Raw genomic sequence first — 115,343 nt, forward strand, 5'->3', positions numbered from 1 at the left:
TCTTAAATTCCTGATTGACGTCTTTTTCATCAGGATTTTCTTTTATAAACTGACAAACGCAATCATCTACATACGGTCTATACGGCTCCATAATATCGTCCGCTAAGGCATAAGCATTATATTTATTGTGATGATGTATTCCTAAAGTAGGCAACAGTCCTGAACCGACCAATGCCCGTGCGGTTGCGGCTCTTAAAATTGCATAACCGTAGTTTAATAAATTATTCGGAAAAGCTCCATACCGGGCCCTCAACCAATCGCTGCCGAATAGAGAGTCCCAATATTTTTTAGCGGCAATTCCTTCACGGTTTGTGTGGTCATCGGTTTTTACCTCACTTGCAAGATAAACCAGCATTTCATTGCGGTGTCCGTATTTTTTTAAGAGAGCCGCCTGATTTTTTATCTTTTGACAGACGATTATTTTCCAGCAATTCTTTTTTACCGGAAGAGAAGCATTGATTTGAGCTGCAAATATTTGATTTTGAACCGAATTACCGTCCAACAATAAGCTCATCGACAGGGGCATATGTTTTTCATCACAAAAAATAACGCTGGCATTGTTCTTTGTAAGCTCATTGATAACAGGGATTGAAATATACGATTGATTATTTTCAATAACTACAAAACCGATATCCTCTATCGGAACGGACGCTTCTTCTTGAGTATGTTTATTCAAAATAATAAGCTGTTTGTTTTTTACCGTTAAACAAACAGCATTTGAAAAAAATAATGTTCGTTTAATCACACTGTGATTATCGGTAATTATTTATAATATCATTACTTCTTTATTATCTTTCCGTCAGGTAAAATCGCAAAGTCAAAACCTTCTACAAGACACACAAGACTTCCGGGTGTATTATAGCATCTGAATTTCATCATTTCGGATACGCTGCCTTGTCCTTTTGGATACTCCCATTTATCCGAACAGGAGCAATGAACCAGTTTTATCTTTATGCTTGAGCCGGTAACAGCCAATCCCGCTATTCTATATAACCTTTTCCAAACGGCATCATGAGGCAGTTCCCATATATTTTCTTCTTCGCTCTCTTTTAAAATAACCGTTTTACCTTTTTTCAAAGTTTTATACACCTTGAGTACCGTACCGTTCTTGGTTATCTCGGCAGGATACATTTCCTTTTTTTGCTGAACCGCATGTACCGCATCCAACAGATTCACTGCACGGTAATCGGAAACCGTCTTACCGTCATCGGATACACCGCGGTAAAGAACAAAAAGATAATTTTCATCATTAACCGCATAGAAATAATTTTTATAATCTTTACGGTTTTCAGTCTCCGGATGTTTCTTTATTCGTAACGGGTTAGTTGTTTGTGCTTTGATACGAACTTTTTTCATATACGTTGTCCTGCCGTTTATTTTATACGGCAACAAAAGTCCTTGAGTCTGTATCTCTTCAATAGTTTGTATCTTCGATTCAAGATTGTCGATAAATATCTTTTTTATTCTTTTATCGATAATTTTTTCCGCATCTTTTTCTGTCAATACGGAAACCGAAACCCGCTCCACAAATATATTTTCAGGCTTACGCTCTTTTTCGGGAGGTGTCATAATACAACCATAGAACGTATCTTTATGAAGACTTCCTCGTGCCGTGTGCCCCTGTATATATTGCTTTTTTCCGTCTTTTAAAATAGGTTTTCCGCTGCGGGTATCCCGTACAACCTTTTTGGTTTGCCGCAAGGCATTATCGTCATTATAAAATTTCGGTACCAAATACTCGGTTGCCGTAAGTACATCCGTATCGAAAGATTTCCACGGTTTCGCAAATGTAAGATGACGTCCGTCGGCACTGTTTCGTACCGCTTCACAAAGTGCGGCGTACTTTCCTCTGCTTATGCAAGCGATAGTCAGTGCGTCAATCGTATGATGGCGATGGTAAGAGCGGTCTTTCGCCTCATTTCTTTCCAAAAGTCCCCACTGACGTTTAAAAAGATCCGTTGCAAAACCGTTTACCGGATAAACACTGGGAAATACCCCCTTCAAATACGCGAGAGCGAATTTCGTTATCAGCCGTGTATCGTTTAATTGACTGTTCTTAAATCCTGAAGGTATTTCTTCTAATGTAAAACGTTTAAGTTTTTGTTCGTAATAGTGCAATTCATACATTGCCATATGGCGATTGACAATCATAGCGTCTTTTCTGGAAGGCTCTATGTATGCGCCGCGGGGTTTATTTCGCTCAATCGCCGCACGGCATTGGTCAATTTTTTCTCCGTAATATCCTTTTATCCGTTTGATAATATCCTCTTTTCCTGCAAGCTGCGAAGGAAGCTGTTGTTTTTTTACGCTGCGGTTAAAATGAACATCGCATAAGGTCAGATTTTCAAGCGAATCATCGAAAGACAGACTTCTCGGCACCGTATGTTCAAAATCAAACTGCGGCATTGAACCGAATAAATCAGTAAAACTTATTTTCTTTCCCGTATAAGGACATTCTTCTTTTTGTTCTTTCCACAACCGATACTTTTTAATATCTTTGTCGGTCGGTTCAATGGTAAATCCGTGCTCGGCGGCCGTCTCAATAATCGCTTGCTTGTATTTTGCATTTTTCGTTTCATTTTCTTTTTGGAAACGGGCAATCGCCGCCCGCATATTTTTATCGTTGACCTCATTTGCAAGTTCAACCGCTACCTTTGTCGAGCTGTCAATCGCACCGGTTTTTATCAAACGGTTGATGAGCTTCCTTAACTGAAATAATGCGCGCATTGCAACGGGATTTTTTACACTTTTCGTACGCGGCGACGCAAGATACATTTTACCGTCTTCCGCTTTCTTCGGAGGCTCAAATCCGTATTCGATATCCGAAGGGTGATACAGCTCTTTTTTTTCGTGTAACGTATATCCCTGCTCTCTTAGATATTCTTTTAATAGGTCATCTGTCCTTAAGAGCGGATATTTATAGTCATTTGCACGGTTTGTAACGGCAATACGGAGGGCATCGTCGATTTTCTCCGCCGCATTCCGTCTGATTTCCTGCTGCTCCGCTTGGGGTTTCTTTTCCCAATATTTTTTTCCGTACATATCCGCTATTTGCTCTTCAAGTATTGCTCGGTTCCATTGTTCCGACCTGAAATCGCGGGTTTTATCTTTAAATATCCTGTCGATGCAACTATTAACCAAAGCAATTTCACGGTTTTTCTCCGGCATAGCTTTAATAATGTTTTCAAACCCTGCTATGATTTTTGTTTTATCCGCTTCAAACGCCTTTTGACCGATTATAGTGGGAATATTTGCCATAAATACGGCATGGGAATACAGCATACCTTCCCGCAAAAACGGTAAAATCTTTTTGATTGCCTTCAAGCTCAAGTTTGCATATCCTTGATGGATTGGTATATTTAAAAAACTTTTTACTTTTTCTTCATCAAGATGCAGTTTTGTTTGTGCAAACTCGCGTAATTTATCCCTGTCATCAAAATCAAAAAGTACATGCCAAATAGCATAGCTGTCATAATTATCGATTTTAATCTCTTTCCAGTTTTCACCGAAAATATGCAATAATCCGGCGGAAACGGGACAGCCTGCGACATTCGAATCGCTGCGATAGTTAAACTTCCAGCTTTCGTTTTTATTTTTACCGCGCAGCTTTTTTTCTATATCGATAAATTTAAAATTAGTTTTACTTACTCGATAAAATAACGGTATAATAATCTCTTTTTCAATCTGTGTAAGAGGAACAAAGGCCTGCCGGTCATCCTCATCTATATTTTTAGCTACTTTTATACTGTTTATAAATTGCAGCATTCTAAATTCTTCAAACTCAAAATGAGATACGGGGCAACGCGGTTTATTCGGCTCAAACGTGCAAGTACCGACTAAAAATTTTTGCGATTTTAATTTCCGTTGGTAGAAAATTGCCCGATAAAGTTGTTTAATCAAATCCTCGCTCAATCCCTGAACGCCGCAGATGGTATAAAATTCTTTTTCATAATGTTCTTTTCTTGCAGTGTACCTGCCTCTGATTCTATCGCCGGTTTTGCGCAATTCATAAAAATATTGCCCGAGGGTTTTCTCTCCCATGACCTTTGAAAGCTCGCTAATTGCACTTGCCACTTTTCCGTCTTCGGTTTCTTTTCCCGCCTCTTTACGATTGCTTAAAAAACCGCGCCGCTGTGCAATGTGATACAGGGCTCTTCCGATTTCGTGTTTCGTACACTTTTGCTCCGCACATTTTTTTCTTAAAAAATACGGTTCATATTGTTCCGCCTCACTTGTCCGGTACCAGCGTACAAACACTTCCGATGACGGATATATTTTTTCTTTACGCCATACTTCAAGCTCTTCCGAAGAAAGCGGGCACATACCGTTTTGTATCAATACTTTTAAGGTTTCATATTTACGCAGTTTCCGGCGGAATTTTAATCTTCGTGCGGAGCGAAAGCCCGTTCTTTCCGCTGCTTTTGAACTTTCTACACCCTTTTCTATTTTTACCCCTTCAGGGAAAAGATATACACCGCAGTCTATGATAGGTTTTTCCGCCTTTTCATCTACGATGCCCCAACCGATGGAATTTGTTCCGATATCAAGTCCTAAAGTTTTCATAAAAATCCTCCAAACCGCTTGCATATATTTTAAATATATGCTATTATCTTTTAAAATCAAATCACAATAAGGCTATATGCCGAAGTCATTTTGACTACTGCTCCGCTTCTGCGGAGCTTTTTTTTGCCTTATTATAACTCTCATTTAATAAGTACACTATACTTTATATTTTTGTATAAAAACAAGCGTATATTACCATATTATTCTCCATTATGTAAAGAGACCTGCAAAAATTTTTCGAAATGAAACATCTGTGTAACACTTGTTTTTTCATCATACTATGCAGACTGCTCCACTGCATAACACCGCAGTATAGTCGCAGTACAAAGGATATAATTAAATTTTCACTTATTTACAGTGCAATTTAAATAATAAAACAATTAAAACATTGTATAAAATTATGTCGGCGGAGCTTTTTTTTGCAACGGATTTCGTTAAAACAAGTCGAAATTTTTATTATTATGCAAAAAAGCCTTAAAAATTTCCGTACGGATAGCCCGATATCGGCTGAATTTTAAATACAGCAATATAAATCAATAATTTAAAGATAAAAATTGTAACCGGAGGTTGATTTTCTCTTGATGTTGTGTTATATTAATACTAGAAATTATTCCGAATTTAGGAGATGTTTTATGAAAATGAAAAAATATTTCAGTTTCATGGCGGTTACAACCGTAGTTTTTACTCTCTTAGTTGCCGGTTGTAAGTTCTCGAATGCTGTAGATACTCAAAGTCTAAGAAAAGATAATGAGAATGCTGCAAAATGGTCTAATCTGACACAAAATCGTCCTCAAATTGCTGAAAAATTTGACCGTGTCGGGCCAAACCATAACAAAATGCCGTGTGAAGTGTATAATGAGCCGGTAAACTTTAAAGATATGCAAACCCGTACAGTTGACGGCGGAGTGCAAACCGCAGCGCTGCCCGAATTGCAGTTTGCATTTGCAGTTTCACATGTTGCACAAAAGTTTATCGAACGTATCAGCTTACCGATTAGCCCCATCTAAAATAGGAGGAACACCAATGAAAAAAATATCAGTATTCTTTTTGTGTCTTATAGTATATGCGGTAAATAGTTTTGCTGCGGAAGTTGTTTTTTCGCCCGGTATCGGATTTTCAGTATATACGGTACGGAGCCATGAGGTTATTATAAAAGGAAAAAACTTGGAACTTTCGGATAAACCCGTAACATATACGATACCTACCCCTTCTATAGGGCTTGATATGCATTTTATTCATGAAAAAAACGGTTTTACATTCAGTCTTATTAACAATGCGGCGTTTCCTATTTCCATGTATAAAAGAGGCGGATTCGGCAATGGTTCAATGAAAACAAAAGGTTTTATTTGGGACGGACAAATGCTGTTCGGTTATACCTACGGAGTAAAACAACCTTTTAGTATTCATGCCGGTATCGGCCCGGGTGTTGCGTTGGGACAATTTTGGACGCACCTGAATAATCAACAGTTGGAAAATTTTTATCATGCATGGACACCGATTGCCTTGCATCTCGGAGTTCAATATATTTTTACAAAACATTTCGGTATTACCGTAGGCTTACATGATATGATAAGTTTTTCAGGACTTTTACGCAGCATAGAAAAACCGAATATTGCTGACGGCAATAATAAAGTCGGCGGGACAGTCGGCTTCGGTAATGTTTTTACTTTAAGGATAGCCGCAACTTTTAGACTTTAACTTAGGTTGTGTTTTATACTTGAATAATCTACAAGTGATATTCATTGATGATGTAAGAATATCTTAAAAAAATCGGGGCAGTCGTAAGACCCGCGTTAGGCACATTAAAAGTTCCGTCAGGTTTTTAAAAAAACTGCCGGAAAATCCCCCTGTGCGGCAATTTCCGCACAGGGGGAGGGTGCGAAAAACAATCAGGATTTGAAACCGCTGCCGCAACACCCCTACTATACATGCCATGAAGCGGTACGGTATTGCATATCCCAGAGCCGTTTGTATAAGCCGTCTTTGCCGATAAGCTCGGCATGAGTACCGCGCTGAATAATGCTGCCCGATTCAAAGACGAGAACTTGATCTGCATGTTGAATTGATGAAAGTTTATGTGCAATCATAATGACGGTACGGTCTTTTAACAGTTCTTGCAGCGCTTTTTGAATATGCACCTCGTTATCGGCATCGACATTGGCGGTAACTTCATCTAAGAGTACAATCGGTGTGTTTTTTATAAGTGCACGTGCAATGGAAAGCCGCTGTTTTTCTCCGCCTGAAAGTTTTACCCCCGCTTCACCTATTACCGTGTCATATCTCTTTTCCATTTTTTCGATAAAACCGGTACAGCCTGCTCTGTATGCCGCTTGATAGACTTCTTCGGCGCTTGCCTCAGGCCGCCCGATGCGGATATTATTCATCACCGTGTCATCAAATAAAAACACGTCTTGAAACACAAAACCGATATTTTTAAGAAGATTTTCATACGAAAGCTCTTTTATTTTTTTACCGCCGATAAGAATTTCTCCTTCGCGTATATCCCAAAAGCGTGCAATAAGATTGGTAACGGTTGTTTTACCGCTGCCTGAAAGACCGACAAGGGCGGTCAGTGTGTTTTCTTTAACGGTAAAATCAATATGTTTCAGTACGGGCTTTGTTTCGTAAGCAAACGTTACGTCTTTAAATTGAATATCAAAGCGGCTAAGCGTTTGCCGGCCGCTCATGGCCTGCATTTTGGGAATGGTTTTAATTTGATTGATTCTGTCGATGGACTGTTGAGTCATTTTTGCAAAAACGCTGAAAATACCCATTGTTTCCGCTCCTGCAAAAAGACTGAAAGATAAAATCATGAGCAAAAAGGCTTTAGGAAAAGAGTTTTCCCCGCGCAATACAAAAAATGCGGAGAGAATAACGATTGCCGCCGTAACTAAACGGAAGCAAAATTGAAAAACAGTTCCCGCTTTAATATGTACCAATTCCGCATTAAATGAAAATTCCTGTAAGCGCTTAAAGGCGTTTTGTGTTTTAAAGAATTGCTTTTCCGCCATATTGCAGGTTTTAAGTACATGCAGCCCCTTAATGAATTCTACGGCATCTTCGGTAACGCTTCCGATAAACTGTTGGCGGTTAATACCGAGCCTGTCCTGTAATGAGGCAAAATGTTTATACGAAAACCATACCGGAATCAACAATAAAAGCGTTGCAAAGAAAATCCTGTAATCCATATACAGTAGAATACCCAAGCCGATAATAAATGAAGGAAGGCCGACCGCCGCTTTTTCCAGAACACCGGCACCTTCAATTTCGATAAAGGCTGCATCGGATGTTACGGTAGAAACCAAGTCGCCGAGATTCTTTTCGTTAAAAAAGCCCATCGGAACGGAACGTAATTCCTTTCCCAGTATTTTCCGTTCTTTACACATAACTTTATATCCCGCTCCGGAGCGTAAGCGTTGCACGTAGTAGCGCATTACTATTCTTAAAATGACACAAGCAATCATAATCAGTGAGTACCGAATAACATCGGCAGCTGTAAGGGGTTCCGTACATGCGGTATTCAACTCGGGAATACGGGACACTATGTTATATGCTGCAAGAATGGGGACGGTAAGTATAAAGCCGTCGATACCGCTTAACAGCAAAGAAACATATAACTCCTTTTTTATCGTTCCCATTAACGTAATATAATTTTTTATTGTCTTAAACATAATGATACTCCCCCTTCCATTTGTGCGCTCCATAAGGTTTGATACAGCGGCGATGTCTCCAACAAATCTTTATGCGTACCCTGCGCGTGTACACTGCCGTTTTCCATTACGATAATGGAATCGCATTCGGCAACGGTTGAAAGACGGTGAGCAATGATGATGACCGTTTTATTTTTACACAGTTCTTGCAACGATTGCTGAATTTTGTACTGATTTTCCATATCGGTGTAAGCGGTCGCTTCGTCTAAAATGAGAATCGGCGTATTGCGTAAAAGAGCGCGTGCAATGATAATCCGCTGCCGCTGCCCGTTTGAAAGTTTAGCACCGTCATCTCCTGCACACGTTTGATATCCGTTTTCAAGCTCTCCGATAAAATCGGTACATTGTGCAAGGCGGGCTGCTTCCATTACTTCGGCATCACTTGCATCCGGTTTACCCATGCGGATATTTTCCATAATCGTCATATTAAAAAGAAAGGTGTCCTGCGTAACATAGGTAATTTTTTCCATTAAAGTTTTAAGCGGAATATTTTTATAGTCTATCCCGCCGAGTGTAATGGAACCGCTTGTGATATCCCAAAAGCGTGCCGCTACATTTGCAATCGTTGTTTTCCCCGAACCGGAAATACCGACTATCGCTGTTTTTTATTTTCGCGGAAAGTAAATGAAACATTGTGTAACACTTGTTTTTCGTCGTACCCGAATGATACACCGCTGAAGACGATTTCATTTTTTACAATATACTTACTACAATTTTGATCGGGCAAATTACAGAGTGCAGGTTCTTCAAGTTCGGGAGCGGATAACACTTCTGCAATAAGGCGCTTTCCGTTTTGGATATGATAAAAATTATCCATGAATTCGGTGAACTTTAAAAGCGTACTGCCTATTCCGAGTGAAATAATAACCGTAAATAAATACATATTTGCATGCAACGTTCCGGCCGTATACAAAAAACCGCCGGTAATCAGCACACTTACCGTAATTGACGACAACAGAACAAATGCGGGTGCGGTTACGAAATACATTTTATTATACAACCGCAAGGTTGAATTTTGATAATTATCAATAGCTTCCGTATATTTTGAATACATTTCGGTTTCGTTTCCGAATATTTTAATTTCCTTGTTTCCTTTAATGTATTCTATGACTCTGCTGTTCATATTCGAAAGTGCCGCATAATAGGTACGGGCAAATTCATCCATAATGCCGAAATACATCGGGAAATAAAAACTAAGCGTTACAGTTGCAGGAATCAAAACGGCAAGTGCCATACGCCAATCCGCAAAGAAAAGAAAAGCAATAATCGAAAGCGGAAGTAATACGTTTGAGGTAGTTTCAGGCAGAGCATGAGCCAGCGGATATTCCAGCCGTTCGATACTGTCTATAAGCATGGAATGAAAATAACCGGCACCTTTTACCTGCGTAAAGCCGAGCGGCATTTTCATCATTTTTTCGGTAACGGCAAGTCTTATTTTTCCCAAAAGGAAAAACGCCGTTTTATGGGAAATTGCCGTTGATATACCGTACATCAACAAAGACAAAAAGAAAGAAGCGATAATAATAAAGGCGTATACCGCCAGTGAGCGCATTGTCAAAGCCTTTACCGCCGACTCCGTTAGTATTTTATATACCGTAAAATAGGGTACGAGTGTAAAAAAAACGCCGATTACCGCTATGCTTATCGAAGCGACATACAGTAATATTTTTTGACGTATAAAGTCCCCAAAACTGACCGCTTTTTCAATACGTGGTTTCATATATACCTCTTAAACCTTGCGCGGAATAAACGAAAAAACCGTATATCTAACCGTTTACCGTAAATCCTTAAAATGCTTTTTTAAAATGAGCTTTCCCAACAAAACACCGACTATTCCTCCGATAAAAGACACGGTCATACCGAATACCAAAAACCGGCCGGTGCTGTGGCGTACAAAGCCTTCAATGGTTTGTGCATCCATACCGGCATCTTTCCAGTGTTGCATGTTTTGCTCCAAAAAAAACAGTACCGGTATGCAGCCGCCGAAAATATAGGCAGCTTGAATAAGTCCGTAGCCGATTGCAACAGCCAGTATATTATAGTGCAGCTTGTATGCGGCGGCTTCCGCAAGCAAAGACGTTAGTATAACCGTCAAAATAAGCGGCACGTACATCATACCGGATAGTCCTGCGAACAAACAAATACCGACACCGATAAAAAGACTGAGAGCCCCGAATTTCTCTACCTTTTTTATCACAAACAATACAACCGTCCCCATCAAAACCGATACTATTGCAGGGCTGAATAAATGCAAAAGCGGATGTATCATTGCCGTAATCATTCCGATTCCCAATGTAACGGCTCCGTATATGGCTGCCAATAAACCGATTAACACAAATTCTCCGATTTTCCAATTTTTCATATCTTTTACTCCTTCACTATAGCTATTCACCTTACAGGTGATATGTAAAAACCGTTGTCAATTTTTTAATTCCCGTCCGATTAAGCGGAAAATCCTCCGCTATCTGTCCGTCTTTTAACAGTACCGCCCTATTACAGGTGTTGATAATAAACTCATAATCATGGGTTATGATGACGGCAGCTCCGCCGTTATCCGTGCATTTGTCGATAATACTGCACACGTTTTGCATATTTTTATAATCCAACCCGGCAGTAGGTTCGTCAAAAAGATGTATCGGTTTGTTTAAAATGTATGAAGACGCGATAATGAGTCGCTGTTTTTGTCCCGCCGAAAGGGTTTGCGGATGGCTTTCCGCCGTTTGAAATAGATTAAGCTGCTTGAGCACTGCCGGTATTTTTTCTCTGATACCGGAGCGCATTTCATTTCCCCATAAAAGGTCTTCGTACACACTGCTTCCGAAAATCTGTAAATCTACATTTTGCATTACACAGCTGACGACGGCGTACCGCTGTTTTGTGTCGAGTTTTTTACCGTGAAAAAATATACTACCCCTTTTTTCTTTGAGTAAGCCGCACAGTATTTTGGCAAGCGTTGTTTTCCCGCATCCGTTTTTACCGATTAACGCAATCTTATCTCCGCTCAAGATGTTTAAATTGAGATTGCATAATACCGGTTTTTCTTTTTTATATGCAAAAAAAATATTCCGTACGGAAAAAAGTGCCTCTTTACCGTTTTGCGGCGGTATTCCGCTTTCGGTTTGCCGTACGGTATCCTCTTCCGTGTTGTGCGACAGAAACTCCTTGCTTTTTTCAAACAGACTGATACTGCGTAAGCCAAGTCGGTGCAGAGCCTCATTTTTAAACTGTGAAAGAGCGGCTCCATCGTATACAGCCTTGATACTTCCGTCCGCCATTACAATGAGCGTATTGCATAAATCTTTTAGATAAAAAAGCCGGTGTTCTGCAAGCACAATGGCAATCTTCCGCTTTTTAAGCATACCGATCGTATCCCTCAAAAGGTCAATCGAGCGGTAATCGAGATTGGCGGACGGTTCATCCATCAATAAAACGGAGGTTCCCATCATCACAGCGGAAGCAACGGCTATTTTTTGTTTTTCTCCGCCGGAAAGTTCTTTAAACCGTTTGCCGATGAGGGTATCCAAAGAAAAAAAACGTACCGTATTATCCAAACGTTTTTTGATTTCAGACGGAGCAATGCCGAAGTTTTCACACGGGAATACCATATCGGAAAGAACGTCGAGCGTAAAAAACTGATTTTCCGGATTTTGAAAAACACTTGCCGCCGATTTTGAAATATCGGCAATACGCAACGTACAGGTATCGGTACCGTTTAGAAAAACACTGCCGGTTTTTTCACCGCTGTAAAATTCGCTGCACAATCCGTTTATACACCGCAGCAGCGTGGATTTTCCGCAGCCGCTTTCTCCGGTAATAACACATACCTCCCCTGCCTTAACGACGAGTGAAATACCGCTTACGGTTTTCTTTTCCGCTTCCGCGTACTTAAAAGAAAGGTTTTGTATGTTGAGAATGCTATCCATATATTCCGCGCAATCAGTCTTATTCAATTCCATATTTTTCCTTAAAAGTACCTTGGAGTATTATCATAAGAAGATATATACGGCTGTAAGCAGTGTGGAGGAACCCAGTATAAGCATCGTATCCGCCCTTCTTATTCTTACATCAAAATAAGAACTGCGTTTAGCATTGCAGCCATATCCTTTTATTAAAGCCGCAGATGAAAACTCTTCCGCCGTTTTAAGACTTTTAAACAGCATCGGTACTACAGAAGCTTCGATTGTCCGTACCGGGTGGCAGAGGGTATACGCCGGCGAAAGCGGAATGCCTTTTAACTTCATCGCCTCACGGACAGTACGAATGTCCTCCGTCATTGCCGGTAAATAACGAATCATAACAATAATGCTTAAAATAATACCCTTGTGTAATTTCATTTTTTCCAATGAGGCGGCAATCTCACTTATGTTTTTTGTTTTCCGTACCGTCAGCGCAAGCATTAAAAACGGAATAATGCGCTGCATTAAAAATGCAAGGGTTCCGAAAAAGAGCGGAACGGAAGAGTGAGAAAACCGTTTATATAAAAAAGGCGTATAATAGTGTAAGGCAAAATTGCCGATAAACCAAAGCGCCGCAATGCCGGCAGCACGCCACTCGTGTGCAATCATCATGACCGCTGCGGCAATGGCAAAAGCCGTGATGACGATTACCTGTTTACCCGACAAAATTAAAAACATCATCAGTATCAGGTTTAAAAAGAGGAAGGTTCTAAAATCCAATATCTTCTTTGACGATAAGCGCATTTTTTCTCCGAAACTTTTACCGGCTATAAATTAAATAAACCTTTTTTTAAAATGCAACAGTTTTCAAGGTTTAAACTTTGGAAACTGTTGCATTCGTGCGCGAAAAACGCACACGTTAATAAGCGATATTTGCTTTGCAAACTCGGCTAGTGTTTTTAAGCGGCACTATTTTAGCCGCTTAAAATAAACCTTCATTAAAATTGAACAACTGAACAAAGTATCAACTTTGGAAGTTGTTCAATTCGTGCGCGAAAAGCGCACATACAATCCGCAAGTTTGCTCCGCAAACTTGACAGTGTTTTTAAGCGACACTATTTTAGCCGCTTAAAATAAACCTTCCTATAAATTCTGCAACCGCAAGAATTTTCAAATTCTGAGGATTGCAGAATTGCCGCACTTTTGCAAGCGAAGCCTGAAAAAGTGCATACAATAATGCGAGTTTGTTTTACAAACTCGACAGCGTTTTTAGGCGGCACTATTTTAGCCGCTTAAAATAAACCTTGTTTAAAAATATGTTTTTTGATATAATAAAAAATAATGTTAGTTTAGTCTATCAATTTTGATAAAGATTGGCTTTTACTGATATGATTTGTCTTTTTTATAACAGAAAAAGGTTCCCGTTATGGAAAAAATATACAGCTCGTTTTTAAAACATACAAATTCTCATATTATAAAAGGTAACAACCCGTATCGGAATTTTGAAACATACTTTTTTTCTTCGGAAATAGGAACGGGTTATACTGCAATTTATTCGGTAGATTCTTATGCCGACATTTGTATTACCGACCATATTTATTACAGCGATTTTAAATATGCGGTACCGACGGATGAAGGGATTTATTTTCAACAATATGATTCAATAGATTCAGAGCGGAAGTATTATGCGGGCAGGGTATATCCCGGAATGCAATATCTTACAGTCAAACAAAAGCCGGGAACCGTTTGTTATGTTATTAAAAAAAAGACACCGGCACGGGTTATCGGAGTTCAATTAAAACCGGAGTATTACCGCAGTTATTTAAAAAAGATGTTCGGAATAGAGGAAGATGAGTTTAGTAAAAAGATTGCTGTTTTGCCTAAAGAAATTCGCATACCTGAAATTTCGCTTATATTGAATCAAATACGCACGTTTGCGGGAAGTTCTGCAAGTGCAAAACTCTTTTTTAAAAGCAAGGTTGATGAGATTACTTCATTGCTTTTGCAAAAAAGTGATGCCGCATTAAAGAGCTGTCATAGTATTACAAAAGCAGACCATGAAGCTATTATGATGACGATTGAATATATACACTCCAATTTAAGTAAAAAACTTTCGCTTAAACAGCTCGCAAATATGTCTTATATGAGTCCGTCGAAGTTCAAGTATGTTTTTAAAGCAGTTACCGGACTTACGCTCGGCAGCTATATGTTAAACACACGAATGGAAAAAGCCTGCGTTATGCTTTGTAAGACAAATATGTATGTTGCAAATATTGCACAAAGTTTAGGCTACTCCAATACCGGTTATTTTTCCGCACGCTTTAAAGAGTATACCGGACTGTTACCGAATGAGTACCGCTGTCGGTAAAAGCGATGGCGCTATTATACTGTTATTCGCACGGGATATCTTGATAGCAAAATTTTATAGGTTTACTGCCAAGCGGATAAAAACAATTTTCTCCCGCTGCCGCAACGCCTGAATTTTTCCATAGATAAACAAACACAATTTTACGTCATCAGATCTCCGTTAAAACGCAAAAACATAAAGCCATACACGTAAAAATTATAATTGCAGACGATAAAGCATATAGAATAGAAAAAAAATAAAAATTTTGATATTATGCAGATATATAGAGGGACTATAATGACTTTAAAAGAATTACTACATACAAGCGGCTATACACTTTCTCAATTTAAACAAGAAAAAATTGCTGTATTTGAAAAAACGATTATTTTAAAAGGGGAAAAACAAACTCCGTATATCAACTGCATTATACGCGGGAAAGAAATAAAGCTAACCCCCGAAGAGGCGGTACGCCAGCTGTATACTCAAACGCTCATTGAAGAATACGGTTATGATAAACAAAACATCAGTTTTGAATATCAAGTACAAATGGGGCGTGATTCGCATAAGCGGGCAGATATCATCGTGTTTGAAAAAGAGCGTCCTATGCAGCCGTACATTGTAGTGGAAGTCAAACAGCCGAAAGAAGCCGACGGGCGTAAGCAAATGGAATCATACTGCAAAACGCTGGGAGCCAGTATCGGAGTTATTACAAACGGAAACACGGTGGAAGAGTTTTATGTAAACCGGCAAAATCCCAAAAGCAAAACAAGCTGCCTTGAAAAATTAAGCTATCTTCCCAAAGCCGATATGAGTTTAAGCGATGTACTGAATATTAGGTATACGCTTAAAAATCTTATTATAAATGATGAATTGAAAACTACAACACTTAAAAAAATTATATTGGGATTTGAAGATGTAGTTCTTGCCAATTCCGGTGTAGACAGTTTTGAAGAAATTTTCAAACTTATTTTTACAAAACTATATGATGAATTTTTGTCGGGTAAGGACGCCGATACGATTGCCGTTTTAATCAATGATGCCGGCAAGCACATAGAAGAAATTGATGATACGAAATTCCGTCTTTTGGAGTTTAGAAATACCGGCACGGAATTGGAAGTACAAAAAAGATTAAACGAATTATTTAAAAAAGCGCAAACACAATGGAGCGGTATTTTTGAAGACAATGCAGGGTTTAAATTGACCCCTTCGGAATTAAAACTGTGCGTTTCTTATTTACAGGATGTAAAATTATTCAATTCAAATTTGGAAGTGATAGACGACGCGTTTGAATATTTAGTGAACAAAGAGCAAAAAGGAGATAAGGGACAATATTTTACACCGCGCTATGTTATTGATATGTGTGTAAAAATGCTGAATCCGAAACCGGAAGAAACAATGATTGATACCGCTGCAGGAAGCTGCGGTTTTCCGATGCATACGATTTTTCATGTATGGAAAAACCTCAATCCGAATGTTACCAATCATCTTACCACACAAACAAGAACGCAAGAAGAAAAAGATTATGTACGCGATAAAATTTTTGCAATTGATTTCGATCTTAAAAGCGTCCGTGTTGCCCGTACGCTTAATTTAATCGCAGGCGACGGGCATACTAATGTACTTCGTCTTAATACGCTCGACTTTCGCCGATGGGAAGAAACGCAAAACGATAAATTGTGGCAGCGCGATTATAACGAAGGGTTTTTAAGACTCGGCACATTAAAAACCGATACTGCAAGTTATCAAAAATTTATGTTTGATATTTTAATGGCAAATCCGCCCTTTGCAGGAGATATAAAAGATGAAACCATCCTTGCTCTATTTCCGTATCTAAGCAAAAACGCTTCGGGGAAAATACAAGGTAAGGTCGGTCGCGATATTTTATTTATTGAACGCAATCTTGATTTTTTAAAACCGGGCGGCAGAATGGCGATTGTTTTACCGCAAGGCAGGTTCAATAATTCAAGTGATAAATACATACGCGAGTTTATTGCCGAGCATTGCCGTATTTTAGCAGTCGTAGGTCTACACGGTAATGTTTTTAAACCGCATACCGGTACAAAAACAAGCGTATTGTTTTTGCAAAAATGGGACGATACAGTATGTCCGAAAAAAGACGATTACAATATCTTTTTCGCCACAATGCAGGAACCGAGTAAAGATAATTCGGGTGAAAAAATATATGTTAAAAATGAAGACGGAAGTTTTGCACTTGACAGTCACGGCCATATATATGTAAAGCATGATCTTTTTAATCACGACGGACTTACTCAAGACGGTATAGCGGAAGCTTTTGCCGAGTTTGCAAAAAAAGAGGGTTTAAGTTTTTTCTAAAAAGCCCCTTTAACGAAGCAAAATATAAGGCTTTGTTAGAGGGGCTGGAAGTAAGCGTGGTAAGGTTAAGTGAAGTAATAAATGAAAATGACACATTTAGATTTGATAGCGAATATTTTAAGAAAAACTATTTAGAAAATGAGAAAAAAATTTTAAGGTTTGAAAAAAATATCGGAGATTTATGTAGTCAAAATATTAGAAATATTAAAACTTTAAATTTAAAAAAAGATTTTAATTATCTCCAAATCAGTGATGTGGATATTCTTAATGGCTTATCATATTCTACTTCTAAAGTGAACTTTCAAGAAATTCCGGACAGAGCTACCTATATATTAATGAATAATGATGTTTGTATTTCTACGGTTAGACCGAATAGAAATGCAGTTGCCTTAATATACAAACCAAAACGTCTTGTTGGAACAAGCGGTTTTGCAGTATTAAGAGTAAATAAAAAGAAAATATTGCCTGAATTTCTATATATTTTTTGTAAAACAATTTTTTTTATAACAAAAATGTTAAGAAATAATACGGCCTCTTTATATCCTGCCGTATTAAATTCCGATGTTTTGAATTGTAGAATTCCTATTTTACCGATAGCTTTTCAACAAAAAGTCGCAACATTGGTAAAATCGGCTCATACTAATCTTGAAACGGCAAAGCAAAAATATTCCGAAGCGGAAAATTTACTTTTAGAAACTTTACAATTAAAAGATTTCCACATTGCAAATAAACCGGTAAACATTAAGAGCATAAAAGAAAGTTTTCTTAAAACCGGCAGACTGGATGCGGAATTTTACCAACATAAGTATGAACAATATTGGAATTTAATCAAATCGCATTCTTACGTATTTATTCGCGATGAATACACACATATTACGGAAAAACCTGAATGGAAAAATCAACTTTATCAATATATCGAAATCGGAGATATAAACATAAATGACGGTTCATATCAATCTCATTGGATTGAATACAAAGAATTACCGGCAAATGCAAAAATTCAAGTAAAGCAAGGTGATGTGCTAATTTCAACAGTCCGCCCCTACCGCGGAGCAATAACGATTGTCCGCAGTGATGATAAAGATTTAATAGTAAGCGGTGCATTTACTGTGTTAAGGAAAAAAACTCACTCCGGTTTTAATACCGAAGTGTTAAAAGTATTGCTCCGTTCCGAGTTATATAAAGATTGGTTGTTGCAATTTAATGTAGGAACAAGTTATCCGGTAATTAAAGATGAAGATATTTTGAATTTGCCCATACCGGTAATTTCAAAAGAGTATCAAACCAAAATCGCCGAGTATATACAAAAAGCACAGATACTACGCGAAGAGGCAAAATCATTACTTGAAAATGCAAAATTGAAGGTAGAAAAAGAGATTTCTGCAAATTCATTCTATATTACCCCCCCCCCCCCCCGAAAAAATGATAGAGGAAATCGCTTACTATTATCGGTTGGCGGAGTGGATATTATACGAAGCCGTATTCAATTTACGGTTTGCCCATTTGAGTGTAACGGAGAAAACACTGAAAAATTCTTTTTTGAAAACAGGGCGGCTTGACGCTGAATTTTATCAGAAAAAGTATGATAGGATTTTGAATAAACTTAAACGGCATAATTTTTGTTTGTTAAAAGACATTGTAACTATAAAAAAATCGATCGAACCGGGTTCCGATTCTTACGATACGGAAGGTCTTCCTTTTATACGTGTTGCCGATTATGATAAAAATGGTATATCAAAACCCGCTAAATATTTATCTGAAAAATTTTATAATGAAAATCAAACCTTATTAAAAAATTTAATGCCTAAAAAAAATACGATACTTTTTTCTAAAGACGGCAGTATCGGTATTGCTTATTTACTAACCGAGGATTTATACGGTATAACAAGCGGCGCTATTTTGCATTTGGACATTAAAAACAAAAAAGAAATTCTACCGGAATATATAACCTTAGTATTAAATTCGGCTGCCGTAAAAATGCAAGCGGAAAGAGATACGGGAGGTTCTATTATTCAACACTGGCAGCTGACTGCTATTGAAAACATTATTATTCCTGTTGTACCTATTGCAATTCAACGAGAAATCGCAGAACTTATAAATATGAGCTTTACATTAAAAGCTGAAAGTAAGGCATTGCTTGAAAAAGCTAAAAAGCTGGTAGAAGATGAAATAGAAAAATGATTTAGCTGAAACTTGCATACATATCTGGTTTTTAACAATACTGCACGATCTCAGAATTCCATCAGCTTACCTATGGCAAGCGATCCTCGACTTTTGATAAAGTCTGCGGTTGATGGAATTATAAGGAGGCTTATTTTAGACAATGCAGATAGTATTGCCTAAAAACACTGTCAAGTTTGCGGATCAAACTTGCAGAATGTATGTGCTTTTTCAGGCTGACACCTTACAAAAGCACAGGTATTCGACAGTCTCAAAATCTGATGATTTCTGCGGCTGTCGAATTTTAATGGAGCTTTTAATACGCCGGCGGCAGCGGGGTTGTTGAAAAAGCAGGCGGGGTTGAAACAACTCCCGCTGCCGCAACGCCCTAAAAAATTGTGTTATCGGCAATTCATACCCGCCTTAACATTGGGGAACAAACGCATAAAAGTGAGGCCCCAAGCTCTGCAAACTAAGCGGGCTTCCAAAGCGATTACAAGTCGGCACAGCAAAGCCGAACTCACGGGAGAACAATCGAGTCAGCAGACTGTATACTGCGGCTTCTTATCGCTCTTGCAGCGTTTCCCGTCCCGTTATTTCTCCCGCCAATTCAAAGCCTTTTTTTGCGGCGATAACGGCGACAATTTCGTTTATAACCGCAGCGGCGGCTATTGTCCCTTGAATAAGCTGTGCATACTGCGGAACACTGCCCGACAGTACCGACACGGCTATACCGGTAAATACGAGGGAAACACCCGAATGCGGCAAAAGCGTTAAACCTAAATATTTTTTTACCGGATCGGGGGAATGCATCAGTGCCGCACCGAAACGGGCTCCGAAATATTTTCCCGCAGCACGGGAGGCAATATATAAAAAGGTAAAAAAGCCTGCGCCGAATATCAAACGGTAATTAAGCGGAGCGCCCAAGTTAAGAATGGCCGCCGTCATTGCAAGACTTATTACCGGATTAACACGGTGCATCAGCTTTTCGAGTTTTTCTTCCGGTATCATATTGGAAAAAAGTGCGGAGTATGCCATTCCGATAAGCATAAAATTCAACACCGGTTTTGCAAATATCGAGGTATTTACGTATATCCCGATTGCCGTAGCTGCGGTAATTGAAATGCAGAGATTGATACATAACGCTGCAAGACTGTTTGTCTTTTGCATAATAAAGCCGCTGATAACGCCTGCAATGCCTCCGATAAAAAGCGGCAGCACAATAATCAGCGGAATGATGAGCGGGGAAAAAGCTCCCGCTGCCAAGTGCATTTTTACCGCCGCAATAACCGTAAAAAAGATGACGACACCGACCATATCATCAAGCACCGCCATCGGAATAAGCGTTTTTGTTACCGGGCCGTTCGTTTTAAATTCCTGCACAATAGATAAAGCAGGCGCCGGAGCCGTTGCAAGTGCAATGCCGCCTAAAATCAATGCAATGTACACCGGAATACCGGCGGTGTAAAAGGCAAGGGTAAACACAAGCGAAACAATCAAAAATGTTCCTACCGACTGTGTGAGCGTCGTGATAAAAATCTGCATACCGGCAGCTTTTATTTTTTTCCACACCAGCTCGGAGCCGATTAAAAGACCGACCGTACATTCAATAATGCACATCAGGGTTTCGTATACGGGCGTTTCCAAAATAGCGGAGTTTAACACGGTAAACCCGAACGGGCCGACAGCCATTCCCGCAATAAGCCAGCCGAGAATTGCAGGCAGCCTGCATTTAGAAAGAGCTTTCCCAAGACACAGCGCAATCACAAAAGCCGCCGTATATCGTACAAGTAATATCATACATACACTCCATATATAGTATTCATAGTTTATACTAATTACCGCAGCATGAACGATTAGTCTGCCGCTTGAGCGGTGTTTTTTACCGCTTCCATTTTTTTATCAAGACAGGCGCATATTTGCGCACATTCGAATAAGGCACTTTGTACCGTATGCAGTTTGTCTTCTGCGATGTGTTTTTTATATTTTATTTTATGCTCCAAACTTGCCCATAAATCCATCGCAATGGTTCTAAATTGAATTTCCGCCTTTACCCATTTTTTTTCGTCCGCTAAAAAAATAGGCACTTCAACGATGAGGTGTAAACTCCTGTATCCGTTCGGCTTAGGATTTTTAATGTAGTCTTTGGTTTCAATGAGGCGTATATCGTCTTGTTTTAAAAGGCTTTCCGCAAGCAGATAAATATCGTTTTCAAACGAACTGATGACGCGGATACCGGCTATATCGAAAAGATACTTTTCCATGTTTTCTACGGTAATATCGCAGTTAATCCGTTTGAGTTTTTTAATAATACCGTCAACGGATTTTATGCGCGATTTTATCGTTTCTATAGGGTTACGATCATACTGAAGATTAAATTGAGAATCCAATACGTTGAATTTTGTTTCAAGTTCCATAACGGCACATTTGTAATACGTCAGTGCCGTTTTAAGCGGCAAGATATATTCGCTCCATTCATCGTTTAAAACTTTAGCAAAAAAATCTTCCCGTAATTCCGTTGTGTGCATACGCTGCTCCGCAATAATTGAAAGAACAGTATAATCGGAACGGTGTGCTTTGTTAAGCGGGACGGGGAACAACCAACAAAGTTTCGAGTTGAAAAACCCGTTCTGTCGGGGTGGTCACCCTTCCCCTTCATACGGTACGTCTTGATTACTCTTTATTGAGTTTCTACAATCGACGTACCCTTAAATCTTATTAGGATTCTTTACTTAACAGGTAATAAAGACTTTTTACCAAGGTGCCGGTGGCTTTTTCTTTTAAATACCCGAAAGCCTCCGAAATATAAGCGGTGCCTGCAATGTCGATATGAATCCACGGGATATCTTCTTTGGCAAGGAAGGAGCCGACAAAGAGCCCCGCTGTCATCATACCGCCGAGTTTGCCTCCGCTATTTTTTAAATCGGCTACCTTCGATTCATTCATTTTTTTGTAATACTCGATATTCGGCATTTTCCAAATAAGTTCACCCGCTCTTTTGTTTGCTTCTTCCAGTTCGGCAAAGAATTCGTCATTGTTTGTAACGGCTCCGCTTACCTGTTCCCCAAGAGCAGATACACAGGCGCCTGTAAGGGTGGCAAGGTCAATCAGCTTTGTTGCGCCGAGATTATTGGTAGCATAATATACGGCGTCCGCCAAGGTCAGCCTGCCTTCTGCATCGGTGTTAATAATTTCAATGGTTTTACCGCTCATTGAGCCGATAATATCGCCGTTTCTGTAGCCGTCTCCTGAAATCATATTTTCGCAAGAGGCAACTACGGCAAAAACGTTTACCTTTGCTTTAAGGTCGGCAATCGCATGCATAGTTCCGATGACCGTGCCGGAGCCGCCCATATCCGTGAACATCTCAACCATACTTGTTGCGGGCTTAATCGCATAGCCGCCGCTGTCATAGGTTAAACCCTTACCTACCAGTGCAATTTTTTCATCGGATTCTGGGTTATTGTAATATTCCATAACAATCAGTTTAGGCTCTTTGGTACTTGCCCTTGCTACGCTGAGAAAGGCTTCCATTTTAAGGTCTTCAATTTCTTTTTTACCGTAAATGCTGACCTTTACGCCCTTCGCTTCAAGTTTTTCTTTGGCGATTTGAGCTAAGGTTTCAGGATATATTACATTTGCAGGCTGATTAACCAAATCACGGGTTAAAAACACCGCTTCCATCAATTTGACGGCTTCGTCGATACCCTTTTCAGCCCTCGCTTCTTTGCCTTTATCGGGATTATAATTAACCGTAAGCTCCGGCACTTCTTTACGGTCGCTTTTAAATTTGTCATATTTATATGTCGCATGCAGCATACCTTCAGCAATGGCGGAAGCCATACGGTAATTACATAGGTTGTTCAGTTTTGGAATATTCAGCTCAACCTCCGGTACCTTGTTTTTTAAGAGTTCGGCTGCCGCTTTAAAAAATGTTTTTCTTAAAAGCTCTAAATCAATTTTTTCTTCTTTTCCGAGACCGATAAAAAGGTGAGCTTTAAGGTTACAGTCGAGCATGTAATACACCTCTTCCGCCTTTCCCGAAAACAGTTCTTTTTCTTTTAAATAGTTAAGGTAGTCGCCTTCGATTTTGTCTTCATAAACCAATTGCGCGACAACACCGCCGTGTTTTGCAATAGCAAATTTCATATTTTCCTCCGAAACTAATTGTTTTGAAATTGTTGTTTGTATGAGTATACATACTTTGAAAGGCAGGAGCAAGGGGGACGGATTTTTTAATTGCGGTTTGCTGTATTTTCAAAGCCGGACCTTATTTGTGCGAAGGGTTTAATCCGTCAGGGGTGTAAATAGTACATCGATATTCTTGCGCCGTAACATGAGGATATCAAACCCGGCTGCACCCCGCGTTAGCGGATAATTTTTACACCGTTTATCTCTATAGTTTTCCATCAAAAATTGAAAACATCTATTTATTTAAACCTAATTAAATTTTAAATGAATAACCGATGTTCTATGAAGTTTGTCGGCAAAATACATATACATTCGCGTTTTTAATTTTAATCCTTCACACTGTTTTAATGCTTCGTCAAAAAATCCGTCAACAGCTATAAGGTTTGTATCGGTAGTATGTGCAAATTCCTTCGGATTATCTACACTAAAATACATTTGAGCATTGGTGTTACCGGTTTTTCTAACATATTTATTAGCTAATTTTAATCCGGCGGAATTTGTTGCATCAAATACCAATTCGCCTGTAAGAATTAAAGCCTTCATTTCCTTAATCATCTGTATAATTTTATTTTCATTGAAGTACTGATATACTCCTGCAACAACAATCATAGTCGGCAATGAAGTATCTATTTCTTTTATCCAATCAAGAGTAAACATATCTCCTGAAATCAATTTTTCATTATCCGCATTTCCCAATACTCTTTTTCTGGTGCTTATAACATTAGGTAAATCTATTTGATAAAAGCAGGCTGTAGTATTATTGATACGATTATAAGCGGTTTCCAAACCGGCTCCTAAAAACACTACATTGCTTTGAGCATTTGTTTCAAGAAACTTTATTATTTTTTTATCCATTGTTTGCTGTCTGCATACACTTGCCATATAAAAATATTCGGTAGTGTTATTTTTTATATCATCTATCGGTATATACCGTTTTAACGACAATGCTTTTTCATCATAAAAAAATTCGGGGAATTTTTCAGATGCATATATTCTTGCTGCAAGCGGAATGTATAAGGTGTCCTCTACACCATTAAGTAAATTTTCCGTACTCATATCATAAACCTCCTTATAAAATAAACAAGCACAGAAAATATCGATTTTCGAGCATTGTTTATTTTCCGCCGTTTCGTAAGCAACGCTGAGAAACGGCATACAATAATGCGAGTTTGCAAAATAGTTCTTTTAAGCAAACTCGCAGTGTTTTTAATCGGCGCTATTTAAGCCGATTAAAATAAACCTCCCTATAAATTCGACAACCGCAAAAATCATCGGATTTTGAGGACTGTCGAATTTCCTCACTTTTGTAAGCGCAGCTTGCAAAAGTGCATACAATAATGCGAGTTTGCAAAATAGTTTTTTTAAGCAAACTCGGGCTAGTGTTTTTAATCAATGCTATTTACATTGATTAAAATAAACCTCCTTTCACTTTATTGATATTCAAATTTCAATTTAACTTTCGCAGTATCAGACATAATAATATTTATTTTATCTCTACATTAGTTATCAGGGTTTGTTTGTTATAATCTTTGCCCGATATTTTTTCCGTAATTTCACCGATTGTTATCGTATCATCTATTTTTATCTCGCAGGTAAATAACACGGAATTTTCCCATTTTATATTTGCTTCAATAAATATTGTATAGGTTCCCTTTTCTACGAATTCTCCGACCTCATCTTTGATATCCCATTCCAATTCAACCTTTCCGGATTTAGGAGTTGCACTGCTTATTCCGTCTATGCCGATATTTTTTACGGCTTTTCTCCATAAAGGAAGGCTTTCAGGTCTTTTTTTCCATCCTTTCCCTGCCGTAAAATCGGTAACAAATAGATTTTTTACGAGTACTCCTTTTTGGTTTTCTACCCACACGGCAAATTGGTTGCTTGCCAGTCCGAATTTTCTGGTAAAATCGAAATGAATGCTTATTGTTTTTCCCCGACTGTTTAACTCCTCTGCAAATATATTTGCGGAAAGCGCCGTAAAAATAATTAAGACGGTTAATAGTATTTTTTTCATATTATTCCTCACTTTATTGTGATTAGTATATATCAATAAATAGAAAGCCGCAAGCCGGCGGAATGTTAGAGTTTTACTAATTCTTCCAAAAGGCTTTCTCTTCGGTGTTTGGCACACAGAGGATACAAAACAAATGCCGTCCAATAAATTTTTGTATAAAGTTCGTTTATACAAAAATGTTTTTTAATTCATTCCCGCTTTCAATTTCACTCTTATTTTCCGTCATTCCGTAAGCAAAGCAGAGAAACGTCATAAATTAAATATGCCGACACTTGAGGTCTTTAAAAGATGTTCGTTACTTTTAAATACTCGTATAATTCCGTATTTTTAGCTAAAAGAATATAATCCTTTAATGTCATACCGTCTTGTTCTCCGCCGGTAATTTTTTCATCTATGCAAGCACCTTGAGAGAGAACATAATCGAGCATTTTTTTATTTCCACCCAAACCGACTGCATGAATTATCGAAAAGTTATAATCGGCTTTTATTAAAACGTCCGCACCCTGTTCGATTAAGAACCAAAACAAATCCTCATATCCGAATTCGGCAGCTTCCATAACAGCCGTAAATCCGTCTTTGTCCTGCGCATTTATATCAAAGCCGTTTTGCAAATAAGTTTTTATGCATTCAATATTATTCTTTTTTGCCGCTTTTATAAATTCATCTATGTTCATTTTATTTTTAAAAATTCATAACAAAATCTTGAACGGTAATCCGCTTTACCGATTCTTCCGGCTCTTTCCGTAAAGCGGATAGTTATTTACGTCTTTTTTGCTTATGTATTGTGTGTATTATGCGAACCGTTCGGAATAATCACTTCTTTTAAAAGGCGGTTTTCTTCTTTTATGCGTACGTAAAGCACAAATACATAAAACGGCAAAATAATAATTGCAGAATATAGCGCATGACAAAGCAATGCCAAGCCGATTAATTCAGGTGCAATATTTAAAAAATAATTCGGGTGTTTTACCGTCCTAAAAAGCCAATGGTCATTATATTGATGATTCTCCGCAATCATCAATTTTACCGTCCAAATACCTTCCAACAAACGGGTTACGGTATACAGCATAAATATGGAAAAAACCAATAGGAAGCAGCCGATAATACTCAACATATCGAATTGAGCTTTTTTGAAAATCGATTCTGCAAGACATGCGGCATAAAAAAGAATATGTAAAAGTGTAAGCCGTTTTGAATTTTCAGCCCCATACTCCTTTCCGCCGTTTGCGAGAATATTTTTCTCATTTGTTTTTGAAACTTTTAAAAACAATAACCGAATAATAAAGATAATTGCAACAATAATTTGTATGATGTAATTCATAGTTCAACCTTATATTATAAAATATGGTAAACACAGTATCATATTATAATCGCTTGTGTCAATAATACGGGTTTCAACCAAGAGCTTATGCATGAACAAAGTTATAAAATAAAACCTTAAACCAAAAAATATTATTGTGAAAAATTACATCTGATGATCAATAAATATTATTTTCTCCGGACCAACACTCTCATTGCAGTTGCAAGTTTATGAACAATTATAATAAAAGTGCAGTATAAAAAGCTCTATATGCGATAGCGGTAAAAGAGTCCGTCTATATGAAAAATGATGTCACTCCATTTTTCATTGCCTCCTCCCGATTTTAAACCCTCTATCTTTAAAATCAATTTTATAACTCGATTGTTTTATTAAAAAAACTATCGTCATTATTTGAATGACTTACTTCAAAAATAATTTTATCATCGCAGTTCCCTAAAAGTAAATTCCTCTTTTGGCGGTACAGTTCGGAACATTCAATATCCATACCTGCTTCAATTTCGTCTATTATAATAATATCAGCTTTCTTGTATTTTGCAAAAAGCTTTATTGCAAGAAGTTTTTTACGCTGCCCTCCTGAAATATTTTTTGCATTATCTTTAAGCATTGTATTTAAAATATTTTTATCGGCTCCATTAAACTTCCATTCATTTAAGTTTTTTTCGATCTCAGTATCTGAAAGATTTGTTTCCATAATTTTAAAATAATCGGATATCGATTCATTTATTATATATTCATCTTGACTTATATATAATATTTTTTGTTTAAAATCTTGTTTCCGATAACAACTTATCGGCTCACCGTTTATCATTATCTCTCCGTCTAAAGGTTCAATTAATAATGTAAGTAACTTTATAAAGGTAGACTTTCCGCTTCCGTTTTTCCCTATAATTTTTACTTTTTCACCGCATGAAAAAACAGCGTTCATCTTATTAAATATTTTTTCGTTTTCATCATAGTAAAATGAAACATCTTTAAAAGCTACGGTATCAATTTTTGTTAAATTTTTATCTCCCATTATTTGAGGCTCAATCCGGAATATTGAATCTATATGCTCAAATGAAGGAAGAGCTGCATAAACGACTGAAAACAATTGTTCCGTTTGTGTACAAAATGAGAATATAATGTTGGAAACAAAAAATAAAAATAAAAGAGTACCCGGCGACGTATTTTTTTCTATTATAAGAACTAAACAAAGAGTAAGTAAGTTAAACATAATATTGATATTTGATAAAATATTTTTTAAGAATACTTGAATAAAATCACTTTTGCGCACAGCCGAAATAAAAGTTTTCATAGTGGAATGATGTTTATTTTTTATATATGAATCCAAATTAGTTGTTTTAAATAATTCAATCGAATCTATAAAAGAATTTGTAACGGCATTTGTTTTTTTTAATTCTGTATTAACAATACTGGAGTATAATTTGATTTTTTTACGAAGCAAAATAGAAACAAAAAATCCGAGTATAGACATGATAAAAAGGCATAAACCTAAAAGAGGAGTTATAATTGTTGTTACAATAAAAAATACAAGCAGCATTAAGAAATTTGAAATGATCCGCATTGAATACATTATTAAACTTGAAAATACTTGCATTACATCATTGAATAAAATATTTTTTAGTTTTTCCCGTCCTATCTTTGTAATTGCTTTTAAAGTTAAATTTTCAATACTGTAAAAAAGATTTTCTCTAATTGATAAAAGAATTTTTCCTCCGGCCATATCCAATAATTGATACCATGATGTGTTTAATACATTGCTAAATAATAGACATAATCCATAAATACAAAAATAACCGGCAAACGAAAAAAAATCTACTCCCTGTTTTACTTTATCTATAAAGAATTTAAAAAACATGGGCAACATTATTTCAATTATAGCTAAAATTAATGTTAAAAAATAAATACAACTTATAAGCAGCCTATTATTTTTCCAAGCATCATACCAATATTTAAAAAATAGCGGAGTTTTTTTCATATTTTTCCTCAACAAAACAAGTTATTGGATTAGGATTTGTATAACTTCCTGTATATTGATATGCAAGAACTCTACAATCTTTAGTTGTACACAGTTTATTTAATTTGCAAAGTTTACATTTATTTGTTGATACGGATTTCTCTTTTCTAAATTTACGAATTGTTTTTTTTGGAGAGTTCCATAATTGAACTAATTCATTATTGTTTAGATTTCCAAATATAAAATCCTTATGATTTGCAATTACACATATTTTAAAGTCCATATTGGAATCTATACAGGCTAAACTTCTACCGCCCTCACATCTATATTTATTTTTTACCATATTTCTTTTTTTTAACACAGAAGGCAGTTTACTATAAAGAATATCAAGCTCATCAATGTCAAAAAAAATATTTTTCTTACAACCGGCGGCATCAAATCCTACATCAATAGTATGTTGAATATTTGGGAAAAGATAATTAAGCATTTTACTTGTTTTATTTAAAGTTAAAAAATTTTGTTTTAACGCTGTAGATGCAATAGACACATCTATTTTCTCATATTTTTCCGCGGCATAAATAGTTTTCATAGTATTTTGATAAGAATTTCCCTTTTGACGTATCAAATTATGTTTTGCTTTATCTCCATCAAGACTAATTTTTAATTTATATACGAAATCTTTGTTCTTTTCAAAAAAGGACGCCATCTTATCTGTTAAAAAACCATTTGTGAAAATGGTAACTTCAAAACCGTTCAAAATAAATAATTCAAAAATTCTTTGATAATCTTTATATAAAAAAAATTCTCCACCAGTAAATGATACTGAACTTGTATGTAATGTATTAATATCCGGTAAAAGTTTTTCAATTTTATTATAATCAATTGAATAAATTTCATATGCATTCATATTGCCGTAATCTCCATAACAATGGATGCATTTCAGATTACACGCATTTGTAACAACAAACATTAAATTCGATAAAGGATATTTAAATTTAAAGGGAGGTAAAACATTTTGATTAGTTATCTTGTTTTTATCTTCAGATATAATATTATTAGACACCAAAAATTGTTGTAAAGAAACAACTTCATCGTTATTACTAAAATATCTACACAACAAAGTTGATAAATCAAAAGCGGACTCTATTTTGTGTCTGTTAATATAACGAATAATATCATACAAAGCACTGTTGATATAATACAAATTACCGTCCTGCGAATTATACAACCTCCAATTTTTACCTTGATTATTTAGATATTGAGTTGCTCTAATATACTTGTTAATATTATACATATATAGCCTCTACTAAATTGCGGCCATATTTGATAACCGATTATAAAATATGACCGCTCTAAGTCTAACAGCTGCCTGAACCGCAAATCCAGTTAGATCCCTGCTCCGCATTTTCGCCGAAACGCTTATGCTTGCATATGATCATAGGCTTTTTCATAAAGAGCTGTCTAAATAAATTTAGCATAGAGATACCTCCTTTATAAATATTATTCCATACATTATGCATATATATATATATATATGTCAATACCTTTTGTAGCCCGGTTAGGTACCGCTCTGCCCTAAAGCACCCGCTTACGGCTGGGGTCTAAGGTTTCCCTGACGGATTAAAAAAATCAATACCGGTACAGCCCCACCTGTCTCTCTTTTAAGTTGTTTGCAAGCACCGTAAAACAATTTAAAAGTTAAGCGGCATACAAAGAGCTTAGCACTTATTCGGCTTTATGCGTCAATTTTTATTTATAGTCTTAATTTTACGTAAAAGACAACTTTCGCCTGTTTTTTTTCTTTAAAATGTGGTATACTTAAGCCCGCATTTACGAGGTTGTATATGGAACAAGAAAAGAACAAATTCGAGCATATAGAATATTTACTTACGGAAAAACGCTACATAGAAGTACAGCGGCTCTTGGCTGATTTAAATGAGGTGGATATAGCGGAATTTTTAGAAGAAGCTCCCGCTCAAAATGCGATTTTAATGTTCAGAATGCTGCCTAAAACTATGGCTGCGGAAGTTTTTACCCTATTGCCCAAAGACCAGCAAACACGCTTTATTTCCGCCGCTACGGATAAAGAACTTGTTCCCATTTTAGATGAAATTTTTCTTGACGATATGGTAGATATCGTAGAAGAAATGCCCGCCAATGTAGTAAAAAAAATTTTAAAAAACACCGACAGAGAAAGCCGCGTTCTTATAAACCAGCTTTTAAAATATCCTAAGGATTCGGCAGGAAGTTTAATGACTACAGAATATGTAGGCTTAAAAAAAGGAATGACGGTAGAACAATCTTTGGCTTATATAAAAAAAGTAGGTTTAAAAAGCGAGACGATTTATACTTGTTACGTTACGGACGAAAACAGAATTCTTGAAGGCTTTATTTCTTTAAAGGATTTGGTTCTTGCGGATTCAACCGAAAAAATAGACAGGCTTTTTAATAAAGAATTTATTTGCGTAAATACTCACGATGATCAGGAAAAAGTTGCCCACACTTTTAAAAAATACGGCTTTTTAGCTCTTCCCGTTGTAGATAACGAAACCCGCCTTATAGGTATTATCACCGTTGACGATATTATGGACGTTATGGAACAGGAAGCGACAGAAGACTTTCAGCGTATGGCGGCTATGCAGCCTAACGATGAAACATATTTGCAAACAAGTATTTTTAAACTTGCAAAGCACAGGATAGGCTGGCTCTTACTTCTTATGGTTTCGGAATCTTTTACGGGAACAATCATCGAGCAATACACCCATCTTCTTGCATCTATGACGATTCTTACGGCTTTTATTCCCATGCTCATGGATACGGGCGGAAATTCGGGAAGCCAATCTTCAACGCTCATTATCCGCGGACTTGCAACGGGAGAAATCGATTTAAAAGATTGGCGTAAAGTTTTTTGGAAGGAATTCAGAATAGCCCTTATGGTAGGGGCCGCTTTAGGAAGCGTGAGTTTTGTTAAGTCCGTTTTTCTCGGAAGAAAAAATCCGTTAATAGCTTTAAGCGTAGGCGTTACACTGGTAGTTACGGTTATGATTGCAAAAATTACAGGCGGGCTTTTACCTATTGCCGCAAAAAAACTAAAACTTGATCCTGCGATTATGGCGGGACCTCTTATTACTACCGTAGTAGACACGGTCAGCTTAATCGTTTATTTTAAAATTGCAACTTTTTTTTGCTCAAGTTTGTTTTAATGAATAATGAATTTCATAAAAAAGTTTAGATACAGCAAATTTTCTCAAAGTGCACATACCGAGCTTCTTTTAAAAGAAGTTTTCCGTAAAATTATTCATGTTTTTTCCGCAGCGGTTCTTATATTTGCAAAATTCTTTTTTATCGAAACCGTTATAGGATTATCCGCAATAACCGTTTTATATATTGTTTTTGAAATTTTACGCTTACACGGAAAAAAGATTATTTTGGTTTCCGCAGTTACGAGGTTTGCTTCAAGAGATAGGGATAGGGGTAAATTCGTTTTAGGCCCCGTAACCCTTTCTATAGGGATTATTCTTACTCTTGTTTTATTTCCGTATAAGCCCGCAGCGGCAGGTATATCGGCTTTGGCATTAGGCGACGGGCTTGCAAGCGTTGCGGGTAAAATTTTCGGTAAAACGCATTTACCTTTTACTTCGGATAAAACAATTGCCGGCACGCTTACCTGCTTTTCAGCCGTTTTTATTTCTTCTCTTTTTATTACGAAGGATATCGGAGTAAGTTTTATTACCGCCTGCGCTGCCGCCGTTTCCGAAGCTTTGCCTTTAAAAAATTTGGATAATATTTTAATCCCTCTCGTATGTGCGGGAACGGTGTTTTTTCTTTTGTAGAGTTTTACAAAAGGCGATAATTTAAAAAAAGGCTATTTTAACTCGTATCGGCACTTAAAATATCTTTTATTCCAAACGTTTTAATTCGGCTTGTATCTTAAATTTTCCGTTCGATAAAGAAATATTCGCTACTGCATAACGGCCTTCCATAAGAGCGCCGGGGTTTATAAGCACGGTTTCTCCTATTTTGTCTATTGCATAAGACTCGTGAATATGCCCGGAAACGGTAAGAAGGGGTTTATAAACTTTAATAAAACGGGTAATACTTTTTGAGCCTACATGTATAAGGGGGGCTACCTTATCGGTTTTTCCGCCATAGGGAGGATTGTGGCAAACTAAAATCAGATTTTTTATGCCATCTTCGGCAAGGTGCTTTACGGCGGATAAATCGCTTACGAGTTCTTCGTCCGTTCTTTCATAAGGGGTAGTTCCGGTAAATTTACTGCCTCCGCCGGAACCGGTGAAATAAAAACCCTTATATTCTTTTAAAGAATTTGTAATTGAAATATCGGCTTTTTTTAATTCGTCTTCGAAGTCGGGCGGGTCGCAATTTCCCAAAACCGCAACAATGTGTTTGTGCAGCTTTAAAAGTTCTCGCAAAAAAGGTTTGCCGGTTTCTATTTTTTGAAAAGCCGCAAAATCTCCTGCAAAAATTACGGCGTCCGTTTTTTCCGCTACGGGTTTTAAAGCGTGTAATTTTTCGATATCGCCGTGTCCGTCGGAAATAATTAAAAACTTTGTCATAAAACAAGTATTGCACGGTTTTATAAAAAAATCAAGCCGTTTTCTCCCGATTTAGGAGAGAGTTTTATCAAGATGTGATGTGAGTTTTTATTTGAAAGATTAAAAGAGGTACCGTTTTACGGCCGCTTTGCAATCGCTGCCCTTTTACGGCCGGACTTTGAGGCTTGTACTTTTACGAGAGATTTCCCGGAGCTTTGGAGTTTTAAGGCGGATTCGGAGCAAAGGAGCTTCACCGGTTGCGAAGCGGTTTTTTAACCATTAAGAGTTCAAAGTTTTTAAGAGTGTCTTGCTAAGTAATTTCTTTAATGTACCTTTGCGAAGTTGAGCTTTACTCAATACTTTGCGGTTTACTCTTTTTTATGTAATTGATAAGGTGCTAAGCGGGTTTACAGCTTTTCTATTTCTTCTTTGGTTACAGTTGAGCTATTAGCTTACATATGAGGGAAAGTATTGTTTATGATACTTTTAAAATAGCTTATGGAAGACACCCTCATCTTACTAAAAATATTTATTATCATTCAGATGGTGAAGCACGGTTTACCTCGAAAAAGCCGGCGAAACTGTTTGAAAAGTCTGGTTTTATAAAAGCGTTTCACGACCGGGAGTACCGCAGACAATCAATTAATAGAGAGCTTTTAGAAAGCAATAAAGCATGAAAGTCCCTCAATACAGCATATGAGATTTGATGATACAAAATAGACTATCGTTAAATATATTAAGCTTTATTATAACAGTATCGAGTTTCATTCGATCATAGAATATAAATGTCCGAATGATATTTATGATAAATTAGCAATTTAACTTGTATACTAATACTTAACAAGTTTTATTTATCCTTTTCATTTTTCCTTCCTCGTACGAATTTCCAATATGCAGAGTACGTAATTACTGTAGCAAGTAGAAGATAGTATTTATTAGCAAACACATCTGCAACTCCCTTTGCATTGAAATGAACAGGAATTTTCTCCGGAAGAAATATGCAAATAATAAATATTACAACATCATTACCAGAAACACCAAGATATCTTTTAACATTCTATCTTTCATACCATTTTCCTCCTCAGAACTAAATAAAATTTAACTTGCTTGTTTTTATATAAACTTCACTTGAAATAACAAGTAAAGTAACTGATATTATCTGTAAAACAGGTGTTATCGGAAGATTTAAAAACCAATTAAGAAAAATCGGTGTAATGAGTGCAATTATTCCGATAAGCCCCGACACAATAAATGATAAGTATATTGCATTTAGATACAAAGATAAGGCGAGATTTACAAGGTATAAAATAATCGGAGATGATTATACTGAAGAAAGATTAAAAGAACGAATTGCAGAAAGAGAGTTTATCAAGACTCCTGATGTCAAAAAACGCATTGGAAATATCATTGATATGAATACCAATACCAAAGTGAAAGAGAGCAAAAGTTATAAATTCTGGGCAACGAAACATAACCTTAATACAATGGCTGAGTCTGTATTTATATCAGAGAGCATGATATTAAATCTGTTAAACAGCTTGACGAGTATATTCAAAAAGCGGCTGATGAAAGACAACATCTGCAAGATAAAATCAGAGCTATTGATAAGGAGATGCAGGAGCTTTATGCCACTATGGAACAAGTTCATACCGTTAAAAATACAGGGAGTGCTACAAGGAATATAAGGCGAATCCGTCTGAAAAGGGATTTTTTGACGAGTACAAAGTTCAGATTACCCTCTATGAAAATGCCCTTTCAGAGCTTAAAAAATCCTATTCCAAGCTGCCAAATCCAAGTGATATTTTAGATAAACTTGATAATCTGCAAGAAAAAAAGAATACCCTCATGCAAGAATATTCTTCCTCAAAAGCCACAATGGACGAGCTTTATAAGATACGAAAAAATTACGAAATATACATGGGCAAGGAGATGGAGAGATAGTTTTCTATATTCTCCTCTTACCTTGTTTGTTTGATCATGCACTTAATTGCTTCATCAATATTGAAAACTGTGCCTTTCCCATCTATCCATCTATCCCAGAAATCAATAGTTGAACTTTTAGGTTCTTCTTTAGGTTTATCTAAAATAATTTTAGTAGGTAACTTAATCGAATCCCCAATAACAATACATTCTCCAACATCAAGATTAGGTAATGTTTCAACCAAGCCTACCAATGAATCAGTTAACATTGTTGCTACTGCCGATTTATCTCTATCATTTGTAATCTTTAAACTTATAATATTATTGCATTGAGATATTATAGTGGAATTTAATTCCGCAGGTCTTTGAGAAACAATCACCAATGAAACACCATATTTTCTTCCCTCTTTAGATATTTTTTCAAATATCTCCAGTGATTTGTTCTCAACCGCTTTCAATTTCGTTGTATCTCTTGGCATATATAAGTGTGCTTCATCGCAAATAAATGCTATAGGATGCCGAGTCTCATCCATTTTAGGTGACATCCAAAATTGGACTTCGTATACCAGTCTTGTAACAATACCTATTATTATAGGTAACATATCTGATGGAACTTCTGATAAATCTATTACTTTTATCTTTTTATCTAGTCCCATTATTTTATCAACAAATTCTTTCAGATATTCAGCTATTACAGTGTTATCTTCATTAAATACAAACCCATATTTTTTATCATCTATTTTTGTCTGAAGTCTCGTAATAAGGTTTGTTAATTTCCCATAGTATTGACCTTGTTTCGTCTTTTCTTGTCCTTTTTTATCTCCTGTTTTATATACTTCACCCGTTGTATCTTCTTTAATATTTTCAACTTCCAAATATTCCTTCAACCCTTTTGCAGAAAAAGGAATCGGAGTGTCTGCTGTAATTATTTCAGATGAAAATTCGGTCATATTTTCTTCAATATACCTTTTCTTATGCTCTAAAATATATTTAATTACTGCTGCCCTTTGATTTGTAGATGTCCCTTCCGAAGATTCAATAAATAAAGAATGAATTTCCTCATAATTAAAAAACCACAAAGGAATATGTAACCCACTATCAGAGTCACTGATTTTTATCTGTTCAGCATAGCTCAATTCATTGTATTCACCATGCAAATCAAAAACAATTAAATTAGCGTGCTCCAACTCATTTGCTTTTTCAAGAATATTTGCTACAGTAAAAGATTTTCCACTTCCAGTACTTCCTACTATTGTGGCATGTCTTTGAAAAAATCTATTTCCATCCAAAATAGCTTCTACAGTTTTATTACTTGCATATTTGCCAATGATTAATCTTTTTTCTGAAGATATCTCATTTTCAAGAGAGTTCATAATAATAGAGAGTGCTTTGCCATCTGCTAAATAGACTTTGCTATTGATTTCAGGATAAGTGTTCACCGCTCTTTTAAAAATATTTTGCTTAGTTGAAGACAATTTTTTATAAAATGTACCTACTAAAGTTATATTGCAAAAGTTATATGAATACTCTTGTTCTTCAATTTCTTCGTCATCAATATCAATTCTTTTTTTGCTTACTCTAGTTACTATTCCAATTAGTTTTTCATCTGCATTATTTCCAGATAAAACAACTATATCATTTATTTTTAGCCTATTTAAAATTTCTTCCTTATCTACTGATACAGATACTTTCTTGGTATCAACATTTTGAACCACACCAACTTCTTGATTTAAATAATTTTGAATATCTTCCATAATTTCCTCCTATCCTAAAAAAGTTTCCGAAAACACATTTATATCCCATAATTCCTTATTTATATTATACTTTTTCCCTTTATATACCATATAACTTCCTTCTTCTGTACTTTCTTCTTTATCTTCATATTTATAAAATAAAGTCCAATTTTCATTTTTCATTGCTCTGTCCAAAAATGATTTTTTAATCGTTCTTGTCAAGACCACCACATCCTTTTGAGTGTCCTCGAATACTGTATTAAAATGCTGATCATTGAATCCATATCCATAAATAAATATAGAAAAACTCTTCTTAGAATCTGTTATCAATTCATTAAAAATTTCTCTATGACATCTGAAAATACTATTAATCATTCCTGACTTATATTTCATACTGCCTGGTGTAATAATATCTATATACTGCTTGTCGTCTTTTAGTAGCTTATAATCATTAATCTGATATTCCTTACCATTCTTTTTTATCCAATTTACAGATCCATGTGGTTTAAACAGTCTCACTAAAGGAACATTCTTAGAAAAAAAGTCATAAGGTTGCTTTAGTATATTTTCATTAAAATATTGATACATATTCCCCGAAAACCCTGATGTAGTTGATAATTTTAATTTATCGCAAATTAGTTCTATGATTCTGTCATAGTTAGGAGTCATTATATCGATTACTTGATTATTTACACTTACAGTTCCTAATAGGTACTTTAGCAATTTTTCAAATCCGGAAATTTTATTTAATATATTAAAATGCTGATTATATTCTTCATCTAAAATAAATTCACTCGTTATCTCTCGAATTGTTTCTACAAACGATTCTTCGCTTATTGAAACATCTAATAGGGCTGCTTCTAATCCTTCATCATTAATCTTCCCTTTATATTTGTTCCACTGCTTTTGTAACTCTAAATCACCGATACTTTCAAAAGATTCCTCTAATTTTTCAGCCAATTTTGACATTCCCGGAATATTCATTGCAATAGAAAGCCCTGTTCCAACTATCAATTTAGGGAAATTTACACCTGATAGGTATCGTCCCTTAATGTTCATAAATATTGGCTCAAATTCTTCACTATCTATATTCATCACTACACTCCATAATTTCTTCAATATAGCAATCCAAAGCATTACAAATTCTAAGTAAAACATCCGTCCTTATATTCTGTCCATTCTTCATTTTGTAAAATGTGCTTTTACTTATTTTTGCCTTTTCCATCATCAGATGTAACCTCTTCTAAATACCCAATATGAGTAAATTTATTACTATCTTGTCTAATATTTCTAATGCTTCTTTTAAAAATTCACTATTATTGAGAGCATCAATTTTTTCAGATATTTCGTTCGCACCAATCGTCATCTTTTTACTTGGGTCAATATCCAAAATTTTCCTCTCTACTAATTCTGCATATCAACGAATAGTAGCAATTTTGTTCCTTTAGATGTATCAGAATAAAAAATATCTCCCATTAAATCTTTTGTTAAAATTCAATATCCTCCATTAAAAAATTTTATTTATTATACCATAAAATATTCTTTGAATAAAGATACTCTCTTTACTCAAATTTCTGTGAGGTTTCCTCTTTGGTATGCAAATTATTCTCCACATCGTATGTTGACTCAAAATAGTCGCTATACTTGAAGTCATTATCATACCTGTCGGGAATACCGTCATTATCCATATCTTTGCTAAGAGAATCGTAGAAGTTACCTTCATCATCAATATTAAATCCAAGTGCTGCTCTGAAATCTTCCGAATCAACATAGACCAAATCACTAAAGGAAGATATCCAATCTAATTTTTCATAAAAAGCAGAAAAAAAGGGGAGTAAAAATTACTAAGCTATATTGCAGCGACAATCAACTTACCTCACTTAATGTACAGGGCTTAACGGCTTTAAATGAGTTGAACTGCAACGACAATCAACTTAGCTCACTTAACGTGCAGGGCTTAACGGCTTTAAATGAGTTGAACTGCGGCAACAATCAACTTAACTCACTTAACGTGCAGGGTTTAACGGCTTTAAGGGTGGTGGGCTGCCACAACAATAAGATTACCTCACTTAACGTACAGGACTGTACGGCTTTAGAGTGGCTGAGCTGCTACAATAATAAGCTGAATGAGGAAGCCTTTATACTACTTTTTACCGATTTACCTTCCCGCCCTTCGAATAACAAAGGCACCTGTTATCTTTATCGGGAAGCTGACCCTACGGAAGGTAATTGTACCGATTTTACTTTATCCCCCGCCTTACAAGCTGCCTTTAATAACGCCAAGGCAAAAAATTGGAAGATGTACAAATTTATTAACAGCGGCGTCGACGCAGAAATATAAGAGTAAGGTTTTACTGTACAAGCTGAGACAATTAAAAGCGGGGTCTTAATTAAAAGACTCCGCTTAAATCATGATAATTTACGCTTTTTTTAAATATTTTTCAAACCAGTTAAATATTTCCGTAAGTCTGCGTATTCTATGCTTAGGTTTTCCCGTGCGGGATAAATCGTGATTTTCGCCGTGGAACAAAACCAGTTTTGCTTCGCAGCCGTGATATTTTAATGCGGTAAACATTTGAAATGCGCACGCTTCAAAACATCGGTAATCTTCATCGGCTTGAATAAAAAGCGTTGGAGTTTTACATTTATCGGCATATTTTAAGGGACTGTGGTTCCAAAGCTTTTCCTGTCCGTTCCAAGGCGTTGCATTTCCGTTTTGGTCCGAATTAAAATAATAGCCTATATCGGTAATTCCGAATTTTGAAACCCAATTTGAAATTGAACGCTGGGAACAGGCTGCGGCAAATCTGTTTGTATGCCCTATCACCCAGTTTGTCATAAAGCCCCCGTAAGAGCCGCCCATAACGCCTACCCTCGCCTTATCTATTTCCTTATACCGCTTTAAAACTTCATCTGTAAAATTCATTAAATCTTCATAATCCGTCGTACCGTATTTTCCGCGTATATCGGCAAATTCTCTTCCCATTCCGTCCGCACCGTGCGGGTTTGTATAAAAAATAAAATAGCCTTGTTGAGCCAAAAATTGCATTTCGTGATAAAATATTGAACCGTATACGGTTTTAGGCCCGCCGTGAATCGAAAGAATAGCGGGGTATTTTTTTCCCGTTTTAAAATTTAAAGGCTTCAGCACAAAACCGTGCAAGGCGCTTCCGTTGCTTTTAAAAGTAAATTCTTCTGGAGTAATCTTATTCAATTTTTTTCCGTAAGAATTATGTTGCGTAAGACACTCTTCTTTCCCGTTTTCAAATAAGTACACTTCCTGTAAGTCCTGTTTTCTAAAGCCGATAAAAAGAATTTTATTTTCGTGTACGGCAAAGCAATCTACGGAGCCCTTTTCGGTAATAAGTTTTTGTATTTCGCCGGTTTCATTTATTGTGTTAATATATGAAGAATCGTCTTCGGTGGTAATAAAATAGTATTTTCCGTTTTTGCAAACCGAATTGGCCCCGCCGCCCAATCTGGAATCGGAGCCTACCGAATTCCAAAGGCTTTTATCGAAATCTTTAGGCGAAATCTTTTTTATGCCGCCGGTTTTATCCGCAATATAAATATCGGCATCTTGGTTTATGCCGTATTTTTTTCCGTCCGCACCGGTAAAAATAATCTTATCGTCTAAAAACCTTGCGTCCGCATACATAAAACTTTGTGAAGCGTTTAATTGTTTTGTTTTTTCGGTTTTTAAATTCATCAATACGAGTTCATTGTATATCGATTTTTTATCGGTATAAGTTGTTTTTATAAAAATAATTTGCCGTTCCGCTTTATTAAAATCGAAGCTCTCCGTTTCGGTAAACTCATCGGTCAGCGGAACGCCTTTCATTGTAGAAAGATTATAAAAAAATAAACGGTTTCTTTTCCTTGAAGTAAAACCCCCGCCGTTTCTCCAAAAAGGAATTTCCTCAAAAGTTTCGTAATCGGCTTCGTCTTTTTTTGCCGCCTCCCGTTTTTCTTTCGGAAGTTTTGCAAAGGGGTCGTTTTTCCAAGCATGTAAAACCAATGCCGATTTTTTATCCGTCATTTTTATCTTTAAAACCGGAAAAGGAAAGGTATAAACCGCTTTAGCTTCGCCGCCGTCAACGGGAAGAGAATAAACGAAGGTTTTTTCTTTTTCCTCTTTTTCTTTTTTAGTACGCCTTGCAGAAAATAAAAGCTCGTTTCCGTTAAAGCCGAAAAAGGCTTCAACATCTTTACCCGTTACTTGCTTTGTTTTTTTTGTCTGCATATTTAAAAGAAACAAAGTCTTGTTGTAACCGTTTTCTTCTAAATCCGCTTCGGCACAAATATATGCCGCATATTTTCCGTCGTCGGAAAATTGTAATCCGCTTAAAAATTGATAATTTTTAAAGTCGTCCAATTTAATTTGTTTCATTAAAAACTCCTATAATTTTATTTCCATTTAAATTGACTGCCGTCAAAATCAAGTTCTTTCGAGAACTTTGCCTCAGTATCCTTAACATCGAGGGTGTTATAAGGATAAGAAAAATTTAATACCTTATTTTTGTTTTGTACTTTCGGAGAAGGATTTTTATTACCGTAATATCCGTCCGAAGCAATTATAAGTTTATTTTCCGAGCCTGAAATAATGCGGTACGGAGCAAAGCCTTCGGTTTCCGTACCCCCGTTCCATAAATCTATTATTGTAGTTGAAGAATTAAAAGCGGAAGATAAATTTTCTATTTTAAACAGTTTACCTGATGTAAAAACTCTTGTAGTGCCGCTATTATTTAATTTTCCTGTTTTTTTTACGCTTACACCGTATAAAATATCGTTTTTTACTTGCATGTCACTTATTTCTGCTAACCAAAAATCATCAACGGGTAAAGAAGGTATATTCTCGGAAATATAATTTCTTTCTCCGTCGGAGATACCGGTATGTTTATATTTACGTATATCGGCATTGTAAGTAGTAGGTGTATTTTCATTATCAACCGATTTTATAGCGGCAAAAACACCGTCCTTATTTGCAGCCAAAGCGGTACAAAAAGATTTTGAACCTCCGCTATCATCAATCTTAACGGTGTATGGGTCTGATGCACCACTATCATAACAGTTTATCCGCTTAATGTACGTTGTATTTATTTGTTTGTATGTATAATATAAATATGTTGTTAAATTGTCTTTACAAACGGCAATTGCACTAGGCATAACTGAAAGGTTATAATTATTATAATCAGGTAAATTCTCAGTTACGACAAAGCTCATATTCTCAGGATATGAGCCATTGGTATTACGAATATACTTTTTTATTGCGAATTTAGTATTACCGTTTTTTTTATATTCCCAAAGAAGATAAAAATGTTCATAATCCCCATCTTGATAATAGCAAAATACATCGGTAGGCTTTCTATTTTCACCGTTTACATTTTCATATTTTATTAAAGCTTGCTCCGATAACCCGTTATACTCTCCCTCATTCTTTTGATAATAAACAAAGCCCTTATCGGTATCCGTATTTTTTGCCAATAAAAGCACCTTACCGCCCGGGACAGGAGCTTGAGCTGCGGCTTCTAAAAACCACTTATAATCGGTACTTTTAAAGCTAAGGTTTCCGGTTACGGTATTAAAAACCGCCAAACGGTTTACATGGGAATATGTTATCGGAGGAGGGCTTGTATTAAAATTATTAAAGCCCTCATCGGCTATGTAAATATTATCGTCTTCAAAGCCCAAAACTTGTACCGCTCCGTAAAAATCGTTTTCAGGTGTATGAATTATGTTGTTCTCCGGAGCTAAACCGTCGGTAAAGCCGTATTGATTCGGCGGCCTATCTTCTATACCTTCTTCCGTATAAGCATATTCTATAATGCCGCCTAAGGAGTAATAAGGAGAACCGGTGATACTGGATAATGTAAAAAGAATATAAATTTTATTATCTTTTATAAAAACATCTCTGCAATGTACAGATTTATCGCTTCCTGCAACCTTGACACCGGGTAAAGATTTTTGACTGCCTACAGATGAAAGCGAGGAACCGTTTATTTTATACATATAAAGTTCATTTGTTTTAACCGTAAATAAATAACCGTTATATACCGCTATATATGCGCCTTGTAAGGTGCCGCCATTTATCTCGGATAGCACGGTATCTTCACCGATTGGGTAAAATTTATTGCTGCTGCCGTCCGTACAATATAAATACGTTTTTCCTGTTTTTATATCGTAAGCTAATTTTACCGTATAGTTTGTAGATAATACTGAAGGTAATGTTATTTCCTTTTTGCCGCTTCCGTCGCTGTTATAACGCTCCAATTTCCAATTGACGGGTGCGGAGGAAGTTTTATAAGCTACGTACAGACGGGCTTTTCCGTCGCGGCAAAATTCGGGATTATCGGTAGAAAAGTAGGAAGCTCCGGTAATTTTAATTGTACCTTCAGGCATAGTAATATCATAAGTTGCGGAAGAGCCCTTCTTTATTACCGAAAACCCGAAGGGTTTAAAAAAAACGGCATTTTTACTCAGCTTTAAATTTACCGTATTATTGCCTTCGGCTACGGTCAAGCCGGCATTACCGGCCCAAACTGCGGAACCCGTAAAAAGACTTACCCTTACGGTAAGTTCGCTCCCCACAATAAAATTTCCCTGAAAGACCTTAGCTTCATTTTCTTCCAAGTATTTTACAATGGAACCGCCTCTCGAATCTATAATTTCAATCTTCATAGAAGCGCTTGAAAGCTCCGGTAAGCCGTTGGCTCCTACAGCTCTTTCCCCTTTTCCTTCAAGGTCTATAATAACAGTTCCGTAATCTTCCTGCATTAAAAGTTTACAGGAAGTAAACAGAAGTGTAAATAACAATGCAAAACACAAGATTTTTTTCATAACAACATACCGCCTAATTTTTAAAATATTACATTTTAACTATGGTATAAACCCTTATAGCCTACAGTATATTATAAAAAAATAAAAATAACAAGGTATTAAAAACTAAGGGCATCGCTCTCGATAAGCCCGGGGTACGGTTTCTTAAACAGTATTGACACATATCCTTTTAAAAAGTAAACTTAAAATTATAATTATATAAAATAAGGCGGAATTTCTATGAATTTATTTTTAAGCGATAGTATTTTTACGGCTGAAGAAAATTGCAATAATTCTTTTGCAGGATACATAGTTGTAGAAAACGGTATAATTCAAACCGTGGAAAAAGGCGAAGCCCCGCAGCACATTCAAAAGGCGGCGGAAAAAATTATAGATGCACGCGGAAAAACGATAACACCCGGCTTTGTAGACGCTCATACCCACCTCGTACACGGCGGCTCCCGCGAAAACGAACTTGCAATGAAACTCGCAGGAAAATCTTACATAGAAATTCATCAAAGCGGCGGCGGTATTTTAAGCACGGTACGCGCTACCCGCCAAGCCTCAAAAGACGAATTAACAAAAAAAGCCCTAAAAAGTTTAAATACAATGCTCCGCTGCGGAACAACTACCGTTGAATCAAAAAGCGGTTACGGCCTTGATATGGAAACCGAAATTAAATGCCTCGAAATAAACCGGGAGCTTAATAAAATGCAGCCTATCGAACTTGTTTCCACATATATGGGCGCGCATTCGACACCGCCCGAATTTTCTGCGGATAAAAAAGGCTATATAAATTTTATGATAAAGGAGGTTATGCCCGAAGTTAAAAAGCGTAACCTTGCCGAATTTTCGGATGCTTTTTGCGAAGATAAAATTTTTTCGGTTGAAGAAACCGAAAGAATAATGAAAGCCGCCGCAGACTTAGGGTTTAAACTTAAACTTCATGCGGACGAAATTGTCCCGTTTAACGGGGCCGAACTCGCCGCAAAAATGAATGCCGTTTCCGCAGAACATTTAATGGCAATTTCCGATAACGGAATAAAGGCTCTTGCAAAATCCGGAACGGTTGCCGTCCTCTTGCCTGCGACCTCGTTTTTTTTAATGTCGCCTATTTATGCGCCGGCAAAAAAAATGATTGAAGAAGGCGTTCGTGTCGCCATTGCAACGGACTATAATCCCGGAAGCAGCCCTACGGAAAATTTACAAACCGCAATGTCTATGGCTTGCTATAAAATGAAACTTTCGCCTGCTCAAATCTTAAAAGGCGTAACCTTAAATGCGGCTTATGCAATTTGCCGCGAAAAAACAATAGGCTCTATCGAAGAAGGAAAACAAGCCGATTTTGTTATCTTCGATGCCCCTAACATAGACTACTTAATTTATCACTTCGGAGTAAATTCCGTTTGCCAAGTTTGGAAAAAGGGAAAACAGGTTATCTGCAATCGCGAAATATAAATCCGTAATGCTTTTTTGCCCTTTTTATAAAAACGGATTACCGCTTTTATTTATTTACGTTATGTGTTAAAATATATCGGTTTAAAAATTCGGAGGTACTTATGAAACCTACTCTTTTAGTTTTAGCGGCGGGAATGGGAAGCCGTTACGGAGGCGTTAAACAAATTGCGGCCGTAGGAATTCACGATGAAACCTTATTGGACTACGCGGTTTATGACGCCGTAACAAACGGTTTCGGTAAAGTCGTCTTTATCATACGTAAAGATATCGAAGCCGATTTTCGGGAAAGGTTTTTTAATAGAATCGCCCGAAATTGCAATGCGGAATATGTATTTCAATCTTTGGACAGCCTTTTAACGGAAGAACAGCTCAGCCGTGCGGTAAACAGAAAAAAAACGTGGGGTACGGCTCATGCGGTTTTATGCGCAAAAGAAAAAATAAACGAACCCTTTGCGGTAATAAATGCCGACGATTATTACGGACGTGCCGCATATAAAACAATAGCAACCCATTTATCCACTCTTACAAACGATTCGGCGGAACATGCAATGGTAGGATATATTTTAGAAAAAACTTTAAGCCGCTCAGGCTCCGTTTCGCGCGGAGTTTGCGTAGTGGGAAACGGCTATCTTTCCGGAATAAGTGAAAACAAAAACATCTTTTATAAAAAAGAAGGCTCCGCAGAAAAAATCATTTCGGAAATTGACGGAGAAGAAATAGAGCTTTCCGGCAGAGAAACCGTTTCTATGAATCTTTTCGGATTTACACCCAAAATTTTCGATTTTTTTGACGGATATTTTGCGGATTTTATTCATAAATATGCCGAAAGCGAAAAAGCCGAATGTCTTTTACCGGAAGCTGCCGGTTTAATGATAAAAAAAGGCTTGGGCAGAATAAAGGTTTACACTACAACCGAACGCTGGTTCGGAATGACATATCCTGAAGACCGGGAAATTGTACGCAAAGAACTTGCGGGAAAAATAAAAGAAAAGTACTATCCGGAATTTTTATGGCGGTAATTTTTTAATCCGCATTTCAATTCGATTTTAAGTTTGAGGATTTTTCTCCTCAAACTTAAAACCAATCCTTAAACACAGCCTTATTTTTTACCAAGTCCTGCTTTAAAGCACGCATTTTTGCGCTTAACGATACCTTATAAATATGCGGATTTAAAAGACGCTTTGAAGTATAATCCAAACCGTCAAGCTGCATTTCGGTATATAATTTTATTTCTTTTAATGACGGCGAAGAGCCTACAGCCTTTCCGTTTTCAATTCTTTTTTCCAAAAGAGGTTCAACCCTTGCAGGTGAAAAAGTAAAATTTTGATAGTCGTTTGCCGGGTGATAAAAAGTCTGCTCAAGTCCCTCCTTGATTTCTTCGTCGGCAAGAGTTAAAATATCGGCTTTAAAAGAACCGTCGGCATTATAAAGCCGCCAAACTTGTTTGCTTCCGGGATTTGTCATTTTTGCGGGATTATCCGAAAATTTCATAACGGGAATCCATTCTTTTTCGCTCTTACGCTTATGCGCGGCAAGTTTATAAACTCCCGTAAAAGAAGATTCGTTTCCTCCGGTAACCATATGCGTTCCTACACCCCATAAATTTATAGGGGCATTGTTTTGAACAAGCGACTCTACAATTTCTTCGGTCAGCTCGTTTGAAACCGAAATGGAGGCATTGGGGCAGCCAGCCTTATCAAGCCGCTCACGGACAGCCTTACTTAAGTAATAAATATCCCCTGAATCAAGGCGCACTCCGAAATTTTTTCCTTTATCTTGAAGCCTTTTACCCGCCTTAATTGCATTTATAACTCCCGAACGGAGAGTGTCGTAAGTATCAATTAAAAATATGGAATTATCGGGATAAATATCGGCATAATAGTTAAAGGCTTCTTCCTCGCTTTTAAAAGACATAATCCATGAATGAGCCATTGTTCCGAGGGCGGGGATTCCCAACTGTTTTGCGGCAAGAGAATTACTTGTGCCGAAGGCTCCGCCTATATAGGCGGCCCTGCTTGCACTCATAGCCCCGTTGACGCCTTGAGCCCTGCGTAATCCGAATTCCATAATCTTACCCTTTTTTGACGCAAGCCAAATACGGGCGGTTTTCGTCGCAATTAAACTTTGAAAATTAATCGTATTTAAAATCAAACCTTCCAAAAGAAGGGCTTCTATAGCATTTGCCTCAACACGTATTAAAGGTTCATTCGGAAAAATTAAACTGCCTTCTTTTATTGCCCAAAGGTTTCCGTTAAATTTAAAATCGGCAAGATAATCTAAAAAATCTTTTTCAAAAATTCCTTGTGCCGAAATCCAATCAATATCTTCTTTTTCAAAGTGAAAATTTTTAATTGCCTCCAAAAGAGGTTCAAGTCCGGCAAAAACGGAATACCCGCCCTTAAACGGATTGCTTCTAAAAAACATTTCAAAAACGGTATCCGTATCGTTTCCTTTTTTCCAAAACCCTTGAGCCATTGTAAGCTCATAAAAATCCGAAAATAAAGCATTATCCGTCATATTTATCCGCCTTATGCCCTTTTTATTCAAAATCATTACCTGTAAGTTTTTTAGAAAATTCGGCACTTGTTTCCTTTTTTTCCATACCGGAATTTGAAGTATTCCAAACAAATATCTTATTCTTTTGTTTGCTTCCCGTTTTATAAAATCCGTCGGAAACAACACCGAATTTACCGGCCTCATTCCAATTTATAAATCTGATAGGAGCAAAAACGTCATCTTCACCGGAAGTCGAAGATGATGAATATACAATTTCAAAATGCGAACCTGCAAGAATTTCGTTGGAACCTCCCAAAGCCCCGTCATTAACTTTATACATTTTACCGTAAATATTCTTTGCATTTTGATAACTGTCATTTATAATAGAGACTGCAACATAAAGCTCGGTATTAAGATATTTAATATCGTTTAATCTTATTACACCGGTCCCCCCCGATTTTACATTTGTAATTTGCTGCGTTTTAGCGGGAGGGGTAAAGTTTGTCCCGCTTTTTGTATATTTTCTTATAAAAATTACATGAGTTCCTTCCCAGCTAACATATAAAGCATTATCTGTAACCGCTATTGCCGAAGACCTGATATTAGAACCGCTTGGAAGCCCGTCAAGGGTTTTCTCACTTGAAGATACATTAGTTTTCGCAAAACTGCTTTCATCGCTATTATCCCATGTCCTATCTTCCATAAACAAAGTTACTTTACTATTTTTATGCGTTATATAATAAAACCTGCATTCGGAAGGATTACCGTCGTCAATAGCTATATCCATAATAGGCTCCGTTCCGGTATCATTTATCTGTCTTTTACCGCCTTCCGTATATGTTTTTGCTGCATTATCATATTTGTACCGTACAACCGTCTTATTCGAGCCTTGCTTTATTACAAGATAAAAATTTCCGTTTTTATCGAAGCAAAAAACGTCCGAAGCCTTTTTGCTTTTATTCGATTGATAAAGGTTATCCCAAGCCGATTTTATTGTTAACTCTTCCGGTTTTGCGGCATAAAAATTAAAAGCCTCTTTACCGGCACTTTCCCAGATAATTATATTTTTACCCTCGGAAGAGCTTCCCTCTCCGCCTCCGGAAGAAGAGGTTTCCGCCTTATTAAGCCACTCCGTATCCTCAAGGTCTATAAATGATAATGCGGAAGCTCCTGCATTAAACACTCCCAGACGGTTTATGTTTTTAAAAATTTGGTGCCCGCCGGAATCTATAATATTAAACCCGTCATCGGCTATATACATAAGCCCGTTTCTTCTCCCTAAAAATTTCACGGGATTAAAAAAGCAGTTTGCCGCTTCATTGGAAGCAGGATACTTATTCGCAGTAAAACCGTATTCTAAAAGACCGGAATTTCCGTCGAAATTTACAGGTAAAACGGTCAAGGCTCCACGGCTGTGTTCTGTATCCTCATCAAATTGAGAAATCAAAATATAGATATTACCGTTAAAAATAAGGACATCGGTTAATCTTCCTTCAGTACCGGCTTTATCCTTAATTTTTTCATTTTCGGCAGAAACGGTTAAAGCAACTCCGTTTGTTGAGTAAGAAGTTACCTTATCCCGCTTAATTAAAAAAAATCGATTGTTTTCAACTGCAATTAAATCATCGGCGCTTATAGAAGTTCCTGAAAGCTGTCCAAAATCTTTAGCGGTTACATCTTCATCTTCCTCGTTTTTACCGAATTGAATATATTTTATGACGGAAGTATTATCTGCAATAAAAAGTCTGTCGGAGCGGCTGTCATAATAAAGTTTAAAAGGAGATGTTACTCCGTCTACCGTAAAACCTTCATCTAAAGACCCGTCGGCTTTTATACGTTTTACGGCAGTTCCGTCAATATAATAAAGCCTTCCGTATCTGTCCGCAATATATTGTTGATTAACACCTAAAGACGAAGACCCCTTAATTATCTCGGTTCTTGCATTAAGACTGTAAGGATTTTCAGCCGCATAAAGCGAAGCCTTTTCGGCACCATAGCTTTCATTCTTTATCGGCAATAATAATGATAATCGGTTTGCCGTTTTACTTATTTTAACGACAATATTGTTATTATCTTCTTTAACATTATACTCGGTTACACCTTCCCAAGAGCACATTAAAGCCGATACTTTTACCGTAATTACGGTTTCTCCTAAAGGGATTCCGTTAAAAATAACGGCTCCGTTTACCGCACTGCCTGCATTACCTTTATGTTCATGCCCCAAAGAATCTTTTAACGTAATCTCTATACCCGTATCACTTAAAGAAGGCATTTCTATTAAACGTTCTTGAGAACTTCCCTGGGAGCCCGGTATAAAAACCGCAACAGTTGCCCCTAAATTATTCTCTCCTAATAAAACTTTACAACCCGCCCCAAAAAATATAACTGCAACGGCATAAAAGACAAAAAGAGCTTTTTTACTCATAACTTTTCTCCGAAATAATAAGTTTATAATTTATCGATTAACATCGAACACTTTCCTGACGGAATCGGAAGCGTTTTCTTTTTTTCGTTTAATATATTGATGGTAAAATAATAAAGTTTTTCGCTTTCCATATGAATTTCCCAACCTCTCTGACTGTTCGATGAAAGAATTGTAATAAGATTGCGTTTTAAACTTAAATTTTCTATACCCATTATTTCCAAATTAGGCACCGTCCAATTTACCGTTTTACGCGGCAAACTTATAGCAAGCCCTATCACATTTTCTATCATTAAAGTAATGGTCGATAACCCTACCGCCAATAAATATTGCTTCCGCGGAAAAGCCGGTTTTCCCTTCCATTGAGCAGGGCCTTCTTTTACCGGCGAATAGGCTTCCCATAAAAACCCCTGTTTTTTTGAATTACCTGCCGGCAATAAGGTTTCCAAAACATAATAAAGATGCCGTATTACACATTCCCTTGCAAGCTCCCAGCGGTTATATTTTTCAAGCCCTTTAATAACCACGAAATTCAAGATAGGAAAAACACTCCCGCAGGAACCGTTTCCGTTTTCATCATATTCAGGCTCGTTTGCGGCAAGACTCGGAAAGGGGTGGTCTCCGCCGAATGTTTTGGGATTGGTCAAATGTTCAATTAAACTTGCGGCCTTATCTTCATTAGGAATTTCCGCAATAAGCGGCCAAAAACCCGCAAGAGTTTTTTTCTTTATTTGGTTTCCCTCCGAATCCAAATCGTAATAAAAACCGTCTTCTTCATTCCACATCATGGAATTGATTCTGGTTTTTATCGTAAAATACATCTTTTTATATTGAAAATCTATATCCTTGTCGTTAAGAATATCGCCTAAAGCCGACATATAAAGGGCATTTACCGCTAAGGCGGCATTAAAATCTGTTAAAAATACGGCGTCTTTTCTTGGGGAATTTGCCATATTGGTAGTTTCGAGTGGACTTCTGTAAAGTCCGCTTTCCGCTTTAAACAGCTTTTCTATCCAATTCATATATTTAATTAAAACAGGCATAATATCTTTTACGCGTTTTTTATTTGCCGTTTTATGATAAATATTATACTCCGCCCAAGCGAAAAGCGGCATTCCCAAGCCTTCGGGATTATCCCGTTTTATAATAGGCTCCTTTGTATCGAAATTATACCTGTGCCGGATTGCCCCGCTTTCTTCCTGCCGTGCATAAAAAAAATCCAATGCGGAATTTGCGGTATAGTTTTTATTTGAATAAACAAAAAAGAATGACGAAAAAATAGTTTCATATTGGTTTATTATATTGCCGTCCGCTTCGGGATACAGAAAAAAACCTTCCGCTCCCTGTTTCCCGTCTCCCGTAGAATGCCAAAATTCATTTACCAATGCCCAAGTCCTATCATATATATCTACAAAGTCCTGATCATAAAAATGGACTCTGGGAAAATCTCTCTTGTTCACCATAGCTCCTTACTATTTGTCTATACGACATTTTATATTATATCATATTTTTTACAAAATGAGTAGATTTTTTTTAACTTTTTTATAAAAATTCGATATAATATAAAGACCGTTTACACCCTTACCGGGCAATACCGCTTTACCCGCCTAAAATTTACGTTTGAAGAACTATAAAATTCGGATAATTATATCGAAATATCACATAAGAAACCTCTTGTAAAAAGATAAAAAACAGATTATAATTAAACGGTTTTCCCTTATTAAGGAGTGCATTATGGAAGAACATAAAATTTCTATGGAAAAAATTGTAAGTTTGTGTAAAAGACGCGGTTTCGTCTTTCAATCGTCCGAAATTTACGGAGGACAAAACGGAGCTTGGGACTACGGCCCCTTAGGTATAGAGCTGAAAAACAACGTTTCCCGTGCATGGTGGAAAGAAATGACACAACTGCACGATAATATAGTCGGACTTGATGCCGCAATTTTAATGCACCCTCGCGTTTGGGAGGCATCGGGCCATGTTGAAAATTTTACGGACCCTCTTGTAGATTGTAAAAAATGCAAGGCCCGTTTTAGAGCCGACCATTTAGCGCCTGAAAATCTTGAAAAAAAAGTTTGCCCCGATTGCGGCGGAGAGCTTACCGATACTCGAAAATTCAATCTTATGTTTAAAACCCACATAGGGCCTACCGATGATAATTCAAACCTTATTTATTTGCGCCCGGAAACCGCTCAGGGAATTTACGTCAATTATAAAAATATAGTTCAGTCAAACAGAATGAAAATTCCTTTCGGCATAGCTCAAATAGGGAAGGCCTTTAGAAACGAAATTGTAACCAAGAATTTCATTTTTAGAACTTGCGAGTTCGAACAAATGGAAATGCAGTTTTTCGTAAAACCCGGAAGCGACGATGAATGGTTTGAATACTGGAAAAAACAACGCTGGGCATTTTACGATAAATACGGCGTACGTACGGATAAACTGAGATGGCACAGACACGGTAAAGACGAACTTGCTCATTATGCAAAGGACGCTTACGATATAGAATATGAATTCCCGATGGGCTTTAAAGAACTTGAAGGTGTACACAACCGTACCGACTTTGACCTTACACGTCATACCGAGTATTCGGGTAAGGATATGCAGTACATTGACCAGGATAACGGAAATGAAAAATACATTCCTTACATAATTGAAACTTCAGCCGGTTTAACCCGTAACGTTCTTATGTTTATTTGCGATGCTTACGATGAAGAAAAAGTTGCGGATAAAGGTAACGACGACGATTGGAGAACGGTTTTGCGCTTTCACCCGAGTATTGCACCCGTTACCGTTGCGGTTTTACCGTTGATGAAAAAAGACGGTCTTGCCGAATTGGCGGAAGAAATCCGTAATGAATTAAAAGAAGAATTTAAAACCGATTACGACCAATCCGGAGCAATCGGAAAACGCTACCGAAGACAAGATGAAGCCGGTACTCCGTTTTGTATAACGGTAGATTACGATTCCAAAGAAGACGGCACGGTAACCTTGCGCTTTAGAGATTCTATGGAGCAAGTTAGAATTCCGCGCGGAGAATTGATTGCAAAAATTAAAACCGAAATCAAAAACTATAAACGGATAAAATAAGAGCTCACTTATGGAAAAATATTCTTACAGTGCGGAGGATAAGTCCCTGCTTACTCCCCTTATAGAAAAATTTTTTGCGGGGAATTTCGTTAATATTTTGCCGGCAAGTGTTCCGGCAAATATGATAACTATATGCTCAAACAGCTTCGTACTTATTTCATTTGCAATCGCATACTTAAATTATATAAACGGAACAAGTAAATTTTTATGGCTTATTCCCTTTTTATGCTTTGCTTATATCGTAGGTGATTATTCGGACGGAATGCAGGCGCGGAAAACCCATACGGGTTCTCCGCTCGGGGAATATTTAGACCATTTTTTAGACAGCTTCGTTACGGGATTTTTAACCGGAACACTGATGCTTTCTTTCCGCATAACTAATCCGATATTGTTTTTTTGTACATATCAGTTTTTATATATGGGACAAATAGGCAGTTTTTGGGAACGGCTTAAAACGGGAGTTATGAGGTTTTCCAAACTAAGTTCAAGCGAAGGCGTAATGGCAATTGCAATTATGGCTTCTTTATATCCCGTAAAAATAGTATATGAATCCAATTTAAAAGCTTTATTTTTCGGGTTCAGTTTACCGCAAATTTTTATTTTTACCGCTTATGCGGGAGCTTTTTTTACAGGGATTGTTTCAATTTTAAGAACAAAACAATACGGCATTAGACTGCCTCTTCATATAATTTTTTCTTTATGGATAGGAGCGGTTTTAGTTTGGTATGTAAATACGTCCATATTGCTTCATACCGTAATTATAAGTTTTTACAATGTATTTTTTATTTCCTCTCTTTTGGCGGCAACAAACCAAAATAAAAAAGAATCTTTCCCCGATTTTATAGTACCTTTAAGCTGTATTATATTCTTTATTATTCCTCAATATGCCGTTATAATTCAAATTTGCCAAAGCGTTTATCTTTTTTGTATAGTATTGATAAGATTTATTATATTTTTCCGCAAATATAAAAATTGCTGGTATTGGAAAAACCCCGAAATAAAACAAGAAATTTAAAACAATAACACAAGTTAAAACGCGGATTTTAGCTAAGCCGCCGCTTTATAAACGGCAAGCGGCGCGATATCGGAAAATTTAAAATTATTGCCTTAAGGTATTGAAAAAAAACTTATAAAATAGTAATCTACTGTTCATGGTTGCTTCAAGTTTTGACGATAACTTAATACCTCAAACAATAAAAGATGCCGCTTTTTACGGGATTCCCAAATTTATTGCTTCGGATAATGCGGAAGATTTGGCGTCTTCGGCATTGCAAATAGCAAAGGCTTTTGACCGCAAAGATTTTTTCGACTGTACGGAACAGTGTAATCCCCAAGTAGAAAAAAAATTAATTGAAAGTTTTATGAAAAACATTCAGCTTCTTGCTCAAAAAACTTGGGTAGAAAAAACCGATGAAGAATTCAAAGAAGAAACCATTTATAGAATAAATATTTTATGTGAAAAATTTTTAGCGGCTTCTACAAAATCCGTTTATAAAGAAATGTTCACCGAATATTTTTCCATATTGCATGACGTAATTCTCCTCCTTTTCGGCAGTATGGTAAAAACGGGAGATTTTTTAAAGTATGCCTTGCGCATAGACCCCGACTTCGGTTTTTTTTGGTACTACGTTGACAATATTTCTAAAATAAATAATGTTTCGGAAGAAAAAGCCCGTTGCTCCGTTTTACTTGCAATGTTTTTTTGGCAAATTTTTAATAATACGAAATTCTAAAATCGCAATATTCGGTAAAACCTATTTTATTATACATTTTACGCGCCGGAGAATTTTTAATTTTAACAAAAAGTGCGCAGCTTTTTTTATCCGAAAAGCAATCTTTAATAAGAAAAAAAACCGCCGCAGAGCCTATTCCCTTATTTCTGAATTCGGGTAAGGTATACACGCCCCCTATCTGATTCCAAAAAAAACCGGAAGCGTTTATTGCCGCTTTTGCAATAAAGCGATTTTCTTTTTTTACCGCATAAAGAGCGTTATTATCTATCCTCTTTGCAAGTAAATTAAAGCATAAATCAAAAGAAGCCTTTTCACCGGAATGTAAAACCTCAGTTTCCTGATAATCCGCTTCAAGAGGACACAGTTGTTTTATATCGGAAATAGAAGGTTTTACAAAACTTAAGCTTCCCCCCGCCCTAATCTCTGCGGTTTTTAAAAAATCGTTTCCCCTAAGCCCCTGTAAGATAAGCAGTTTATAATCTTCGAAAACGGAAGGCTTTTTATAAAAATATTTTTCAACTATTTTTTCCAAAACGGAAGAGGCTTTTTTTTCTCCCATTATGGAAGAAGGCGGGGAATCTTTTAAAAAAGATGTTGCAATATAACCGTAAATGCAATCGGGAATTTCTTTTATAAAACAATGCAATAACACCCTTGCAGGCGATAAGGCCAGTACTCCTATTATTTTATTTTCATCGGAAAAAACAACGGTCTCGGTAAAGGCGGAATATTTTTGCCCTTCTTCAAAAAAGCGTTTTTGTTTTTTTAATCCTTCCGCCAAATTTATACAAGTTTGTTCCTTAGGTAAAATTGAATAAATTACGCTATCGATATTTTTTTCCGAAACGGAAGAAACGAACAATTTCATTTATTTTATTCCTGAAACGGGAACCGAGCCGTTTGCTTTAAAATCCCCGCACAGGGCTGCAAAACCGGCGGTAAAAGAAACATAAGAATAACTGTAAATACAAACTGCGGTTTTTACTTCCGGGATTTTCAATAAAGGAGCCGGAGACAATACCGAAATTATTATATATTTTTTTTTCAGGATATTTTTTAATTGTTCTTTGCAAAACCTCAAGAGAATAATTATCCGAAAGGCAGTATATAAGCGTGTCGAAATTTCTCGTATGAAACACCGTTCCGCTTAAGGGGGTGGTTTTTGCTTCCGGGAAGCGTTTTAATCCGCATTTAAAAAAGTCGCTGTAATTCGACGCCAAAAGAATTTTCTCGCCTTTTTCGGCTTTATACGGTATATTTTTTTCCCGCAAAACCGTTGCGGAGCGCACTGCAAGATTTAAAAAGAATTTTTGACCTTCTTTATCCGGAAGCAGTTCGGTAACCTCCGAAGGATTCGGAAAAACAGGAACACAGTTTCCGCTTTTAAAGTATTTTAATTTTGCAAGAATAATCCTATATGCGGCGTCCTTTATCCGCTCTTTAAATTGCTCATTATCTTTTAAATACCGTAAATTCTCCTTCCAAAAGGGTTGATAATGCCGCGGTGTTGTAGAAGATTCTACAATGTCGTTCCCCGCTTCCAAAGCCATTCGTACGGCTTTTGCAATTCCGCCCGCAAAATTTATAGCTCCGTACATCATCATATCGTCTGTTATTATAAGGCCGTCAAATTTCATTTCACCGCGTAAAACATCGGTTAAAAGATATTTAGAAAATGTTGCGGGCTCTCCGTCAGGCGATACGGACGGGAAATTCAAATGTCCCGTCATAATTGCGGGAACCCCCGCTTCAATCATATATTTAAAAGGAAGAAGTTCGCGGGAACGGAGTGTTTTCTCCGTAATATTTATTTTAGGAAGTCTTCCATGGCTGTCTACGCTTGTATCGCCGTGCCCCGGAAAATGCTTTGCCGTAGTAAGAACTCCGGCCTCCCTGCTTCCTTGCATAAAAGCAGCACCCAAAATACCCGCCGCTTCGGGGGAATCTCCGAAAGAACGGGAGCCTATAATTGAAGAATCGAGGTCGGTTAAAAGATCTACCGAAGGCGCAAAATTTAAATTTATCCCTAAAGTACGCAATTCCCGCGAAATATAATAACCTGCATAATATGCATCTTTCGGAATTCCTGAAGCACCTATAGCAAGATTTCCGGGCGTTTCAGAAGTAAGGCCCTTTACATGCCTTACCCACCCGCCTTCCTGGTCGGTTGCTACAAATAACGGAATTCCGAACCTTCCTTCACTCGCCTTTTTTTGCAAGGATAAAACGGATTGGGCAAGTTTTTTAGAATCTCCGGTATTCCAACCGAAAATTTTTATACTGCCCAGTCCCGATTTTTCAATCCATTCGACAAGCAAATCTCCGGGGTCCTGCCCCGCCCAGCCGAACATAAAAGTTTGAGCCAAAAGTTCTTCATCGGTCATTTCTTTTACAATCGAAGCCGCCAAATCCTCATGAGGGGTATCATCATAAAAGTTAGGCAATTTGTTTTGAGAGTGGATAAAAACATTTTGCAAAAAAAAGAAACCTATAATACAAAACGGAATTTTAAAACGTGAAGTAAAATTTTTCATTATAATTTTTATTCCAGCCAATAAACATTATCGGGCGCACGCTCCGAAAGAAAAAAATTTTCATATCTGTTCGATGATTCCACGCGTATATCGTTGGGAAAATACGTAGAATGCAAAAACCATACAACGTCCAATAAATCGCCGAAAGAATCGGAACATGAATAACGGTAATAAATTTCTATATCATCATCTTCAAGCATTTTTATAAGTTCAGGGTCCGTTTTTGTGTACGGGTCAATTGCTTCGCGGATATTGCTGCGTAAGCCTCCGTACCACGCATGAGTTACGGATAATAAATTAAGTTTTTTTTCTTTATCCATTTTGTACAATTCGTAAACCCCGGAAACGGCGGGAACCGCACTGTTAATTTTATATTTATCGGCCTTTGTAAGAGGCGACCAAGTAAGAATATAGTGAGGCTGCCCTTTAAACATATTTTTTATAATTATAGGCTTCATGTCAAACATTCAAACATTATACAGTTTTTTTATTTAAATTGCTATAACCTATTGCAAAAGTTTCCGATTTTTGCTATACTCTCTTGAATGTCGGCGCCGTACCCAAGCGGTAAGGGAGAGGTCTGCAAAACCTTTATGCATCAGTTCGATTCTGATCGGCGCCTTTTTCCAATTTTAGTTTTTTTTTCATAACTGGGAACCCGCAAGGGTTCCCCTCCTTTTTTATAAAAGGATATCAATTCAAACGGCTTTTAATTGTATTTGCCGTTATATAATGGAACCGAATATGAATTCTATGGAAAAATTTTATTCCGACGCAAACAGGCTGATTAAAACTTGTGAACAAACGGAATTTTACGAAGAATTGTCTTCTCTTTTTTGCAGGGCGGCGGCTTCTTACGATAAAAGAATTACTGTTTTGGCAAAAGATTTTGCCGATTACGGATTTACGATATACGGCAACGATAAGCAGCCAAAAGAAGATGCCGTTGAATGGTTTTATAAAATTTTTTCCCTTCTTGCAGGCAGCTTTGAATCCGATATGGATTTTTCGGACGAAGATTGGGAACAAATAAACTTGATTGTTTCCGCCGAAGCAGGAGAAACGGATATGGATTTACTAAATACCGTAATGGCGGTAATGGTTGAGCGAAAAAAAATTTAAACTTTAAAACAATACCCCGCACTTCCGTAATTTACTTTTTAATATCCGCCTTTTTCCACTCATCAATAAAAAACAGCATATAATATTGAATATCTCCGAACCATTTTTTTTGAAAACCGCAAGCCTTTTCACCTATATAACGGTAATGCCAACATTCCCACTTATATCCCGTTATATTTTCATAACCCTTGGGATAAGAAAGCGACCAACCGTATTTATACGCGTTTGCCGCAAGCCATTTCCCTTCGGGAGTTTTTGCATAAGAGTCATCTATTGTTCCGAAATCTACAGCCGTTCCTAATTGGTGCTGGCTTGAACCGGGCGGTGCGGAAAATGTTTTCGCTTTCAGTTTTCCGTATACTTTTATATAATAATTAAACAGGTTTGACTGATATTCATATTCCCTATAACCTGAACTGACGGTAAGTCTTATTCCGGCCTTACGTGCCGCGAGAGCCATTTTTTGTAACGCCGGTTCCGCAGTTTCCGAAAGAAAGATATCGGGTCTGTCAAGTTTATAAGCCCTGTTTTTCAAATCGGAAAGTAAAATAATTGTTTTCGGTTTATATCCCTTATCAAGAATATGTTTTTTATCCACAAGAATCAAAAGATTATCTTTTTCCGAAGATAAAAGCGCGTTTAATTCTTTTAAAAATACCTGTTTGTTTTTGTTTATTTTTTCAGCAAACTTTTCAGGAAGCTTTTTCGATAAATCCTCTAAAATTTTATATCGGTTTTGAGCCGATTCGGATTCGGACGCTCCTAGGGGAAGCAAGCCTAAACACGGTATAAAAATAAAAAACAAAAAAAAGGGAAATATATATTTTTTAAATTCAGTCATTGTTAAAGAATAGTCTTATATCGAAAAAGTAAGAGGCTTTCAGTTAAATACAAAATGCCCCATTTTTATTTACCTCCTCGAAAAAACTTAAGCTTTACATATCGTTTACGGAATGAATTACCTTAAACATATCCGAAAAACCTGTAGAATCAATTACCATTCTTACAATATCGGACGGATTTAAAATAAACAGTTCATGCCCGTACTCTTCCCCGTCATTATAAGCCGACATTAAAACGCCTAAACCTGAGGAAGACATATTGGTTACACAGGATAAATCCAAAACAAGGTCTTTTTCTTTAATTGCGGAATATACCTTAGTTTCAAAATCTCCGTAGGTATAAGAATTAATTGTGCCGTCTATAGCTAAAAGCGTATAGTTCTCGGCCTTTGTTTCGTTGATAATTAAATTATCCATAAACATTCCTCCGTAAATGTGTAGTTATACATGTTTAAATACCAGAATAGTTACATCATCTTCAATTTCACGGGCTATAAAATCCAATAATCTGTTATAAATCGTATTTGCGATTTCCTTTGCAGACTTTTCTTTATTTGTAGCAAGGATTCGTCCTACCCGTTCATTCCCGAAGCGTTCACCCTTTAAGTTTGCGGACTCCAATAAGCCGTCCGTAGTAAAGACAATCGTATCGTTTCTGTTCATTGTAATTTTACGCACTTTTAAAAAGGGCTTAATATTCTTAACAAAGCCTAGAACTCTTCCTTCTCCCTGTATTTCTATAACGTTTTTATATGAATCTATATACATAGACATAAGCGGGATACCGCAGTTTAAGTAATATATTGTAGAAGTTTTAAAATCGATAATTCCGAAAAGGCCCGCAAAAAACGAACCCTTGGGTAAATTCCCTTTTATAAAACTGTTTAATTTTATAACAAGCTCTTTAAAATCAGGTATCTCGGAAAGATAAGTATGTAACGCAGATTTTAAAATAATCATAGACATACTTGCACTTAAACCCTTTCCCGCAACGTCCCCTATAAGGAAAAAATACCTGTCTTCGGAAAGTTTGATGAAATCTATAAAGTCGCCTCCCAATTGATGTGCGGAATACGAAACCGAATCGACTTCAACAACCTTTTTTTCCACCTTGTCCATATTTTTTTGAATTGAACCTATTATCTGGTCGGACATTTCAATTTCGCGGTCAACCGTAAGGATAATATCTTCTTTAGCTATATTTCTCAGATAATATACAACTAAAAAAAAGTAAGAATAAAGGTTTGTCAAAACGCCGTAGTCATAATCGGTATATTCTTCCTTTTTTCTTCTTTCCGCAATACCGATTATTCCGATTAGCTTTTGACCTTCACGTACAAAGATAAGTACTTCAGAAGAGGTCTTATTCATTATACTTATCAACTCGTTTCTTATAGGAGCAAATTCCGCACTTGTTAAAACTTCGGACCTCATAATAACGGAGCTATGTTTTTTCAAAAGACTTTCAAATACCGGCGATTGTATGGGAAAAACCGAAGTTGTTCCGAATGTGGAATAAACCGGTTCAAGTATATCCTGTTCGCTTGTAATTAAGACGTCCATACCGCTTGCTTTTAAATGCTCAATCATAATATTTGTAAAAGCATTTAAAACTTCTTCACGCCCGGCTTCATAATTGATTTTTTGAAGTTTTTCCTCTATAGCTTTTGCGTATTCCGAAGTATCTCCCAAAAACCAGCGGAGTTTTTGAGATACAATATTTCGAAAAACCAGAAAAATAAAAGCCGACACAATAAGAAGAAACATTTGAACATAAATATTTCTTACTTTTGTTAAAATTAAAGATGCCGCATAACCTGCCAATAATGCAAATACCAAAATAAATGATAAAAATCTGGTAAAAGCAAAGGCAAGCTGTTTTTTATCATAAACGATTGAAACCGAAAAAGCGTAGTTTGCCAAAAATATTAACATAACATAGCCGGCAGGCAAAATTGCAACAACCCATGTAAAAATATTTGCAAGATAAAAAACAACACCGTAAATTATTAGAGAAACGGTTATCGACATCGCAAAAAACAGCATTTGCTGTTTATAAATTTTACTTTGCTCTTTGGCGGCTTTTACAACGGAAATAATCAAGGCCAATACAGAGGTAAAAAGCAAAACAATACTTGCATAAAATCTTTCCGCCGACATTCCGAAAATAATTTGAGAAGAGAACTTAAAACCGGATAAGACGTCCCAAAATAAACCTTCAAAAAACAACAAAAGAATTATCAATGCCGTTAAATGGATAAGACAGTTAAAAATAAAAAATTTTATTCCCGTGCGCTTTTCAAAAGACGGCATTCTGACGGCCATATCCAGCAGAAAAAATGAAGTAACCGAAATACCCGCTAAAAACAATGTCGATAAATAAACGTTCCAATTAGGTATGCTGTAATATAAAACAAGCATTGTAGTAAGAAAAAATAAGGTTGTTGCCGTTGCACTTATCGACACCTTTAACAAACTTTTTGAAACGGCTTCTTTTTTAGTAATGATATTTAAAGTCAGTATTGTTAAAACGGAAAAAAAGAAAAATATAAAAACAATTAAGCCCATATTTTACACCTTAACCTTTACACAAAGCATCGTAATATCGTCGCGAAGTTTGTTTTTACCCACATGGGTCATTGCCAAATTTGCGACATCTTCAAGAATATTTCGGGCGCTATGCGGTGCAAAAGATTTTATAGAGTCCAAATATAATTCGGTATCGCCCAGCTCGATACCTTCCTCATTCATAGTTTCGGGAATCCCGTCGGTTGCCATAAAAATAACATCACCGCGGTATAACCTTCGTTCTTCTACCCCTATATTATCCAAATCGATAATTCCTACGATACTGCAAGTGGATTCCAAGGGTTTTATTTTGTAGCCGTTAGGCGATTCCGTAAGAATCATAGGGTTTTCCATAGAGGCATTTACATATTTTAATGTCATCTTTTCAGTATCGATAAGACCTAAAAAAAGAACCGTATATTTATCCATCAGCTTCATTCGCTTTATCGCCGTATCAACAGCTGTAATTAAGCCTGCAAGGTCTTCTTTATTTTTAGTGATTTTTATGGTATTTATAACTACGCCCATAACCAAAGCCGCCGCAAGACCCTTACCGGAAACATCTCCTAAAACCAAAAGCGTCTTATATCCGTCTATTTTTATAACGTCATAATAATCTCCCGATACGTTTACAAGCGGTCTAAAATACGAAGCTATATCCAAGTGCGGAGCTTCAGGTATTTTACGCGGCAAAAACGCTTTTTGAGTTTCAGCAACCATATTCCATTCATGAGTTAATTCGGAAAGATGTAAAAGCTTTCCTAAGGTTGTAGTTCGGCTTTCGTAACTTAAAAATTCTGAAAGCATAGTGTTAAAAATTTCAGGTTCCACTTCGTTTAAATAACGGCACACTATAAAAAAATGAAAACTTTCCAAAATAACTGCGGCAATACGGGCCTGTTTTTGTTTACACTCCTTTATATCCGCATTAAAAAAATGTATTCCGATTTTTAAATTTTCGGAAACGGCTTGAAAGGTTTTAAAAGTTTCGGGAGTTGAAACAAAGCGGGACGCGCTGTTATAAATAACTATGTGTTCTTTTGCGTCTATCATCATTACAGAGCAATCGCCCGAATATTCAAGTTCACTGTAAATTGAATCTATAAGGTTTTCCGTAGTGTAGCAAAATCTAAGTTTTCTTAAAAACTCTGCAAAAATTTTGGTTTTCGGCTTACCGTATTCCTTATTTTCTATTTTTTTTGAAAATACCTGCATTACAGTTCCGGCAAAAATACAGATAAGAATAAATACCGCCAATCCTATAAAAAAACGGTGAGTTTGAGTCATTTCCGGTATCTTGGATAATCGGCTTAAAGCAAGCGTCATATCGCTGGCAGAGTAAAATTTACCTAAAAATAAAAATCTGGGACTTACAAATATCAAAAACAGGGCAAAAACGCCGCTCATTCCGATACTGATAAGAATATTTGAAAGTAATTTACGCAATTTTATCATTTAGAAATCTCCAGCATACTATTATCTTAGCATAAATTCAAATAAAAATAAAGTATCTGAGTAAATTTATCTTCCGTTTAATGCTTAACCAAGCATTTCGATTTAAACGACCGATTCGGATACCGTAAATTTAAGATGAATTGAAATAAAAACGGTATAAGCTATTAAAATTATTTTCCGAAATATCTCTTACCGTTGCTTATTTTTCGGGAATGTGCTAGTTTAAAAAGAAAGGAGTACGCTATGCAATATACAAATAATTATAAATCTCCCGTAGGAGAACTGCTTCTTTCCTGTGATGAAAAAGGGCTTACAGGTATTTGGTTTTCAGGCGGAAGGTATTTTGCACAAGGGCTTAACCCGGACCATAAAAACAAGGAAACCGACATTTTCAACCAAACAAAAAAATGGCTCGATATTTATTTTTCGGGGAAAGAGCCCGATTTTACTCCTCCGCTTCATTTAACGGGCTCGGAATTCAGAAAAAATGTCGGCAAAATTATGTGCAGGATACCGTACGGAAAAACGATTACTTACGGAGAAATTGCAAAAATTATAGCCGAACAAACGGGCTTAAAAAAAATGTCGGCTCAGGCGGTAGGCGGGGCTGTCGGACACAATCCCATTTCCATAATCGTACCGTGCCATCGCGTTGTAGGAACAAACGGGAGCCTTACGGGATACGGCGGCGGCATAGAGCGTAAAGTGCAACTGTTAACTTTGGAAAAAACGGATATGAGAAAACTCTTTATACCCAAAAAAGGAACTGCATTATAAATTACCGCCGAAATAATTTTTAAATTTTTGATAAGGCGTAAACATAACGGGACAGAAAAAGCTCCTTAAAAAATGCCGATTATACCGGTTGTAAACAGCTTTTGTAATCCAGCAAAACAAATTACACCTGTTAAGAAGTTTTAAATGCAGTCATATTAAAATAAAATCGGCACTTTTATACATATCCGCTTGAATATTCCATTATTATGAACGGCTTTCTTTGTACGGTGCACGCAGTATTGCAAATTTTTGTGCTTCTCCGCCCGATATATTTATGCCTGTATTGTCAAAAAAACTTCCGAATGCACACCACGGGGAAGTTTTTTAACTCTTGCTTGACTTTTTTTCTTTATTTTAATAGTATTTTCCGTAAATAATAAAATTCCAAAAGTCAAAATTCTTTTGAAATTATCTTAGCAAATAAGGAGAAAATATGCTTAAAACAAAAAATTCTGTAAAAGTATTGCCTGCTATACTGACTGCCGGCTTATCCGTTTTTTTAGGCTGTCAAACCGGTCAATCCAAATCGGTTCAACCTAAACAATCCGACTTTGAAGCCCCTCCAAAGGCTCAAATACACCCTGAGGAATTTACAAAATTCGGAAACAAGCGCGTCGATAATTATTATTGGCTTAAAGATAAAAATAATCCCGAAGTAATCGACTATCTTAAAGCCGAAAACGCCTATACCGATAGTGTGATGGCTTCTACAAAAGACTTGCAAAAAACGCTCTATGATGAAATGATTGCCCGAATCAAAGAAGATGACGAAAGTTATCCGGTATTTAGAAACGGCTATTATTACTACAGCCGTGTCGAAAAGGGAAAGCAGTACCGCGTGTATTGCCGAAAAAAGGACTCGCTTGAAGCGGAGGAAGAAATCTTTTTCGATGTAAATAAAATGGCGGAAGGAAAAAATGCCTTTATTTTTTCACGATATTCCGTCAGCCCCGACAACACTAAGGCTATCTATTTTTACAACGAAACGGGTTCTTTTGCCGAATTCACGATGAAGATCCGCGACCTCACAACGGGAAAAGATTTACCGTTTACCGTTGAAGGAGCCGCTTCCGCCGCATGGGCTGCCGACAATAAAACCGTTTTTTACAGCACCATTGACGATTCCCTGCGTTCTTCAAAAATATACCGCAACACGATAGAAGGCGGTAAGGCCGAATTTATCTATGAAGAAAAAGATGTACGCTTTTCAGCGTATGTCAGCGGTGAAAAAACGAGGCGCTTTATAAGCATTTACAGCACAAGTTCCACCACTTCCGAAGAAAGACTCATTCCTGCCGATACACCGCGTGCGGCATTTACCGTTTTTAAACCGCGTGTACAGGATATAGACTATTCGGTTATTCCGCATAAGGACTGCTTTTTTATTCAATATAAAGATAAAGAAAATTTAAATGGAAAATTGTACAAGGCTCCGCTTACGGGTTTTGAAAATACCGCAAATTGGCAGGAGATTGTACCGCATAATCCTGATGTCCGCATTGAAGGAATCGACATATTCAAAGATTTTCTTGTATTGGAGCTTAGAAAAAACGGGCTTATTGAAATTAAAATACTGTCTATAGCCGACGGAAGCGAAAAAAACATCGCTTTCCCTGAACCGGTATATACCGCCTCACTGTCCGGCAATCCCGAATACGATGCGGAAACAATCCGCTATACGTACAGTTCTCTTAACCGTCCGCAAACCCTGTATGAATATACCATCGGAACGGGTAAAACGGAAAAATTAAAAGAACAGGAAATACCTTCAGGATTTAATCCCGACAACTATACCGTTGAGCGGCTGTGGGCACAAGCTCCCGACGGAGTAAAAGTGCCGATGGCGGTGGTATACAAAAAAGGCTTAAAGAAAAACGGTTCCGCTCCGGCTCTCCTGTATTCTTACGGCAGTTACGGAATAAGTTCCGATGTTTATTTTGATTCAACCGTTTACAGCTTAATTGACAGGGGCTTTGTATATGCGGTAGCACAGATACGGGGCGGAAGCGACCTCGGGGAGCAATGGTACGAGGACGGAAAACTGTTAAAAAAGAAAAACACCTTTACCGATTTTATTGCATGCGCCGAACATTTAATTAACACAAAGTACACCGCTTCCGATAAATTGGCAATTATGGGCGGAAGTGCAGGCGGTTTATTGATGGGAGCAGTTACCAATATGCGTCCCGACCTTTTCCACACTGTTGTAGCGCAAGTTCCCTTTGTCGATGTGGTTACTACAATGCTTGACGATACCTTACCGCTTACCACCGGCGAATACGAAGAATGGGGTAATCCGAATGAAGAAGAATACTACAAGTATATGCTCTCATACTCCCCGTATGATAATATCGAAGCAAAAAATTACCCGAATATATTGGTAACGGGTGGTATTAACGATTCTCAAGTTCTGTTCCACGAACCTGCAAAATATACGGCAAAGCTGCGCGAGCTTAAAACCGATAATAATATTCTGATTTTACACATGAATATGGAATCGGGACACGGCGGAGCTACAGGACGCTACAGCCGCTTTGCGGATATCGCATTCGATTACGCATTTATATTGTCGATGCTGTAATCCTAAAAAAGCCTGAACGGTTTTTTTAAGCTTTGCATATGACGGTTAGATAAAAAACGTACCATCGTGTACGTTTTTTATCTACGAGTTTAGGCTATGTTGATAAGGCATCTTCTAAAAGCTGACTTGCATTTTTTAAAGAGGCCTTAAAACAATTCAGGTTACTAACGCGAACCCTTTACTAAAGCCTCTTCCCACTCTTTTTCTTTAAAACCCGTTAAAATACAAGAATCCGAAATTATAAGAGGCCGTTTAACCAACATACCGTCCGAAGCAAGTAAAGTATATTGTTCTTCCTCGCTTAAAGCGGGAAGCTTATCTTTTAAATTTAAATTTTTATAAACCAGCCCGCTTGTATTAAAAAACTTTTTAAGCGGCATACCGCTTCTTTTATGCCATTCCTTTAATTCTTTAGCGGAAGGATTTTTTTCTTTTATGTGCCGCTCGGTATAAGTAAGCAAATGTTCATCAAGCCATTTTTTTGCCTTTGCACAAGTAGAACATTTAGGATAATGTAAAAAAAGCATAGAATAATTTCTCCTTAAGTTTAAATATTATATTGAAATATATGCATAAAGTGCAAAAAAGTTAAGAGTTAACTATGAACAAATAATCCAATTTATGTTTACACGATTTTTTTCCATACGTCTAAACCAAGTTTCCTGCCGTTTTGCAAATTTACAAATAGCCCTATAAAGCTCTTCTATATATTCTTCTTTAGATTTTATCTTACCTTGTAAATACATTGCGGTAAATTTATATTCCAAACCTAAACTTTCAAGTCTTTCCCAAGAAACACCGTTTTTATTTAAATTTTCCGTTTCTTCAATCATACCCGCTTTTATGCGCTGCACAAGTCTTGCATATATACGCGAACGCAAAACCCCTCGCGGAAAACTCAAACCTATTATAAAAGGCTTAATATGGGGCCGTTTTGATACAAGAAGTTGTGCCGCGGCAGGATTGTTTTTATTGTATTCGGCAATTTCTATTGCACGAACCAACCTTTCCCGTTGCTCAAAATCGGTCTTGTTATGAATTTCGGGTTTTAATTCCAAAAGAATATTTTGAAGTTCTTCTAAAGTTTTATCTTCCAAGCCTATACGCAGTTCTCTATTTTCGGGAACCGGAACCAAATTGTATTCTCTAATTAAAGCATCAAGGTAAAGCCCCGTTCCGCCTGTAAAAATCGGAAGATTATCTTTTCCGCTTACTTCGGCAAAAGCCGCATAAGCGTCATTTTGAAAATCGAAAACATTATATTCTTTTTCTAAAGAACAAATATCTATCAAATGGTAGGGGACATTCCCGTACTCGAATAAATCCTTTCCGGTGCCTAAATCCAATCCTTTATAAACCTGACGGGAATCGACGGAAATAATTTCACCTGAATATTCTTTTGCAAGGTTTACGGCATAAGCGGTTTTACCCGTTGCCGTAGCTCCCAGAACAACGACCGCATTAAACCCGTCTTTTTTATAGTCTTGAGGAAACAGCATGTAAGATAGCGCCTGTTAAAAATATCCCTATCGAAATGGAAAGATATACCGCCGCCGAACCCGAAAAATACCAAAGAGCCAAGGCGCAGCTCCCTAAAAACGAAACGATTAAAAAAACGGCAAAGGCTATAAGATAAATTAAAAAATCAAAAGAAATGGTAAGATTGGCTATTAAAATATTAAATACAAAGTCGAAAATAAGAATTGCACCTATAACTATCGAAATAAACAATAAAAGTTCGGAAATATTCGGAATGTTTATATTTTTATAAAACGCATAGCCGGCAACGGAAGAAAAAATTCCGAAAAGAGCGGAAAAACTCGTATCCAGAGCTTCGCCTGAAATAGAAAAAGAAATTAAAAAGAAAACGGCAAGTCCGAAAATACCGTTAAGGAAAAAGTATTGTAAAAAGAATCGAAATATATGAACCGTAAAAGAAGAAGAAACGGATAAGCCGGAAATACCGAAAAATGAAATAATCAAGAGGGAAACAAGCCCGGAGCATAAACCGATAATAAAGGCGGAAAAAGTTCCTGAAGTATCTTTAGAAAAAACGGAATAAAGTAAAAATGCCAAAGGCAAGATAAAAATCAATAGAAAATTCATAATGTTTATTTTACTATAAATATTTGAACTTTTCAACGGGGAAGAAACGGGAGAAGCTCTTCATCAAAAACCGATATCTAAGTCTTTAATCAAATTTGAAATTTGCCTCATCGCACGCCCCCTGTGCGAAACCGCATTTTTTTCCTGCGGAGTAAGCTCGGCAAAGGTTTTTTCAAATTGTTTTACAAAAAAAATAGGGTCGTAACCGAAGCCTCCCTTACCGCATGGACTTTGAGTAATGGAACCTTCGCAAATTTCCTGTACGGAATAAAATCTGTTCTCATTTAATAAAAAAACCATACAACAGGCAAAGTGAGCCTTACGGTTTTTTACGTCTTTTAATTCGGACAAAACTTTATCTATTGCGGAGGCGGCGGAGACATGCTCTCCGTTTACGGCCCCGTACCTTGCAGACCGTATACCCGGCTCTCCGTTTAAAAAATCTATACACAAACCGGAATCATCGGCAAGAACCGGAGCTTTTACAATCTTATAAAGAGCTTGAGCCTTTATCATAGCGTTTTCAAAAAATGTATCGCCCGTTTCTTCCGGATTAAAATTAAGATTTTCGTCTTTCGGTAAAATTACCTTACAATCCGGCAATAACTCGGAAACTTCCTTTCGCTTATGATTACTGCCCGATGCCAAATAAATTTTCATACTCCGAAGTATACGTTTTTTTGCGGATAAAGACAATGAGGGAAGACTAAAACGGCAATCGGCAGTTATAAATTATATCTTCCGGCACTTCTTGAAAATACTCCTCCAATTTTTGCCGCATACTTTCAAGGTTTTTACAATTTAAAATTTTACTTTTTATGTGATGAGCAAATTTAAAATTATCGCAAAAATAAGCAAAAAACCTTTGCGCTCTGGTTAAATAAAATTCTTCAGGCTGTTCTTCTTTTAGAAGTTGTAAAAAACGGCAAGCGGTTTTAAACAAATCTATTCCGTTTTCCCTCATATTATTTTCCGCCCCGGAAATTAAAGTTTCTTTTATCTCCGAAAAAATCCACGGTTTTTGTACCGCAGCCCGGCCTATCATCCAGCCCGAACATTTATATATGGAAGAATATTCCGAAAATTTATTTAAAGAATCTATATCGCCGTTTGCATAGACGGGAATGCTTAAATCTTCCGCCAAACGGGCCGTATACCGATGTTTACACGGACGGGAATATTTTTGCCTGCGTGTACGCGGGTGCAGGGTAATCAATTCCGCGCCTTCTGAAACAAGCATTTTACAAAATTTAAGTAATGCGGCATAATCTTCCGTTTCTCCCAATCTCAATTTTACACTCAAACGGATACGGGAGCTTTTAAAACCTTCTAAAGCCGATTTTTCTTTTACGCTATGAGAATCGTTTAAAGGCATTCCTCCGTTTTCCCATTTTAAAACGGCTTCTTTTACCTTACGCACAAACTCGGCAGTTTCCGAATAAGGTTTTTGTACCCATGCAAAGCCCGCTCCCGTATTTACAATTTGCGGCGCGCAGCAACCCATATTTAAATCAATACCGAACCCGCCGTTTTTAAGCAAAATGGGCACCGCTTTTGCGGCGGATTCCGCTTCCGGACTTGTAACTTGCCACACAAGTTTTTCGGGAGAAGGATTACAGCGAAAATACCATTTTTCAAAGCCTCCGCCGGATATTGCCGAAGGAGCGTGAATCATCTCGGAAAAATATTCGTCGGGCTCACCGAACTCCGCAATAAGCCTTCTTAAACCGGAATGACTTATTGCCGCCATCGGCGCTAAAATTAATTTCATAAACTGAAAGTATACGCAAAGGCAAAATTTTGTCAATGTATTTTTTATAGATTCAATTTATATAAATTTACTGCAAGCATTGCAAATTATTCAAAAGAATGATATATTAAAAAAAGACCATAAGGAGGTTTAGAATGAATACTTTAATTAAAGTGTTAAGCAGTTTTGCAGATTGGCTTTGGGGACCGCCCCTGCTGATTCTACTTGTAGGAGGGGGTCTTATCATTACCGTAAGACTCGGATTTTTCCAATTTAAATATTTCGGTTTTATTATGAAGCAAACCTTCGGTAAAATGTTCGGAAAAGGCGAAGGTGAAGGAACGGTTTCTCCGTTTCAGGCGGCAACCGCAGCGCTTGCATCTTCTATAGGAGCTGCAAATATCGTTGTAGTACCGACAATTATTTTTGCCGCAGGCCCCGGAGCCGTATTTTGGATGTGGATAACCGCCCTTTTAGGACAAGCTACAAAATTTGCAGAAATTGTACTTGGTATAAAATACCGTGAACAAAATTCTTTAGGAGAATATGTAGGAGGCCCCGCATATTATTTAAAAAAAGGAATCGGAGGCAATATCGGTAAAATTTTAGGCTTTTGCGTTTCCTTCTTTTTTATGCTTGAAATTTTACCTTCAATTACATTACAAACCCTTTCTGCCGTAGGCCCTATAGAAAAATTGGGCGAAGCGGTTTTTCATGCAGACCCTGCCGTTATGCGCTATATAGCTATAGGCCTTATTTTTATTCTTGTAGCCCTTGTCGTATACGGAGGTATTAAACGAATCGCAAAAGTTACGGAATATCTTGTTCCGTTTATGGCTCTATTATATACCGTGTGTTCTATAATAATTATTTTAATAAATATTAAGCAAATCCCCGCAGCTTTCCAAATGATTTTTGTCGGAGCTTTTAACCCCTCCGCAATTGCAGGAGGCACCATAGGCGGCGGAATATTATTGGCAATACAAAAAGGGGTTGCCCGCGGAGTATATTCAAACGAAGCCGGTATGGGCTCGGCCCCTTATGCACACTCAACGGCAATAACCGACCATCCTTCGCGTCAGGGAATGTGGGGTATTTTTGAAGTAACCGTTGACACCTTACTTGTATGTACTATGTCGGCTTTAGTAGTATTAACAACCGGTATATGGAAACAAAATGAATTTGCAAGTATTGCCGTAGAAAGAGCTTTTAATCTTTCTTTCGGTTCTATAGGCTCGGTTATTATTTCAATTTCCTTATTTTTGTTTGTTCTATCTACGATTTTGGTAATCGTATATTACTGTGAAAAATGTGCGGAATATTGTTTCGGCACAACAGTAGGAAAAATCGTACGCTTACTTGCAGCCTTAATGGTTGTCGTTGCCGCCTTTGTTAAATTTGAACATGCAGGCTTTGTTCTTGATATAACCCTTGCTCTCGTAGTTATACCCAATATGATAGGAATAATTTGGTTAAGCAAAGAGGTTAAAGAACTTTCCGAAGAGTTTTTTAAAAACAAAAAATATAATCCTAAGGCAAAATAAACACATATAGACATATTCTCCTTAATAGTTATTAAGGAGAATATGTTAAAAAAATATCATCTTTATTTTTAACTTAACTAAAACAAATATCTTTTATCTGACCGAAAAATTCTTAAAACCCTGAACCCTTATCTCTTCGGAAGTAAGAGTTTCCACTTTTGCACGCGGATGATTATGTTTCAGCTCATACATAAATTCACCTAAAACCTGCGTCCCGGCCTCGGCAAAAATTTCTACCGAATAATCGGGACAATTACGTACCCAGCCCGTAACACAGAGTCTGTTTGCAAGCGTTACCGTCCAATACCTGAAACCGACCCCTTGCACACGCCCCTTTACAATAATACGGAACGCCCTCACCTCTTTTTTTAAAGAAGATACCGGCTTTTCTTCCTCGCCGGTTGAATATACGGCTCTACCGTTGTTTGTCATTTTAAACCCTCCTTATAAATTTTAATTTAACCCGATTGCCGACGCCGTATCCTCAGGAACTATACCTAAGGTTTCCGCAAAATTATACGCCCTTAAATATCCCGAAATAGTATGCTCAGGATAGTGTGCGTCCGAATTACAGATAATTTTTGCCCCCATATCTCTCGCCGCTTCCCAAAATTCGACAACCGGGTAAACATATTCACATTTTCCGTTGCGGTTAACCGTTCTTTTAAAAGTACCGTACCCGTTAATTTCTATAGGCATATTAAATTCAATTGAGGCCTGAATTAAAGCTTTTGAACAGGCACGGTAATCCGAATCAATGTTTTCCACATTGGATAAAAATAAATCCGGATGAGCTAAAAAGCTGTAAATTCCCGTAGACATTCCTGTAATTGTAAAATCGATATATCCGAATATATCTTTTTTATTTGTAATGTAAGGAATATACTCAAGAGAACCGTTTAAATCATACCAATGAGAACCTAGAACCAAAAAATCGCTTTTCAATTCATCTTTTAAATAATCCTTATACCAGCTTTTAAAACGGGGAAGCCACTCACATTCAAAGCCGAAATACACAGGAAATTCCGCCTCCGCTGCAGCCTCCTCAACAAGGCTCTTATACAAATCAACTTCACTCCCGTGCATTCTGCAATAACTCCAAGAAGAATCGGGATACGGACAATGGTCGGAAAATCCTAAAGCCGAACATGAAAATTTAGAAGCTTCTTTTACATAATCAATAGGACGCCCTTCGGCATGCTTACATAAATAAGTATGGGTATGAAAATTGCTGATTTTTTTATTATTCATAAAATTCTCCGAAGCGGCAGTTATTGTAATAAGGCTATAGCCTGCTCTTATTTTCTTAAAATTTTAGCTCATTTTGCAAATAAAACTAAAGAGTTTTTAAAATTTATACAACCGTATTTTGTAAAGTTATACTTTTTCCTTTTCTTCCTTTAATTTTGCGGTAACCTTCGATTGCCGAGCCAGCCTTCCGGCCAATAAACGTGAAAGGAAAACTCCGTAATGCGGATACGATTCAATTAAATTCATAAAATTCATTTTAGGAATTTTTACCAACGTTCCTTCTCCTATAGAAACTACGGTTGCAGACCTTCTATCGTTCATTAAAAAAGCCATTTCTCCGATAAAAATATCGGCCGGCGTTAATACGGACATCAGTTTATTATCTACATAAACCGCATATCTTCCCGAGCTTATATAAAACAAATTGTTCGAATCTTCATTTTCACGGCATACAATTTGCATATGTTTAAATGCAAGAACCTGTTGAGATTTTAAAATTGCAGGCGTCAAGTTTGCAATATTCTTTTGATTTATAACTTCAAAAGAAACTTCATTTCCGATAGTATTGTACGTCATATTTTTTACAAAACCTTGCGCCAGTTTAATTCCCATTCCATGCAGACCTGCCTGAAAATCCGCATCCAACTTGGATTTCCAATCAAATCCTCTTCCTTCATCTCTTATTTTTATTTTAGTTTTTTCAAGCGAAATATTATATGTAATATATATTTTTTTAGATGCAATTTCCGGGTTTTTTTGTTTTTCCGCAATTAAAGCAAGCATATTTTTACCTGCCTTAAGCCATGCATTTTTTTCTTCATAGGAAATATCGCAGTTCCCGTGTTCAACCGCATTTAAAAGAAGCTCCATCATAGCGCTTTGCAACCCGGAACGTTCTTCATCGCTTATACGGTCGGTATTATATAAATAAGTTCCTATTAAATTTGCATAAAACACAATTTCAAACGGGTCGGTATCGCTTACAAACTGACCGTGCTCCTGTGCATCATGCTGTTGCTGCATTCCCCTGTTAAAAAGAAAATGCTGCTGTTGATGTAAAATTTTAATAATTTGCACGGCATTTTTTTCAAAATCTCTCCGCGTACACACAAATAAAAAGTTGGGCTCTTTTTGCTGTTCCAGTTTCATTTTTTCGGAATTCGTATTTGTAATTGCAATTACTCCTCCGAATAAAAGCCAAGGGTCTTCTTGAACTATTTTCAAACATGCATTACCGTCAATATTTTCATCACCGAAATCTATAATTTTTATTTCCGGCATTTCATATTTAAAAAACGAAACGACACTTGCATAATTACTCAACTCAACAATGCCGATATTTTCAATCTTACCGACTGCATATTTTATAGCGTCTATAGTTGTTCTAACAGTACTTACAATAGGGACTTTTTTCATAAATTATTTCCTTACAAATGATATGTAGCATTATAGCATAAATTTAAAATACATACTATACTGTAACGATGAGCAAATTATCGTTTTTAAAAGGAAAACCGCTGCCTTTGGGCGCAAAGGTAAATTCTTACGGAGTAAATTTTTGCGTGTTTTCAAGACACGCTTCTTCAGTTACATTACATTTGTTTGAAAATGAAAAAGACGAAAAACCTGCATTCAGTTTTAAACTTGACCCGAATATAAATAAAACCGGAGACCTCTGGCATATTTTCGTCAAGGGCCTAAAAAAAGGAGCTTTTTATCTTTATACTGCAAGCGGGCTTTTTTCACCTTATGAAGGACATTTATTTAATGAGAATAATTTCTTGCTGGACCCTTATGCAAAACAACTTACCGATTCCTCTATTTTTAATTCGGAGCAAACAAAAAAATTCAGGCTGAATAAGCAAAACGGAGAGGCGTTTTTCAATACGGAAAAAACGGCAAAAGGCTTTCCAAAATGTATTGTAATCGACGATGAAGAATTCGACTGGGACAATGATTCCCCCATAAATTTACCCTTGCATAAGTGTATTATTTACGAAGCTCATTTAAAAGGAATGAGTTTTTTAAATACCCGCATCGATGAAAAAAAACGCGGAAAATTTTCAGGCCTTATCGAAGTTATTCCATATTTAAAAAAGCTGGGCATTACATCGCTTGAGCTCTTACCCGTTTTTGAATTCGATGAAAATGAAAATTTTAATAAAAATCCTACAACCGGAGAAACCTTAAAAAATTATTGGGGCTACAGCACCTTGTCATTTTTTGCGCCTAAGACATCTTATGCGGAAAATCCGAAAAATGCCGTAAACGAATTTAAATTTATGGTCAAGGAATTTCATAAAGCGGGTATAGAAATTATTTTAGATGTTGTATTTAATCACTCGGCGGAAGGGAATGAAAACGGAGCGGTTTTCTCATTTAAAGGTTTTGATAACTCAATTTATTATCATCTTGAAGAAAACAAAAGTTTATACAAAAACTATTCGGGCTGCGGAAATACTGTAAATGCTTCTCACCCCGCCGTCGGTCAATTTATTATAGACTGTCTGCGCTATTGGGTTACTGAAATGCATATCGACGGCTTCCGTTTTGATTTAGCTTCAATATTGGCCAGAAACAAGGACGGAAATATAGAAGCCGCCTCTTCTTTATTAAATGCAATAGAAGAAGACCCCGTTTTACGCTCCACAAAAATAATTGCGGAACCTTGGGACGCTGCCGGAGGTTATATGGTAGGAGCATTCCCCGGAAGATGGGCCGAATGGAACGATTTATATAGAGATGCCTTAAAAACTTTTTGGCTTCAACCTAATCCCGATATTAGAAAATTGGCAACCAGAGTAACGGGCTCTTCGGACTTATACTTAAAAAACGGAAGACGCCCGTATCAATCCGTAAATTTTATTTGTTGCCATGACGGCTTTACACTGTATGACTTACTCAGCTATTCTCAAAAACACAATGAAGAAAACGGCGAAAACAATAATGACGGCTCAAATAATAATTTCAGTTTTAACCACGGAACGGAAGGGCCCGCCTGTGATAAAATAGAAATTATACGTAAGCGTATGGCTAAAAACATTTTAATAGCCCTTTTACTTTCCGCAGGAACTCCTATGTTAAACATGGGTGATGAAGTTTTCAGAACTCAAAACGGTAACAACAATGCTTATTGTCAGGATAATTTTATTTCGTGGTTTGACTGGTCTTCAGTTAATACAAACAATGATTTATTTGAATTTACTAAAAAACTTATTAACCTCAGAATAACACATTTTTCTTTTATACGAAAAAGTTTTTTCACAGGCATTGCGAAAGCATACGGAGCAGGAAGCGACCTTCAATGGTTTAACAGCGAAGCTAAAACACCCGATTGGAACTCCCCGTCAAGTTTTCTGGCCTTTTTAATTGACGGAAATAAAATCAACTTGGAAAGCGATTGTAACGATAATGATTTTTATATTATGTTTAACGGCTACGATTCCGATATTACAGCAAAATTACCGGCACCTTCTTCAGGCGGACTGTGGCACCGTTTAATCGATACTTCGTATCCGTTTAAGGAAGATTTTATAGACGAAAATAAAACGGAAGAAATTCAAAATCAGGACATATATGTGGTTTTTGCAAAAACAGCCGTAGTACTGATTTCAAAATAAAATTTTATTATGCGGTAAAGAATTTCAAAAACATATAAACGTGTTTTTTATTTTTATAATACATAATACTCTATTGAATTAACGCTTAAAAAAAGGTATTATGTAGGTATGTATTTACAGCCTTTTTCATGGATGATATTGGTTTTTGTAGATCTCTTTTTGCTTGTTTTAGCATACGTTCTTTTTTCCAGCATTTCTAAAAAAGCAAGCGGTGAAAAACTCAAGGAAACCGGAAAGCGCGGCGACCCGGGAGTTTGTCCCGTATGCGGTTATATTTTAAAAAAAAGGAGAACAAGTTAAATCGGCCCTTTATCCGGGAGATGATGATAGGCTATGCTATATTTACGGCTGTCCTCATTGCTACCCTCTTTGCGAAGCGGGCTTGCAGAGAAAATGCCCCGTATGTAACGAAAAAATGGGGCAGGAAGCTCATCTTATTGCACGTTATTTTGAACGAAGAAACGATAAAAAACGGATTCATATTTTAGGCTGCGCCAATTGCAGATTTAAAAATTGAATTTAAAAAACGGGTTGCAGACCGGAACGGCTTAAATCTTACGCATAAATAAAAACACCCCTAAAAACTTTAACTTTTTAGGGGCAAAAAAGTTAAAACAATATCATATCAGTTTTTATTAACTTCCTTATCTTCAATCATATCCGACATTTCGGCAACGCAGTATGTACATACAAGGTCGCCTGTTACGTTATTCATTGTTTCAAACATATCCAATATGGGGTTAATACCTAAAGCAAGACCTACTATAATTGCAATTTGGTCGGCACCCAAATTCATATTTTGCAAGATAATAAAAAGAAGCATTAAACTTCCGCCGGGAACTCCTCCGGCACCTACCGATACCAAAACCGTAGTTATTACCAAAACCAACAACGGTATAAACCCCATTTCGGCTCCGAACATATTGGCAGCTAAAACCGCAAACATAGGTAAGTGAACGCAAACACCGTCCATATTTACCGTAGACCCGAGCGGCAAAGAAAAAGATGAAAGATTATCACTTATTCTAAGTTCTTCTTTTGCCGTTCTAAGTGAAACCGGCAAGGTGGCAGCGGAACTCCTCGTAACAAAAGAAGTCAACATGGGTTCACGCAGTTTTAACATAACCGTTATAGGATTTTTCCTTGTGGAAACCGCTATCATAATAGGGTAAACTGCAAATACCATAACAATAATACCTATTACTACACCTAAAGTAAGCATTATATAAGGACCGAATAAACTGGACCCGTATTGTGCAAAATTTACCGAAGTAAGACAAAATACACCTATCGGGGAATAAGCTAAAATCCAATCTACCATTTTAAATACGGTTTCTTTACAGGTTTCAATTATATTTAAAAATTGAGCCGCTCCTTCACGTAATTTCGGATTTTCATTCTCCGAAATTATTTTAAGAGCGATGCCGAAAGCAATTGAAAAAACTATTATGGCAAGAAAATTCCCCTGAGCCAAGGCTTGGAACGGATTTTGAAACATACTTAAAAATACATCGGCTAAAGAACCTGCAGAAGCGGGATTTACTTCGCCTGCCGCACTTTTCATTAAAGCAGCCCATTCCGTGTGGGAAGTCCCCGCACCCGGATTAAAAGCTACCGCCAAAAACGACCCGACAATTGCCGCAAAAAGAGATGTTATAAAATACCAGATAATTACTTTTATTCCTATTTTTCCGAATTCTTTTGTAGGCAAAGAGGCCGCACCGGAAATCAGAGAAAGTAAAATTACCGGAATAACTATCATTTTTAACATTGAAACCAGAATTTGTCCGAAAGGCTGAATCCATGATACATATCCGTCAATGTTAACACCCGACTGCCATAATATAATACCGGCAGCCAAACCGAGAATGAATGCGCCTAAAATCATCCAAACAAGCTTTTTATTCATTAAATTCCTCCTGTTAAAAGCATAGCACCATTTTACCATTGAAACTTTAAAAAAGCAAGCATTTTTTTTATAAATATACCGGAGAATTTAAAACGGGATATTTACAGAAAAACCTATCAAACCTTAATTTTATAAGCAAAACCGGCTGACAAACGGAATTTTATTTTGATTTCTATGATATAGATTTTTTTTCAAAATACTGTTAAAATCAAATCGAAATGAATTTGGTCAGTACACGAAACGGTAAAAAAACGGTTACTTTTTATGAAGCGGTTACGAATTGTATCCCTGAAGACGGCGGACTTTATATTCCCGCCGATACAATGGACTTAAGCCCATGGATTGAACATCTTAACGAAAATTCCACATTTGCCTCCATTGCAGGAACTTTAACTTCCGCATTGCTTAAAAACGAATTCAGCCCCGCCGTATCCGAACGTATTGCGGCTTCCGCTTTCGGTAATTACAGCCCACGCCTCCGCCAATTGGACGATAGACTCTTTCTTTTAGACCTTTTTCACGGCCCTACCGGCTGTCATAGGGATTTCGGCTTTTTATGGCTGGCTTCGGTACTGGAACACATTCTTACAATGACGAATGAAACCGCCTTAGTATTGGCAACAGGCACAAAAAAGAACGGAGCAGGTATGGCTGCCGCTTTCGGCAATAAAAAACGGCTTAAAACCCTTCTTATTCACCCTAAAGGATTTGCGGCGGGAATCCCTGAAAAATATCTTGCGGAAAACGGAGGCTCAATATACTCCGTAGAATGCGAGGGTTCCATTAAAGACGTAGAAAATTTAAAGCGGTCGGTATATCTTGACAAAAAACTTGTAAAAGAGTATCGTCTGACCTTAGCAAACACTGTAAACATCGGAAGGCTTTTACCTCAAATGTTTTTTTATATTTTTGCTTTTACGAGGTTTAGAAAAAGCTCTTTCGGTGAAATTTACTATGCATTACATTCAGGGAACTACGGAAATTTGGCGGCAGGTCTTTATGCGTGGAAAAACAGCCTTTCGCTTAACGGGTTTATAACGGATTCCACGCAAGAATTATGCGGAGACGCCGAAGGCGAATGTTTTTGTAAAACCCTTAATATTCCGCTTGACCGAAGAAGTGCGGCAGACCCGATAAGTCCTTCAAATATTGAAAGACTTGAACGTATTTTTGAAATAAGCCCTGCAGTTATGAAGGCTTTAATTTTTCCGGAACCCGTAGAGCCCGCAGATTATTCAAAATATATTCGTACGGCATATCATAAATACGGCATTATGTTTGATACTTCAACAGCCGCAGCTTACGGTGCAGCCGTTAAAAGCCGTTTTATAAACAAACACGGACAAGAAACTCTGGTTCTTATTTCAAAAGACCACCCCGCTTACGAATCCGACATAATAGAAGCTGCATGCGGCGAAAAACCGAAACGGCCTAAATATATGGAAGATTTGGAAAAACCCATAAAAAATATAAAAAAAATACGGGTGTCTAAACAAGAAATAGAAAATATGTTAAAATATATGACGAGGTGAACTATGGCATATAAACTTGACGGTGCAAAATTCCAAACCTTGGAAGAGCTTGTAGAAGCATTGTACCCTATTTACTCCGATAAAATGAGCGAAGAAGAATTTAAAAAATATGCGGAAGAAAATGCCGAAAAAACTTAACTAAGAATTAATTTTAAAACTTGACATTTTAAATTAAATTAGAGGGGGTATCATGCAAGTTAAAGTTAGATACGCTCCGTCGCCGACCGGTTTTCAGCACATAGGAGGCGTACGGACTGCTTTGTTTAATTATTTATTTGCCCGGTCAAAGGGCGGCAAATTCGTTTTACGCATTGAAGACACGGACCGAACGAGGTATAGCGAAGAATACGAGCAAAACCTTTACGATACGCTTGAATGGCTCGGGCTTGAATGGGATGAAGGAGGTTCAAAAGGCGGCCCTTGCGCTCCTTACGTGCAATCACAAAGGTTTGATCTTTATAAAAAATATGCTCAAGAGCTTGTAGAAAAAGGCTGCGCTTATTATTGCTTTTGCGATTCGGAGAGGCTGGACAGAATAAGAAAAATTCAAACTATGAACAAAATGCCTCCCGGCTATGACAGGGCGTGCCGCAATTTAACCGAAGAAGAAATCAGAGCAAAATTGGAAGCGGGAACGCCCTATGTTATCCGCCTAAAAGTTCCGCTTGAAGGCTCTACAAAATTTAAAGATGCTCTTTTAGGCGATATTGAATGGAAAAACGAAGATATTAATCCCGACCAAATTTTACTTAAAAGCGACGGATTTCCTACATATCACCTTGCAAATATCGTAGACGACCATCTTATGGGCATAACTCATGTAATGCGGGCACAAGAATGGCTGCCTTCAACACCTATGCATGTAATTATGTATAAGGCTTTCGGGTGGGAACCGCCCGAATTTTGCCACCTTCCCATGGTTATGGGAAACGACGGCCAAAAACTGTCCAAAAGGCACGGAGCTACAAGCTGTAACGAATTCCGTAATAAGGGTTACTTAAAAGAAGCGATTATAAACTATGTTGCTATGCTCGGATGCTCTTACGAAGACGGAAGAGATATGTATACCCTCCCCGAATTGGAAAAACTTTTCAGTGTCTCGCATTTAAACAAGGCTCCCGCCGTTTTCGATTATAAAAAATTGGAATGGTTTAACGGTCAATATATGCGGGAAAAAACCGATGAAGAATTATTCGATTTAACTTGGCCTTATATCGCAAATTCGGGTATTTTCGGAAAAATTGACGAAGAAGAATTAAAAAAAGCGGGCTGCCGTTTTGAAAATCAAACCTATTTAAAACCCACTGCGGAACAAAAAAATATCTTAATGAAGGTAATGCCTTTAGTAAAAGAAAGACTTCACCTTTTAAGTGAAATAAGCGCAATGGTACGCTTTTTATTTGAAGAGCCCGCCATACCTCCGGTTGAAGAAATTATTCCTAAAAAACTCGATGCGGAAACTACAAAAAAGGCATTACAAAAGGCTTGCGAAGTTATGCCTAAAATCAAAGACCTGGATGAACACACGGCAGGCGAAATCTTTAGAGCCGAAGCCGAAGCTATGGGCATTAAAATGGGAGACTTTATGATGCCTATCAGAATGGCCGTTACGGGCAGCAGAATAAGTCCGCCGCTTGTAGGTTCCATTCAAATATTGGGAATCGATAAGGCTGTAAAGCGCATCGAAAAAACAATACAAGACAGATTTTAAACCGTACGGAGCTTGTTTTTTAATAAAAACGAGCTCTTTTATTTTTAGTGTTACCATTTATCCGCAGAAATTATTTAATACTTGCAGATTATACTGCAATATGATATTCTTAATTTAAAAACTGGAGAGATTAAATGAAATTAAAACATCTTTTTGTCTTTTTTCTTTTTATAGGAGCCGCCTCTTTTTTAAAAGCTCAAGCGGTATTATCGCCCGAAGTGCTCGAAAAATTAAACAATGCGGTGTTTGAAGTTATCGTTTTAAAACCTGCAGAAGGTAATTTAAAATACGAAAAAAAACTTCCTATGGAAAGAATCCCCTTTGCTATCCGTAACGATAAATACTTCCCTATAGGAACGGCTTTTTTAATGGACGACGGTTTATTTTATTCCGCAGCCCATGTGTTTAACTTAAATGAAGAATCCTTATACGGCGACTATTATATAAGGTCTTATACCGGTGATATTTACAAAGTAGACACTATAACATCTTACTCAACCAATAGAGATTTTATTTCTTTTACCGTATCCGGATATAAATATACCGAAGGCATGGGATTAAGTGTAGAAAATAAAATTTTACTAAACACGCAAACCTTTTCCGTAGGTAATGCATTGGGAGAAGGAATTATTATAAGACACGGTCTACTTACAAGCCAAACCTTTGAACAGGAAAACGGAGAGTGGAAATGGCTGAGATTTTCAGCCGCCGCAAGCCCCGGAAATTCCGGCGGACCGCTCATTACTCCGGAAGGCGGCGTATTGGGAATAATTACAATGAAAAGCTCAAATGAAAATCTTAACTATGCACTTCCTTTTTCGGAAACAAAAAAAATAGAACCAAATACGGGAATTACACATATAAGTATATACTATGTTATGCCGAACATTTTTGAAGAAAAATTCTTTTATGAATATAATCATAAACAAAAACTTCCGCAAAAAATTTCCGATGTAAAGAAAAATATCCTTTCGGATTATAAAACCTTTACTGCAAATATAGTAAAAGATATACAAACAAAATTCGACTTTTCCGGAAATGAATCCTTTGCTAAATCTTACGGCTCGCAGGAAATTATGTACAACTCATGGCTGCCGTCATTTCCGCTTACGATAGTACGGGAAAGCAACAAAAAATGGGACTTATTCATTCCGAATAATATAAATGAATATAAACTGCCCCAAAACGGAAAAATTTCTTACGGAACACTGCTTAACTCGTTAACGGTTATGATAAAAAAACCGGATAACATAACGCAAAAAGAACTTATCTCTTCTCCCGATTTATATATGGATTATATTTTACAGGCGTCAAGATTATACCGTCCTATAGGCAACGAGCGTATACCTATAACTTCTTACGGAAAACCCGTTCGCTCCCAAAAACATACCGATGTTCACGGAAGAACATGGCTTGTAAATTTTTGGGAATTACCGTTTGCCGATGCTGAAGTTATAAGTTACGCATTACCCCTTCCGGGAGGCCTATACATAATGTCAAAAATAGACTCCACTTCCGAAACAAGAAACGGACACAATCTTGATTTGGCATTTATAAGCGACTACGTTATCCCGTCATATTCGGGTTCTTTTAATGATTGGAAAGAATACCTGGCCCTCGGCGATTCGGGTTATTCTTTGGACCCTGTTTTTTCTTCTATGAAATTCGATTTTAATAAAAAAGAAACAATGATAAAAACGGGAGATTACGACCTGCATATTCCTCAACAATTGTTTTCAAGCGATAAGGATACTACATTAAAAGCGGCAATAGGCTTTTATCTGGAAAATAATAAACTTAAATTTGATGTACAAGGTATTCAATTATCTACAAATATCCGAAACGATAACTACACATATATAGGGTTTTCAAAAATTCTCAATCCCCCGGAAGATGCTCCTCAAACAATGACAGATAAATGGATTCAAAAAATAGATAAGGCAGCGCCCTTTAATGCAAAACCATATAATGAAAATCAATATACATTTTATGACGAAATTTTATTCCCTGACGGTATACCTGTAGAGGAAAAAAATAAATTACAGTATCTTTATCATCTTAATCTTGCACTAAAACAGCAAAATCGATTTGAAGAAATTGAAAAATTTGCAAAAGAGATGAAAAATTTATTGAAATTACCGAAGGCCAAAATAAAAAAATAGCTTTTTGAGTGAAAAGACACCTAAACGGTATGAAAAATATTTTCATACCGTTTTAAAAGTTTTTTCAATCTATGTAATATAATTGACTTTTTACAAATATGGTGTTACAGTATTGTTATGCAAACAATACAGGGAAAATATAATAAAGCAAATGTAATGATTGATTCCATAGATTCGGAAACGGAAAAACAAATTAAAACGTTTCTTAATCATAAAGCATTTGAAGGCACTAACATTGCTGTAATGCCTGATTGCCACGCAGGAAAAGGCGCCGTTATCGGATTTACTATGAATATGGATAAATATATCATTCCCAACATTGTAGGTGTAGATATAGGCTGCGGAATTTTATCTGCACAGCTAAATATTAAAAATCCGAATCTTGCAGAACTCGATAATTTTATTAAAAAAAACATTCCAAGCGGTACTTCCGTTCACCGTGTTCATAAAGTCGATAATAAAGAATTTGAAGAAGAAATTATCGAAGAGTCGAAAAAAGTAAATATGGATACCGATAGGGCTTTAAAAAGTGTAGGAACCTTGGGCGGAGGGAATCATTTTATAGAACTTGGAAAAGATTCTCAAGGCAGGTTTTGGCTTACAATTCATTCAGGGAGCCGAAACCTCGGATTGCAAATTGCGGTTTTTTACCAAAAAAAAGCAAAAGAAATTTTGGAAACCTCGGGAATTCTTTCCGAAGAAGATAAAAATTTGGAATACCTGCTTACGGAAAGTACCGAAGGCAAAGCCTATCTTCATGCAACTTATTTTGCTCAAAAATATGCAAAAGCAAACCGGCTTAAAATGATAGAGCTTATTTCAGAATTTTTAAATACGGAACCCGTAGAATTGGTAGAATCCGTTCATAATTTTATAGGCAATGACGGTATTATCCGCAAAGGAGCAACTTCTGCAAAACTTGATGAAAAACTTATTATTCCGTTTAATATGCGCGACGGACTTGCTTTTTGCCGCGGAAAAGGGAATGATGTATATAATCAATCCGCCCCTCATGGAGCAGGCAGAATTATGTCGCGTACCAAGGCCTTCGCGTCTCTTTCGTTAAAAACATTTCAAAAAGAAATGTATAATGCCGGAATCTTTACTACAACCGCAACAAAAAACACTTTGGACGAATCTCCAGCCGCTTACAAAGATAAAGAAATCATTTTAAAACATATAAAACCCACTGCCGATATAAAAGACTTTGTAAAACCGGTTTATAATTTTAAATCTCCGAATTAAATATTTTTAATAATCATATATGTAATAAAAAACATTCGCAATAAAAAATTATAAACAAAATATCAAATTGAGGATTTTCCGCTATAGAATATAAATAAAAAAAATTGCTATAATACAGCACGTAAAATGTAATTCACATTTTAGAGGAGTTGTAGTATGAAAGAGGGTTTAAAAAAAATACCTTGAAAAATCGGGCGCCGATGCAAAGCTGCCTATGATTGCATATTTAGCCAATTTGGACCAGGTTGCCTCGGTGTATCCTGAAATTGCATCAAGTATCGTAAAAGAAATAGAAAACCAGCGCAGTCACTTAAAATTGATTGCAAGCGAAAACTATTCTTCACTCAGCGTCCAAGCCGCTATGGGAAACCTGCTTACCGATAAATATGCGGAAGGATTCCCCGAACACAGATATTACGGAGGATGCGAAAATGTAGATGCAGTTGAAACGGCAGCCTGTAACGAAGCCTGTAAAATTTTCGGTGCCGAACACGCCTATGTACAGCCGCACTCCGGTGCAGATGCAAATATAGTTGCTTATTGGGCAATCTTAAACGCAAAAGTAGAAGAACCTTTTTTAAAAAAATTTGAACAAGTCGTAGACGGAAAGGTTAAAAAAATGAGCCTTGAAGGCTTAAGTCATAAAGATTGGGAAGAACTTCGCCGCGAATTGGGTAACCAAAAGTTAATGGGTTTGGATTATTATTCCGGAGGACACTTAACGCACGGTTATGTTCAAAACGTTTCTTCCAAAATGTTTAAAACCTGCTCTTACACCGTAGATAAAGAAACCGGCGAATTAAATTATGATGAAATTGAAAAACAAGCCATGCAGGAAAAGCCTCTTATTCTTTTAGCAGGCTACAGCGCATATCCCCGAAAAATAAACTTTAAACGCTTTAGGGAAATTGCCGATAAATGCGGAGCGGTTTTAATGGTAGATATGGCACACTTTGCAGGGTTGGTAGCCGGAAAAGTTTTTGAAGGCGAATATAATCCCGTTTTATGGGCTGATGTCGTAACTACCACAACACATAAAACCTTGCGAGGCCCGCGTGGAGCAATGGTTCTTTGCAAAAAAGAATTTGCCGAATTCGTAGATAAGGGCTGCCCCCTCGTAATAGGAGGCCCTCTTCCTCATATAATGGCGGCTAAAGCCGTAGCATTCCGCGAAGCTGCAAGCAAAGAATATCAAGATTACGCACATAAGGTACGCGACAATGCCGCCGCTCTTGCAAAAGAATGTATGGCTCTGGGTATGAAACTTCAAACAAACGGTACGGATAACCATTTAATGCTTATTAATGTAACAAAATACGGTTTAAACGGCAGACAGGCGGAAACTGCAATGTCCGAATGCGGGGTTACGCTTAACCGAAACAGCTTACCCTTCGACCCGAACGGACCTTGGTGGACAAGCGGATTGCGTGTAGGAACACCGGCTGTTACAAGTTTGGGAATGGGCGCTGCTGAAATGAAGCAAATCGCTTCCATTATCGATAGGGTTTTAAAAGCTTCAAAACCCGGCGTTACAAAAAGCGGTGCTCCAAGCAAAGCAAATGTAGTTGTTGACCCTACCGTAAAAGCCGAAATTCAAAAAGAAGTGGACGAGATTTTAAACAAATTCGTCCTTTATCCTGAACTGGATTTGGACTTTTTAAAGAGTATTTACTGCTGACATCTTAACAGATACATAAAAACAAAGCCGTTTAAAGAATAAATTTTAAACGGCTTTTTTCTTACTTTTTATCCCGTTCAATTTTTCCGTTCACGTACAACATAACACATAAATCCCTTGATTTTTTTCTTTTTTTGTATAAAATTAAATGAATATGAAACGAAAACTTGTAACCTCGGCACTGCCGTATGTAAACAACTATCCGCATTTAGGAAATCTGATTCAAGTATTATCTGCGGACGTATTTGCCCGTTTTTGCCGCTTAAAAGGGTTTGAAACGCTTTATATCTGCGGAACCGACGAATACGGAACAGCTACAGAAACTAAGGCTGCAGAAGAAAACAAAACACCGCAAGAACTTTGCGACTTTTATCATGCTCACCATTCCGAAATTTACAATTGGTTTAACATTGCTTTTAATTATTTCGGCCGAACTTCTACGCCTCAGCAAACTGAAATAACCCAATCAATTTTTAACGATTTGGAAAAAAACGGATATATAACCGAACATACGATTGAACAGCTTTACTGTCCTTCGTGTAAACGGTTTTTAGCGGACCGCTATGTATTGGGCGAGTGCCCCTCCTGCGGTTATAAAGACGCACGAGGCGACCAATGCGAACATTGCGGGAAACTTTTAGACCCTACGGAACTGAAAACACCCCGATGTTCTTCTTGCGGAGAAATTCCCGAAGTACGAAAAACAACGCATCTTTATATTAATCTGCCTAAAATTGCTCCGGAGTACGAAAAATGGCTTTCTGCGGCTTCTAAAGAAGGAAACTGGTCTAATAACTCCATTCAAATTTCCAGGGGTTGGCTGCGCGAAGGCTTACAGGAACGCGCCATTACCCGAGATTTAAAATGGGGAATTCCCGTTCCGAAAAAAGGTTTTGAAAATAAGGTTTTTTATGTTTGGTTTGATGCTCCTATAGGGTACATTTCCATTACAAAATGCTGGGCGGATTTAACCGGCAGCGATTGGAAAACATGGTGGCTGGACCAAAACGATGTGGAATTATTTCAGTTTATCGGAAAAGATAATATTCCGTTTCATACCGTAATTTTTCCGTGTTCGCTAATAGGTTCAGCCAAAAATTGGACTAAATTATTCCATATGTCGGGCTCCGAATACCTTAACTACGAAAACGGAAAATTTTCGAAATCAAAGGGTGTAGGAGTTTTCGGAAATGATGCAAAAGAATCCGGAATTCCTGCCGATATATGGCGCTTTTATATTTTTTACAACCGTCCTGAAAAAAACGACACGCAATTTACTTGGAAAGACTTTCAAGAAAGGGTAAACAGTGAACTTATCGGAAATTTATGTAATCTTGTAAACAGAACGGCAACCTTCGTATCAAGATATTACGACGGAAAAATACCCGAGGCATTAAATATACAGCAAGAAACTTCGGACGGAACTTTAAAAACACGTGAAGATATTAAAAATATTATTTCACATTTAAGAAACGAAGCGGAAAAAAGCTTTAAAAAAATTACCGAACTTTCCGATTGGGCTAATTTACGGGACGCTTTTCATGAAGTATTTAACCTATCTTCCGTTGCAAATAAGGCATTCCAGGACGGAGAACCGTGGAAAACACGTGAAACGGACCCTCAATTTGCAGGCGCTTTAATTTCCGAACTTTGTTATTTAATAAAAGACTTACTTATTCTAATTCACCCGTTTATGCCGCAATATGCGGATAAAGCTGCGGGCTTTTTCGGTATTAAAATTTGGTCCGGTAATATTTTCGATGAAAAAGCTCCCGACTTTAAAAAGCCTTGCGGTGATTTTTTATCATGGAAAAATTTGGGAGAAAGAACGGGTCTTAAAACCGTAGAAAATCCCGTTATTATTTTTAAAACACTGGAAAACAAAATAATTGACGCTTATCGCGAAAAATATTCCGGTAATCAAAGGACAAGGAAAATGGACGAAAAAGAAACCGTAAACACCGAAAAGCAAATTGAACCTCAAACGGAAAAAATTCCGGCTTCGCAAATATTTTCGAAAAAAATTGCTTTAAAAACAGCACGTATTGTTGCTATCGAAAAACATCCCGATGCGGATAAATTATACATAGAAAAACTGGACGACGGTTCAGGAACCGAAAGGACAATTCTTTCAGGTCTTGTTCCGTTTTTAACGGAAGATGAGCTTTTAGGTAAAACCGTTATTATTGCGGACAATTTAAAACCCAGAAAAATGAGAGGTATCGAATCTTTCGGAATGCTTTTAGCTGCAAGCTGGTTCGATGAAGAAAAAAAAGAACACGTTGAAATTTTACAAGCACCGTGGGCAGCTCCGGGAACGCCCGTCATTCTCGAAGGAGACGTAACCGACCCCGAAAATACCGAAGACGTTTCCGCCTTTTACGCACAAAAACCCGAGTCAATCGATGCAGATACGTTTTTTTCCGCCCCCATTTTAATAGAAAATTACATTCCGCAAATAGAAGGTAAAAAACTTTTAGCAGCCGGGCGCGAATTAAAATTGGAAAACGTAAAAACGGGAGAAGCCGGGTAAATATACAATAAGCAAAAAAATTTAAGGTGAAAAATGATTTTTATTGAAAACAACAATTTGGACCCTGCATTAAACCACGCTATCGAGTTATACGTTATGGATAAATATAACGATGACGTATTTATGCTGTGGCGTAATAACCCCTGTATACTTATCGGAAGATACCAAAATATAAACTTGGAAGTAAATTTGGAATTTACAGCCTCAAACGGAATTGAAGTTGTACGCCGCCTTTCAGGCGGCGGGGCAATTTATTGCGATACGGACAATATGCAATACACCTTTATAACAAAAAAACCTCAAACAAAAATAGACGATTCCTTTAAAAATTTTGCAAAACCTGTAGTAAATGCTCTTAAATCACTGGGTTTAAATGCCGAATTTACCGGAAGAAACGATATCCAAATTAACGGTTTAAAAGTAAGCGGTAATGCGCAATTTTACAAAAACGGAAAAGTAGTACATCACGGAACCTTACTTTTTAAGGCAAACACTTACAACTTATCAAATGCCCTAAAGGCAAGAGACATTAAATTTAAAGGAAAAGAAGTTCAATCCATAGCTGCCAGAATAGGTTTTATAAGCAACTTTATTGATATGAGCGTTACGGAATTCAAAGACTATGTAGAAGCTTTTATAAAAAAAGAATATAATATTAATTCCGTTACCGTATTAACCGGCGATGATATGGAAGAAATAAAAAAAATAAAATCGGAAATTTTCGGAACAAAAGAATGGAACTACGGCATAAAACCTTTAAACAAAAACAGAAAATCCGAAAAATACTCTTGCGGTATTGTAGAAATAGATATAGACTATAAAGACGGAAAAATACAAGATATTACCATAGAAGGAGACTTTTTCGGAGAATTAGGTATAGATAATTTATGCAATATCCTAAAAGGTTCCGAATGTTCACGGCAAGCTGTAACGGAAACATTAAAAAATATAGAAATCGATAAATATATTAAATCTATGGAAAAAGAAATTTTTATTGATTATATTATGAGAATAATTGAGGCGGATACTTGCGATGGAAAAAAAAGAATTTGTTAAAAAACCCAAATGGCTTCAACTTAGAGTGCAAGGAGACGGTAACACCGCAAATGTTAAAAATTTAATACGCACTCTTAATTTACATACGGTTTGCCATGAAGCAAATTGTCCCAACCGAATGGAATGTTTTGCACGGCGTACTGCAACCTTTATGATTTTAGGAAGAAACTGCACACGGAATTGCACCTTTTGTAATGTTACAAGAAATAAACCCGACACCGTAGACTTACAGGAACCTGAAAATGTGGCAAAAGCGGTTAAAACATTACAGCTAAAACATGCGGTAATAACATCCGTTACCAGAGACGATTTACCGGACCAAGGAGCAAACCAATTTGCAGAAGTCGTAAGACAAATACGCAAATACAACCCCGATACGACCATTGAACTCCTAATTCCCGATATGTCCGGAAAAGAAGAGCTGTTAGACATAATCCTTGAAACAAAACCCGATGTTTTAAATCATAACGTAGAAACGGTTCCGGAACTTTATTCCAAAGTGCGTCCTGCCGCAAATTTTTTAAGAAGCATTAAGGTATTGGATTATTCCAAGAAAAAAGGCTTAAAAACCAAATCCGGAATTATGGTAGGTTTCGGAGAAACGGAAGAACAAGTAGTTAATGTTTTTTCGGCGTTAAGAAAAGCCGATTGTGATATGCTTACCGTAGGACAATATTTACAACCTACAAAACTGCATATACCGGTAACGGAATACGTTACACCGGAACAATTCGAAAAATACAGGGAAATAGCCTTAAAAATGGGTTTTAAACGAGTAAATTCAGGACCTCTGGTAAGAAGCTCGTATCATGCGGAGCCTATATAATAGTAATTTTCTTTAACCCGTTAAAATAAAAACTTATACTTTAATGTTTAATAAACGGCAATAACCTTAGGAACCTTCCACACGGAATTGTAAGAAACAATACCTAAAAATTCTTCCATACTTGAACTGAAAGAATAAGACCTTTCTTTTGCAGCCGTTTTGCTGTTGGAAGCCATAGGAGTTTGCAAAGTTTTTCCGTAAGAAAAAGCGACTCTAAATGCGTCAATATTGCCGAAGTACCAATTTTCTTTTTGAGGTATTCCCATATCAAAGGGAATAGCCTTAGCCATTCCTACATCTACAGGAACCCAGCCGAACCCTTCAAGATAAAATTCGGCCCACCAATGAGAATATGAAGTTTGTGAAACATCAACAATGATACCTGCAACAGGCTGTGCCGGAATTCCGCAAGCCCGTACAAGAGACACAAATAAAATTGCGGCATCATAAGTATCGGCTCTTTTTTCTGTAAGAGCATTTACGGGAGAAGAACCGGAATTAAGAGGCGAACTTGGGATTATATCCAAATTATTCAAAAGATAATTATAAATTCTTTTTACTTTATTATAAGGATTTTTTTCATTTTGAACGATTGATTCTGCCGTTTTTTGAATAACTTCGTTATTTGCAGGAATAAATTCGGTTGCAATCGCATAAGCATTATATAAGGCGGTATTTTGTTTCTGCCCTACACGAACATTTACAGGATTAATTTTAGTTGTAACTTCATAAGAATTTACACTATATTCCTGTCTTATATGAAGTCTGGTGGAAGAGCCTGAATTTTCATATTGATGAATTGAAGCTCCTTGGTAATTTTTTACAAACGGAGCAGGATTTATTGAAAGAATCTCAATACCGCGTTGAGAATAAGTTTCAACCGGAAGAGGAACTTTTAAAAAAAGAGTGTTTTTTTCTTCAGCACGTATATTGGAAACATCAACTTCCGCTGCAACTACAAGGTTTTTTTTATTTGCGCGGGTTTTTGTGCCTAACCTGTTTTTTAACCTAAAAGGAACGGCATTACTTAATCCCTTGGAAGTCAATACCGCTATAGCTCCGGAATCGGCACCGTCAGGTACTCGAATTTGAAGTTCTTCATTTGTCCATGTTATAAAATCAAAATCGGAATTTGAACAAAAAGAAGCGCCCACATCTTCACCCTTTTCGATTTTTGAAATCATGTCGGGTGTAAAATTGGGAATAAACATTACTTGAGAATTTCCGCGCGAGCCGCCGAAATTTTCCCCTATGATTTTAATAATACTTCCGACTTCCGCAAAATCCTTGCTTAATGCGTTTATTGAGGGAACCTCACTTAATATAAATCTATCCGCAATTACGGGAATCTCCGAAGCCGCAGCCAAAAAAGAGGGGTTGGATTTTTTATTTTGTACAACTACATATAAAAGCCCTGCCGATTGGTATTCGGGGAATTTAAATTCTATTTTATCTTCAGTCCATAAATCACAATTTTCCGACTGAATGATAGAATCTCCTATTTGTACCCATGATGAATTAAATTTATTACCGAAATGTTTCCCTTCTATTTTAATTATTGAGCCGGATTCCACAACCTGCGGCAAAACCGAAGTAATTACAGGCATTCGTACCGTAAAAGAAACTATAAATAAAATACCTGCCGCAATACTTCCCAAAGTCAAAAGAAAAATAAAAAATCTAAAAATAAAAAATTTTTTAAACAGATAGAAGAACTTATTACTCATTTTTTACAAATGTAATATCGAACTGTTCGGTATCTTTTACAGGTGCGGAGCCGAATCCGGGCATTTTTATATTCATTATATTTCCGCCGTATCCCATATCAACAGGTAAATAAAGATTTGTAAAATTATCAAAATTTATTACCCTCTTTTGTGTACTTACCGTAAAATTGGAATTTTTTATACCTAAAGTATGAAAATCTGTGAAATTAAATTTTTTAGGAGTTTCCGCGGTGATATTTGCGGCAGGAACTATCGGTTTAAAATTTGAAACCGTTGCCGTTTCGTACTGCACATCTTTATTGGTATTCATAATTAACATAGGGGTAAATACAAATAAAAATAAGGCGGCGGCGGCCAAAGCCGGAATAGGAATCTTTACGGATTTATAAAACCAGTTTTCTTTTTTTTCCGTGATTTTAGCCTTATTTAAGGCGGCTTGACGTTTTTCGCATAAACGTAAAAATGAACTTTCAATATCCAATTCGGGAGCTCCCGCAGTTGCCAATTTAAGACTTAAATTCCTATATGAATTTACAACCGCACGGCACTCGGCACAATCATTTAAATGGGCTTCGAGTTTTTCCTTCCACGGGGAAGGCAGCTCTCCGTCAACATAAACAGAGTATAAATCTTTATCCGGGCATATAGACATCATTTTCCCCCATATATTTGGATAATTGTTCGCGGGCTCTAAACACGCGTACTTTTACATTTCCTTCGGTTATTCCCAGAATGCTGCCGATTTCTTTATAGTTAAGACTTCCATATTCTTTTAATTGAAGCACAGCCCTTAAATTTTTAGGCAACTTTTCCATGGCATCTTGAACATAATTTATTGTTTCTTTTTTTAAAACCGCCTCTTCTCCCGTTTCGGCTTTTCTGGTATCTTCTTTAAATGCTTTTGCATAAGCCTTCCGTTCTCTAGCGCGTCTTTTTACATAATTCAGCGATGCATTTCTTGCAACCCTAATTAGCCAGTATTTTGCATCGTCTAATGAAGGGAATTCCATTTGTTTTTCACTCATCTTAATTAAAGAATCATGACAAATATCTTCCGCAGCGTCGGCCTCTCTTACAATATTATATGAAACATTATAAATTACTTGCATAAGAGCCTTATAAATTACTTGAAAATCTTCATCAACGGCAGCCCTAAGCATTTCTTTTTTATTAAACACGGTATACTCCAAAATGTTACAATTTTTATCAAAAAATTACGTTTTTTTTACCGATTAAATTCTTTTCCACGTAGTTTTTCCGTTTTGGTCTTCTAAAATTATTCCCAGAGCTTTTAAATTATCTCTTATTTCATCCGCTTGTTTATAATTCTTTTCAAATTTAGCGGCGGCACGTTTTTCGATTAATTTACAAATTTCAGCTTCATCTATTAAGTTATCCGAAAGATTTTGCAGTCCCGAAAGAATTTCGGCAGCTTCTTCTATCAGTTTTAACCCTAAAATATAATCCATTGAAGCAATTGCCGTTAAAGCCTGCTCCGGTTCTACAGTTTTATCTTTTACGAGGCCCTGCAACTCAGAAAGAGCTCGCGGTGTAGATAAATCATCTTCCATAGCTTCCATAAAATCGATAAAATATTTTTTTGCAGGTGAATCTTTTAAAATAGTCTTTGTTTTTTCCGCAGTTAAGGTATTTGTAAGATTTTTTAACTCTTCAATTTTTTCTTGAGAAAGCCCTTCAAGCAACTTTGAAATTTTCGTATTTAAACTTTTCCGTCCGTTTTTTGCGGTTTCCATAGCTTCCCACGAAAAAGTCAGTTGACTTCGATAATGTCCGCCTAAAAGTAAAAAGCGGTAATCAAGCGGAGAAAAACCTTTTTTTATTACATCTTCCAAAACAATAAAAGTTCCTGCGGATTTTGACATTTTCCCCTTATTCATTATAAGGAATTCGTTATGAAGCCAATAGTTTACCCATTTTTTTCCGGTTGCCCCTTCGGATTGAGCAATCTCATTGGTATGATGAACGCGTATATGGTCTATTCCGCCTTTATGAATGTCGAATTGCTCTCCCAAGTACTTTATACTCATTGCAGAACATTCAATGTGCCATCCCGGATAACCTCGTCCCCATGGGGAATCCCAAGTTAATGCATGATTTTCAAATTTACTTTTTGTAAACCAAAGAACAAAATCATAGGGATTACGTTTATTTTTATCTATTTCTATTCTGGCACCGGCTTTTAAATCTTCAAGATTGATATTTGCAAGTTCTCCGTATTTAGGAAATGTGGAAATATCGTAATAAAGATTTCCTCCCGACATATAAGTATGTCCGTTTGCTTCTATTTTTTTTATAAGGTTTATCATATCCGCAATATGTTCGGTCGCCTTACATACAATTCCCGGACGTTTTATATTAAGACGTTCGGTATCGTTAAAAAAGGCCTTAGTATAAAATTCCGCAATTTCCAAAACCGATTTACCGCGTTCTTCAGCCGATTTAAGCATTTTATCTTCACCTTCATCGGCATCATCGGTTAAATGTCCAACATCGGTAATATTCATTACATGAGTAACCTCATATCCTAAAGCTTCAAGCGTTTTTACAAGAATATCTTCAAAAACATAAGTCCGTAAGTTTCCAATATGAGCATAATCATAAACTGTAGGTCCGCATCCGTAAATTCCTGCATGGTTAGCCTTAATCGGTATAAATTCCTCTTTTTTGTTCCCCAAAGTATTGTGTAATTGTAAACTCATATTTTTCTCCCGTTTAATACAAAAAATTATCAAGTTTAAATAAAACTTAACAGCAGTTTCGAGCTTTTTTAATAAAATTTACATAATTTTATAAATATACTTTAAAATGAAGGGTTTTTCAAGTGGTAAAATATTAAGAATAGGGGATAACGGGGGCGCTTAGAAGCCCCCGTTTTGTTTTAATTTATTTAATAATTTCTTCGGCGGCTTCTATCGTCATTTTTTTAATATCGGTTAAATCGGCAGACATAATTATTTTTGCATTTTCCTCAATTGAACTTAACGCATTTATCCATTCTTGGGAAACCGTAAGTTTTGCGGCTTCCATTCCGCCTTGCAGCTGCGTCGATGCGGCAATTTTTTTAATACCTTCGGCGGTCGCTTCGGCAACGGCAACAATTTCTTTTGCTTGACCTTCCGCCTCGTTTATCATACGCTCTTTTTCGCCGGCGCTGATATTTACGGCTTCTTCGTAAGCCGCCCGCGAAAGATTAATCACGGTTTCCATTTCTCCTACGGAGCGTGCAATTTCGGCACGTTTTTCCCGCTCCGCCTTCATCTGATTTTCCATTGCTTCCATAATTGATTCGGAAACCCGTATATTTTGAATTTCGTAACGGGTAACCTTTACTCCCCAAGGGTCGGAAGCCTCATCTACGGCTTTTACAACTTGAGCATTTATTTGCTCTCTGGCTTCAAAGGTATCGTCCAAATCAAGCTGTCCTACAACAGAGCGCATTGTAGTCTGAGCTAAAAGAATTGTCGCATACCTATAATCCCTAATTCCGTAACTTGCTTTAATGGAATCGAAAACTTGCAAATAAAGAATTCCGTCTATCCTAACTTGAACATTATCCTTTGTAAAGCAATCCTGAGCGGGAACATCTATAGCCTGTTCTTTTAAAGTTTGTCTATAACGCACCTTATCTATAAACGGAAACAAAATATGAAATCCCGCATCAAGAGTCGCATGATATTTTCCGAGTCTTTCTACAATTAAAGTCATTTTATGAGGAACGATTCTTATACTCTTAAAAAGAGCTATAATAAAAACCAATGCAATAAGTGATACTATAACAGTTGAAACTATAAAATTAAGACTAGGCATTTATTCCTCCCTTACCTTTTACCTGCTCTTTTCCGGCATTTTTAATTATATCGGTAAGAGCCGCAAAACCTGCAATGTTTTCGGGATAAACCGAAACCTTGGATTTTTTAATAATATTTTCAAACCTTTGAATATAATTTTCGGCAAGGCGGATTCCCATCGCGGTTTTTCCTCCCGGCTGGGATAATGCGTCCGCAATAAGCCTTAATCCTTCAGCAGTTGCATTACTTGTTATTTCGATTGCTTTTGAACGGCCTTCCGCAAGATTTATTTTGCGTTGTTTTTCTCCCATAGCCTTGTTAATCGCTTCTTCTTTTTTACCTAAAGAAATATTTATACGCGATTGCTGCTTACCTTCACTTGAAAGAATATTTGCACGCTTTTCACGTTCCGCACGCATTTGTCTTTCCATTGCTTCCAAAATTGTTCTGGTAGGAGTTATATCCCGTATTTCATAGCGTGTAACTTTTATTCCCCAGTTATCGGAGGCTTCATCAAGGGCTTTTACTATATTATCGTTTAAACCCTCCCGTCCGCAAAAGGTTTTATCAAGCTCCATTTTTCCTATTTCGCTGCGCATAGTAGTCTTTGCAAGCTGTGCAACCGCATAGCGATAATTATCTATCCCGTAACTTGCTTTTACAGGGTCGAAAATTTTTAAATAAAGAATTCCGTCAACTTGAACTTGAACATTATCCGACGTGATACAAACTTGCGGGTCAACATCGAGAGCTTCTTCTTTTAAATTTTGCTTATAAGCCACCCTGTCAATAAACGGAACAAGAATATGAAAACCGGCCGTTAATGTACGCGAATATTTTCCCAAGCGTTCAATAACATAACTTTCCTGCTCCGGAACAACAACCGCAATTGTAAAAAGAATAAATACGGTTATTGCCGCTATAACATAAATAGTTATCATAATACCTCCTAATTAACATATACCGATATTTTAACAGATATTAAAAGGAATTACAATTACTTTTAAAAAAATTAACCGTAAAACCTATTTACACTTTAGAAAAATCTTTTTATAATTTATTAAAATGGAGGTTAAAAGATTATTATGTCTGAAAAACTTTATTATGACCCTGCCGAAATATTGGAAGTAACCGTTCAAAAAGGAATTGCCAAGGTAAATACTCCTATATGGAAACAATTTATACTCGGAATTTTAGCGGGAGTTTTTATAGCATTTGCCTCTGAAGGTTCAAATATGGCGGCCTTCGGATTTTTTGCAAAACCGGAAACTTACGGTTTAGGTAAATTTATTGCCGGACTGATTTTTCCCGTAGGATTAATGCTTGTAGTAATTGCAGGAGGAGAACTTTTTACCGGAAACAATTTAATTATGGCAGCGGTACTTGATAAAAAAGTTAAAATATCCGCCATGTTTAAAAATTGGATTACGGTTTATGCAGGAAATTTTATAGGTTCAATTTTAATTGCATTTTTAATTGTCAAAAGCGGTCAACTTCACGGCGGAGATAACCTTTTAGGAGGAATAACAGTAAAAATCGCTTACGGTAAAATTTCGCTTTCATTTATTCAAGCCCTGTTTTTAGGAATTATGTGTAATTGGCTGGTATGCCTTGCAGTTTGGCTTTGTTACGGTGCAAAGGATATGACGGGAAAATTTTTAGCCGTTTTTTTCCCTATATGGCTATTTATAACTTCAGGATTCGAACACAGTATAGCAAATATGTATTATATTCCTGCCGGTATTCTTGCAAAAACAATTCCGGAATATGCAAATTCTTCCAAAATTCCTTTGAATGCTTTGGAAAACCTGAATTGGACAGATTTTTTTACAAAAAATCTTATTCCCGTTACCTTAGGAAACATAATAGGAGGAGCTTTTTTCGTTGCCTGTATTTATTGGCTTTGTTATCGAAAAAGAAATAATAATTAAAAGCTTAATTAAAGTAACACAATATTAAACCTCTATATTTTTTTTTTAAAATATGTTAGTATATATGGAAATTCTGTTAATATATATAAAAATTTTGTGAATAATTTATTTTATTGTTAATAAAAACTATAATCTGTGTAAAAAAATACGCAGTTATAAATAAGATATTTCTATATCTTATATAAAAATATCCGTCTTATTAACAAATTCACAAACACTACTATTATGACAACTAATTATATATACTAACATATATAGAGGAGAATAATATGAAAATAAGTTTTGACAGAGATACCTTACTTAAAGAAATCTCTATCGCACAAGAAATTATCGCAACAAAAACAGCCTTAACTATTCTTTCCAACGTCTTATTAGCGGCAAAAGACGGAAGCCTTACAATCAAAGCTACCGATATAAAAGTAACATTTGAAACAAAAATACCGGTTAACGTAACGGAAGAAGGCTCTACAACAGTATTTTGCGATAAATTTATGAATATTATTTCAGCTCTGCCTTCAGGAGAAGTCGAACTTGAACAAAAAGACCAAAAAATGACAATTAAATCCTCCGTGAAAAAAGCAAAATTCCAACTTAAAACAATTTCGGAAAATGACTTTCCTGCATTTACCGAGCCTAATGATATAAAATTTTTCAGTATTCCTTCAAAAAATTTCAAAGAAATGATCCATCAAACCGTATTTTCCGTATCGGACGATGAAACACGTTATTTTATGAACGGTGTATATATAGAAAATAAAGAAGATAATCTCATATTCGTTGCAACCGACGGAAGAAGACTTGCCTTTATTGAAAAGAATTTCGGAATACCGTTACCCGAATTCAAAGGTATAATAGTACCTCCTAAAATTTTAAACATTATAAATAAACGTTCTACGGACGAAGGAAATATAGAAATTGCAATAGGAGAAAAAAATATTTTCTTTAATTTTAATTCTTATAAGTTTTCTTCCGTACTTATAGACGGTCAATTTCCGAATTACAACAAAGTTATTCCGGAAAAACAGGATTTTTCTTTTGAAGTAGACAGAATTGAACTTATAGAAGCTCTGAAAAGAGTATCTCTTTTAGTAGAATTAAAAACAAGAAGAGTCTTTTTAAATATAACTCCTGGTTCTCTAATTATTTCTTCAAAAGAAAATGAAATAGGAAATGCCAGAGAAGAAATTCCGTGCAAATATGACGGTAACGAAGTAATGTTTGCCCTAAACTGCATTTATCTTGAAGACCCTTTAAAGGCTATAACCGATGAAAGAGTTAAAATAGAATTTACGGAATCAATGAAACCCGTAACTTTAAAACCGGAACCTAAAAAAGACTTTTTTCATATTATTATGCCTATGCAAACGGAGTAAGTCTTGCCTTTTCTTTCCGTTTCATTTTATAATTTTAGGAATTTGAAAGATGGAGCAATAGATATTTCCTCTCCCGAAGTTTTCCTTGTAGGAAAAAACGGGCAGGGAAAGACTAATTTTTTAGAAGGTTTATATATTTCAGCTTACGGAAATTCTTTTAGAACCCGTTCCGCAAATCAAATTTTTAAAAAAAATACAAATGAACTGAGTGTACGAGTTTTATATAAGGAATCGGAGCATGTAAGTCATACAATTTCAGTTTCCGTTCAAGATAAAAAAAAAGAAATTCAAAAGAATTTTAAAAAAATAAAAAACGGAAAAGACTTAATAAGTACAATTCCTTGTATATTATTTTACGGCGATGATATGGAATTTGCTTCCGGAACACCGTCAAGAAAACGTTTTTTTATAGACCAATCAATTTCATTATGTAATGCCGATTTTATAGATTATTTGGTAAAGTATTCGAAAACTTTGCGTTCGCGAAATATAGTTTTGGAGCAAAAAAAAACTATTGTGTTGGATTCTATAGATGAAATTTTTGCACCGACAGCCGTTTATATTACAAAAGAACGAGCTAAAATTATAGAAGAATTTAATAAAGAGTTTTCTTTGCTGTACGAGCAAATAGGCGGAATTTCGGGAGTTGAAATTATTTATCGTCCTGCAATAAAAGCCGAAACCGTAGAAGAATTTTTAATTCTTCTTGCGGAAAAAAGACAGTCGGACTTATTTGACAAAACAACTTCCCTCGGACCTCACCGTGATAGAATTCATTTTATAAAAGATAAAAAACCGTTTATAGAACATGCTTCAAACGGACAAAAAAGACTTTTAGCCTTAGTTTTAAGAATGCTTCAAGCTAAAGAGTATACAAAAAAAACGGGAAGAAAACCCGTTTTTCTTATGGACGATGTTCTTCTTGAATTGGACCCGGAAAAACGCCGTAAATTTATGGAAATTTTACCTGAATATGAACAATTATTTTGTACATTTTTGCCCGGAGAACCGTATAAAAATTATCAAAAAGAAAAAACTAAGGTATATTTTGTAGAAGAAGGACAATTTAAACTATATGTATGATATAATTGCAAAAAATTATTCTGAAATTTTCCCTTTAGATAACGGTTTTTCGGAATCTATATATAAATACTATCAAGAAAAAAATATAAAACCGCAAAATATTAGAATTCTTGATGTAGGTTGTGCCGTAGGAGATTTATCTTTAAAATTATCGGGTTACGGTTTTAATATAGTCGGTATAGATTTATCCGAATCTATGTTGGCAATTGCAAAATCGAAAATTTGCGGACAATCCAATTTAAAATTCGAAAAATTGAATATGCTCGATATTCAAAAATTGGGTAAATTCGATATTGTAATATGTTTCGGTAATACTGTTTCTCATCTTAAAAATGAAAAAGAAATTGAAGATTTTTTTATTGCCGTTTATAATATACTTAATGCGGACGGTATATTTTATTTTGAAGCCTTGAATTACGGTGAAATTTTAAACGAAAAAACCGCATATTTTCCTGTAATTGAAACGGAGAATTTTATTTTTAATAGAAGTTATAATTATTATAAAAAAAATATTGTATCTTTTGAAATTAAATTTAAAGATAAAAAATTAAATAAAACATATTCCGATTTAATAAATTTATTTCCTATAACGAAAGAAATGATATTAAATTTTTTAAAAAGAGCAGGATTTTCAAAGATAAAGTATATAGCAAATAATATTGAGAAAAAAACTTTTATGGAAGAATTTAATATAAACTATGAAGCAATAAAATAAATATTAAAATTATAAAGTATTATGAAAAATTTTAAAACATCTGAAGAATTGGTAAATATGTTCTCTCAAAAACTTGAAGGGTTAATGCATTTTAAAGAAAAGAATTACGGAGATAAAATTCTTTCAATATATGAAAAATGGGAAAAAATTATATCCGATGAAAAAATAGCGGCAAATTGCGAATTAAGCGATATAAATAACGGAATTGCAATTATAACTGTAAATCATTCCGGCTGGAGCCAACATATTTTTATGAAAAAAAAGAAAATTTTGGCGAATTTTAAAAAATTTTATCCTGAATTAAAAGTTAAAAATATTTCGGTAATCGTTCAAAGTAATTTTATACAAAATACACCGCCTAAGATAAAATCCGAATATACGCCTTCTGTCGAAGAAATCAGGGAAATTGAAGAATTTGAAAAAACATATAAAAAAGAAAAATCTATTGCACCTGAACTTGAAAATGCTCTTAAAAATTTAAAAAAAGCCGTTTTACAAAATAATATTAAACAATTGCAATAACAGGTAAAATACTATTGTTATTAACATATTTCCAAATATAATAAACAAGTTATCCACAAGCTGTAAAAGTAAAAAAAATTAATAAATTTATATGTGTATGAAATATTATAAAAATCACTGAAAAATTAGCTAAAAATCTCTAAATTCTCTATAAAATAGCTTATTTTTTGAATATTTTGGGACATTTTTTGCTATAAATAGTTTCACGTGAAACAGATTTATTTAATTGAAATTCACAAGAAATTTATCACAAGTTATCCACAAGATGTATTTTACAATAATGTAATATATAGTGTACAATTTATTATACACTGATTTTTTATAAAAGTTTTTCCAATACCGGAGTTAATGAAAAAGTTTTTATTATTTCTGCAATTTCTCTTTTTGACTTTTCGATTATTTCAGGTTTTATTGTATCTATTTTTACGGCTTTAATTAAGATATTTTTAGGAGTATGTTCAGTATCTATAAATTCTTCAATATTTACCTTGTACCCCGAAGCTTCTAAATATTTTGCTCGCAGCGTATCGGTTAAAAGTGAAGAAAATTTTTCGGTAATAATTCCATAATCCAATAATGATGAAAAAAAAGCGCTTTGCCGTATTTTTTGTTTATTTTGTCGGATTTGTGTATTCAGTTCATGCTGACAGCAAGGAACTGCAAAAATTATTTTTGCATTACTTTTAACGGCTTTTGCTAAGGCAAAATCCGTAGCGGTATCACAGGCATGTAAACTTATTACCATATCCGGTTCCGTATTAAATTTAAAATTACCGATATCACCGGTTTTAAAATTTAAATTTGAAAAATTACAAGTTTGTGCAAGGTTATTACAAAATTCTATAACATCTTTTTTTAAATCAAGTCCGTAAATTTGTGAAGGAATATGTTTTATTTCATTTAAATAATAGTATAAAGCAAAGCTTAGATATGCTTTTCCGCAGCCGAAATCTATTATATTTAATTCTTTTTTCTTACTTATTATTTTTAAAAGTATAGGTTCTATCGATTCTATAAATTCCAAATACTTGTTTATCTGTCTGAATTTATGATATTTATTGTTTATTATTTTTTCGTCATCGGTGAAAAAGTTAAGTTTTTTTAAAAACTCGGGAGGCGGAGAAATGGGTAAAAGGTAGGATTTAGGTTTATCATGTTCTAGTACAATAGTTTCTTTTTCTTTATAATCTTTTTCCAATAGTTTTATATTACCTTTATTATTTTGCATAAATATAAACCGTTTATCCTGTGTTTTGCTTTCAATGTTTTTAAATTCCGAAAATAATTTTTCGGCATAAATTAAAAAATCTTTTTCAGGTATATTTTCATGGAAAACTTTTAAATTTTCAAAACGTTCCATTTGAAATTGAAAGGTATTTTTTATAAGAATTTTTCTGATTTTAACTTTTTTACAAGGGTTTTGTTTTTTTACCGGTTTTGAAAAAACTGCCGATATGATATTTTGTCCGGTAAAAAATTTAGCGGCTTCTGTTATTGATATAAAGTTCATAATTACCTCTGTACCGAATATTAACATAAAATGTTTTTATACGCAATTGCCTTATTTTAAAGATATTTATATCAAAATAGATGTATTAAATTTGAATATTAGGTAAAATCGTTTAATCATTTTAAAAAATTTGTTTTAGATAAAGTCAAATCTGTTTTTTTAAATAACGGGTTTAAAATAAAAAAGGGGCATAAAAGCCCCTTTAGATGTCTTAATTGTTTCACGTGAAACATTGATTCAGTTTGTCATTCCTTCTACCATCAGTTTTTCAAACCAAAGGAATGTTCCTATAAGTATAGTTAAAGTACCGCTTGGACAAGGCGTTCCTTTTTTTACATAAACGGTAATACCGTTATTTTCAAATTTGTTGAAATCAGCAATTCTGCTCGGTGTGCCGACAACCACGGTCGGGTCTAGTGTTGTTCCGCCTCATGATGCGCACATACGCAAATAGCAATAAACAGAATCCGAATTTTTGGATTTTATTTTATCTCTTGCTGCGTCTTCAACTTTTACATCCATATTGTGCCTCCTGATAATTAATGTAATATAAATAATATACTATTACAAAAATTAAAAGTCAAATCAAATAATGAATATTAGATTTATAGATTGGTAGTATACATAATGTATTTTTATTAGGCTGAAATTTATAGGCTATTATTTTCTATTTTGTTATGAGATATAAATTAAAATCGGAAAGCTGATATTTAGATTACCTTATAGCCATTAACCTGTCCGCTTCGGCTTCGGTTATTACTTGTTCTTTTACCAAATCGTAAAATTGTTCGCTGTTGGTTTTTTCAAAAAAAAGAATGTCGTCGGTTCCTATACTTATCGGAACTCCTGCATCCAGCATTTTCCTTAACGGGTGTGTTTTTAAGCTTTTTACGGCACTTAGCATTATATTGCTTTGCGGGCATATATTACATCTTATTTTTTTATCAGCTAAGAATTGTAAGACTTTATCGTCTTTTGCAGCTCCTATTCCGTGTTGAACTTCGTTTAAGTCAAATATTTCTACAAATTTTTTAACCGAAGCCGCATCGGAGAATTCTCCTACGTGAGCTTTTTTCTTTAAGCCGTATTTTTCCGCCATCTTAAATAAAAAAACACAGTCTTCTATTCCTTCCGAAATTTCCGGACCGTATAAATCTATATTTTTAAAAATCTTGCTTTTCATCATAGGTTCAGCCCATTTTTTTATAAAGGGCTTTTCCAATGTTTTTGCTATACCTAATTCAGGCATAATTTTAATTTTTTTTCGTGTTTTTTTACCAGATTGTCTATAAATAATAAAAATTTATCTAAATTTTCATCAAATTGCCTGATAAAACCTATATCTATAGAGCCTTCAATATGCACGACATTATCATTTATAGCCTCTTGAATCGACATTTCTATTAAATCCATAACATCTTGTGCAGTTTGACATGCCGGACGTGTAAATTTGCCTATAACTTCGTGCATCTCATCCAAGCCGCTCATTTTTCGGGGAAAATTCGGAATTTCGAAACCTGCCCAATTTTTATAAGCGGAATAACGCATACTCAAATTTAAGTGGTTGTGAGTATCCGATTTAGGCTGTTTTTTATAATAATCAAAATCTTTCATTAAGAAAATCCTTTATCAGGCAGGTATAAGTATATCACGCTTTTGAAAAAATGTCATAGTAAATATACAAAAACCCGCATAAATTATCGGCATTTTTTTCTTAAAAGTTTAATCTTTAAGAAATTCAATGATTTTTTTAGCAACGGCTTCTTTTTCGATGCCGTTTACTACAATATGACCGCTTTTTTCCAAAATTAAATATTCATTTTGTGTCCTTAAATTTTTATCGATAATATTTTTAACTTTAAACGGAACGGATTTATCCGCTTTGGAAAGTACTGTAAGAGTTTGAGAGCGGATAAAGGGCAGATTTTTTAAAGAAAGTTTTTGCAGCCGGTATAAATCCGCCGATTTTGCTAAATATTCTATACCGTTATAGTCCGCTATAGCTGAAGCGTATTCGGGGTCGTTTTCACAGTTTTTTTTACCGCATGGAACCGTTTTAATAAAAAATTTTAAAAAAGGTGTAAATTTTATACGGTTATCGTAAGCTATAAATGCAGGAGCGCATAAAAATATTTTTTCAGGATTAAATCGTGCGGCGATTAAAGCTGTTAAAAGTCCGCCCATAGATAATCCTCCCACATATACATTCCCGTAGTCCGAACAAAGATTGATATAATCTTCACAAACCGCTCTAAGCCAGTCTTTCCATGTTGAAGCTAAAAAATCATCTTTATTTGTTCCGTGTCCCGGAAGACGCGGAATATAGACGTTGTATCCTGCTTCGTTTAATTGGCGTCCAAGCCAAACCATTTCGCGTGGAGAACCTGTGTATCCGTGAATGAGTAAAATTGCCGGAGCGGTTTTTAATCCCTTTAAAAGAAACGGTTTTGTAGTATCTGAAAGTTTAATCGGGTAATTATCAAAAAACATTCCTATCTCCCTTATAACTGTTCCGATATTATACACTTATATTTATTTTTTTTCAATTGTGAAAAAAGAATTTTAAAAAATTCAAAAGGTTTGATAATATTTGGTTTTATAGGCAGTTTCTTAATTTTATAAAAATTAAAAGATAAAACTCCGGTTTTCCCCTAATTGCTCAAGAGTTTTATCTTTGATATAATAATTTTAATGATAACAAAACCTATTACCGATTTAAGTTTACTTGAAAAATTTAAGACTCTCCACGAAGACGGAATGACGGTTTTTATGATTGGAGACGGGATTGCAAGGGGCGCTTTTTTTCATGGAACTCGTTTTGTAAATAAAATGCGGGCACAGCATGAGCTTGGTATTTTGGAAACTCTTGTTTTGGGGCACGCAAGTCTTTGTGCGGCGCTTTTAATACCTATGATGAAAGGACATGAAAGGACAGTGTTCCGCTGCGATACTAAGGGGCCTTTGGTAGGTTTCAGCACGGAAGCATTTAGTGAAGGTTTTGTTCGCGGATATCTTTTACAAGACCCTATAGTTTTAAATGAACAGCTTTCCAATTGGAATTTAAAGCCTCTTTTCGGAGAAGGAAAAATATCGGTTGTACGGTTTACCGAAGCCTCAATTAAAACCGGTACTCCGCCTATAACGGGTATTACCGAAATAAAACATAAAAATATTGCTTTGGATTTGTCCGAATATTTTTTACGGTCGGAGCAAACCGTAACGGGGTTTAATACCGGTATTCAATTCGATAAGGAAGGTAAAGTTATAGGCGCAGGCGGAATGTATATACAGCTTATGCCTAATGCGGATAATGATGAAAATAAAGAAATCATAGAAAAAATAGAACATGCGTTTTCGGCGGTTCCTTCTTTAGGGCAGTGGTTTTCCGAAGGAGGAAATAGGGAAGATGTTATTTTCGGTTTATTCCGCGATTGCGGAGTACAAGTTTTATTGGAGAGGCAAATAGATTTTAATTGTCCGTGTTCGGAAGACGGTTTCCGTAATAAATTATCCGTATTGCCTAAGCAAGAGCTTGAAGATATGTACAAAAACGGCAGCGATATAATTGAATTATACTGCCATAATTGCGGTTCTGTTTATAAATATAAAAAAGAAATTTTAAAAGAACTTTTAGTTTGATTTTTTTAGGATATTTTAAAAATGTTAGGAGAGTATTAAGATGAATTTTGCGGAACTAATGAATGTAAGGCAAAGCTGCCGCAGTTTTAATCCGAATAAAAAAGTTGAAAAAGATACGCTTTTACAAATTATAGAAGAAGCTCGTCTTTCTCCTTCGGCGTGTAATTCTCAGGCTTATAAAATTTTTGCCGTGCAAAACGAAAAAGCTGAAATAATTTCGGCCGCACGCGTAATGGGTATGAATAAATTTTTAAAAGATTGTTCTTCTTACATTTTAATTGCGGAGGATAAATATAATTTTACCGCAAAGATAGGAACCGAACTTTTTGAAACGGATTTTCGTTCAATCGATATAGGAATTCTTACAGCCAATATTGTAAATGCTGCAACCGATAAAAATATTCAAACTTGTATTTTAGGGGCGTTTTCCGAAAAGGAAATTTTAAAAAAATTGAATATAAATGCAAAATTAAGAATAATAATTGCATTAGGTTATGAAACCGAAAATTATCCGCATAGGAAAAAATCCAGGAAAGACAGAGATAAGGTAGTTCAATATATTTAAAAATGATAAATTATTTTATATAAACTCTAAAGGGAATAACTATGCTTACAAAAGAATTTAATTTTGAGCTGCCGCAAGAGCTGATTGCTCAAACTCCTTCAAAAATGCGCGGCAATGATAAACTTTTAATTTTAAATAAAAAGACGGGCAATTTGGAAGATAAAGTGTTTTGCGAACTTCCGGATATTTTGCCTAAAGATGCCTTAATGGTTTTTAACAACTCGAAGGTTAGACGTGCAAGAATTTATGCTGAAAGCTCTTCAGGAGCGCAAACCGAATTTTTGCTGATAAATCCTATTCCCGAATTCGGAGGATTTGTATGGCAGGTTATGTTAAAAAAAGCTAAACGCCAAAAAGCGGGAAAAGTTTTTGTTTTTCGTGACGGAACGAAGGCGGAAATTATAGAAACCGAAAAAGAGCTTGGCAACGAATTCCGTTGTTTGAAATTCGATAAAATAATTGATGATGATTGGCTTGATTTAAACGGTCATATTCCTTTACCTCCTTATATTCGCCGTGATGATACGGAAGAAGATGCGGAGCGTTATCAAACGGTTTACGCAAAGGCGTACGGCTCAATTGCAGCTCCGACAGCGGGTTTACATTTTACCGAGGAAGTGTTAAATAGAATAAAAAATTTAGGCATCGATATTGAATATGTTACGCTTCATGTAGGACTTGGAACTTTTTTACCTGTTCGCTCGGAAAATGTTGAAGAGCATAAAATGCACACGGAGTATTTTTCCATTTCGGAAACCGCTGCTTACAATATTTCGAAGGCAAAAAAAGACGGCAGGCCCATTATTGCGGTCGGCACTACAAGTGTGCGCACTTTGGAGTCCGCATGGAATGAAAAAACTTTGACCTTAAAAACGGGAAATCAATCTACCGATATTTTTATTTATCCGCCTTATAAATTTAAAGTAGTAGATAAACTGTTTACGAATTTTCATACGCCGGAATCTTCATTGGTAATGCTTGTTTCGGCTTTGGCAGGTAAAGAAAATATTTTTAATGCATATAGGCACGCAATTGAAAGGCGATACCGTTTCTTTTCGTACGGTGATGCAATGCTTATTATTTAGAGGCGGAAATAACTGTATAATCAGGGGTTATTCGTTTTACGAAATTACCTTCCCGATTATACCGGTTTTATTTTTAACTGAGTTCTATTTTTCTTTGTGAACGGTTTGCTCTATTAAAAAGTGTCCCTGCGGTGAAGTATATAACTAAAAATAATGTCAGGAAAACTTCATTTTTCCAATCTATTTTAGAAAAACCGTAAACGAATTCATTTGCTTTTATAAAATAATATGTTGGGAACAATTTTGCAATTTTTAAAATTGCAGGGGAAATAAATTCTATAGGCATAAAAACTCCCGAAATAAAAGATAATGCCAAAGGAAGGACTGTTCCTAAAATACCGAGCACCGCGCCTTTTTTTAAAACTGCATTTAACATAAACGCCATACTTAAAATTACCGCTGCATAAATTATACTGTTTAGAATGTATGCAAAAATGGGAATGTCCCGCAAATGCTGTATGTTAAGTAAGACTGCAAAACCTATTATGACCGTTAAAATTAAAAATACCACTGTAAGCTGCGCTGCAAAATTTTCGATTGAAAAGCGTAAACCTGAAACGGGTGATACATCGTTCCGTATTTTTAACGACGGTTTTTTTAACATAAATACCGCCCAGCCGATTGAATTTAATATTATCGAAAATGAAATCCATGCAAAATAATTAAAAAAAGATTTAAACCACGAATTTACTCCGTTTTCCTGTTTTTCCGAAATTTTATTTACGGTTATGCTTTCTTTTAAAGCTATATGTATTTTTTCAAAATCAAATTTTCCTTCCGCTTTTTTTAAGGAATCGGCAAATAATAAAAACTTTTTTATTTGCATATCGATATAAATCGAGTTTGCATTTCTCCCGTCTTTAAGGCTTAAAACACAATTTGTTCCTGATGTTAAATTTTCTTCTAAATTCGGGTTTATAACAATCCCCGCGTCGGCATTGCCTAAAGAAATTTCTTTTTTTATATAGTGTAAAATATTTTCTTTGCTTAGATTTTCATTTTTTTTACTGTCGATTATTTTAACATTATTTTTTGTTTGTAAATATGCAGTTAAATTTTTAGACAACTCCGAATTGTCGTTATCTATAATTATAAGTTTAAGCGGTGTTTCTTTAAACTCTTTAATTCCTCTATCGGATTTTTTTAAAAACATAAAGCTCGTTATCAGAAAAATTGCAGTATAAATTATTATCATACTTTTTTTTGACCAAATAAGGCGCAAAAAATTTTTATAAACTGTCATATTGAACCTTCCTTGAATTTATAAAAACCGCAATTAAAAGAACGGCAGTTAAACTTAAAAAGATAATAATAATTGTACCGAGTAAATTATAATCCTGTAAAATATTCACATTGTAAAGATTGTCGGTTAAAAGACCTATCGGATTTATTTTATTTATCAAAGGAAGGGCTTTATCAAGAGCCGTTTTTACACTCGGGCTCATCATACCCGATAAAAATGCAAGAAATAAAGATGAAAAAACACAAAACATACTCTTTGTGTTTTCATCTCCTAAAGGCAATGAGCCGACAGCCGTTCCGTAAGTAACGCCTAAAACATTTGCAAGTATAAGAAGCGTTAACGTAGTCTTTATATCCGTAATAAACGGAATTTTCAAAATATATAAAACAAAGCAAATGTATAAAATATTTGAGAGAAGGTTAAAAATAACATAAAAAATAATTCCTGAAATATAAGAAGCAAATCTATTCATAGGTGTTGCGGAAATCCTTGCTCCTAATTTGGAAATATTTGCCTGCATAGTGAGAGGAATTGAACTTGCACCGAACATTCCGTAAAACGAAACCATTGCTAAAAGAGAATAAAATAAAATCATTATGGAGTTGTTTTTTTCGTTTATATCGGTTATATAAGTTTTTCCGTAATCGAAGGGGTTTATCGGCACCCCCAAACTTTGCGTTTGTTTTATCTGTTCCATAAAACCTTTAACAATAGATTGATTAATTCCGTTTTTGGAAACGCGCAGAGAAAAATCATTTTGCACAAAGGCGTCTATTTCCTTATTTTGCAAAGCAGCGTCCGCATTTTGTTCTTCGGTATCTATGATGTTAAACATTTGTATAAAAACTAATGTTTGTTTGTAGGGATTGTCTTTTTCGATACCGAGGTTTATTTTATTTTGAGAAAAATTTAGCAGTGAAGAAAATGCTGCAAAATAAAGTGTTGATAAAAGAATGGGATACAGTATACTCCAAAACATACCTTCTTTTGAACGCAGCGTTAAATAAGAATTATATTTTAATAAGCGTAAAAACATCATTGGTCTCTAAGCTCCTTTCCCGTAAGTTCAAGGAAGGTATCGTTCAAGGTAGGGCGTTCAGAATAAAGTTTTATATACTTTAAATTTTCCGAATTTATAAACGAAATGAAAGCATTTAAATTGTTTGAAGAATTTTCAAAATAAAGTAAATACTCGTTCGTTTTTTTTGTAACTTCCAAAATATGCGGAACCGTTTTTAATCTTTCTTCCAAGTTAAGAGGGGGCTCTATAAATTCTACAATAATTTTTTCGCTTGTTTTTCCCATTTTTTGCAGTTCTTCCAAGGTACCGTTTGCAACGGTTTTGCCGTTATCCATTATAACTATTCTGTCGCAAAGTTCTTCGGCTTCTTCAAGATAGTGTGTTGTGTATACTATTGTGTTTCCCTGTTTTGCAAGTTCTTTAATTCCGGATAAAATAAAATTACGGCTTTGAGCGTCGACTGCAACCGTCGGCTCGTCCATAAAAATAAGCTCCGGTTTATGGGCAATTCCGCAGGCAATATTAAGACGGCGTAAAAGTCCTCCCGAAAGTTTTTTTGCTCTGTAGTTTGAATAATTGGTTAAACCGACAAATTCTATAGCTTCGTTTACAAGTTTTTTTCTTTTTACGGAGTTGTTTATATAAAGTCCGCAAAAATAATCTATATTTTCCCGTACCGTAAAATCATAAAATAAAGAAACTTCCTGCGGTACAAGACCTATGCGTTTTTTTATATGCAAGGCGTTTTGCGTCATAGGTTCTTCAAAAATTTTAATTTCACCTGAATCGAATTTTAATAGCGAAAGGATACAATTTATTGCCGTTGTTTTCCCGCAACCGTTGGGGCCTAATAGACCTAAGACTTCTCCTTTTTTAACTTCAAAGTTAAAATTATCGAGCGCAGTTTTTTCTTTATAGCGTTTAACTAAATCGGTTACGGTTAAAATCATTTTAAAGCTCCTTAATATTTAATAATATTACATAATTTATATTGGTTTGTCAATTATAAAAATTTAAACCGTTTTTATTCCCGTTCAATTTTTGTATAATTGGAGCTTCTTTTTTTTGTTATATAATTTGAGATTTTTATTTATGTTGTTTATTTAAAAATTCAATTAAAATCCTTGAGCTTTCAACTGCGGCCGTTTTGTTTGCTTCGGGTGTTCCGCCTAGCTTAATTCCTCCTGAAACAGGGGCTGCTCCGAAGGCATGCCCCGCTTTTTCAAAAATATGCAGTTCGGTTTTTTTGGGGTTTTGCTTTTTTAAAATTTGCGCCATAGTATCCGATTGCCATAAGGCGTCATCTCCGCCCGCAAAAATTAAGGCATTCCCTTTAAGATTTGATAAATTGATAGAAGCTTCTTTTAAAATTTCCGGAGGAGTTAATTCTACGGCGGCCTCGTACATATCCCGCAAAACTATAGCGTTATTTTCATAACGCATTTTTTCGTAAGCCTTTTGCGAAAAGGTAATAAAGGGAAGAGGCGTTTTTTTCCAAGACCATGAAGATTTTTGAGAAGAATAATCCAAACCTTGGAATACAAAACTTGAAGGAGCAAATAAAATTACGTTGTCGATTCGGGAATAATATGAGCTAAGAATCGCGGCAAGTTCGGCTCCTTTTGAGCCTCCGAGAAGCGTAATGGGTTCTATAGATTTGCATTTCTTTTCGGCATAATTTAAAACTTCCGAAAAAAATTCTAAAGGTACTTCCGAAATGGAAACGGGTTGGTTTTCTTTTCCGAAATAATAAACTGCTAAAACTTCATATCCTTTATTTGCAATATCGGCGGCATAATATTCTCCTGCACTTCCTTCGGAGCCTCCGAATGTTATTACAAGCCCCTTATGTTTAATTTCATCTGGAATGTAATGAAACCCGTTTACCGAACCGCTTATTGCAAAAGTTTGAACATTATTATTTACTTTGGAGTCGTAAATTTTTTCCGTCTTAAATTTCGCACACGACACTGAAAGTAAAATTAAAGTAAGAGATGAAAAAAAACTTGCCGTTATTTTTCGTAAAACCAATAAATTATTCATAAATATGAGAGTATATATTTTTATAAAAAAGCTCAAGAGGGTGAATTTGTAAGTTCTTTTGTATACGGTGTTTTGTAAGATGGGATTTGTATTTTTAAACGAATGGAGAAGTCTTTAGACTTCTCCATTTAAATAAGGTTGTTGTTATTTGTTTTTAACCTTGAGCCTTTTCCAAAGCAACTTGCCATAATAAGCCGCCCGATTCCAATTCAGCGGAGGCTTTACCTTCGGGTAATACGGTAACGCTTTCCGCTTCTACCGCTAAGGTTTCCGCCATAAGATAGGTTTTATTTGCTTCAAACGCTTTGCGTAAAAGTTGTTTACCGTCCGAATCCGTACCCGCTACATAAAGTTTGATACGGTCGGTTACGGCAAGCCCTGATTCTTTACGCAGGTTTTGTACTCCCCGCACAAGGTCGCGGATATAACCTTCAAGTAAAAGTTCTTCGGTAATTTCAGTATTTAAGGCAACTGTTAGGGTTCCCTCGTTAAGTACTTTTAAATTTTCTTTTTCTACCCTGTTTACAATAATTTTTTCCGCCGTTAAATCTACCGTTTGCCCGTCAATATCAAGACTTAATACCGCTCCTTCCAAAAGACTTTCGATTTCGGAAGAAGAAAGTTTTTCAATTTGGGCTGCTGCGGCTTTCATTTTTTGACCGAGCTCTTTTCCCAACACTTTAAAATTGGCTTTTGCCTTATATTCTACAAGTTCGTCTTCTTTATCGTGGAAAATAATTTCTTTTATATTAAGCTCTTCTATTATGCTTTCTTCCATTTCAAGCAATACGGATTTTTCTTGAGGATTTTTAGTAACTATTTCCAAGGCTTTAAGCGGTTGCCGTATTTTTAAATTGAACTGATAGCGCAGAGCTCGCCCCATCGATACGCATTTTTGTACGGTCTTCATTTTAAATTCCAAATCGTTATCCCGCACTTTGTCGTTATATTCCGGATAATCCGCAAGGTGAATTGAAACCGTATCGTTTTCGGTACGTAAATTTTGCCAGATTGCTTCGGTAATAAACGGAATAACCGGTGCCGCAACAAGGGAGAATTTTTTTAGTGCTCGATAAAGGGTTTCATATCCTTGAGTTTTATCGGTGTCGTTTTCACTTTTCCAAAAACGGCGGCGCGAACGGCGGATATACCAATTATTGAGTAAATCTATGTATTCAATCATAGGCGGTACGGCCTGCGATAAATCGTAATTATCCAATGCGGTACTGACATCGGCAATAAGTTTTTCCGTTACGGATAAAATCCATCGGTCAAGGGGATTATTTAGACCGGATAAAAACTTTTCCGTACCGTCTTCTCTTCCGTCCGCTTTCGCTCTTTCAGGCGGAGTAATTCCGTCTATGTTCGCATAAGTAACGTAAAAACTGTAACTGTTCCAAAACGGAATTAAAATACCTTTAAGAACGTCGCGAACTCCTTCATCGGAATATTTTAAATCATCGGCTTTGACTACATTTGAATTCATTAAGAATAAACGTAAGGCGTCTGCACCGAATTGACTTATTACCTTATTCGGGTCTGTGTAGTTGCGCAG

93 protein-coding genes, 1 tRNA gene and 3 pseudogenes (2 of these 97 cut by a window edge) are annotated in these 115,343 nt (G+C 36.2%); 39 read left to right on the forward strand and 58 right to left on the reverse strand.

All coding sequences use genetic code 11. The features are described from left to right. Both cas1 and cas9 read right to left on the reverse strand, forming a co-directional pair. On the reverse strand, window positions 1–745 hold the 5' portion of the coding sequence (gene cas1, locus DYQ05_RS03275; RefSeq protein ID WP_020964485.1) for a type II CRISPR-associated endonuclease Cas1. Its footprint begins 143 nt before the window's first position; the window shows 745 of its 888 coding nt (coding positions 1–745); its start codon is at window positions 743–745; its stop codon lies off the left edge, out of view. 32 nt (window positions 746–777) lie between these two features. Further along, the gene (cas9, locus tag DYQ05_RS03280; RefSeq protein WP_206183826.1) at window positions 778–4,563 is read right to left on the reverse strand and encodes a type II CRISPR RNA-guided endonuclease Cas9; all 3,786 of its coding nucleotides are present in this window, start codon (window positions 4,561–4,563) and stop codon (window positions 778–780) included. Between the two features lie 632 nt (window positions 4,564–5,195). Between cas9 and DYQ05_RS03285 the strand changes: the two genes are divergently transcribed. After that, window positions 5,196–5,570: a hypothetical protein gene (locus tag DYQ05_RS03285; protein WP_206183827.1), complete on the forward strand. Its 375-nt coding sequence runs from the start codon at window positions 5,196–5,198 to the stop codon at window positions 5,568–5,570. A gap of 16 nt (window positions 5,571–5,586) precedes the next feature. After that, window positions 5,587–6,261, forward strand: coding sequence for a DUF2715 domain-containing protein (locus tag DYQ05_RS03290; protein ID WP_206183828.1), 675 nt, complete (start codon window positions 5,587–5,589; stop codon window positions 6,259–6,261). A 224-nt stretch (window positions 6,262–6,485) separates the two neighbouring features. Here DYQ05_RS03290 and DYQ05_RS03295 read toward each other — a convergent pair whose 3' ends face one another. The 5 genes and pseudogenes from DYQ05_RS03295 to DYQ05_RS03315 form a co-directional block, all read right to left on the reverse strand. After that, complete coding sequence (locus tag DYQ05_RS03295) at window positions 6,486–8,234, reverse strand: ABC transporter ATP-binding protein (RefSeq protein WP_206183829.1); 1,749 nt, start codon at window positions 8,232–8,234, stop codon at window positions 6,486–6,488. Beyond that, window positions 8,219–9,993: pseudogene (locus DYQ05_RS03300) on the reverse strand (ABC transporter ATP-binding protein). The gene DYQ05_RS03295 and the pseudogene DYQ05_RS03300 overlap by 16 nt, the downstream one beginning before the upstream one ends. A 54-nt stretch (window positions 9,994–10,047) precedes the next feature. After that, on the reverse strand, window positions 10,048–10,635 hold the full coding sequence (locus DYQ05_RS03305; protein ID WP_206183830.1) for an MptD family putative ECF transporter S component: 588 nt from the start codon (window positions 10,633–10,635) through the stop codon (window positions 10,048–10,050). A 31-nt stretch (window positions 10,636–10,666) separates the two neighbouring features. Further along, a complete protein-coding gene (locus DYQ05_RS03310) occupies window positions 10,667–12,223 on the reverse strand; it encodes an ABC transporter ATP-binding protein (RefSeq protein WP_252723496.1) in 1,557 nt (518 codons plus the stop codon). 36 nt (window positions 12,224–12,259) lie between these two features. After that, complete coding sequence (locus DYQ05_RS03315) at window positions 12,260–12,973, reverse strand: energy-coupling factor transporter transmembrane component T (protein WP_206183831.1); 714 nt, start codon at window positions 12,971–12,973, stop codon at window positions 12,260–12,262. Window positions 12,974–13,595: 622 nt separating this feature from the next. Here DYQ05_RS03315 and DYQ05_RS03320 point away from each other — a divergent pair. The 4 genes from DYQ05_RS03320 (at window position 13,596) to DYQ05_RS03335 (ending at window position 19,031) form a co-directional block, all read left to right on the forward strand. Further along, window positions 13,596–14,537 carry a helix-turn-helix transcriptional regulator gene (locus DYQ05_RS03320; protein WP_206183832.1) on the forward strand — a complete coding sequence of 314 codons (942 nt, stop codon included), beginning with the start codon at window positions 13,596–13,598 and terminating at the stop codon, window positions 14,535–14,537. A 276-nt stretch (window positions 14,538–14,813) separates the two neighbouring features. Then, window positions 14,814–16,850: an N-6 DNA methylase gene (locus tag DYQ05_RS03325; RefSeq protein WP_252723497.1), complete on the forward strand. Its 2,037-nt coding sequence runs from the start codon at window positions 14,814–14,816 to the stop codon at window positions 16,848–16,850. Window positions 16,851–16,906: 56 nt separating this feature from the next. Further along, window positions 16,907–18,409, forward strand: coding sequence for a restriction endonuclease subunit S (locus tag DYQ05_RS03330; RefSeq protein ID WP_206183834.1), 1,503 nt, complete (start codon window positions 16,907–16,909; stop codon window positions 18,407–18,409). A gap of 34 nt (window positions 18,410–18,443) precedes the next feature. Beyond that, complete coding sequence (locus DYQ05_RS03335; RefSeq protein ID WP_206183835.1) at window positions 18,444–19,031, forward strand: restriction endonuclease subunit S; 588 nt, start codon at window positions 18,444–18,446, stop codon at window positions 19,029–19,031. Window positions 19,032–19,574: 543 nt separating this feature from the next. Here the strand turns inward: DYQ05_RS03335 and DYQ05_RS03340 are convergent. The 9 genes from DYQ05_RS03340 to DYQ05_RS03380 all read right to left on the reverse strand — a co-directional run bounded on the left by DYQ05_RS03340 (window position 19,575) and on the right by DYQ05_RS03380 (window position 29,790). Next, complete coding sequence (locus DYQ05_RS03340) at window positions 19,575–20,810, reverse strand: cation:proton antiporter (protein WP_206183836.1); 1,236 nt, start codon at window positions 20,808–20,810, stop codon at window positions 19,575–19,577. Between the two features lie 56 nt (window positions 20,811–20,866). Further along, complete coding sequence (locus DYQ05_RS03345) at window positions 20,867–21,538, reverse strand: GTP pyrophosphokinase (protein ID WP_024470537.1); 672 nt, start codon at window positions 21,536–21,538, stop codon at window positions 20,867–20,869. A gap of 190 nt (window positions 21,539–21,728) precedes the next feature. Next, entirely contained in the window at window positions 21,729–23,159 is a 1,431-nt protein-coding gene (locus DYQ05_RS03350) for a cysteinylglycinase (RefSeq protein WP_206183837.1), read from the reverse strand. 291 nt (window positions 23,160–23,450) lie between these two features. Then, complete coding sequence (locus DYQ05_RS03355; RefSeq protein ID WP_206183838.1) at window positions 23,451–24,257, reverse strand: class I SAM-dependent methyltransferase; 807 nt, start codon at window positions 24,255–24,257, stop codon at window positions 23,451–23,453. 427 nt (window positions 24,258–24,684) lie between these two features. Continuing rightward, window positions 24,685–25,218, reverse strand: a complete 534-nt coding sequence (locus DYQ05_RS03360) for a DUF2271 domain-containing protein (protein ID WP_206183839.1) — start codon at window positions 25,216–25,218, stop codon at window positions 24,685–24,687. A gap of 281 nt (window positions 25,219–25,499) precedes the next feature. Continuing rightward, on the reverse strand, window positions 25,500–25,892 hold the full coding sequence (locus DYQ05_RS03365; protein WP_024469122.1) for an ankyrin repeat domain-containing protein: 393 nt from the start codon (window positions 25,890–25,892) through the stop codon (window positions 25,500–25,502). Between the two features lie 101 nt (window positions 25,893–25,993). Then, on the reverse strand, window positions 25,994–26,539 hold the full coding sequence (locus DYQ05_RS03370; RefSeq protein ID WP_206183840.1) for an isoprenylcysteine carboxyl methyltransferase family protein: 546 nt from the start codon (window positions 26,537–26,539) through the stop codon (window positions 25,994–25,996). 349 nt (window positions 26,540–26,888) lie between these two features. Beyond that, entirely contained in the window at window positions 26,889–28,517 is a 1,629-nt protein-coding gene (locus DYQ05_RS03375) for an ATP-binding cassette domain-containing protein (protein WP_024465899.1), read from the reverse strand. Next, the gene (locus DYQ05_RS03380; RefSeq protein ID WP_020964511.1) at window positions 28,492–29,790 is read right to left on the reverse strand and encodes a radical SAM/SPASM domain-containing protein; all 1,299 of its coding nucleotides are present in this window, start codon (window positions 29,788–29,790) and stop codon (window positions 28,492–28,494) included. Before DYQ05_RS03380 ends, DYQ05_RS03375 begins: the two co-directional genes overlap by 26 nt. Window positions 29,791–30,340: 550 nt before the next feature. Here DYQ05_RS03380 and mgtE point away from each other — a divergent pair. Further along, entirely contained in the window at window positions 30,341–31,699 is a 1,359-nt protein-coding gene (mgtE, locus tag DYQ05_RS03385; protein WP_024469950.1) for a magnesium transporter, read from the forward strand. Between the two features lie 6 nt (window positions 31,700–31,705). Continuing rightward, window positions 31,706–32,329: a diacylglycerol/polyprenol kinase family protein gene (locus DYQ05_RS03390; RefSeq protein ID WP_024469951.1), complete on the forward strand. Its 624-nt coding sequence runs from the start codon at window positions 31,706–31,708 to the stop codon at window positions 32,327–32,329. Between the two features lie 66 nt (window positions 32,330–32,395). Here DYQ05_RS03390 and DYQ05_RS03395 read toward each other — a convergent pair whose 3' ends face one another. Beyond that, the gene (locus tag DYQ05_RS03395; RefSeq protein ID WP_206183841.1) at window positions 32,396–33,073 is read right to left on the reverse strand and encodes a metallophosphoesterase; all 678 of its coding nucleotides are present in this window, start codon (window positions 33,071–33,073) and stop codon (window positions 32,396–32,398) included. 826 nt (window positions 33,074–33,899) lie between these two features. Next, entirely contained in the window at window positions 33,900–34,067 is a 168-nt protein-coding gene (locus DYQ05_RS14450; RefSeq protein WP_206184091.1) for a DUF1648 domain-containing protein, read from the reverse strand. Window positions 34,068–34,266: 199 nt separating this feature from the next. Here DYQ05_RS14450 and DYQ05_RS14595 point away from each other — a divergent pair, with 199 nt between their 5' ends. Continuing rightward, window positions 34,267–34,737 (forward strand): hypothetical protein, encoded by a 471-nt coding sequence (locus DYQ05_RS14595; protein ID WP_020964516.1) that lies wholly within the window; start codon window positions 34,267–34,269, stop codon window positions 34,735–34,737. Window positions 34,738–35,010: 273 nt separating this feature from the next. On the opposite strand, the gene DYQ05_RS03410 is transcribed toward DYQ05_RS14595, so the two are convergent. From DYQ05_RS03410 to DYQ05_RS03425, 4 genes are read right to left on the reverse strand one after another with little or no spacing between them, the layout of a single operon-like run. Beyond that, the gene (locus DYQ05_RS03410) at window positions 35,011–36,726 is read right to left on the reverse strand and encodes an ATP-binding protein (RefSeq protein ID WP_020964517.1); all 1,716 of its coding nucleotides are present in this window, start codon (window positions 36,724–36,726) and stop codon (window positions 35,011–35,013) included. 9 nt (window positions 36,727–36,735) lie between these two features. Next, entirely contained in the window at window positions 36,736–37,800 is a 1,065-nt protein-coding gene (locus DYQ05_RS03415) for an SIR2 family protein (RefSeq protein ID WP_024465212.1), read from the reverse strand. Beyond that, complete coding sequence (locus tag DYQ05_RS03420; RefSeq protein WP_243442789.1) at window positions 37,787–37,891, reverse strand: helix-turn-helix domain-containing protein; 105 nt, start codon at window positions 37,889–37,891, stop codon at window positions 37,787–37,789. Before DYQ05_RS03420 ends, DYQ05_RS03415 begins: the two co-directional genes overlap by 14 nt. A gap of 57 nt (window positions 37,892–37,948) precedes the next feature. Continuing rightward, complete coding sequence (locus DYQ05_RS03425) at window positions 37,949–38,095, reverse strand: hypothetical protein (RefSeq protein ID WP_206183842.1); 147 nt, start codon at window positions 38,093–38,095, stop codon at window positions 37,949–37,951. A gap of 522 nt (window positions 38,096–38,617) precedes the next feature. Here DYQ05_RS03425 and DYQ05_RS03430 point away from each other — a divergent pair. Further along, window positions 38,618–39,046, forward strand: coding sequence for a hypothetical protein (locus tag DYQ05_RS03430; protein WP_206183843.1), 429 nt, complete (start codon window positions 38,618–38,620; stop codon window positions 39,044–39,046). Between the two features lie 78 nt (window positions 39,047–39,124). Here DYQ05_RS03430 and DYQ05_RS03435 read toward each other — a convergent pair whose 3' ends face one another. Continuing rightward, window positions 39,125–41,095: an alpha/beta hydrolase family protein gene (locus DYQ05_RS03435; protein WP_206183844.1), complete on the reverse strand. Its 1,971-nt coding sequence runs from the start codon at window positions 41,093–41,095 to the stop codon at window positions 39,125–39,127. A gap of 17 nt (window positions 41,096–41,112) precedes the next feature. Continuing rightward, window positions 41,113–43,542 (reverse strand): hypothetical protein, encoded by a 2,430-nt coding sequence (locus tag DYQ05_RS03440; protein ID WP_206183845.1) that lies wholly within the window; start codon window positions 43,540–43,542, stop codon window positions 41,113–41,115. Window positions 43,543–43,761: 219 nt separating this feature from the next. On the opposite strand from DYQ05_RS03440, the gene hutI reads away from it, so the two are divergent. After that, complete coding sequence (hutI, locus tag DYQ05_RS03445; RefSeq protein ID WP_029409540.1) at window positions 43,762–44,979, forward strand: imidazolonepropionase; 1,218 nt, start codon at window positions 43,762–43,764, stop codon at window positions 44,977–44,979. A 101-nt stretch (window positions 44,980–45,080) separates the two neighbouring features. After that, window positions 45,081–45,998 (forward strand): nucleotidyltransferase family protein, encoded by a 918-nt coding sequence (locus tag DYQ05_RS03450; RefSeq protein ID WP_206183846.1) that lies wholly within the window; start codon window positions 45,081–45,083, stop codon window positions 45,996–45,998. A gap of 55 nt (window positions 45,999–46,053) precedes the next feature. Here DYQ05_RS03450 and DYQ05_RS03455 read toward each other — a convergent pair whose 3' ends face one another. The 3 genes from DYQ05_RS03455 to DYQ05_RS03465 are packed head-to-tail and all read right to left on the reverse strand — an operon-like array spanning window position 46,054 to window position 51,357. After that, window positions 46,054–47,496 (reverse strand): nicotinate phosphoribosyltransferase, encoded by a 1,443-nt coding sequence (locus tag DYQ05_RS03455; RefSeq protein WP_194076332.1) that lies wholly within the window; start codon window positions 47,494–47,496, stop codon window positions 46,054–46,056. Between the two features lie 22 nt (window positions 47,497–47,518). Beyond that, the gene (locus tag DYQ05_RS03460) at window positions 47,519–49,900 is read right to left on the reverse strand and encodes a hypothetical protein (RefSeq protein WP_206183847.1); all 2,382 of its coding nucleotides are present in this window, start codon (window positions 49,898–49,900) and stop codon (window positions 47,519–47,521) included. A gap of 23 nt (window positions 49,901–49,923) precedes the next feature. Further along, the gene (locus DYQ05_RS03465; protein ID WP_020964527.1) at window positions 49,924–51,357 is read right to left on the reverse strand and encodes an MGH1-like glycoside hydrolase domain-containing protein; all 1,434 of its coding nucleotides are present in this window, start codon (window positions 51,355–51,357) and stop codon (window positions 49,924–49,926) included. Between the two features lie 274 nt (window positions 51,358–51,631). Here DYQ05_RS03465 and DYQ05_RS03470 point away from each other — a divergent pair, with 274 nt between their 5' ends. The 3 genes from DYQ05_RS03470 to DYQ05_RS03480 all read left to right on the forward strand — a co-directional run bounded on the left by DYQ05_RS03470 (window position 51,632) and on the right by DYQ05_RS03480 (window position 54,720). Further along, on the forward strand, window positions 51,632–52,987 hold the full coding sequence (locus DYQ05_RS03470; protein WP_020964528.1) for a glycine--tRNA ligase: 1,356 nt from the start codon (window positions 51,632–51,634) through the stop codon (window positions 52,985–52,987). Window positions 52,988–52,997: 10 nt separating this feature from the next. Beyond that, window positions 52,998–54,002: a CDP-alcohol phosphatidyltransferase family protein gene (locus tag DYQ05_RS03475; RefSeq protein WP_206183848.1), complete on the forward strand. Its 1,005-nt coding sequence runs from the start codon at window positions 52,998–53,000 to the stop codon at window positions 54,000–54,002. A gap of 136 nt (window positions 54,003–54,138) precedes the next feature. After that, the gene (locus DYQ05_RS03480; RefSeq protein ID WP_206183849.1) at window positions 54,139–54,720 is read left to right on the forward strand and encodes a hypothetical protein; all 582 of its coding nucleotides are present in this window, start codon (window positions 54,139–54,141) and stop codon (window positions 54,718–54,720) included. Here DYQ05_RS03480 and DYQ05_RS03485 read toward each other — a convergent pair. The 3 genes and pseudogenes from DYQ05_RS03485 to DYQ05_RS03495 form a co-directional block, all read right to left on the reverse strand. Next, complete coding sequence (locus tag DYQ05_RS03485; RefSeq protein WP_206183850.1) at window positions 54,701–55,588, reverse strand: GNAT family N-acetyltransferase; 888 nt, start codon at window positions 55,586–55,588, stop codon at window positions 54,701–54,703. The genes DYQ05_RS03480 and DYQ05_RS03485 overlap by 20 nt on opposite strands. After that, a pseudogene (locus tag DYQ05_RS03490) lies at window positions 55,589–57,254 on the reverse strand (glycoside hydrolase family 3 protein). 8 nt (window positions 57,255–57,262) lie between these two features. Continuing rightward, window positions 57,263–57,721: a hypothetical protein gene (locus tag DYQ05_RS03495; RefSeq protein WP_024468882.1), complete on the reverse strand. Its 459-nt coding sequence runs from the start codon at window positions 57,719–57,721 to the stop codon at window positions 57,263–57,265. 83 nt (window positions 57,722–57,804) lie between these two features. Here DYQ05_RS03495 and DYQ05_RS03500 point away from each other — a divergent pair. Then, a tRNA-Cys gene (locus tag DYQ05_RS03500) sits at window positions 57,805–57,876 on the forward strand. Window positions 57,877–57,986: 110 nt separating this feature from the next. Beyond that, on the forward strand, window positions 57,987–58,376 hold the full coding sequence (locus tag DYQ05_RS03505) for a hypothetical protein (RefSeq protein WP_020964534.1): 390 nt from the start codon (window positions 57,987–57,989) through the stop codon (window positions 58,374–58,376). 31 nt (window positions 58,377–58,407) lie between these two features. Here DYQ05_RS03505 and DYQ05_RS03510 read toward each other — a convergent pair whose 3' ends face one another. From DYQ05_RS03510 to DYQ05_RS03525, 4 genes are all read right to left on the reverse strand, one after another. Further along, entirely contained in the window at window positions 58,408–59,217 is an 810-nt protein-coding gene (locus DYQ05_RS03510) for a M15 family metallopeptidase (RefSeq protein WP_206183851.1), read from the reverse strand. Between the two features lie 94 nt (window positions 59,218–59,311). After that, window positions 59,312–59,635, reverse strand: coding sequence for an STAS domain-containing protein (locus DYQ05_RS03515; RefSeq protein WP_024465952.1), 324 nt, complete (start codon window positions 59,633–59,635; stop codon window positions 59,312–59,314). A gap of 24 nt (window positions 59,636–59,659) precedes the next feature. Then, window positions 59,660–61,786, reverse strand: a complete 2,127-nt coding sequence (locus DYQ05_RS03520; protein WP_024467083.1) for a PP2C family protein-serine/threonine phosphatase — start codon at window positions 61,784–61,786, stop codon at window positions 59,660–59,662. A gap of 3 nt (window positions 61,787–61,789) precedes the next feature. Continuing rightward, window positions 61,790–63,241, reverse strand: coding sequence for a PP2C family protein-serine/threonine phosphatase (locus DYQ05_RS03525; RefSeq protein WP_024468884.1), 1,452 nt, complete (start codon window positions 63,239–63,241; stop codon window positions 61,790–61,792). A 243-nt stretch (window positions 63,242–63,484) separates the two neighbouring features. On the opposite strand from DYQ05_RS03525, the gene DYQ05_RS03530 reads away from it, so the two are divergent. Beyond that, the gene (locus DYQ05_RS03530) at window positions 63,485–64,018 is read left to right on the forward strand and encodes a methylated-DNA--[protein]-cysteine S-methyltransferase (protein ID WP_024467084.1); all 534 of its coding nucleotides are present in this window, start codon (window positions 63,485–63,487) and stop codon (window positions 64,016–64,018) included. A gap of 433 nt (window positions 64,019–64,451) precedes the next feature. Beyond that, complete coding sequence (locus DYQ05_RS03535; protein WP_206183852.1) at window positions 64,452–66,599, forward strand: S9 family peptidase; 2,148 nt, start codon at window positions 64,452–64,454, stop codon at window positions 66,597–66,599. Window positions 66,600–66,763: 164 nt separating this feature from the next. On the opposite strand, the gene DYQ05_RS03540 is transcribed toward DYQ05_RS03535, so the two are convergent. The 5 genes from DYQ05_RS03540 to DYQ05_RS03560 all read right to left on the reverse strand — a co-directional run bounded on the left by DYQ05_RS03540 (window position 66,764) and on the right by DYQ05_RS03560 (window position 70,476). Continuing rightward, entirely contained in the window at window positions 66,764–67,126 is a 363-nt protein-coding gene (locus tag DYQ05_RS03540) for an arsenate reductase family protein (protein ID WP_024466815.1), read from the reverse strand. 72 nt (window positions 67,127–67,198) lie between these two features. Beyond that, window positions 67,199–68,098: a tRNA (adenosine(37)-N6)-dimethylallyltransferase MiaA gene (gene miaA, locus DYQ05_RS03545; RefSeq protein ID WP_024469671.1), complete on the reverse strand. Its 900-nt coding sequence runs from the start codon at window positions 68,096–68,098 to the stop codon at window positions 67,199–67,201. After that, window positions 68,076–68,705: a hypothetical protein gene (locus tag DYQ05_RS03550; RefSeq protein ID WP_206183853.1), complete on the reverse strand. Its 630-nt coding sequence runs from the start codon at window positions 68,703–68,705 to the stop codon at window positions 68,076–68,078. The genes miaA and DYQ05_RS03550 overlap by 23 nt, the downstream gene beginning before the upstream one ends. Window positions 68,706–68,768: 63 nt before the next feature. Continuing rightward, complete coding sequence (gene rdgB / locus DYQ05_RS03555) at window positions 68,769–69,365, reverse strand: RdgB/HAM1 family non-canonical purine NTP pyrophosphatase (protein WP_206183854.1); 597 nt, start codon at window positions 69,363–69,365, stop codon at window positions 68,769–68,771. Between the two features lie 46 nt (window positions 69,366–69,411). Next, the gene (locus DYQ05_RS03560; protein ID WP_206183855.1) at window positions 69,412–70,476 is read right to left on the reverse strand and encodes a tRNA-dihydrouridine synthase family protein; all 1,065 of its coding nucleotides are present in this window, start codon (window positions 70,474–70,476) and stop codon (window positions 69,412–69,414) included. 134 nt (window positions 70,477–70,610) lie between these two features. On the opposite strand from DYQ05_RS03560, the gene DYQ05_RS03565 reads away from it, so the two are divergent. Further along, a complete protein-coding gene (locus DYQ05_RS03565) occupies window positions 70,611–71,999 on the forward strand; it encodes an alanine/glycine:cation symporter family protein (RefSeq protein WP_206183856.1) in 1,389 nt (462 codons plus the stop codon). A gap of 93 nt (window positions 72,000–72,092) precedes the next feature. Here the strand turns inward: DYQ05_RS03565 and DYQ05_RS03570 are convergent, their stop codons facing one another. The 3 genes from DYQ05_RS03570 to DYQ05_RS03580 all read right to left on the reverse strand — a co-directional run bounded on the left by DYQ05_RS03570 (window position 72,093) and on the right by DYQ05_RS03580 (window position 74,666). Beyond that, window positions 72,093–72,431 carry an acylphosphatase gene (locus DYQ05_RS03570; RefSeq protein ID WP_080657338.1) on the reverse strand — a complete coding sequence of 113 codons (339 nt, stop codon included), beginning with the start codon at window positions 72,429–72,431 and terminating at the stop codon, window positions 72,093–72,095. Between the two features lie 21 nt (window positions 72,432–72,452). Beyond that, window positions 72,453–73,250, reverse strand: coding sequence for a PHP domain-containing protein (locus tag DYQ05_RS03575; RefSeq protein WP_038106927.1), 798 nt, complete (start codon window positions 73,248–73,250; stop codon window positions 72,453–72,455). 126 nt (window positions 73,251–73,376) lie between these two features. Next, complete coding sequence (locus DYQ05_RS03580; protein ID WP_020964552.1) at window positions 73,377–74,666, reverse strand: cyclic nucleotide-binding domain-containing protein; 1,290 nt, start codon at window positions 74,664–74,666, stop codon at window positions 73,377–73,379. 68 nt (window positions 74,667–74,734) lie between these two features. Between DYQ05_RS03580 and glgX the strand changes: the two genes are divergently transcribed. Both glgX and DYQ05_RS14295 read left to right on the forward strand, forming a co-directional pair. After that, a complete protein-coding gene (gene glgX / locus DYQ05_RS03585) occupies window positions 74,735–76,870 on the forward strand; it encodes a glycogen debranching protein GlgX (RefSeq protein WP_206183857.1) in 2,136 nt (711 codons plus the stop codon). A gap of 382 nt (window positions 76,871–77,252) precedes the next feature. Then, window positions 77,253–77,387 carry a hypothetical protein gene (locus DYQ05_RS14295; protein WP_290121753.1) on the forward strand — a complete coding sequence of 45 codons (135 nt, stop codon included), beginning with the start codon at window positions 77,253–77,255 and terminating at the stop codon, window positions 77,385–77,387. A gap of 108 nt (window positions 77,388–77,495) precedes the next feature. On the opposite strand, the gene DYQ05_RS03595 is transcribed toward DYQ05_RS14295, so the two are convergent. Next, window positions 77,496–78,779 (reverse strand): dicarboxylate/amino acid:cation symporter, encoded by a 1,284-nt coding sequence (locus DYQ05_RS03595; protein WP_206183858.1) that lies wholly within the window; start codon window positions 78,777–78,779, stop codon window positions 77,496–77,498. A 218-nt stretch (window positions 78,780–78,997) separates the two neighbouring features. Between DYQ05_RS03595 and DYQ05_RS03600 the strand changes: the two genes are divergently transcribed. The 9 genes from DYQ05_RS03600 (at window position 78,998) to lipA (ending at window position 91,522) form a co-directional block, all read left to right on the forward strand. After that, on the forward strand, window positions 78,998–80,311 hold the full coding sequence (locus DYQ05_RS03600) for a PALP domain-containing protein (RefSeq protein WP_020964556.1): 1,314 nt from the start codon (window positions 78,998–79,000) through the stop codon (window positions 80,309–80,311). Between the two features lie 3 nt (window positions 80,312–80,314). Further along, entirely contained in the window at window positions 80,315–80,449 is a 135-nt protein-coding gene (locus tag DYQ05_RS14300) for a hypothetical protein (RefSeq protein WP_020964557.1), read from the forward strand. Window positions 80,450–80,501: 52 nt separating this feature from the next. Beyond that, complete coding sequence (gene gltX / locus DYQ05_RS03605; protein WP_020964558.1) at window positions 80,502–82,022, forward strand: glutamate--tRNA ligase; 1,521 nt, start codon at window positions 80,502–80,504, stop codon at window positions 82,020–82,022. 134 nt (window positions 82,023–82,156) lie between these two features. Further along, window positions 82,157–84,184 carry a S1 family peptidase gene (locus tag DYQ05_RS03610; protein ID WP_024469407.1) on the forward strand — a complete coding sequence of 676 codons (2,028 nt, stop codon included), beginning with the start codon at window positions 82,157–82,159 and terminating at the stop codon, window positions 84,182–84,184. Window positions 84,185–84,301: 117 nt separating this feature from the next. Next, entirely contained in the window at window positions 84,302–85,429 is a 1,128-nt protein-coding gene (locus DYQ05_RS03615; protein ID WP_206183859.1) for an RtcB family protein, read from the forward strand. A gap of 214 nt (window positions 85,430–85,643) precedes the next feature. Continuing rightward, window positions 85,644–87,107, forward strand: coding sequence for a glycine hydroxymethyltransferase (locus DYQ05_RS03620; RefSeq protein ID WP_206183860.1), 1,464 nt, complete (start codon window positions 85,644–85,646; stop codon window positions 87,105–87,107). Between the two features lie 154 nt (window positions 87,108–87,261). Then, a complete protein-coding gene (metG, locus tag DYQ05_RS03625) occupies window positions 87,262–89,640 on the forward strand; it encodes a methionine--tRNA ligase (RefSeq protein ID WP_206183861.1) in 2,379 nt (792 codons plus the stop codon). 33 nt (window positions 89,641–89,673) lie between these two features. Continuing rightward, window positions 89,674–90,696, forward strand: a complete 1,023-nt coding sequence (gene lplA, locus DYQ05_RS03630; RefSeq protein WP_206183862.1) for a lipoate--protein ligase — start codon at window positions 89,674–89,676, stop codon at window positions 90,694–90,696. Next, window positions 90,674–91,522: a lipoyl synthase gene (lipA, locus tag DYQ05_RS03635; protein WP_024465864.1), complete on the forward strand. Its 849-nt coding sequence runs from the start codon at window positions 90,674–90,676 to the stop codon at window positions 91,520–91,522. The genes lplA and lipA overlap by 23 nt, the downstream gene beginning before the upstream one ends. A 47-nt stretch (window positions 91,523–91,569) precedes the next feature. Here lipA and DYQ05_RS03640 read toward each other — a convergent pair whose 3' ends face one another. From DYQ05_RS03640 to DYQ05_RS03665, 6 genes are all read right to left on the reverse strand, one after another. Further along, a complete protein-coding gene (locus tag DYQ05_RS03640) occupies window positions 91,570–93,249 on the reverse strand; it encodes a transglutaminase domain-containing protein (RefSeq protein WP_020964565.1) in 1,680 nt (559 codons plus the stop codon). Further along, complete coding sequence (locus DYQ05_RS03645) at window positions 93,242–93,904, reverse strand: anti-sigma factor family protein (protein ID WP_080653112.1); 663 nt, start codon at window positions 93,902–93,904, stop codon at window positions 93,242–93,244. The genes DYQ05_RS03640 and DYQ05_RS03645 overlap by 8 nt, the downstream gene beginning before the upstream one ends. Beyond that, window positions 93,882–94,409 carry an RNA polymerase sigma factor gene (locus DYQ05_RS03650; RefSeq protein ID WP_420804805.1) on the reverse strand — a complete coding sequence of 176 codons (528 nt, stop codon included), beginning with the start codon at window positions 94,407–94,409 and terminating at the stop codon, window positions 93,882–93,884. The genes DYQ05_RS03645 and DYQ05_RS03650 overlap by 23 nt, the downstream gene beginning before the upstream one ends. Before the next feature lie 72 nt (window positions 94,410–94,481). After that, a complete protein-coding gene (locus tag DYQ05_RS03655; protein WP_024469609.1) occupies window positions 94,482–95,969 on the reverse strand; it encodes a cysteine--tRNA ligase in 1,488 nt (495 codons plus the stop codon). Window positions 95,970–96,153: 184 nt separating this feature from the next. Continuing rightward, window positions 96,154–97,077, reverse strand: a complete 924-nt coding sequence (locus DYQ05_RS03660) for an SPFH domain-containing protein (RefSeq protein ID WP_024469610.1) — start codon at window positions 97,075–97,077, stop codon at window positions 96,154–96,156. Next, the gene (locus tag DYQ05_RS03665; protein WP_020964570.1) at window positions 97,070–97,999 is read right to left on the reverse strand and encodes an SPFH domain-containing protein; all 930 of its coding nucleotides are present in this window, start codon (window positions 97,997–97,999) and stop codon (window positions 97,070–97,072) included. Before DYQ05_RS03665 ends, DYQ05_RS03660 begins: the two co-directional genes overlap by 8 nt. Window positions 98,000–98,143: 144 nt before the next feature. Between DYQ05_RS03665 and DYQ05_RS03670 the strand changes: the two genes are divergently transcribed. The 5 genes from DYQ05_RS03670 to DYQ05_RS03690 all read left to right on the forward strand — a co-directional run bounded on the left by DYQ05_RS03670 (window position 98,144) and on the right by DYQ05_RS03690 (window position 102,682). After that, window positions 98,144–98,989, forward strand: a complete 846-nt coding sequence (locus DYQ05_RS03670) for a formate/nitrite transporter family protein (protein WP_206183863.1) — start codon at window positions 98,144–98,146, stop codon at window positions 98,987–98,989. 269 nt (window positions 98,990–99,258) lie between these two features. Continuing rightward, entirely contained in the window at window positions 99,259–100,362 is a 1,104-nt protein-coding gene (gene dnaN, locus DYQ05_RS03675) for a DNA polymerase III subunit beta (protein ID WP_020964572.1), read from the forward strand. 3 nt (window positions 100,363–100,365) lie between these two features. Next, on the forward strand, window positions 100,366–101,445 hold the full coding sequence (gene recF / locus DYQ05_RS03680) for a DNA replication/repair protein RecF (protein WP_194076299.1): 1,080 nt from the start codon (window positions 100,366–100,368) through the stop codon (window positions 101,443–101,445). Then, window positions 101,438–102,160 carry a class I SAM-dependent methyltransferase gene (locus tag DYQ05_RS03685; protein ID WP_206183864.1) on the forward strand — a complete coding sequence of 241 codons (723 nt, stop codon included), beginning with the start codon at window positions 101,438–101,440 and terminating at the stop codon, window positions 102,158–102,160. The genes recF and DYQ05_RS03685 overlap by 8 nt, the downstream gene beginning before the upstream one ends. Before the next feature lie 21 nt (window positions 102,161–102,181). Then, the gene (locus DYQ05_RS03690; RefSeq protein ID WP_020964575.1) at window positions 102,182–102,682 is read left to right on the forward strand and encodes a DciA family protein; all 501 of its coding nucleotides are present in this window, start codon (window positions 102,182–102,184) and stop codon (window positions 102,680–102,682) included. Between the two features lie 319 nt (window positions 102,683–103,001). On the opposite strand, the gene DYQ05_RS03695 is transcribed toward DYQ05_RS03690, so the two are convergent. The 4 genes and pseudogenes from DYQ05_RS03695 to DYQ05_RS03705 form a co-directional block, all read right to left on the reverse strand. Continuing rightward, entirely contained in the window at window positions 103,002–104,192 is a 1,191-nt protein-coding gene (locus DYQ05_RS03695) for a class I SAM-dependent methyltransferase (RefSeq protein ID WP_206183865.1), read from the reverse strand. Between the two features lie 237 nt (window positions 104,193–104,429). After that, complete coding sequence (locus DYQ05_RS14305) at window positions 104,430–104,714, reverse strand: CC/Se motif family (seleno)protein (protein WP_264175368.1); 285 nt, start codon at window positions 104,712–104,714, stop codon at window positions 104,430–104,432. Between the two features lie 193 nt (window positions 104,715–104,907). Beyond that, window positions 104,908–105,806: pseudogene (locus tag DYQ05_RS03700) on the reverse strand (adenosine deaminase). A gap of 108 nt (window positions 105,807–105,914) precedes the next feature. Next, window positions 105,915–106,682, reverse strand: coding sequence for an alpha/beta hydrolase (locus DYQ05_RS03705; protein WP_024465924.1), 768 nt, complete (start codon window positions 106,680–106,682; stop codon window positions 105,915–105,917). Between the two features lie 201 nt (window positions 106,683–106,883). Here DYQ05_RS03705 and DYQ05_RS03710 point away from each other — a divergent pair, with 201 nt between their 5' ends. From DYQ05_RS03710 to queA, 3 genes are read left to right on the forward strand one after another with little or no spacing between them, the layout of a single operon-like run. Then, on the forward strand, window positions 106,884–107,831 hold the full coding sequence (locus DYQ05_RS03710; protein WP_024469363.1) for an Hsp33 family molecular chaperone HslO: 948 nt from the start codon (window positions 106,884–106,886) through the stop codon (window positions 107,829–107,831). Window positions 107,832–107,871: 40 nt separating this feature from the next. Next, the gene (locus tag DYQ05_RS03715; RefSeq protein ID WP_024469362.1) at window positions 107,872–108,396 is read left to right on the forward strand and encodes a nitroreductase family protein; all 525 of its coding nucleotides are present in this window, start codon (window positions 107,872–107,874) and stop codon (window positions 108,394–108,396) included. Between the two features lie 41 nt (window positions 108,397–108,437). Beyond that, window positions 108,438–109,481 carry a tRNA preQ1(34) S-adenosylmethionine ribosyltransferase-isomerase QueA gene (gene queA, locus DYQ05_RS03720; protein WP_024469361.1) on the forward strand — a complete coding sequence of 348 codons (1,044 nt, stop codon included), beginning with the start codon at window positions 108,438–108,440 and terminating at the stop codon, window positions 109,479–109,481. A 73-nt stretch (window positions 109,482–109,554) separates the two neighbouring features. On the opposite strand, the gene DYQ05_RS03725 is transcribed toward queA, so the two are convergent. The 5 genes from DYQ05_RS03725 to ileS form a co-directional block, all read right to left on the reverse strand. Next, complete coding sequence (locus tag DYQ05_RS03725; RefSeq protein WP_206183866.1) at window positions 109,555–110,724, reverse strand: ABC transporter permease; 1,170 nt, start codon at window positions 110,722–110,724, stop codon at window positions 109,555–109,557. Further along, window positions 110,711–111,763, reverse strand: a complete 1,053-nt coding sequence (locus DYQ05_RS03730; RefSeq protein ID WP_024470006.1) for an ABC transporter permease — start codon at window positions 111,761–111,763, stop codon at window positions 110,711–110,713. The genes DYQ05_RS03725 and DYQ05_RS03730 overlap by 14 nt, the downstream gene beginning before the upstream one ends. Further along, on the reverse strand, window positions 111,760–112,695 hold the full coding sequence (locus DYQ05_RS03735) for an ABC transporter ATP-binding protein (protein WP_206183867.1): 936 nt from the start codon (window positions 112,693–112,695) through the stop codon (window positions 111,760–111,762). Before DYQ05_RS03735 ends, DYQ05_RS03730 begins: the two co-directional genes overlap by 4 nt. 136 nt (window positions 112,696–112,831) lie before the next feature. Continuing rightward, entirely contained in the window at window positions 112,832–113,788 is a 957-nt protein-coding gene (locus DYQ05_RS03740; protein WP_194076294.1) for an acyl-CoA thioester hydrolase/BAAT C-terminal domain-containing protein, read from the reverse strand. 154 nt (window positions 113,789–113,942) lie between these two features. Next, window positions 113,943–115,343, reverse strand: the 3' portion of a protein-coding gene (gene ileS, locus DYQ05_RS03745; RefSeq protein ID WP_206183868.1) for an isoleucine--tRNA ligase. It continues 1,923 nt past the right edge of the window; only the last 1,401 of its 3,324 coding nucleotides appear in the window; the start codon falls outside the window, past its right edge; it ends in the stop codon at window positions 113,943–113,945.

The sequence above is a fragment of the Treponema pedis genome (genome assembly GCF_017161325.1).
GTDB classification, from domain to species: Bacteria; Spirochaetota; Spirochaetia; order Treponematales; family Treponemataceae; genus Treponema_B; species Treponema_B pedis.

Bases quoted from the DNA above. Each gene is read 5' to 3' on its own strand.
- DYQ05_RS03620 (WP_206183860.1), top strand. From the start codon at position 85,644: ATGATTGCATATTTAGCCAATTTGGACCAGGTTGCCTCGGTGTATCCT.
- DYQ05_RS03600 (WP_020964556.1), top strand. From the start codon at position 78,998: ATGAATTTGGTCAGTACACGAAACGGTAAAAAAACGGTTACTTTTTAT.
- glgX (WP_206183857.1), top strand. From the start codon at position 74,735: ATGAGCAAATTATCGTTTTTAAAAGGAAAACCGCTGCCTTTGGGCGCA.
- DYQ05_RS03530 (WP_024467084.1), top strand. From the start codon at position 63,485: ATGCAATATACAAATAATTATAAATCTCCCGTAGGAGAACTGCTTCTT.
- DYQ05_RS03565 (WP_206183856.1), top strand. From the start codon at position 70,611: ATGAATACTTTAATTAAAGTGTTAAGCAGTTTTGCAGATTGGCTTTGG.
- DYQ05_RS03705 (WP_024465924.1), bottom strand. From the start codon at position 106,682: ATGTTTTTTGATAATTACCCGATTAAACTTTCAGATACTACAAAACCG.
- hutI (WP_029409540.1), top strand. From the start codon at position 43,762: ATGAATTTATTTTTAAGCGATAGTATTTTTACGGCTGAAGAAAATTGC.
- DYQ05_RS03460 (WP_206183847.1), bottom strand. From the start codon at position 49,900: ATGAGTAAAAAAGCTCTTTTTGTCTTTTATGCCGTTGCAGTTATATTT.
- DYQ05_RS03365 (WP_024469122.1), bottom strand. From the start codon at position 25,892: ATGAACATAGATGAATTTATAAAAGCGGCAAAAAAGAATAATATTGAA.
- DYQ05_RS03535 (WP_206183852.1), top strand. From the start codon at position 64,452: ATGCTTAAAACAAAAAATTCTGTAAAAGTATTGCCTGCTATACTGACT.
- DYQ05_RS03360 (WP_206183839.1), bottom strand. From the start codon at position 25,218: ATGAAAAAAATACTATTAACCGTCTTAATTATTTTTACGGCGCTTTCC.
- DYQ05_RS14300 (WP_020964557.1), top strand. From the start codon at position 80,315: ATGGCATATAAACTTGACGGTGCAAAATTCCAAACCTTGGAAGAGCTT.
- DYQ05_RS03735 (WP_206183867.1), bottom strand. From the start codon at position 112,695: ATGATTTTAACCGTAACCGATTTAGTTAAACGCTATAAAGAAAAAACT.
- DYQ05_RS03355 (WP_206183838.1), bottom strand. From the start codon at position 24,257: ATGAGTACGGAAAATTTACTTAATGGTGTAGAGGACACCTTATACATT.
- lipA (WP_024465864.1), top strand. From the start codon at position 90,674: ATGGAAAAAAAAGAATTTGTTAAAAAACCCAAATGGCTTCAACTTAGA.
- DYQ05_RS03670 (WP_206183863.1), top strand. From the start codon at position 98,144: ATGTCTGAAAAACTTTATTATGACCCTGCCGAAATATTGGAAGTAACC.
- DYQ05_RS03655 (WP_024469609.1), bottom strand. From the start codon at position 95,969: ATGAGTTTACAATTACACAATACTTTGGGGAACAAAAAAGAGGAATTT.
- DYQ05_RS03325 (WP_252723497.1), top strand. From the start codon at position 14,814: ATGACTTTAAAAGAATTACTACATACAAGCGGCTATACACTTTCTCAA.
- gltX (WP_020964558.1), top strand. From the start codon at position 80,502: ATGCAAGTTAAAGTTAGATACGCTCCGTCGCCGACCGGTTTTCAGCAC.
- DYQ05_RS03340 (WP_206183836.1), bottom strand. From the start codon at position 20,810: ATGATATTACTTGTACGATATACGGCGGCTTTTGTGATTGCGCTGTGT.
- DYQ05_RS03410 (WP_020964517.1), bottom strand. From the start codon at position 36,726: ATGGAAGATATTCAAAATTATTTAAATCAAGAAGTTGGTGTGGTTCAA.
- DYQ05_RS03505 (WP_020964534.1), top strand. From the start codon at position 57,987: ATGGAACCGAATATGAATTCTATGGAAAAATTTTATTCCGACGCAAAC.
- DYQ05_RS03390 (WP_024469951.1), top strand. From the start codon at position 31,706: ATGAATTTCATAAAAAAGTTTAGATACAGCAAATTTTCTCAAAGTGCA.
- DYQ05_RS03570 (WP_080657338.1), bottom strand. From the start codon at position 72,431: ATGACAAACAACGGTAGAGCCGTATATTCAACCGGCGAGGAAGAAAAG.
- DYQ05_RS03595 (WP_206183858.1), bottom strand. From the start codon at position 78,779: ATGAATAAAAAGCTTGTTTGGATGATTTTAGGCGCATTCATTCTCGGT.
- DYQ05_RS03470 (WP_020964528.1), top strand. From the start codon at position 51,632: ATGGAAGAACATAAAATTTCTATGGAAAAAATTGTAAGTTTGTGTAAA.
- DYQ05_RS03450 (WP_206183846.1), top strand. From the start codon at position 45,081: ATGAAACCTACTCTTTTAGTTTTAGCGGCGGGAATGGGAAGCCGTTAC.
- DYQ05_RS03695 (WP_206183865.1), bottom strand. From the start codon at position 104,192: ATGAACTTTATATCAATAACAGAAGCCGCTAAATTTTTTACCGGACAA.
- DYQ05_RS03650 (WP_420804805.1), bottom strand. From the start codon at position 94,409: ATGCTTAGGGCTGCCGTTGATGAAGATTTTCAAGTAATTTATAAGGCT.
- rdgB (WP_206183854.1), bottom strand. From the start codon at position 69,365: ATGAAAATTTATTTGGCATCGGGCAGTAATCATAAGCGAAAGGAAGTT.
- DYQ05_RS03740 (WP_194076294.1), bottom strand. From the start codon at position 113,788: ATGAATAATTTATTGGTTTTACGAAAAATAACGGCAAGTTTTTTTTCA.
- DYQ05_RS03315 (WP_206183831.1), bottom strand. From the start codon at position 12,973: ATGCGCTTATCGTCAAAGAAGATATTGGATTTTAGAACCTTCCTCTTT.
- DYQ05_RS03345 (WP_024470537.1), bottom strand. From the start codon at position 21,538: ATGCACACAACGGAATTACGGGAAGATTTTTTTGCTAAAGTTTTAAAC.
- miaA (WP_024469671.1), bottom strand. From the start codon at position 68,098: ATGCTGTTTCCTCAAGACTATAAAAAAGACGGGTTTAATGCGGTCGTT.
- DYQ05_RS03455 (WP_194076332.1), bottom strand. From the start codon at position 47,496: ATGACGGATAATGCTTTATTTTCGGATTTTTATGAGCTTACAATGGCT.
- DYQ05_RS03515 (WP_024465952.1), bottom strand. From the start codon at position 59,635: ATGGATAATTTAATTATCAACGAAACAAAGGCCGAGAACTATACGCTT.
- DYQ05_RS03615 (WP_206183859.1), top strand. From the start codon at position 84,302: ATGCAAACAATACAGGGAAAATATAATAAAGCAAATGTAATGATTGAT.
- DYQ05_RS03715 (WP_024469362.1), top strand. From the start codon at position 107,872: ATGAATTTTGCGGAACTAATGAATGTAAGGCAAAGCTGCCGCAGTTTT.
- DYQ05_RS03305 (WP_206183830.1), bottom strand. From the start codon at position 10,635: ATGAAAAATTGGAAAATCGGAGAATTTGTGTTAATCGGTTTATTGGCA.
- cas9 (WP_206183826.1), bottom strand. From the start codon at position 4,563: ATGAAAACTTTAGGACTTGATATCGGAACAAATTCCATCGGTTGGGGC.
- DYQ05_RS03375 (WP_024465899.1), bottom strand. From the start codon at position 28,517: ATGAAAAAAACTCCGCTATTTTTTAAATATTGGTATGATGCTTGGAAA.
- DYQ05_RS03485 (WP_206183850.1), bottom strand. From the start codon at position 55,588: ATGAAATTGTTCGTTTCTTCCGTTTCGGAAAAAAATATCGATAGCGTA.
- DYQ05_RS03730 (WP_024470006.1), bottom strand. From the start codon at position 111,763: ATGATGTTTTTACGCTTATTAAAATATAATTCTTATTTAACGCTGCGT.
- DYQ05_RS03475 (WP_206183848.1), top strand. From the start codon at position 52,998: ATGGAAAAATATTCTTACAGTGCGGAGGATAAGTCCCTGCTTACTCCC.
- DYQ05_RS03440 (WP_206183845.1), bottom strand. From the start codon at position 43,542: ATGAAAAAAATCTTGTGTTTTGCATTGTTATTTACACTTCTGTTTACT.
- DYQ05_RS03350 (WP_206183837.1), bottom strand. From the start codon at position 23,159: ATGAAATTTGCTATTGCAAAACACGGCGGTGTTGTCGCGCAATTGGTT.
- mgtE (WP_024469950.1), top strand. From the start codon at position 30,341: ATGGAACAAGAAAAGAACAAATTCGAGCATATAGAATATTTACTTACG.
- DYQ05_RS03690 (WP_020964575.1), top strand. From the start codon at position 102,182: ATGAAAAATTTTAAAACATCTGAAGAATTGGTAAATATGTTCTCTCAA.
- DYQ05_RS03540 (WP_024466815.1), bottom strand. From the start codon at position 67,126: ATGCTTTTTTTACATTATCCTAAATGTTCTACTTGTGCAAAGGCAAAA.
- DYQ05_RS03510 (WP_206183851.1), bottom strand. From the start codon at position 59,217: ATGACTGAATTTAAAAAATATATATTTCCCTTTTTTTTGTTTTTTATT.
- DYQ05_RS03580 (WP_020964552.1), bottom strand. From the start codon at position 74,666: ATGAAAAAAGTCCCTATTGTAAGTACTGTTAGAACAACTATAGACGCT.
- DYQ05_RS03285 (WP_206183827.1), top strand. From the start codon at position 5,196: ATGAAAATGAAAAAATATTTCAGTTTCATGGCGGTTACAACCGTAGTT.
- dnaN (WP_020964572.1), top strand. From the start codon at position 99,259: ATGAAAATAAGTTTTGACAGAGATACCTTACTTAAAGAAATCTCTATC.
- DYQ05_RS03370 (WP_206183840.1), bottom strand. From the start codon at position 26,539: ATGAATTACATCATACAAATTATTGTTGCAATTATCTTTATTATTCGG.
- DYQ05_RS03290 (WP_206183828.1), top strand. From the start codon at position 5,587: ATGAAAAAAATATCAGTATTCTTTTTGTGTCTTATAGTATATGCGGTA.
- DYQ05_RS03320 (WP_206183832.1), top strand. From the start codon at position 13,596: ATGGAAAAAATATACAGCTCGTTTTTAAAACATACAAATTCTCATATT.
- DYQ05_RS03550 (WP_206183853.1), bottom strand. From the start codon at position 68,705: ATGAATTTTCTATTGATTTTTATCTTGCCTTTGGCATTTTTACTTTAT.
- DYQ05_RS03395 (WP_206183841.1), bottom strand. From the start codon at position 33,073: ATGACAAAGTTTTTAATTATTTCCGACGGACACGGCGATATCGAAAAA.
- DYQ05_RS03480 (WP_206183849.1), top strand. From the start codon at position 54,139: ATGGTTGCTTCAAGTTTTGACGATAACTTAATACCTCAAACAATAAAA.
- DYQ05_RS03575 (WP_038106927.1), bottom strand. From the start codon at position 73,250: ATGAATAATAAAAAAATCAGCAATTTTCATACCCATACTTATTTATGT.
- DYQ05_RS03295 (WP_206183829.1), bottom strand. From the start codon at position 8,234: ATGTTTAAGACAATAAAAAATTATATTACGTTAATGGGAACGATAAAA.
- metG (WP_206183861.1), top strand. From the start codon at position 87,262: ATGAAACGAAAACTTGTAACCTCGGCACTGCCGTATGTAAACAACTAT.
- lplA (WP_206183862.1), top strand. From the start codon at position 89,674: ATGATTTTTATTGAAAACAACAATTTGGACCCTGCATTAAACCACGCT.
- queA (WP_024469361.1), top strand. From the start codon at position 108,438: ATGCTTACAAAAGAATTTAATTTTGAGCTGCCGCAAGAGCTGATTGCT.
- DYQ05_RS03560 (WP_206183855.1), bottom strand. From the start codon at position 70,476: ATGAAATTAATTTTAGCGCCGATGGCGGCAATAAGTCATTCCGGTTTA.
- DYQ05_RS03520 (WP_024467083.1), bottom strand. From the start codon at position 61,786: ATGGGCTTAATTGTTTTTATATTTTTCTTTTTTTCCGTTTTAACAATA.
- DYQ05_RS03525 (WP_024468884.1), bottom strand. From the start codon at position 63,241: ATGATAAAATTGCGTAAATTACTTTCAAATATTCTTATCAGTATCGGA.
- DYQ05_RS03725 (WP_206183866.1), bottom strand. From the start codon at position 110,724: ATGACAGTTTATAAAAATTTTTTGCGCCTTATTTGGTCAAAAAAAAGT.
- DYQ05_RS03415 (WP_024465212.1), bottom strand. From the start codon at position 37,800: ATGAATATAGATAGTGAAGAATTTGAGCCAATATTTATGAACATTAAG.
- DYQ05_RS03640 (WP_020964565.1), bottom strand. From the start codon at position 93,249: ATGAGTAATAAGTTCTTCTATCTGTTTAAAAAATTTTTTATTTTTAGA.
- DYQ05_RS14595 (WP_020964516.1), top strand. From the start codon at position 34,267: ATGAGTGCAATTATTCCGATAAGCCCCGACACAATAAATGATAAGTAT.
- DYQ05_RS03495 (WP_024468882.1), bottom strand. From the start codon at position 57,721: ATGTTTGACATGAAGCCTATAATTATAAAAAATATGTTTAAAGGGCAG.
- DYQ05_RS03435 (WP_206183844.1), bottom strand. From the start codon at position 41,095: ATGAAACAAATTAAATTGGACGACTTTAAAAATTATCAATTTTTAAGC.
- DYQ05_RS03685 (WP_206183864.1), top strand. From the start codon at position 101,438: ATGTATGATATAATTGCAAAAAATTATTCTGAAATTTTCCCTTTAGAT.
- DYQ05_RS03665 (WP_020964570.1), bottom strand. From the start codon at position 97,999: ATGATAACTATTTATGTTATAGCGGCAATAACCGTATTTATTCTTTTT.
- DYQ05_RS03380 (WP_020964511.1), bottom strand. From the start codon at position 29,790: ATGTATAATATTAACAAGTATATTAGAGCAACTCAATATCTAAATAAT.
- DYQ05_RS03710 (WP_024469363.1), top strand. From the start codon at position 106,884: ATGATAACAAAACCTATTACCGATTTAAGTTTACTTGAAAAATTTAAG.
- DYQ05_RS03660 (WP_024469610.1), bottom strand. From the start codon at position 97,077: ATGCCTAGTCTTAATTTTATAGTTTCAACTGTTATAGTATCACTTATT.
- DYQ05_RS03420 (WP_243442789.1), bottom strand. From the start codon at position 37,891: ATGAAGAATGGACAGAATATAAGGACGGATGTTTTACTTAGAATTTGT.
- DYQ05_RS03610 (WP_024469407.1), top strand. From the start codon at position 82,157: ATGAAATTAAAACATCTTTTTGTCTTTTTTCTTTTTATAGGAGCCGCC.
- DYQ05_RS03645 (WP_080653112.1), bottom strand. From the start codon at position 93,904: ATGATGTCTATATGCCCGGATAAAGATTTATACTCTGTTTATGTTGAC.